The sequence below is a fragment of the Streptomyces sp. NPDC046465 genome, from assembly GCF_040646035.1.
GTDB lineage: Bacteria > Actinomycetota > Actinomycetes > Streptomycetales > Streptomycetaceae > Streptomyces.
On record NZ_JBEYZK010000002.1, the window covers coordinates 389,584 to 504,926 of the forward strand.

At 69.8% G+C, this 115,343-nt stretch carries 102 protein-coding genes, 4 tRNA genes and 2 pseudogenes (2 of these 108 only partly in view); 32 read left to right on the forward strand and 76 right to left on the reverse strand.

Translation table 11 applies throughout. The annotated features are described in order from the left end of the window. The 3 genes in view from fusA to rpsL are tightly spaced (at most 39 nt apart) and all read right to left on the reverse strand, a layout consistent with a single transcriptional unit that may run on beyond the window. Window positions 1-1,395, reverse strand: the 5' portion of a protein-coding gene (gene fusA, locus ABZ953_RS04815) for an elongation factor G (protein ID WP_361716693.1). The gene continues 732 nt to the left of window position 1, outside the view; 1,395 of the gene's 2,127 nt are visible here — the first part of the coding sequence; the start codon lies at window positions 1,393-1,395; its stop codon lies beyond the left edge, outside the window. 39 nt (window positions 1,396-1,434) lie between these two features. Continuing rightward, window positions 1,435-1,905: a 30S ribosomal protein S7 gene (rpsG, locus tag ABZ953_RS04820; protein ID WP_055553483.1), complete on the reverse strand. Its 471-nt coding sequence runs from the start codon at window positions 1,903-1,905 to the stop codon at window positions 1,435-1,437. Window positions 1,906-1,907: 2 nt separating this feature from the next. Continuing rightward, the gene (rpsL, locus tag ABZ953_RS04825; protein ID WP_003948652.1) at window positions 1,908-2,279 is read right to left on the reverse strand and encodes a 30S ribosomal protein S12; all 372 of its coding nucleotides are present in this window, start codon (window positions 2,277-2,279) and stop codon (window positions 1,908-1,910) included. 365 nt (window positions 2,280-2,644) lie between these two features. Here rpsL and ABZ953_RS04830 point away from each other — a divergent pair, with 365 nt between their 5' ends. From ABZ953_RS04830 to ABZ953_RS04855, 6 genes are all read left to right on the forward strand, one after another. Continuing rightward, a complete protein-coding gene (locus tag ABZ953_RS04830) occupies window positions 2,645-3,364 on the forward strand; it encodes a Crp/Fnr family transcriptional regulator (protein WP_361716697.1) in 720 nt (239 codons plus the stop codon). Window positions 3,365-3,555: 191 nt separating this feature from the next. Continuing rightward, window positions 3,556-4,332 carry a hypothetical protein gene (locus ABZ953_RS04835; protein ID WP_361716700.1) on the forward strand — a complete coding sequence of 259 codons (777 nt, stop codon included), beginning with the start codon at window positions 3,556-3,558 and terminating at the stop codon, window positions 4,330-4,332. Then, window positions 4,329-6,479: a hypothetical protein gene (locus ABZ953_RS04840; RefSeq protein WP_361716703.1), complete on the forward strand. Its 2,151-nt coding sequence runs from the start codon at window positions 4,329-4,331 to the stop codon at window positions 6,477-6,479. Before ABZ953_RS04835 ends, ABZ953_RS04840 begins: the two co-directional genes overlap by 4 nt. Before the next feature lie 4 nt (window positions 6,480-6,483). Then, window positions 6,484-7,515, forward strand: coding sequence for a PE-PGRS family protein (locus tag ABZ953_RS04845; protein ID WP_361716706.1), 1,032 nt, complete (start codon window positions 6,484-6,486; stop codon window positions 7,513-7,515). Continuing rightward, on the forward strand, window positions 7,512-8,030 hold the full coding sequence (locus ABZ953_RS04850) for a Pycsar system effector family protein (RefSeq protein ID WP_361716709.1): 519 nt from the start codon (window positions 7,512-7,514) through the stop codon (window positions 8,028-8,030). Before ABZ953_RS04845 ends, ABZ953_RS04850 begins: the two co-directional genes overlap by 4 nt. 27 nt (window positions 8,031-8,057) lie before the next feature. Beyond that, entirely contained in the window at window positions 8,058-9,224 is a 1,167-nt protein-coding gene (locus ABZ953_RS04855) for a M48 family metalloprotease (RefSeq protein WP_361716712.1), read from the forward strand. 88 nt (window positions 9,225-9,312) lie between these two features. On the opposite strand, the gene ABZ953_RS04860 is transcribed toward ABZ953_RS04855, so the two are convergent. The 11 genes from ABZ953_RS04860 to ABZ953_RS04910 all read right to left on the reverse strand — a co-directional run bounded on the left by ABZ953_RS04860 (window position 9,313) and on the right by ABZ953_RS04910 (window position 23,629). Further along, window positions 9,313-13,227, reverse strand: coding sequence for a DNA-directed RNA polymerase subunit beta' (locus ABZ953_RS04860; protein WP_361716715.1), 3,915 nt, complete (start codon window positions 13,225-13,227; stop codon window positions 9,313-9,315). Window positions 13,228-13,323: 96 nt separating this feature from the next. Continuing rightward, the gene (gene rpoB / locus ABZ953_RS04865; protein ID WP_361716718.1) at window positions 13,324-16,809 is read right to left on the reverse strand and encodes a DNA-directed RNA polymerase subunit beta; all 3,486 of its coding nucleotides are present in this window, start codon (window positions 16,807-16,809) and stop codon (window positions 13,324-13,326) included. A 594-nt stretch (window positions 16,810-17,403) separates the two neighbouring features. Beyond that, entirely contained in the window at window positions 17,404-17,784 is a 381-nt protein-coding gene (rplL, locus tag ABZ953_RS04870; protein ID WP_361716721.1) for a 50S ribosomal protein L7/L12, read from the reverse strand. A 113-nt stretch (window positions 17,785-17,897) separates the two neighbouring features. Beyond that, window positions 17,898-18,428 (reverse strand): 50S ribosomal protein L10, encoded by a 531-nt coding sequence (gene rplJ, locus ABZ953_RS04875; protein WP_361716724.1) that lies wholly within the window; start codon window positions 18,426-18,428, stop codon window positions 17,898-17,900. Window positions 18,429-18,696: 268 nt separating this feature from the next. Continuing rightward, window positions 18,697-19,551 carry a DUF1396 domain-containing protein gene (locus ABZ953_RS04880; protein WP_361716727.1) on the reverse strand — a complete coding sequence of 285 codons (855 nt, stop codon included), beginning with the start codon at window positions 19,549-19,551 and terminating at the stop codon, window positions 18,697-18,699. A 140-nt stretch (window positions 19,552-19,691) separates the two neighbouring features. Beyond that, complete coding sequence (locus ABZ953_RS04885; protein WP_361716729.1) at window positions 19,692-20,597, reverse strand: hypothetical protein; 906 nt, start codon at window positions 20,595-20,597, stop codon at window positions 19,692-19,694. A 157-nt stretch (window positions 20,598-20,754) separates the two neighbouring features. Then, on the reverse strand, window positions 20,755-21,477 hold the full coding sequence (gene rplA, locus ABZ953_RS04890) for a 50S ribosomal protein L1 (protein ID WP_361716732.1): 723 nt from the start codon (window positions 21,475-21,477) through the stop codon (window positions 20,755-20,757). An 88-nt stretch (window positions 21,478-21,565) separates the two neighbouring features. Continuing rightward, window positions 21,566-22,000, reverse strand: coding sequence for a 50S ribosomal protein L11 (rplK, locus tag ABZ953_RS04895; protein WP_055547825.1), 435 nt, complete (start codon window positions 21,998-22,000; stop codon window positions 21,566-21,568). Between the two features lie 175 nt (window positions 22,001-22,175). After that, window positions 22,176-23,093, reverse strand: coding sequence for a transcription termination/antitermination protein NusG (gene nusG, locus ABZ953_RS04900; RefSeq protein ID WP_361716735.1), 918 nt, complete (start codon window positions 23,091-23,093; stop codon window positions 22,176-22,178). Between the two features lie 77 nt (window positions 23,094-23,170). Then, complete coding sequence (secE, locus tag ABZ953_RS04905; protein ID WP_361716738.1) at window positions 23,171-23,449, reverse strand: preprotein translocase subunit SecE; 279 nt, start codon at window positions 23,447-23,449, stop codon at window positions 23,171-23,173. 107 nt (window positions 23,450-23,556) lie between these two features. Next, a tRNA-Trp gene (locus ABZ953_RS04910) sits at window positions 23,557-23,629 on the reverse strand. Window positions 23,630-23,833: 204 nt separating this feature from the next. Here ABZ953_RS04910 and ABZ953_RS04915 point away from each other — a divergent pair. Next, the gene (locus ABZ953_RS04915; RefSeq protein WP_361716741.1) at window positions 23,834-25,060 is read left to right on the forward strand and encodes a pyridoxal phosphate-dependent aminotransferase; all 1,227 of its coding nucleotides are present in this window, start codon (window positions 23,834-23,836) and stop codon (window positions 25,058-25,060) included. Between the two features lie 144 nt (window positions 25,061-25,204). Continuing rightward, complete coding sequence (locus ABZ953_RS04920) at window positions 25,205-26,224, forward strand: adenosine deaminase (RefSeq protein ID WP_361716744.1); 1,020 nt, start codon at window positions 25,205-25,207, stop codon at window positions 26,222-26,224. Here ABZ953_RS04920 and ABZ953_RS04925 read toward each other — a convergent pair. Continuing rightward, a pseudogene (locus ABZ953_RS04925) lies at window positions 26,217-26,339 on the reverse strand (TetR/AcrR family transcriptional regulator); the annotation flags it as partial. The gene ABZ953_RS04920 and the pseudogene ABZ953_RS04925 sit on opposite strands and share 8 nt — an antisense overlap. A gap of 17 nt (window positions 26,340-26,356) precedes the next feature. On the opposite strand from ABZ953_RS04925, the pseudogene ABZ953_RS04930 reads away from it, so the two are divergent. Beyond that, window positions 26,357-26,663, forward strand: a pseudogene (locus ABZ953_RS04930) (NAD(P)H-binding protein); the annotation flags it as partial. 59 nt (window positions 26,664-26,722) lie between these two features. Here ABZ953_RS04930 and ABZ953_RS04935 read toward each other — a convergent pair. From ABZ953_RS04935 to ABZ953_RS04970, 8 genes are all read right to left on the reverse strand, one after another. Further along, window positions 26,723-27,778 carry a UDP-N-acetylmuramate dehydrogenase gene (locus ABZ953_RS04935; RefSeq protein ID WP_361716747.1) on the reverse strand — a complete coding sequence of 352 codons (1,056 nt, stop codon included), beginning with the start codon at window positions 27,776-27,778 and terminating at the stop codon, window positions 26,723-26,725. A 60-nt stretch (window positions 27,779-27,838) separates the two neighbouring features. Continuing rightward, the gene (locus ABZ953_RS04940; protein ID WP_361716750.1) at window positions 27,839-29,275 is read right to left on the reverse strand and encodes an MFS transporter; all 1,437 of its coding nucleotides are present in this window, start codon (window positions 29,273-29,275) and stop codon (window positions 27,839-27,841) included. Between the two features lie 115 nt (window positions 29,276-29,390). After that, window positions 29,391-29,939 (reverse strand): helix-turn-helix domain-containing protein, encoded by a 549-nt coding sequence (locus tag ABZ953_RS04945; RefSeq protein ID WP_361716753.1) that lies wholly within the window; start codon window positions 29,937-29,939, stop codon window positions 29,391-29,393. A gap of 118 nt (window positions 29,940-30,057) precedes the next feature. Further along, the gene (locus ABZ953_RS04950) at window positions 30,058-30,486 is read right to left on the reverse strand and encodes a MaoC family dehydratase (protein ID WP_361716756.1); all 429 of its coding nucleotides are present in this window, start codon (window positions 30,484-30,486) and stop codon (window positions 30,058-30,060) included. 4 nt (window positions 30,487-30,490) lie between these two features. Continuing rightward, entirely contained in the window at window positions 30,491-30,955 is a 465-nt protein-coding gene (locus ABZ953_RS04955) for a MaoC family dehydratase N-terminal domain-containing protein (protein WP_361716759.1), read from the reverse strand. Between the two features lie 114 nt (window positions 30,956-31,069). After that, a complete protein-coding gene (gene rpmG / locus ABZ953_RS04960; protein ID WP_004571794.1) occupies window positions 31,070-31,234 on the reverse strand; it encodes a 50S ribosomal protein L33 in 165 nt (54 codons plus the stop codon). Between the two features lie 89 nt (window positions 31,235-31,323). Continuing rightward, a tRNA-Met gene (locus ABZ953_RS04965) sits at window positions 31,324-31,396 on the reverse strand. Between the two features lie 48 nt (window positions 31,397-31,444). Continuing rightward, window positions 31,445-31,517: transfer RNA gene (locus ABZ953_RS04970), tRNA-Thr, on the reverse strand. Window positions 31,518-31,759: 242 nt separating this feature from the next. On the opposite strand from ABZ953_RS04970, the gene ABZ953_RS04975 reads away from it, so the two are divergent. Both ABZ953_RS04975 and ABZ953_RS04980 read left to right on the forward strand, forming a co-directional pair. After that, window positions 31,760-33,055: an amidohydrolase family protein gene (locus tag ABZ953_RS04975; protein WP_361716762.1), complete on the forward strand. Its 1,296-nt coding sequence runs from the start codon at window positions 31,760-31,762 to the stop codon at window positions 33,053-33,055. A 160-nt stretch (window positions 33,056-33,215) separates the two neighbouring features. Then, window positions 33,216-33,872: an SDR family oxidoreductase gene (locus ABZ953_RS04980; protein ID WP_361716765.1), complete on the forward strand. Its 657-nt coding sequence runs from the start codon at window positions 33,216-33,218 to the stop codon at window positions 33,870-33,872. 16 nt (window positions 33,873-33,888) lie between these two features. Here the strand turns inward: ABZ953_RS04980 and ABZ953_RS04985 are convergent, their stop codons facing one another. Then, the gene (locus ABZ953_RS04985; protein ID WP_361716768.1) at window positions 33,889-34,101 is read right to left on the reverse strand and encodes a hypothetical protein; all 213 of its coding nucleotides are present in this window, start codon (window positions 34,099-34,101) and stop codon (window positions 33,889-33,891) included. 119 nt (window positions 34,102-34,220) lie between these two features. After that, window positions 34,221-34,302, reverse strand: a tRNA-Tyr gene (locus tag ABZ953_RS04990). Between the two features lie 193 nt (window positions 34,303-34,495). Here ABZ953_RS04990 and ABZ953_RS04995 point away from each other — a divergent pair. After that, a complete protein-coding gene (locus tag ABZ953_RS04995; protein ID WP_249588357.1) occupies window positions 34,496-34,984 on the forward strand; it encodes a YajQ family cyclic di-GMP-binding protein in 489 nt (162 codons plus the stop codon). Window positions 34,985-35,091: 107 nt separating this feature from the next. On the opposite strand, the gene ABZ953_RS05000 is transcribed toward ABZ953_RS04995, so the two are convergent. Together ABZ953_RS05000 and ABZ953_RS05005 are read right to left on the reverse strand one after the other, a co-directional pair. Continuing rightward, the gene (locus ABZ953_RS05000; RefSeq protein WP_361716771.1) at window positions 35,092-35,358 is read right to left on the reverse strand and encodes a GlsB/YeaQ/YmgE family stress response membrane protein; all 267 of its coding nucleotides are present in this window, start codon (window positions 35,356-35,358) and stop codon (window positions 35,092-35,094) included. Between the two features lie 134 nt (window positions 35,359-35,492). After that, window positions 35,493-36,029 carry an SMI1/KNR4 family protein gene (locus ABZ953_RS05005; protein WP_361716774.1) on the reverse strand — a complete coding sequence of 179 codons (537 nt, stop codon included), beginning with the start codon at window positions 36,027-36,029 and terminating at the stop codon, window positions 35,493-35,495. Between the two features lie 213 nt (window positions 36,030-36,242). On the opposite strand from ABZ953_RS05005, the gene ABZ953_RS05010 reads away from it, so the two are divergent. Beyond that, complete coding sequence (locus tag ABZ953_RS05010; RefSeq protein ID WP_361716777.1) at window positions 36,243-36,842, forward strand: hypothetical protein; 600 nt, start codon at window positions 36,243-36,245, stop codon at window positions 36,840-36,842. A gap of 9 nt (window positions 36,843-36,851) precedes the next feature. On the opposite strand, the gene ABZ953_RS05015 is transcribed toward ABZ953_RS05010, so the two are convergent. From ABZ953_RS05015 to ABZ953_RS05070, 12 genes are all read right to left on the reverse strand, one after another. After that, on the reverse strand, window positions 36,852-37,247 hold the full coding sequence (locus tag ABZ953_RS05015; protein WP_361716780.1) for a YccF domain-containing protein: 396 nt from the start codon (window positions 37,245-37,247) through the stop codon (window positions 36,852-36,854). After that, entirely contained in the window at window positions 37,244-38,107 is an 864-nt protein-coding gene (htpX, locus tag ABZ953_RS05020; protein ID WP_361716783.1) for a zinc metalloprotease HtpX, read from the reverse strand. Before htpX ends, ABZ953_RS05015 begins: the two co-directional genes overlap by 4 nt. A 160-nt stretch (window positions 38,108-38,267) precedes the next feature. Further along, the gene (locus tag ABZ953_RS05025) at window positions 38,268-39,803 is read right to left on the reverse strand and encodes an NADH-quinone oxidoreductase subunit N (protein WP_361717082.1); all 1,536 of its coding nucleotides are present in this window, start codon (window positions 39,801-39,803) and stop codon (window positions 38,268-38,270) included. Window positions 39,804-39,805: 2 nt separating this feature from the next. Further along, window positions 39,806-41,398, reverse strand: a complete 1,593-nt coding sequence (locus tag ABZ953_RS05030; protein WP_361716786.1) for an NADH-quinone oxidoreductase subunit M — start codon at window positions 41,396-41,398, stop codon at window positions 39,806-39,808. A gap of 6 nt (window positions 41,399-41,404) precedes the next feature. Further along, window positions 41,405-43,414: an NADH-quinone oxidoreductase subunit L gene (locus ABZ953_RS05035; protein WP_361716789.1), complete on the reverse strand. Its 2,010-nt coding sequence runs from the start codon at window positions 43,412-43,414 to the stop codon at window positions 41,405-41,407. Then, a complete protein-coding gene (gene nuoK, locus ABZ953_RS05040) occupies window positions 43,411-43,800 on the reverse strand; it encodes an NADH-quinone oxidoreductase subunit NuoK (RefSeq protein ID WP_361716792.1) in 390 nt (129 codons plus the stop codon). The genes ABZ953_RS05035 and nuoK (ABZ953_RS05040) overlap by 4 nt, the downstream gene beginning before the upstream one ends. Then, window positions 43,800-44,354 carry an NADH-quinone oxidoreductase subunit J gene (locus ABZ953_RS05045; RefSeq protein WP_361717085.1) on the reverse strand — a complete coding sequence of 185 codons (555 nt, stop codon included), beginning with the start codon at window positions 44,352-44,354 and terminating at the stop codon, window positions 43,800-43,802. The genes nuoK (ABZ953_RS05040) and ABZ953_RS05045 overlap by 1 nt, the downstream gene beginning before the upstream one ends. A gap of 173 nt (window positions 44,355-44,527) precedes the next feature. After that, the gene (locus tag ABZ953_RS05050) at window positions 44,528-45,115 is read right to left on the reverse strand and encodes an NADH-quinone oxidoreductase subunit I (protein WP_361716795.1); all 588 of its coding nucleotides are present in this window, start codon (window positions 45,113-45,115) and stop codon (window positions 44,528-44,530) included. Further along, window positions 45,115-46,083 carry a complex I subunit 1 family protein gene (locus tag ABZ953_RS05055; protein ID WP_361716798.1) on the reverse strand — a complete coding sequence of 323 codons (969 nt, stop codon included), beginning with the start codon at window positions 46,081-46,083 and terminating at the stop codon, window positions 45,115-45,117. Before ABZ953_RS05055 ends, ABZ953_RS05050 begins: the two co-directional genes overlap by 1 nt. Beyond that, complete coding sequence (locus tag ABZ953_RS05060; protein WP_361716801.1) at window positions 46,080-47,321, reverse strand: NADH-quinone oxidoreductase subunit C; 1,242 nt, start codon at window positions 47,319-47,321, stop codon at window positions 46,080-46,082. The genes ABZ953_RS05055 and ABZ953_RS05060 overlap by 4 nt, the downstream gene beginning before the upstream one ends. Continuing rightward, entirely contained in the window at window positions 47,318-47,911 is a 594-nt protein-coding gene (locus ABZ953_RS05065; protein ID WP_361717088.1) for an NADH-quinone oxidoreductase subunit B family protein, read from the reverse strand. The genes ABZ953_RS05060 and ABZ953_RS05065 overlap by 4 nt, the downstream gene beginning before the upstream one ends. A gap of 89 nt (window positions 47,912-48,000) precedes the next feature. Next, window positions 48,001-48,390, reverse strand: a complete 390-nt coding sequence (locus tag ABZ953_RS05070) for an NADH-quinone oxidoreductase subunit A (RefSeq protein ID WP_266863289.1) — start codon at window positions 48,388-48,390, stop codon at window positions 48,001-48,003. Window positions 48,391-48,646: 256 nt separating this feature from the next. Between ABZ953_RS05070 and ABZ953_RS05075 the strand changes: the two genes are divergently transcribed. The 5 genes from ABZ953_RS05075 (at window position 48,647) to ABZ953_RS05095 (ending at window position 55,938) form a co-directional block, all read left to right on the forward strand. Then, the gene (locus tag ABZ953_RS05075; RefSeq protein WP_361716805.1) at window positions 48,647-49,834 is read left to right on the forward strand and encodes a sensor domain-containing protein; all 1,188 of its coding nucleotides are present in this window, start codon (window positions 48,647-48,649) and stop codon (window positions 49,832-49,834) included. Window positions 49,835-50,129: 295 nt separating this feature from the next. Next, a complete protein-coding gene (locus tag ABZ953_RS05080; RefSeq protein ID WP_361716808.1) occupies window positions 50,130-51,488 on the forward strand; it encodes a sensor domain-containing protein in 1,359 nt (452 codons plus the stop codon). Between the two features lie 376 nt (window positions 51,489-51,864). After that, the gene (locus ABZ953_RS05085) at window positions 51,865-52,524 is read left to right on the forward strand and encodes a response regulator transcription factor (protein WP_361717091.1); all 660 of its coding nucleotides are present in this window, start codon (window positions 51,865-51,867) and stop codon (window positions 52,522-52,524) included. Window positions 52,525-52,922: 398 nt separating this feature from the next. Then, a complete protein-coding gene (locus ABZ953_RS05090; protein WP_361716811.1) occupies window positions 52,923-54,854 on the forward strand; it encodes a 2-oxoacid:acceptor oxidoreductase subunit alpha in 1,932 nt (643 codons plus the stop codon). Further along, window positions 54,847-55,938 carry a 2-oxoacid:ferredoxin oxidoreductase subunit beta gene (locus ABZ953_RS05095; protein ID WP_361716814.1) on the forward strand — a complete coding sequence of 364 codons (1,092 nt, stop codon included), beginning with the start codon at window positions 54,847-54,849 and terminating at the stop codon, window positions 55,936-55,938. Before ABZ953_RS05090 ends, ABZ953_RS05095 begins: the two co-directional genes overlap by 8 nt. A 48-nt stretch (window positions 55,939-55,986) precedes the next feature. Here ABZ953_RS05095 and ABZ953_RS05100 read toward each other — a convergent pair whose 3' ends face one another. Continuing rightward, window positions 55,987-56,406 (reverse strand): helix-turn-helix domain-containing protein, encoded by a 420-nt coding sequence (locus ABZ953_RS05100; protein WP_361716817.1) that lies wholly within the window; start codon window positions 56,404-56,406, stop codon window positions 55,987-55,989. 129 nt (window positions 56,407-56,535) lie between these two features. Between ABZ953_RS05100 and ABZ953_RS05105 the strand changes: the two genes are divergently transcribed. From ABZ953_RS05105 to ABZ953_RS05130, 6 genes are all read left to right on the forward strand, one after another. After that, window positions 56,536-57,426 carry an NAD(P)H-binding protein gene (locus ABZ953_RS05105; protein WP_361716820.1) on the forward strand — a complete coding sequence of 297 codons (891 nt, stop codon included), beginning with the start codon at window positions 56,536-56,538 and terminating at the stop codon, window positions 57,424-57,426. Window positions 57,427-57,708: 282 nt separating this feature from the next. Further along, the gene (rarD, locus tag ABZ953_RS05110) at window positions 57,709-58,737 is read left to right on the forward strand and encodes an EamA family transporter RarD (protein ID WP_361716823.1); all 1,029 of its coding nucleotides are present in this window, start codon (window positions 57,709-57,711) and stop codon (window positions 58,735-58,737) included. Window positions 58,738-58,830: 93 nt separating this feature from the next. Then, the gene (locus tag ABZ953_RS05115; RefSeq protein WP_361716826.1) at window positions 58,831-59,283 is read left to right on the forward strand and encodes a VOC family protein; all 453 of its coding nucleotides are present in this window, start codon (window positions 58,831-58,833) and stop codon (window positions 59,281-59,283) included. Continuing rightward, on the forward strand, window positions 59,235-60,923 hold the full coding sequence (locus ABZ953_RS05120; RefSeq protein WP_361716829.1) for a hypothetical protein: 1,689 nt from the start codon (window positions 59,235-59,237) through the stop codon (window positions 60,921-60,923). Before ABZ953_RS05115 ends, ABZ953_RS05120 begins: the two co-directional genes overlap by 49 nt. A 200-nt stretch (window positions 60,924-61,123) precedes the next feature. Then, window positions 61,124-62,068 (forward strand): M28 family metallopeptidase, encoded by a 945-nt coding sequence (locus tag ABZ953_RS05125; RefSeq protein WP_361716832.1) that lies wholly within the window; start codon window positions 61,124-61,126, stop codon window positions 62,066-62,068. 184 nt (window positions 62,069-62,252) lie between these two features. After that, complete coding sequence (locus ABZ953_RS05130; RefSeq protein ID WP_361716835.1) at window positions 62,253-62,849, forward strand: NAD(P)H-dependent oxidoreductase; 597 nt, start codon at window positions 62,253-62,255, stop codon at window positions 62,847-62,849. A gap of 22 nt (window positions 62,850-62,871) precedes the next feature. Here the strand turns inward: ABZ953_RS05130 and ABZ953_RS05135 are convergent, their stop codons facing one another. The 4 genes from ABZ953_RS05135 to ABZ953_RS05150 form a co-directional block, all read right to left on the reverse strand. After that, window positions 62,872-63,789: an ABC transporter permease gene (locus ABZ953_RS05135; protein ID WP_361717094.1), complete on the reverse strand. Its 918-nt coding sequence runs from the start codon at window positions 63,787-63,789 to the stop codon at window positions 62,872-62,874. 40 nt (window positions 63,790-63,829) lie between these two features. Continuing rightward, window positions 63,830-64,852 (reverse strand): ABC transporter ATP-binding protein, encoded by a 1,023-nt coding sequence (locus tag ABZ953_RS05140; protein ID WP_361717097.1) that lies wholly within the window; start codon window positions 64,850-64,852, stop codon window positions 63,830-63,832. Between the two features lie 116 nt (window positions 64,853-64,968). After that, complete coding sequence (locus ABZ953_RS05145; RefSeq protein WP_361716838.1) at window positions 64,969-66,306, reverse strand: DUF2092 domain-containing protein; 1,338 nt, start codon at window positions 66,304-66,306, stop codon at window positions 64,969-64,971. Between the two features lie 289 nt (window positions 66,307-66,595). Beyond that, the gene (locus ABZ953_RS05150) at window positions 66,596-67,606 is read right to left on the reverse strand and encodes a polyprenyl synthetase family protein (protein WP_361716841.1); all 1,011 of its coding nucleotides are present in this window, start codon (window positions 67,604-67,606) and stop codon (window positions 66,596-66,598) included. Between the two features lie 315 nt (window positions 67,607-67,921). Between ABZ953_RS05150 and ABZ953_RS05155 the strand changes: the two genes are divergently transcribed. Next, window positions 67,922-69,436 (forward strand): peptide MFS transporter, encoded by a 1,515-nt coding sequence (locus ABZ953_RS05155; protein WP_361716843.1) that lies wholly within the window; start codon window positions 67,922-67,924, stop codon window positions 69,434-69,436. A 118-nt stretch (window positions 69,437-69,554) separates the two neighbouring features. Further along, the gene (locus ABZ953_RS05160; RefSeq protein WP_361716846.1) at window positions 69,555-71,546 is read left to right on the forward strand and encodes a CocE/NonD family hydrolase; all 1,992 of its coding nucleotides are present in this window, start codon (window positions 69,555-69,557) and stop codon (window positions 71,544-71,546) included. A gap of 26 nt (window positions 71,547-71,572) precedes the next feature. Here ABZ953_RS05160 and ABZ953_RS05165 read toward each other — a convergent pair whose 3' ends face one another. Further along, window positions 71,573-72,385, reverse strand: a complete 813-nt coding sequence (locus ABZ953_RS05165; protein WP_361716849.1) for an HAD family hydrolase — start codon at window positions 72,383-72,385, stop codon at window positions 71,573-71,575. Between the two features lie 466 nt (window positions 72,386-72,851). On the opposite strand from ABZ953_RS05165, the gene fahA reads away from it, so the two are divergent. From fahA to ABZ953_RS05185, 4 genes are all read left to right on the forward strand, one after another. Further along, window positions 72,852-74,189 (forward strand): fumarylacetoacetase, encoded by a 1,338-nt coding sequence (gene fahA / locus ABZ953_RS05170; RefSeq protein WP_361716852.1) that lies wholly within the window; start codon window positions 72,852-72,854, stop codon window positions 74,187-74,189. 164 nt (window positions 74,190-74,353) lie between these two features. Next, window positions 74,354-75,157: a hypothetical protein gene (locus tag ABZ953_RS05175; protein ID WP_361716855.1), complete on the forward strand. Its 804-nt coding sequence runs from the start codon at window positions 74,354-74,356 to the stop codon at window positions 75,155-75,157. Beyond that, complete coding sequence (locus ABZ953_RS05180; protein WP_361716858.1) at window positions 75,115-75,546, forward strand: GntR family transcriptional regulator; 432 nt, start codon at window positions 75,115-75,117, stop codon at window positions 75,544-75,546. Before ABZ953_RS05175 ends, ABZ953_RS05180 begins: the two co-directional genes overlap by 43 nt. Before the next feature lie 124 nt (window positions 75,547-75,670). After that, window positions 75,671-76,279 (forward strand): Uma2 family endonuclease, encoded by a 609-nt coding sequence (locus ABZ953_RS05185; RefSeq protein ID WP_361716861.1) that lies wholly within the window; start codon window positions 75,671-75,673, stop codon window positions 76,277-76,279. Between the two features lie 53 nt (window positions 76,280-76,332). On the opposite strand, the gene recQ is transcribed toward ABZ953_RS05185, so the two are convergent. From recQ to ABZ953_RS05260, 15 genes are all read right to left on the reverse strand, one after another. Next, the gene (gene recQ / locus ABZ953_RS05190; protein WP_361716864.1) at window positions 76,333-78,333 is read right to left on the reverse strand and encodes a DNA helicase RecQ; all 2,001 of its coding nucleotides are present in this window, start codon (window positions 78,331-78,333) and stop codon (window positions 76,333-76,335) included. A gap of 179 nt (window positions 78,334-78,512) precedes the next feature. Further along, window positions 78,513-80,162 (reverse strand): NADH-quinone oxidoreductase subunit NuoN, encoded by a 1,650-nt coding sequence (gene nuoN, locus ABZ953_RS05195; protein WP_361716867.1) that lies wholly within the window; start codon window positions 80,160-80,162, stop codon window positions 78,513-78,515. Next, window positions 80,159-81,730 (reverse strand): NADH-quinone oxidoreductase subunit M, encoded by a 1,572-nt coding sequence (locus tag ABZ953_RS05200; RefSeq protein ID WP_361716870.1) that lies wholly within the window; start codon window positions 81,728-81,730, stop codon window positions 80,159-80,161. The genes nuoN and ABZ953_RS05200 overlap by 4 nt, the downstream gene beginning before the upstream one ends. Before the next feature lie 5 nt (window positions 81,731-81,735). Then, entirely contained in the window at window positions 81,736-83,631 is a 1,896-nt protein-coding gene (gene nuoL, locus ABZ953_RS05205; protein WP_361716873.1) for an NADH-quinone oxidoreductase subunit L, read from the reverse strand. 14 nt (window positions 83,632-83,645) lie between these two features. After that, window positions 83,646-83,945, reverse strand: a complete 300-nt coding sequence (gene nuoK, locus ABZ953_RS05210; RefSeq protein WP_361716876.1) for an NADH-quinone oxidoreductase subunit NuoK — start codon at window positions 83,943-83,945, stop codon at window positions 83,646-83,648. Further along, window positions 83,942-84,781, reverse strand: a complete 840-nt coding sequence (locus ABZ953_RS05215; RefSeq protein WP_361716879.1) for an NADH-quinone oxidoreductase subunit J — start codon at window positions 84,779-84,781, stop codon at window positions 83,942-83,944. Before ABZ953_RS05215 ends, nuoK (ABZ953_RS05210) begins: the two co-directional genes overlap by 4 nt. Beyond that, entirely contained in the window at window positions 84,778-85,437 is a 660-nt protein-coding gene (nuoI, locus tag ABZ953_RS05220) for an NADH-quinone oxidoreductase subunit NuoI (RefSeq protein WP_361716882.1), read from the reverse strand. Before nuoI ends, ABZ953_RS05215 begins: the two co-directional genes overlap by 4 nt. Further along, a complete protein-coding gene (gene nuoH, locus ABZ953_RS05225) occupies window positions 85,430-86,764 on the reverse strand; it encodes an NADH-quinone oxidoreductase subunit NuoH (RefSeq protein WP_361717100.1) in 1,335 nt (444 codons plus the stop codon). The genes nuoI and nuoH overlap by 8 nt, the downstream gene beginning before the upstream one ends. 38 nt (window positions 86,765-86,802) lie before the next feature. Further along, window positions 86,803-89,316: an NADH-quinone oxidoreductase subunit G gene (locus tag ABZ953_RS05230; protein ID WP_361716885.1), complete on the reverse strand. Its 2,514-nt coding sequence runs from the start codon at window positions 89,314-89,316 to the stop codon at window positions 86,803-86,805. Continuing rightward, complete coding sequence (gene nuoF, locus ABZ953_RS05235) at window positions 89,313-90,674, reverse strand: NADH-quinone oxidoreductase subunit NuoF (RefSeq protein ID WP_361716888.1); 1,362 nt, start codon at window positions 90,672-90,674, stop codon at window positions 89,313-89,315. Before nuoF ends, ABZ953_RS05230 begins: the two co-directional genes overlap by 4 nt. Beyond that, window positions 90,674-91,489, reverse strand: coding sequence for an NADH-quinone oxidoreductase subunit NuoE (gene nuoE / locus ABZ953_RS05240; protein WP_361717103.1), 816 nt, complete (start codon window positions 91,487-91,489; stop codon window positions 90,674-90,676). Before nuoE ends, nuoF begins: the two co-directional genes overlap by 1 nt. A gap of 38 nt (window positions 91,490-91,527) precedes the next feature. Beyond that, a complete protein-coding gene (locus ABZ953_RS05245; RefSeq protein WP_361716891.1) occupies window positions 91,528-92,850 on the reverse strand; it encodes an NADH-quinone oxidoreductase subunit D in 1,323 nt (440 codons plus the stop codon). After that, the gene (locus ABZ953_RS05250) at window positions 92,850-93,572 is read right to left on the reverse strand and encodes an NADH-quinone oxidoreductase subunit C (protein WP_361716894.1); all 723 of its coding nucleotides are present in this window, start codon (window positions 93,570-93,572) and stop codon (window positions 92,850-92,852) included. The genes ABZ953_RS05245 and ABZ953_RS05250 overlap by 1 nt, the downstream gene beginning before the upstream one ends. Continuing rightward, entirely contained in the window at window positions 93,569-94,123 is a 555-nt protein-coding gene (locus tag ABZ953_RS05255) for an NADH-quinone oxidoreductase subunit B family protein (protein WP_361716896.1), read from the reverse strand. The genes ABZ953_RS05250 and ABZ953_RS05255 overlap by 4 nt, the downstream gene beginning before the upstream one ends. Window positions 94,124-94,144: 21 nt before the next feature. Continuing rightward, entirely contained in the window at window positions 94,145-94,504 is a 360-nt protein-coding gene (locus ABZ953_RS05260) for an NADH-quinone oxidoreductase subunit A (RefSeq protein WP_361716899.1), read from the reverse strand. A gap of 980 nt (window positions 94,505-95,484) precedes the next feature. Between ABZ953_RS05260 and ABZ953_RS05265 the strand changes: the two genes are divergently transcribed. After that, the gene (locus ABZ953_RS05265) at window positions 95,485-96,309 is read left to right on the forward strand and encodes a C40 family peptidase (RefSeq protein ID WP_361716901.1); all 825 of its coding nucleotides are present in this window, start codon (window positions 95,485-95,487) and stop codon (window positions 96,307-96,309) included. A gap of 124 nt (window positions 96,310-96,433) precedes the next feature. Here ABZ953_RS05265 and ABZ953_RS05270 read toward each other — a convergent pair whose 3' ends face one another. Then, a complete protein-coding gene (locus tag ABZ953_RS05270; protein WP_361716904.1) occupies window positions 96,434-96,763 on the reverse strand; it encodes an antibiotic biosynthesis monooxygenase in 330 nt (109 codons plus the stop codon). Window positions 96,764-96,857: 94 nt separating this feature from the next. Continuing rightward, window positions 96,858-98,144, reverse strand: a complete 1,287-nt coding sequence (locus ABZ953_RS05275) for a geranylgeranyl reductase family protein (RefSeq protein ID WP_361716907.1) — start codon at window positions 98,142-98,144, stop codon at window positions 96,858-96,860. 97 nt (window positions 98,145-98,241) lie between these two features. Here ABZ953_RS05275 and ABZ953_RS05280 point away from each other — a divergent pair, with 97 nt between their 5' ends. Then, window positions 98,242-98,793, forward strand: coding sequence for a GNAT family N-acetyltransferase (locus ABZ953_RS05280; protein WP_361716910.1), 552 nt, complete (start codon window positions 98,242-98,244; stop codon window positions 98,791-98,793). Window positions 98,794-98,969: 176 nt separating this feature from the next. Here ABZ953_RS05280 and ABZ953_RS05285 read toward each other — a convergent pair whose 3' ends face one another. The 14 genes from ABZ953_RS05285 to ABZ953_RS05350 all read right to left on the reverse strand — a co-directional run. Beyond that, complete coding sequence (locus ABZ953_RS05285; RefSeq protein ID WP_361716913.1) at window positions 98,970-101,654, reverse strand: zinc ribbon domain-containing protein; 2,685 nt, start codon at window positions 101,652-101,654, stop codon at window positions 98,970-98,972. Between the two features lie 178 nt (window positions 101,655-101,832). Next, window positions 101,833-102,528 (reverse strand): demethylmenaquinone methyltransferase, encoded by a 696-nt coding sequence (locus ABZ953_RS05290; RefSeq protein WP_361716916.1) that lies wholly within the window; start codon window positions 102,526-102,528, stop codon window positions 101,833-101,835. Between the two features lie 148 nt (window positions 102,529-102,676). Continuing rightward, window positions 102,677-103,276, reverse strand: a complete 600-nt coding sequence (locus ABZ953_RS05295; protein ID WP_361716919.1) for a hypothetical protein — start codon at window positions 103,274-103,276, stop codon at window positions 102,677-102,679. A gap of 7 nt (window positions 103,277-103,283) precedes the next feature. Further along, window positions 103,284-104,483 carry a cyclic dehypoxanthinyl futalosine synthase gene (gene mqnC, locus ABZ953_RS05300; protein ID WP_361716922.1) on the reverse strand — a complete coding sequence of 400 codons (1,200 nt, stop codon included), beginning with the start codon at window positions 104,481-104,483 and terminating at the stop codon, window positions 103,284-103,286. 99 nt (window positions 104,484-104,582) lie between these two features. After that, the gene (locus ABZ953_RS05305; protein WP_361716925.1) at window positions 104,583-105,305 is read right to left on the reverse strand and encodes an A24 family peptidase; all 723 of its coding nucleotides are present in this window, start codon (window positions 105,303-105,305) and stop codon (window positions 104,583-104,585) included. A gap of 478 nt (window positions 105,306-105,783) precedes the next feature. Then, window positions 105,784-108,921, reverse strand: coding sequence for a BTAD domain-containing putative transcriptional regulator (locus ABZ953_RS05310; RefSeq protein ID WP_361716928.1), 3,138 nt, complete (start codon window positions 108,919-108,921; stop codon window positions 105,784-105,786). A gap of 275 nt (window positions 108,922-109,196) precedes the next feature. Continuing rightward, entirely contained in the window at window positions 109,197-110,021 is an 825-nt protein-coding gene (locus tag ABZ953_RS05315) for a hypothetical protein (protein ID WP_361716931.1), read from the reverse strand. Window positions 110,022-110,062: 41 nt separating this feature from the next. After that, window positions 110,063-110,668: a hypothetical protein gene (locus tag ABZ953_RS05320; protein WP_361716934.1), complete on the reverse strand. Its 606-nt coding sequence runs from the start codon at window positions 110,666-110,668 to the stop codon at window positions 110,063-110,065. An 83-nt stretch (window positions 110,669-110,751) separates the two neighbouring features. Then, window positions 110,752-112,005: a putative T7SS-secreted protein gene (locus ABZ953_RS05325; protein ID WP_361716937.1), complete on the reverse strand. Its 1,254-nt coding sequence runs from the start codon at window positions 112,003-112,005 to the stop codon at window positions 110,752-110,754. Further along, window positions 112,002-112,379, reverse strand: a complete 378-nt coding sequence (locus ABZ953_RS05330; RefSeq protein ID WP_361716940.1) for a hypothetical protein — start codon at window positions 112,377-112,379, stop codon at window positions 112,002-112,004. The genes ABZ953_RS05325 and ABZ953_RS05330 overlap by 4 nt, the downstream gene beginning before the upstream one ends. Window positions 112,380-112,418: 39 nt before the next feature. Further along, window positions 112,419-113,528: a hypothetical protein gene (locus tag ABZ953_RS05335; protein ID WP_361716943.1), complete on the reverse strand. Its 1,110-nt coding sequence runs from the start codon at window positions 113,526-113,528 to the stop codon at window positions 112,419-112,421. 26 nt (window positions 113,529-113,554) lie between these two features. Beyond that, on the reverse strand, window positions 113,555-114,199 hold the full coding sequence (locus tag ABZ953_RS05340; protein WP_361716946.1) for a hypothetical protein: 645 nt from the start codon (window positions 114,197-114,199) through the stop codon (window positions 113,555-113,557). A gap of 175 nt (window positions 114,200-114,374) precedes the next feature. Further along, window positions 114,375-114,830 carry a pilus assembly protein TadG-related protein gene (locus ABZ953_RS05345; RefSeq protein ID WP_361717106.1) on the reverse strand — a complete coding sequence of 152 codons (456 nt, stop codon included), beginning with the start codon at window positions 114,828-114,830 and terminating at the stop codon, window positions 114,375-114,377. 92 nt (window positions 114,831-114,922) lie between these two features. Beyond that, window positions 114,923-115,343, reverse strand: the 3' portion of a protein-coding gene (locus tag ABZ953_RS05350; RefSeq protein ID WP_361716949.1) for a TadE/TadG family type IV pilus assembly protein. Its footprint extends 56 nt past the window's final position; only the last 421 of its 477 coding nucleotides appear in the window; its start codon lies beyond the right edge, outside the window; the stop codon is at window positions 114,923-114,925.

The window sequence follows — 115,343 nt, forward strand, 5'->3', positions numbered from 1 at the left end:
ACCACCGATGATGGTCTGGCCGGTCTCCTCGTCCGAGTGAACCTGGAAGGAGGGGTCCTCCTCCGAGAGCCGCTGGATGGCTACACCCAGCTTCTCCTGGTCACCCTTGGACTTCGGCTCGATGGCGACCTGAATGACCGGCGCCGGGAAGTCCATGGACTCCAGGATGACCGGCTTCTTGTCGTCACACAGCGTCTCACCGGTGGTGGTCTGCTTCAGGCCCATGACGGCGACGATGTCACCGGCGCCCACCGACGCGATCTCCTCACGCTTGTTCGCGTGCATGCGGTAGATCTTGCCGATGCGCTCCTTCTTGCCCTTGACGGAGTTCAGCACCGCGGTGCCGGCCTCCAGGCGACCGGAGTAGATCCGGACGAAGGTGAGCTTGCCGAGGTGCGGGTCGCTCGCGATCTTGAACGCGAGCGCCGACAGGGGCTCCTCGTCGGACGGCTTGCGCTTGACGACCGTCTCCGGGTCCTTGACGTCGTGGCCCTCGATGGCCTCGACGTCCAGGGGGGACGGCAGGTAGCGCACGACGGCGTCGAGCAGGGGCTGGACGCCCTTGTTCTTGAACGCCGTACCGCAGAAGACGGGGGTGACGGTGGTGTCGCCGCCCTTGCCCGACGCGATGGTGATGCGACGGATCGCCGCGTACAGCTGCTCCTCGGTGGGCTCCTGGCCCTCGAGGTACAGCTCCATCATCTGCTCGTCGTTCTCGGCGACAGCCTCGAGCAGCTTGCCGCGGTACTCGTCGGCAGCCTCGGTGTGCGTGTCGGGGATGTCGACGATGTCGTAGGCCTCGCCCATCTTGGTCTCTGCGGACCAGACGAAGGCCTTCATCGTGACGAGGTCGACGACGCCCTTGAAGTCAGCCTCTGCGCCAATGGGCAGCTGCATGACGATCGGGGTCGCACCGAGGCGGTCGACGATCATGTCGACGCAGCGGTGGAACTCGGCACCGGTGCGGTCGAGCTTGTTGACGAAGCAAATACGCGGGACGCCGTAGCGGTCCGCCTGACGCCACACGGTCTCGGACTGCGGCTCGACACCGGCGACGCCGTCGAACACCGTCACGGCACCGTCGAGCACGCGGAGCGAACGCTCCACCTCGACGGTGAAGTCGACGTGGCCCGGGGTGTCGATGATGTTGATGGTGTGGTCGATGTCGTTCATCGGCCAGTGACAGGTGGTGGCAGCAGAGGTGATCGTGATGCCACGCTCCTGCTCCTGCTCCATCCAGTCCATGGTCGCGGCGCCGTCGTGAACCTCACCGATCTTGTACGACACACCCGTGTAGAACAGGATCCGCTCGGTGGTCGTCGTCTTGCCCGCGTCGATGTGGGCCATGATGCCGATGTTGCGCACCTTGGCCAGGTCAAGTGAAGTGGTAGCCATATCGGCTCAGTCTTCTCTCGGTCTCGATGGGGGTAGCGACTACCAGCGGTAGTGCGCGAAGGCCTTGTTGGACTCGGCCATCTTGTGGGTGTCCTCGCGCTTCTTCACAGCGGCACCGAGGCCGTTGGAGGCGTCGAGGAGCTCGTTGAGCAGACGCTCGGTCATGGTCTTCTCGCGACGGGCGCGGGAGTAACCGACCAGCCAGCGCAGGGCGAGCGTGTTCGCACGGCCCGGCTTGACCTCGATCGGGACCTGGTAGGTCGCGCCACCGACACGGCGGGACTTGACCTCGAGGGTCGGCTTGATGTTCTCGAGCGCGCGCTTGAGGGTGATGACCGGGTCGTTGCCGGTCTTCTCCTTCAGGCCTTCCATGGCGCCGTACACAATGCGTTCGGCGGTGGAGCGCTTGCCGTTCAGCAGCACCTTGTTGATGAGGGAGGTCACCAGAGGAGAACCGTAGACCGGGTCGATGATGACCGGGCGCTTCGGGGCGGGGCCCTTACGAGGCATTCTTACTTCTCCTTCTTGGCGCCGTAGCGGCTGCGGGCCTGCTTGCGGTTCTTGACACCCTGGGTGTCAAGGGAGCCGCGGATGATCTTGTAACGAACACCAGGCAGGTCCTTCACACGGCCGCCACGCACGAGCACGATGGAGTGCTCCTGCAGGTTGTGTCCCTCACCCGGAATGTAGGCCGTAACCTCGATCCCGGAGGTCAGACGCACACGCGCGACCTTACGGAGGGCCGAGTTCGGCTTCTTCGGGGTGGTCGTGAACACACGCGTGCAGACGCCACGGCGCTGGGGCGAACCCTCGAGTGCGGGCGTCTTGTTCTTCTCGACCTTGTCCTGCCGGCCCTTACGGACCAGCTGCTGGATCGTAGGCACTACTTCTCCGGTTTCTGTGTGCCGAATAGGTAAAGCTAACCTGGAACATCTCCGACCCACGCGGTCGGGTGTGTCGAATACTGCAGACTCCCGCCGCAAGGCGGAAAGTGGGCGCAGATCACGGTGGCCGTAGTTGGACTCCCGCAGCGGTTGAGGACACGCGCGCGAGCCCAGGCACACCCCAGGCACAAGGTCTGAGCGTACCTACCTCATCGAGTCTGGTCAAAACAAATGCAGTCCACCGCGACACGCCGGACTTCTCGCCCAACCCAGAACACCCTTCGGCGGCCGATCCTGCCCGTTCAGTGCACAGAGGACGCTCACTTTGAGTAACTTGATCGTTCCGCTGGACGATCGGGGGCCCCATGACGGCAGTGCACTTACCCGGGGACGACGGCCTGGACGACCGCGTCCCGTTCCTCGCCCGCCTGGAGAGTGCCGAGCGCTCCGCTCTTCTCGCGCTCGGCCACGAGCTGAGCTTCGGGCAGCGCATCCAGCTCCTGCACCAGAACGAACCGTCCTCGCACGTCCTGCTCGTCCTGCACGGCTGGACCAAGGTGACCGCGGCGGCCGCCAACGGCTACGAGGCGCTGCTCGCCCTGCGCGGTCCCGGCGACATCATCGGCGAATCCGCCGCACTGACCGGGCGGCCGCGCTCGGCGACGGTGACCGCGCTGGAGCCCGTTCGCGCGGCAGCCGTCGAGCACGAGCGCTTCACGGAATTCCTCGGTCGCTCCCCCGCCGCCTCGTTCGCCCTGCTCGGGCTGACCTCCGACCGCACCAGGGCCGCCGACCGGCGTCGCCTGGAGTTCGCGTCCATGAGCGTCAAGGAGCGGTTCGCCGCCCTGCTGCTCGATCTCGCCCGTACGCACGGGCGCCGTACGGATGAGGGCATCGAGCTCGCCGTACCGCTGAGCAAGCAGGAGCTCGCCGGGTCCGTCGGGGCGTCCAGGGAGATGGTGCAGCGGCTGCTCAAGGAGTTGCGGGACCGCGGCGCCGTGACCACCGGACGGCGCGCCCTCGTGATCATGCGGCCGGACGTACTGCGGCGCATCGCGCGCACCGAGCGGCCCGGACCTCGATGAGCGGGCCCCGCTGAGCAGGCCCCGAAGGGCAGGCCCCGATGACCGTCTTCGGTGACCGGGGGTGACCTTTCCCTCCCCCAGAGCGACTCTGTGCACACGGTCACACTTCGAGTGCGTCATCCGCCCTCACCACGGGGAGCCGGCCGTCGGCACGCTGCAGGTCGACGCAACTCCCCGAGCGAAGGGCGAACATGACCGACCCCGTGAGCCGCACCATCCTGCTGCTCGACATCGAGAAGTACAGCGACCGGGACGACGTCGAACAGGCGTATCTGCGGCGCATGTTGTACGACATCACCGACCGCGCCCTGGAAAGCGCGGACATCGACGAAACCCTGCGGCTCCGCGCCGACCGCGGCGACTCCGTAATGGAGCTGATCGACGCCAACGCCTCGGTGCACGCCCTGCTGCGCGCCCTGCTCGGCGAGGTGCCCGCCCAGCTGCGGGCGGTGAACCGGATGGCGTCGAGCTCCGCACAGATCCGGCTGCGCGCCGTACTCGCCACCGGGTACGTCGCCGTCGACGAGCTCGACGGCTGGGTCGGCTCCGATCTCAACCACGCCTGCCGACTGCTGGACGGCGACGTACTGCGGGCAGCACTGCGGGAGCGTACGAACGACTTCGCCCTCTGTATCTCGGAGGACGTGCACGCGGGGATCGTGCGGCACGACAGGCCCGGCGTTCCGGCCGACCAGTTCCACCCCGTGACGGTGGCCAGCAAGAACGGACCGCTGCGGGCGTGGCTGCACGGCCCTGTGCCCGCCGGGACCGACGACCACTGTGAGCGCGGGACAGGGCAGCAGGCCCCCGCGCCGCGGAACACCGGCCCCGCCTTCACCTTCAACGGCGGATCGCCCAGCTTCGGCGGCTCCCTGGTCGGCGGCGACCAGCACGGGGTGTCCGGCGGGACGGTGCACGGCGACGTCCGGCTGGGCGGCACGGACGCCCGGCACGGTGAGGACGCGTGAGCGCGTACGCCGAACAGCGAGCGGATCAGGAGCGCCCCGCAGCCCCCGCCCCCGCCCCCGCCCCCGACGGCAGCGAGCCGCCGCCCCAGGACGCCGCCGGGCAGCAGGAGGAGCCCGACGAACCGCAGGAAGCCCATGCCGCGCGACGCGAACTCATCGAGCACACCCCCGAGTTCATCCTCGGCGCCTCGGCCGCCTTCGGCGGCTCCCTGGTCGGCGGCGACCAGCACGGCGTGTCCGGCGGCCAGGTCGCGGGCGACGTCTACCTGGGCGGCAGGACCGAGCACCACCACCACGGTCCCGCCGGGCCCCGGCACGCGTCCGGCGAGATCCCGCGGGCCGAACTCGACAAGCTCGCGGCGGTCTTCGCGGAGAGCGACTCCTTCGGTCCCGCCCTCGAACGCCTGACCCGCGAGCGGGTGGTGATCCTCACCGGAGCGCACTCCACCGGGCGCAGGGCCGCCGCCCTGATGCTGCTGCACCGGATCGGTGTCCGGGCCGTGCGGGCTCTGGACCCCGACGTGTCCCCCGCCGCCCTGCCGGACCAGATCACCGGGGCGCACGGGCACGTGCTGTGCGAGCTCGCCCTCAGCCGGGGGCGTCCGCTGCGCGAGCACCACGTACTCGCCGTGCGGGAGCGCCTGCGCGAACACGACGGCTACCTCGTCGTGACCGCCGAGCGGTCCGCCGCCCTGCACGGTGTCGGCACCGCGCGGTGGGAGCCTCCACGGGCCGCGGACATCCTCCACAACCACCTCGGCCACCTGCTCGGCGGGACCGGCTCCGACGAGGCCGCCGGGCTCGACGTGGCGCGCGACTTCCTAGCCCACGACCACCGGCCGCAGGAGCTGGCCGACTTCGCCGCACGGCTCGCCGACTTCCACCGCGGCGCCGCGTCCCTGAACGAGCTCGCGGGGTTCAGCAGGGCCACCGTCGAGCAGCAGGTGCGGCAGTGGTTCGACGACGCGGCGACCGACCTGCGCGCCAAGGCGTTCCTGATCTCCCTCGCTGTCTTCGACCAGGCGCCTTACGCGCTCGCCGCCGAGCTCGGCGACCGGCTCTTCGCGGAGCTCCAGCTGACCGAAACCCCCGAGGAGCCCGCGCGGATCCCGGTCTTCGGTCCCTCCCCCGCCGAGCGCCTGCGGCTTGCCCGGGCCCGCGGCTACGAGGAGAACGAGGCCACTGAGTGGGGCCCCGTCCCGCAGCTGATGGCCGAGTACGAGGACTCGCGCACCGCCCGCGTCCTGCTCGAGGAGGTGTGGACCGGGCACCCGTCCGCGCGCCCCGCCCTGGTCCGCTGGATCAAGCAGCTCGCCGCCGACCGCCGCCCCGTCGTACGGACCCGGGCAGCCGCCTGCACCGCGATGCTCGCCGCCGCCGACCTGCCCTCGGCCATGGCGCAGCTCATCGACGGCTGGGCCACCACGCGCGCCTTCGCGCCCCGACTCATCGCCGCGAACGCGCTGACCCTGGCGCATCTCCTCGGCGTCGGCGCCGTCCCGCGGATCCTCACCCGGTGGTGCACCGATCGGCACTACGCCCGCCGCTGGACCGCGATCCGCGGCTACGCCCTGCTCGCGCCGCTCAGCCCCGACCAGGCGCCCGCCGCCCTCGACGCGCTCGCGGGCCGGGCTCGCACCGACGCGAGCAGCGAGTACGAACAGGACCAGCTCGCCCAGTCCGCGGCGCTGCTCCTCGCCGCCGGAGACCGCACCGAGATGCTCGGCTCGCTGGCCGCCCTCGGCCGCCAGGAATCACCCGCCGTCCGCTCCTTCGTACTCTCCGCCTTCGTCACGGCCTGCGCGCACACCGACGAGGACGGAGTGCTCGCCTGGTTCACCGAAGAGGGCGCGCACAGCCCGGACGGCATCCGCGATTTGGCCACGCTCTGGCGCCTCGCGCTCAACGACCGTGCCCGTACGCGGGCCGCCCTCGGCGCGCTGCGCTCCTGGGTGTACGAGGCCGAACGGCGTGCCGAGACCGAGTTCGCCCTCGCCACTTTGCTGCCCGAGCTCATCACCGACGGCGAGGACCTCGCCCGGCTCAGCCATCTGCTGCGCACCGTGCCGGGCCGCCGCGGCGGGCCGCCGCCCGAAGTCGCCGGGCGCCTGATGACCGTACTGACAGCCCGCTCACCGAGGAGTTGAACACATGGCGGACTTCCGCCGCCCGCCCGAGTGGCAGCAACAGGCCGACCGGCATACACAGTTGATCGACCCAGTCCTCACCGTTCGGCCGGTCTCACGCTTCGAGTTCACCCGCCGCACCGCCACCGGGATCGACCACGCCCTGGTCTTCACCACGGCCAAGGGAACGTACGACGCCTTCATCGCCCCGCACCGGCCCACCCGCGGAGATGTCGCGTCCCAGCGCTACACGGCCGTGTACGAGGTCGACATGGGGCTGCACACCGTCCATCTGGACTTGGAGCTGCCCAGCGACGACGATGCCTTCACCTTCTCCGCGAGCGTAGACCTGAGCTGGCAGGTCGCCGATCCCACGCGGTATGTGACGAGCGGCGAGCGCAACGTCCCCCACAGGCTGCACGGAGAGCTGGAACATCTCGCGCGGCCGCTCACCCGGGGCCACTCCATAGAAGAGAGCCCTGCGGCCGAGTCCAGCGTGCAGCGCGCCGTCGACTCCGTGCCCGGCGGCTTCGCCTCCGCCATCGGACTGCGCGTCGGCTGCGCGGTACGGCTACGGCTCGACGAGGCGGCGATCGCACACCGCAGACAGCTGCGGAACATCCGGTACGCCGGTGAGCTCCTCGACCCGGAGCACGCGCTGCGGATGCGGGCGCAGCACCACGACCACGAGGTGGAGCTGTTGCGGACCCAGCAGGCACGGGAGATCCAGACCCAGAAGATCGAGTTCTACCAGTACCACCTGCAGCGGGGCGGCGTCGCGGCCCTGTCCCTGCACCTGTCCCAGCACCCCGAGGACACCCAGCTCGTCGCCGACCACGTACTCAATGACCAGCGCCAGATGGTCCAGGTCCAGACCGACCTGGCCAAACAGCTGCTCAACAGCGACGAACTCGAGGACTACCAGAAGGAGCAGCCCCGGCGCCTGGCCATGCAGGTCGCCAACGACATCCTCAACCAGCGGCTGCCCGGCGTCGCCCCGGACCCGGCGCCCGCGCCGCCCGCGCCGCCCGCGCCACCCGAGGACCGGCCTCGGTGACAGCCACTGATCCGTCGCTCACGCACACCTGCTCGGCGGTCGGGGAGCGTCTGCTCGTCGACCTCCGCGCCGAGATCGGCAGGGCCGACAGCAAGGCCTCCGTCCTGGTGGCCGCGCTCGGCCTGACCGGCGGGGTCTTCAGCGGGCGGCTCGCGAGCAGCGAGTGGACCCCGGGCAGGCTCGGCCCGCCCGGACAGGTCGTGTGGTGGCTCGGCACGATCAGCCTGATCCTCGCGCTGTTCTCCCTGCTGATGGCCGTCCTGCCGCGCTACCGCGGTACGCCGTGGACTCCGGGCAGGCCCCTCACGTACTTCGGCGACATCCGGCTCGCCGCCCGTACGGGCGGCCTCGCCGACGCGCTGGCCGAGACCGCGCGTGACCCGTCCCTCGCACTGCTCACGGCCCTCGACGAGACCAGCAGGATCGCCGTCCGCAAGCACCAGTGGATCCGCACCGGCCTGATCGCCTTCTGCGCCGGCACCGCCCTGATCCCGGCTTCTCTGCTCATCGGCTGACCCGTCCCCACCCGACCAAGGACCCTCATGACGCACCCGCCGCAGGAGCCCCCGTACCCGGGCGCCCAGGCCGCCCCCTCGTACCCGACAGGCGAAGCCACCGCCCCCTCGTACCCCCAGGAACCCCGATACCCCGGCGAGCAACAGCCCTCAGCGCCCTCCGCTGAGCCGTACTACCCAGGGACGCAGCCACCCTCGTATCCGCAGAGCCCGCAGCCCCAGCCCCAGCCCCAGCCCCAGCAGCCGCCCCTGCCCCACCCCCACGAACTCACCCTCGGCCAGCGCCGCGTCCACCTCGCCGAGCATCAGCGGGGTGCCGACGTCACCGCCATCGGCGGACTGCTCCTGCACGTGCCGAACTTCCTCTGCAGCCTCGTGATCGTCGGCATGCTCGCGCTCTTCTTCGGCGGCGTCGGACTGGTCCTCGTCCTGGTCTGGCTGCTGAGCGGCCTGCTCATCTTCAACCGCGCCGCCGAGGGCATCATCGCCCGCCATCTGCTGCGCCTGCGCTATCCCACCCAGGAGGAGCGCGCCCGCCTCGAGCCCGTCTGGTACGAGGTCACCGCACGCGCGGGCGTACAAGCCCGTACGTACCAGCTGTGGATCGAGGACAGCGACGACCTGAACGCGGTGGCCGCGGCGGGCCACATCGTCGGCGTCACTCGGTTCGCCGTGGCGGGCCTGCCCTCGGGCCAGCTCGCCGCTGTCCTCGCGCACGAGCTCGGCCACCACATCGGCGGCCACTCCTGGTCGTCGCTGCTCGGCTACTGGTACGCGCTGCCCGGCCGCCTCGCCTGGCGCGTGGTGCGCGGCGTCGCCGCCGGCGTCCGCCGCTTCTCCGGCTGTGTGTCCTGCGTCGGCGCGGGAATCCTGATCATGGTCTTCGGCAGCCTGGTCCTGGTCACCGTGCAGACGCTGTACGGCCTTCCGCTGCTACTCCTCGCCATGCCGTACGCCATCGCCGCGATGGGCCGCCGCGCGGAACTCCGCGCCGACCAGCAGGCGGCCGCCCTCGGTTTCGCGCCGATGCTGGTCGAGGTCCTGGACCAGATGGAGCGCGCCGAACACGCGGCGCTCCCGATTGGCAGCAACGCGCGGCCCCAGCGGGAATCGCTGGCCCGGCTCCTCGCCTCACACCCCGACCACCACACGCGCCTGCACCACCTGCAGCCCTACCTGCAGCCGAGGGGCTGACCCGGTCCGCACCGCGTCGCACCCGGATACGCCAAAGGGCGGCCACCCCGTACGAAACGGAATGGCCGCCCTTCAACAGACGCAGGTCTTACTGGTTGTAAGGACCGTAGTCGTAGTCCTCCAGCGGAACGGCCTGGCCGGAGCCCGTGCCGAACGGGGAGTAGTCGATGTCGTCGTAGCCGACGGCCGAGTACATCGCGGCCTTGGCCTCTTCGGTCGGCTCGACCCGGATGTTGCGGTAGCGGGAGAGACCCGTACCGGCCGGGATGAGCTTACCGATGATGACGTTCTCCTTGAGGCCGATGAGGCTGTCGGACTTGGCGTTGATCGCCGCATCCGTCAGGACTCGGGTCGTCTCCTGGAAGGAGGCGGCCGACAGCCAGGATTCCGTCGCCAGCGAGGCCTTGGTGATACCCATCAGCTGCGGACGGCCGGAGGCCGGGTGGCCGCCTTCCGTGACCACACGACGGTTCTCGGTCTCGAACTTCGAGCGCTCGACGAGCTCGCCCGGCAGCAGCTCCGCGTCGCCGGACTCGATGATCGTCACGCGGCGCAGCATCTGCCGGATGATGATCTCGATGTGCTTGTCGTGGATCGACACGCCCTGGCTGTTGTAGACCTTCTGGACTTCGCCGACCAGGTGGACCTGGACCGCGCGCTGACCGAGGATCCGCAGCACGTCGTGCGGGTTGGTGGCACCGAAGGTGAGCTTCTGGCCCACCTCGACGTGGTCACCCTCACGCACGAGGACCTTGGCGCGCTTCGAGATCGGGAAGGGAGTCTCGTCGCTGCCGTCGTCCGGCGTGACGACGATCTTCTTGGTCTTCTCGGTCTCCTCGATACGGATGCGGCCTGCCGCCTCCGAGATCGGGGCGACACCCTTGGGCGTACGAGCCTCGAAGAGCTCGACGACACGGGGCAGACCCTGGGTGATGTCGTCACCGGCCACACCACCGGTGTGGAAGGTACGCATCGTCAGCTGCGTGCCGGGCTCACCGATGGACTGGGCGGCGATGATGCCGACCGCCTCACCGATGTCGACCAGCTTGCCGGTGGCGAGCGAACGGCCGTAGCAGAAGGCACAGGTGCCGACCGCGGACTCACAGGTCAGGACCGAGCGGGTCTTGACCTCCTCGACGCCGTTGGCGACCAGGGCGTCGATGAGGACGTCACCGAGGTCGACGTTGGCCGGCGCGATGACCTTGCCGTCGATGACGACGTCCTCGGCCAGCATGCGGGCGTACACCGAGGTCTCGACGTTCTCCGTCTTGCGGAGCACACCGTCCTCGCCCTTGACCGCGATCTTGAGCTTCAGACCGCGCTCGGTGCCACAGTCCTCCTCGCGAATGATGACGTCCTGCGAGACGTCGACCAGACGACGGGTGAGGTAACCGGAGTCGGCGGTACGGAGAGCCGTGTCCGCCAGACCCTTACGGGCACCGTGGGTGGAGATGAAGTACTCGAGAACGGTCAGGCCCTCACGGAACGAGGCCTTGATCGGACGCGGGATGGTCTCGTTCTTCGCGTTCGACACCAGACCACGCATACCGGCGATCTGACGCATCTGCATCATGTTTCCTCGGGCACCCGAGTCAACCATCATGAAGATGGGGTTCGTCTTCGGGAAGTTCGCGTTCATCGCCTCGGCAACCTCGTTGGTCGCCTTGGTCCAGATCGCGATGAGCTCCTGCGTGCGCTCGTCCTTGGTGATCAGACCGCGCTCGTACTGCTTCTGGACCTTCTCGTCCTGGGCCTCGTAACCCTGGACGATCTCCTTCTTGGCCTCGGGGACCACGACGTCGGAGATGGCCACGGTGACGCCGGAACGGGTCGCCCAGTAGAAGCCCGCCGCCTTCAGGTTGTCGAGCGTCGCCGCCACGATGACCTTGGGGTAGCGCTCGGCGAGGTCGTTGACGATCTCGGAGAGCTGCTTCTTGCCGACCGAGTAGTCGACGAAGGGGTAGTCCTCGGGCAGCAGCTCGTTGAAGAGCGCGCGGCCCAGGGACGTACGCAGCCGGAAGCTGTCGCCCTGCTGGTACGGCCGCTCCTCGAGACCCTCGTCCCCGGCCTCGGAGACCGGCGGCGTCCAGCCGCGCGGCGGGATGGTGCCCACCGGGAAGCGGATGTCGACGGTCGACTGCAGCGCGAGCTCACCGGCGTCGAACGCCATGATCGCCTCGGCCGTGGAGCCGAACGCGCGGCCCTCGCCCTTGGTGTCACGGAGCTCACCGTCGGTGGTCAGGAAGAACAGACCGAGGACCATGTCCTGGGTCGGCATCGTGACCGGACGGCCGTCGGCGGGCTTGAGGATGTTGTTCGAGGACAGCATCAGGATGCGGGCCTCGGCCTGCGCCTCCGCGGAGAGCGGCAGGTGCACGGCCATCTGGTCACCGTCGAAGTCCGCGTTGAACGCGGTGCAGACGAGCGGGTGGATCTGGATGGCCTTGCCCTCGACCAGCTGCGGCTCGAAGGCCTGGATGCCGAGGCGGTGCAGCGTGGGCGCACGGTTCAGGAGAACCGGGTGCTCCGCGATGACCTCTTCGAGGACGTCGTAGACGACCGTGCGGCCGCGCTCGACCATCCGCTTGGCGCTCTTGATGTTCTGCGCGTGGTTCAGGTCGACCAGGCGCTTCATCACGAACGGCTTGAAGAGCTCCAGGGCCATGGCCTTCGGCAGACCACACTGGTGCAGCTTCAGCTGCGGACCGACGACGATCACGGAACGCGCGGAGTAGTCCACACGCTTACCGAGAAGGTTCTGACGGAAACGACCCTGCTTGCCCTTGAGCATGTCGCTCAGGGACTTCAGCGGGCGGTTACCGGGACCGGTGACCGGGCGACCACGACGACCGTTGTCGAAGAGGGCGTCCACGGCCTCCTGGAGCATGCGCTTCTCGTTGTTCACGATGATCTCGGGAGCACCGAGGTCGAGAAGCCGCTTCAGGCGGTTGTTGCGGTTGATCACACGGCGGTACAGGTCGTTCAGGTCGGAGGTCGCGAAGCGGCCACCGTCCAGCTGCACCATCGGACGCAGGTCCGGCGGGATGACCGGCACGCAGTCGAGAACCATGCCCTTGGGGCTGTTCGACGTCTGAAGGAACGCCGAGACGACCTTCAGGCGCTTGAGCGCACGGGTCTTCTTCTGGCCCTTGCCGGTACGGATGATCTCGCGGAGGCGCTCGGCCTCCTCGTCGAGGTCGAACGACTCCAGGCGCTTCTGCAGGGCAGCGGCACCCATCGAGCCGTCGAAGTACGTGCCGAAGCGGTCACGCAGCTCGCGGTAGAGCAGCTCGTCGCCCTCGAGGTCCTGGACCTTGAGGTTCTTGAAGCGGTTCCACACCTCGTCGAGACGGTCGATCTCGCGCTGCGCACGGTCGCGCAGCTGCTTCATCTCGCGCTCGGCACCTTCGCGCACCTTGCGGCGCACGTCGGCCTTGGCACCTTCGGCCTCGAGCTCGGCCAGGTCGGTCTCGAGCTTCTTGGCGCGGGCCTCCAGGTCGGAGTCGCGACGGTTCTCGACCTGCTGACGCTCCACGGAGACGTGCGCCTCCAGGGAGGGCAGGTCACGCGTACGGCGCTCCTCGTCCACGAACGTGATCATGTACGCCGCGAAGTAGATGACCTTTTCGAGGTCCTTCGGGGCGAGGTCGAGGAGGTAGCCGAGGCGCGAAGGAACGCCCTTGAAGTACCAGATGTGCGTGACGGGCGCGGCCAGCTCAATGTGGCCCATCCGCTCACGACGCACCTTGGCGCGAGTGACCTCTACGCCACAGCGCTCACAGATGATGCCCTTGAAGCGGACACGCTTGTACTTGCCGCAGTAGCACTCCCAGTCCCGGGTCGGACCGAAGATCTTCTCGCAGAAGAGCCCGTCCTTTTCCGGCTTGAGCGTGCGGTAGTTGATGGTCTCCGGCTTCTTGACCTCGCCGTGGGACCACTGTCGGATGTCGTCCGCGGTGGCAAGGCCGATCCGCAGCTCGTCGAAGAAGTTGACGTCGAGCACTTTGTCGTCAATCCCTCTTTCGGGGTCGAGTCTCAATCATGGTCTGAACGGGTCCGGGGAGAGCCGGCCGGACACGAGGTCCGGCCGGCCAACCCGTCAGACCTCTTCGACGCTGCTCGGCTCGCGCCGGGACAGGTCGATACCGAGCTCCTCCGCCGCGCGGAAGACGTCCTCGTCGGTGTCACGCATCTCGATGGACATGCCGTCCGAGGACAGCACCTCCACGTTGAGGCAGAGCGACTGCATTTCCTTGATGAGCACCTTGAAGGACTCAGGGATGCCGGGCTCGGGGATGTTCTCGCCCTTGACGATGGCCTCGTAGACCTTCACGCGGCCGGTCACGTCGTCGGACTTGATCGTAAGGAGCTCCTGGAGGGCGTACGCGGCGCCATAAGCCTCAAGCGCCCACACCTCCATCTCGCCGAAGCGCTGACCACCGAACTGAGCCTTACCACCCAGCGGCTGCTGGGTGATCATCGAGTACGGGCCGGTCGAGCGAGCGTGCAGCTTGTCGTCGACCAGGTGGTGCAGCTTCAGGATGTACATGTAGCCGACCGAGATCGGCTCCGGGAAGGGCTCACCCGAGCGGCCGTCGAACAGCGGCGCCTTACCGGTCGGGAGCACCATGCGCTCGCCGTCGCGGTTCGGGATCGTGTGCTCGAGCAGACCGGCCAGCTCGTCCTCGCGCGCACCGTCGAAGACGGGGGTCGCGACGTTCGTGCCGGGGTCGACCTGGTCGGCACCGATGACCTGCAGGCGCTGCGCCCACTCGTCCGCGAGGCCGGAGACGTCCCAGCCGCGGCTGGCGAGCCAGCCGAGGTGGATCTCCAGAACCTGTCCCGGGTTCATTCGGGACGGGACACCCAGCGGGTTGAGGATGATGTCGACCGGCGTGCCGTCCTCAAGGAAGGGCATGTCCTCGATCGGAAGGATCTTGGAGATGACGCCCTTGTTGCCGTGACGACCGGCGAGCTTGTCACCGTCCGTGATCTTGCGCTTCTGCGCCACGTAGACACGAACCAGCTGGTTCACGCCCGGCGGCAGCTCGTCGCCCTCTTCACGGTCGAAGACGCGTACGCCGATGACCTTGCCGATCTCACCGTGCGGCACCTTCAGCGAGGTGTCGCGCACCTCGCGCGCCTTCTCACCGAAGATCGCGCGGAGCAGGCGCTCCTCCGGCGTCAGCTCGGTCTCACCCTTGGGCGTGACCTTGCCGACGAGGATGTCGCCGGCGACGACCTCGGCACCGATACGGATGATGCCGCGCTCGTCGAGGTCGGCGAGGACCTCTTCGGAGACGTTCGGGATGTCCCGGGTGATCTCCTCCGGGCCCAGCTTGGTGTCACGGGCGTCGACCTCGTGCTCCTCGATGTGGATCGAGGAGAGGACGTCGTCCTGTACGAGGCGCTGCGACAGGATGATCGCGTCCTCGTAGTTGTGACCTTCCCAGGGCATGAACGCCACGAGCAGGTTCTTGCCGAGGGCCATCTCGCCCTCTTCGGTCGCGGGACCGTCGGCCAGGACCTGGCCCTCGATCACGCGGGCGCCCTCGTCGACGACAACCTTCTGGTTGACCGAGGTGCCCTGGTTCGACCGGGAGAACTTGGCGATGCGGTACGTGGTGTACGTGCCGTCGTCGTTCGTGACCGTGACGTAGTCCGCGGAGACCTCCTGGACCACACCGGCCTTCTCGGCCTTGATCACGTCACCGGCGTCGACCGCACAGCGGTACTCCATGCCGGTGCCGACGAGGGGAGCCTCGGCGGTGATCAGCGGCACGGCCTGACGCATCATGTTCGCGCCCATGAGGGCACGGTTGGCGTCGTCGTGCTCGAGGAAGGGGATCATCGCGGTCGCGACCGACACCATCTGGCGCGGCGAGACGTCCATGTAGTCGACGTCCGTGCCGGGCACGTAGTCGATCTCTCCGCCACGACGGCGGATCAGGACGCGGGCCTCGGCGAAGTGGAGGTCGTCCGTCAGCGGCGCGTTGGCCTGCGCGATGACGAAGCGGTCCTCCTCGTCGGCCGTCAGGTAGTCGACGTCGTCGGTGACCTGGCCCTCGACGACCTTGCGGTACGGCGTCTCGACGAAGCCGAACGCGTTGACGCGGCCGTACGAGGCGAGCGAACCGATCAGACCGATGTTGGGGCCTTCGGGCGTCTCAATCGGGCACATGCGGCCGTAGTGGGACGGGTGCACGTCACGGACCTCGAAGCCGGCCCGCTCACGGGAGAGACCACCCGGGCCAAGCGCCGACAGACGGCGCTTGTGGGTGAGACCCGACAGCGGGTTGTTCTGGTCCATGAACTGCGACAGCTGCGAGGTGCCGAAGAATTCCTTGATCGACGCCACGACCGGGCGAATGTTGATCAGGGTCTGCGGCGTGATCGCCTCGACGTCCTGGGTCGTCATGCGCTCGCGGACGACGCGCTCCATACGAGCCAGACCCGTGCGGACCTGGTTCTGGATGAGCTCGCCGACGTTGCGCAGACGACGGTTGCCGAAGTGGTCGATGTCGTCGGTCTCGACGACGATCGACGTGCCGCTGTCACCAACGGTCTCGACCTCACCGGCGTGCAGCTTCACCAGGTACTTGATCGAGGCGATGATGTCCTCGACCGTGAGGATGCCCGCGTCGAGCGGAGCGTCCGCACCCAGCTTCTTGTTGACCTTGTAGCGGCCGACCTTCGCGAGGTCGTAGCGCTTGGGGTTGAAGTAGAGGTTCTCAAGCAGGGTCTGAGCGGCCTCACGGGTCGGCGGCTCGCCCGGACGGAGCTTGCGGTAGATGTCGAGCAGTGCGTCGTCCTGGCCCTGGGTGTGGTCCTTCTCCAGGGTGGCGCGCATGGACTCGTACTCGCCGAACTCCTCGAGGATCTGCTCGGTCGTCCAACCGAGAGCCTTGAGCAGAACGGTGACCGACTGCTTGCGCTTGCGGTCGATGCGGACACCGACCATGTCGCGCTTGTCGATCTCCATCTCCAGCCAGGCACCCCGGGAAGGGATGATCTTGGCGGAGAAAATGTCCTTGTCGGACGTCTTGTCGATCGAGGAATCGAAGTAGACACCCGGTGAACGGACCAGCTGCGACACCACGACACGCTCGGTGCCGTTGATGACGAAGGTGCCCTTGTTCGTCATGAGCGGGAAGTCGCCCATGAAGACCGTCTGAGACTTGATCTCACCGGTCTCGTTGTTGGTGAACTCGGCGGTGACGAAGAGCGGGGCGGCGAACGTGAAGTCGCGCTCCTTGCACTCGTCGATCGAGTTCTTCGGAGGCTCGAAACGGTGGTCGCGGAACGTCAGGGACATCGACCCGGAGAAGTCCTCGATCGGGGAGATCTCCTCGAAGATCTCCTCCAGACCGGACTTGGTGGGGACGTCCTGTCCGCTGTCCAGAGCCGCCTCGACACGAGCCTTCCACGCGTCATTGCCGAGCAGCCAGTCAAAGCTCTCGGTCTGCAGCGCAAGAAGGTTCGGAACCTCGAGGGGCTCCTTGATCTTTGCAAAGGAGATGCGCAGCGGGGCGGTGCTGGCGCCGTTGTTCGTATTCGCGGTCGAGGCAGTGCGCGAGGCGGCCAAGAGGGGGTCCTTCCGAGGGCTCGGACTCACTACGCGCGTACCGGTCCCAAGTCGGACACAGAGACAGACCCTCCTGACTTGGCTGTTTGGCCAGGTCAGGGAAGATTCGATCCACAGTGCTCAAGCATGGGCATGCCCCTGGTGACGGGCAGGAGGCAGCTAACAGGCAGCGCAAAGGGTCAGTGTAGCCAAACGGCCCACTGATGTCCAGTGCGGGTTCTGGGAGACCCTCGTTGTTCTCAACCCCTGCTGCAAGCCACGTCCTCAACGCCACATCGATACTGCCCTCTTCGCCACCGATCCATGCCTCGGATCCGGATCGTTGTGACGACGCGTCCTGAGAATTGCGCGCTGCGTGCGGTTCGTCAAGGCCCCCCTGCCCCGACTTGGCCCTGAGAACGTCACCGTCACGGGCCGTTCCGAGGCACAACGAAGATCACCATACTCGCCGCGACCGACATCGCAAGGCAGCCTTCACGGGTGGCCCAGGAACGCCAAAAGGCGACCACCCACATGGGTGATCGCCCTTGGCGTCCCGCGCGTTACAGCGTTTCCGCCATACGTGCGGTGAAGAGAGTCAGACGACTCGTGAGGTCACTTGACCTCGACGGAGGCGCCGGCGCCCTTGAGGGCCTCGGCGGCCTTCTCCGCGGCGTCCTTGGCGACCTTCTCGAGGACCGGCTTCGGGGTGCCGTCGACGAGGTCCTTGGCCTCCTTGAGACCCAGCGAGGTCAGCTCACGCACGACCTTGATGACCTGGATCTTCTTCTCGCCGGCGCCGGTGAGGATGACGTCGAACTCGTCCTGCTCCTCGGCAACCTCGGCGGCGGCGGCCGGGCCGGCCGGGGCGGCGGCGACGGCCGCGGCGGCGGTGACGTCGAACTTCTCCTCGAAGGCCTTCACGAACTCGGAGAGCTCAAGGAGGGTGAGCTCCTCGAACTGGGCGAGCAGGTCTTCCGTGCTGAGCTTCGCCATGATGGGCGATCCTTCCACTAATTCGGCTGGTGCCGGGTGTATATGAAGGCGGGCGTACGTTGGGCCCGCTGCGACCGTCGCCCTAGCGGGCGGCGATCAATTCGCGAGCCGAATTACTCGGCACCGCCCTGCTCGGCCTGCTTGGCGCGAAGCGCTTCCGCGGTGCGGACGAACTTCGACGGCAGAGCCTGGAAGAGCTGCGCAGTCTGCGTCTGCTTGCCCTTCATGGCACCGGCCAGCTTGCTGAGCAGAACCTCGCGGGACTCGAGGTCCGCGAGCTTCTTGAACTCATCGGCGGACAGCGCCTTGCCATCAAGGACACCGCCCTTGATGACGAGGTCGGGGTTGTCCTTGGCGAAGTCACGAAGACCCTTCGCCGACTCCACCGGGTCACCGGTGACGAAGGCAACCGCCGTCGGACCCGTGAACAGGTCGTCGAGCGTGTTGATCCCGGCCTCGTTGGCCGCGATCTTGGTCAGCGTGTTCTTCACCACGGCGTACTCGGAGTTCTCACCGAGCGAACGGCGCAGCTGCTTGAGCTGGGCCACGGTGAGACCCCGGTACTCGGTCAGCACGGCGGCGTTCGAGCTGCGGAACTTGTCCGTGAGCTCGGCTACCGCGGCAGCCTTGTCGGGCGTCGGCATAGAGCGTCGGCCTCCTTCCGGGTGATGAGGACCGCTCAGAAGGGGCCGACAAAACGAAACGCCCCGGCGCAGGCGCACGGGGCGTGAGCTCTACCGAACCGAATCCGGTTCAGGAGCACATCCACGGTCACCTGCGCGGGTCGTCCGCCGTTTCAGCGGATCCTTCGGCCACTGCGTCCTCTGGTGAGAACACAGCAACGACCAGCGGTCTTTGGCTTCTACGGAAGAGTACGTGAACGGGGCCGCGTCGGGCAAATCCGGCCTCGCGTCAGCTCTGGAGGCCCTTCATCTCCTTGGCGATGTCCATGACCAGGTTCTTCGGCGGGGCCTCGACGTGCACCGGCTTGTTGTAGTCGAGGAAGGTGATCGTCATGTCGAGCGGGCCCTTGTCGCCCTTGCCACGGGCGCGGAACTGCTTGGTGTGGTCCTCGCCGTCGACCCACAGGTCCATCGTGAGCTTCTCGATGCCCATGTCCTCGTACTGCTTGATGCTCTTCGCGTGGCGCTTCTTGGCGGCCGCGTCCTCGTTCTTGCCGAGCTCGCGCATCCGGTCCAGCGTGACCGTGCCCGTGTAACGGGTGGTCTCGACGCCGCCGACGGTCTCGCTGCCGACCTTCTTGAGGTCCTTGGAGCCGGTCAGCAGGGTGGACTGGTCGGCCGGGTTGTTCTCGGCCTGCGAGGAGACCGAGCCGCCGGCGGACTTGCCACCCCCCTTGCCCATGGTCTTGGCGTCGAACTTGATCCAGCTCTTGCCGTCCATCTCCTTGGCGGCCTCCTTGCCGCCGCCGAGGTAGACCGCGCCGCCGACGAACCGCATCTCGACCTTCTCCGGGCCCTGGTCGGGCGCGGTCATCTTCATGCTCATGGCGAGCGGCTTGGTGCTCATCGCCGCGTCGGCCCGGACCCGGCCGTCCTCAGGGACGGTGCCCTTCATGCGGAAGGTGAACGAGGTGAGGTCCTCGGTCTTGTCAGCGGCCTTCTTCACGGCGGCCGCGGGCGAGATGTCCTCCCCCGCCTCGTCGGACTTCTCCGACCCGCAGCCCACCGCCCCACCGGCGAGCAGCGCGGCCGCCAGCACGGCGGCCGCGGCTCTCTTGCGTCCCGTACGCACGGAAATACTCATGACCCCACCCCTAGGAACATTTGATCCATCTACTGCGGTGGGCTGAGATTACCCGAAGGTACGTCGCGTCTTCCCCCGAGTTCTCCGCCGGCGGGGTCCTTCGGTGGGGTCCTTCGGTGGGGCCTCGCGGCGGCCGTGCCCTACATCGCCGACTGCTTGTTCAGCAGGTCCTTGAAGCTCATGGTGTCCGAGGCCGGGGGCTTCTCGACGGAGAGCGGGGTGCCGTAGTCGCTGTAGTAGGCGGTCTGCGAGAAGGGGCCGTTCTTCGTGTCGGCCTTCTCGATCTTCTTGACCAGCAGGTCGTCGCCGTCGACCCAGATGTCGATCGTCTCGGTGTCCATGCCGACCTGGTCGAACTGCTTCTTCAGCTCGGACATCTGGTCCTTGTCCAGGTCCGCGCTCTTGGCGGTGAAGTCCGCGACATCGACCTTGCCCGAGTAGTGGGTCGCCGTGGTGCCGCGGACGTTCTCCTCGCCGACGCGCTTCACGTCGCCGGAGGCCAGCAGCATCTTCACCGACTGGTTCGGCGTGGTGTTCTGCATCTGGTCCTGGAAGGCCTCGCCTGCGGCGCCGCTCAGCTCGGCCAGCGTGTCGTAGTCGTATTCCAGCCAGTGCTTGCCCCCGCCCGCCTGCTCCGCGAACTTGTCGCCCATGTTCGCGTAGAAGCCGTTCTTCAGGTAGCGGTAGTCGAGCTTCGTCTGGCCGAGCTGGCGCATCTGCTGGGCCTGCGAACCGCCGGTGAACGTCACCGTGACGTTGCCGGTGATGCCGTCCGACCAGCCCATGACGCCCTTCATGTCCATGGCCGTCACCGAGCCCATGGTCGTCGAACCGTCGATCCGGGCCGTGTCCGCCTTGTCGGTCGACTTCTCGACGGTGCGCAGGGCGGCTATCGGGCTGAGGTTGATGCCGCCCTTCTTGCCGTCTCCCCCGTCGGCCTTGTCGGAGGAGCCTCCCGAGTCGCCCGAGCCACAGGCCGCGAGGCCCGTCAGTGCGGCGGCCACCGCGATCGAGAGTCCGGCACGGCGCATCGTCCTGCTGTTCATCTGTCCCCACCCCTTGGCCTTCGTGGAGCCTGCACGCTAGCGCAGGCCTATGACACACCTGTCCGACAGGTCCGTACACAAACAGGACGGGCCCCGCACCTCGAAAGGTTGCGGGGCCCGTCCACAGAACGCGTACGCGACGCGGCTGCCGTCAGATTCAGACGGCGGCCGGGTCCTCCTCGGTGAGGAGGTTGCGGGTGCGGTTCGAGTCCAGCGGAATGCCGGGGCCCATCGTGGTGGTGATGGCGGCCTTCTTGATGTAGCGACCCTTGGCGGCCGACGGCTTCAGACGGAGGATCTCGTCCAGGGCCGCGGCGTAGTTCTCCACCAGCTTGGTGTCGTCGAAGGACACCTTGCCGATGATGAAGTGCAGGTTCGAGTGCTTGTCGACGCGGAACTCGATCTTGCCGCCCTTGATGTCGTTGACAGCCTTCACGACGTCGGGGGTCACGGTGCCGGTCTTCGGGTTCGGCATCAGACCACGCGGACCGAGCACGCGGCCGAGGCGGCCGACCTTGCCCATGAGGTCCGGGGTGGCGACGACGGCGTCGAAGTCCAGGCGGCCCTTCGCGACCTCGTCGATGAGCTCGTCGGCGCCGACGATGTCGGCCCCAGCGGCTTCCGCGGCCGCAGCACGGTCACCGGTCGCGAAGACCAGGACCCGGGCGGTCTTGCCGGTGCCGTGCGGGAGGTTCACGGTGCCACGGACCATCTGGTCGGCCTTGCGCGGGTCGACACCCAGACGCATGGCGACCTCGACGGTGCCGTCGAACTTGGTCGAGGAGGTCTCCTTGGCGAGACGGACGGCCTCGAGCGGGGCGTACAGCTTCTCCCGGTCGATCTTGGCGTCCGCAGCGCGGAGAGTCTTGCTGCGCTTCACTTCTGCTCCTGGTGGTTCAGGTATGGAGTCGTGGTACGGACCAGCGCTTGGCCCTACCACTGAGAAAGGTCAGACGGGGTGAGGAGTCTCAGCCCTCGACCGTGATGCCCATGGAACGGGCGGTGCCGGCGATGATCTTCGACGCGGCGTCCAGGTCGTTGGCGTTGAGGTCTTCCATCTTGGTCGTCGCGATCTCGCGGATCTGCGCCTCGGTGACCTTGGCGACCTTGGTCTTGTGGGGCTCGCCAGAGCCCTTCTCGACACCAGCGGCCTTCAGGATCATCTTGGCGGCCGGCGGCGTCTTGGTGATGAAGGTGAAGGAGCGGTCTTCGTAGACCGTGATCTCCACCGGGATCACCCAGCCACGCTGCGACTCGGTCGCGGCGTTGTAGGCCTTGCAGAACTCCATGATGTTGACGCCGTGCTGGCCCAGCGCGGGGCCGACCGGCGGGGCCGGGTTGGCTGCGCCGGCCTGGATCTGGAGCTTGATGAGCCCCGTGACCTTCTTCTTCTTGGGAGGCATTGCTCTCTCCGGGTCCTAGTGAGAGTTTCCAGCCGCCATCCAGTCATCCGGATGGAGGCATACCGCACCACGATAACGGGTATAGTCGCGCGGCTAAAAACCGAGCAGGTCAGACCGGCTTTGGCAGCCTGTCTGACCTGTTCGGAGGCGTGTGGTCCAGAGGAGCCCGCGAGGGCTAGTTCTTCTGGATCTGGTCGAAGCTGAGCTCGACCGGGGTCTCGCGGCCGAAGATCTCGACGAGGCCCTTGACCTTCTTCGAGTCGGCGTTGATCTCGTTGATCGTCGCCTGCAGCGTCGCGAACGGGCCGTCGGTGACGGTGACCGAGTCGCCCACCTCGAAGTCGAGGACCTGGACCTCGACCTTGCGGGCCGGAGCCGGCTTGCCCTCGGCCTCGGCGGCCTCGCGGGCGGCCTTCTCCTCGGCCTCCGGGGCGAGCATCTTGACGATCTCGTCCAGGGTCAGCGGGTACGGGTCGTAGGCGTTGCCCACGAAGCCGGTGACGCCGGGGGTGTTGCGGACGACGCCCCAGGACTCGTTCGTCAGGTCCATGCGCACCAGCACGTAGCCGGGGAGCTTGTTCTGACGGATCGTCTTGCGCTCGCCGTTCTTGATCTGGGCGACCTCTTCCTGCGGCACCTCGGCCTGGAAGATGAAGTCCTCGACGTTGAGCGAGACGGCGCGCTGCTCGAGGTTGGTCTTCACGCGGTTCTCGTAACCGGCGTACGTGTGGATGACGTACCACTCGCCGGGGAGGGTGCGGAGCTCTTCGCGCAGGGCGACGATCGGGTCGACCGGCTCGGCCTCCTCGACGGGCTCGTCCTCGGCCGCCTCGGCGGCCGCGGCGCTCTCGACGTCTTCGGGGGTCTCCTCGTCGGCGACCTCGGCGACGGCGGCCTCGTCCTCCTCGGACTCGGCGACAGCCTCGGCGTCGCCCTCCAGGTGGATGGCGGCCTCTTCGGCGGGCTCGCCCGCGACAGCGTCGGCAGCCTCGGCCTGATCCGGCGCCTCGGCGTCCGCCGCCTCGACGATGTCGAGCTCGTCCTCAACGGACTCGACCGACTCGATGGCGTCGTTCAGGTTCGGGTCAGACACGGTGGCTGCTTCTTCCTGGATACATGGGGTGGAACACGCGAATAGGGGCGCCGGGTACGGCGCCCTTCGCTCTCGGCTCAGCCGAAGATGTACTTGACAGCGTGGCTGAAGCCATAGTCAATCACGGTCACGAGACCGATCATGATGATGACGAAGACGATCACCACGGTGGTGTAGGTCGTGAGCTGATTGCGAGTCGGCCAGACGACCTTGCGGAGTTCCGCGACGATCTGGCGGTAGAAGAGCGCGAGACGGCCGAAGGGGCCCTTTTTGCCGCGCTTGCCGCCCTTACGGGCCTTCTTGGACTCCGGCGCCTCAGCATCAGGCTTGTCGATGGAGCCCACGGCGTCCGTCACTCGTCCTCACCTGATTCCGGGTCGTGGCCGTGCCGCGCCCGGTTGAGCCGCACGGCGGTGCAATGCAGTACGTACATGCGCACACATCCTGGCGAAGGAGTGTGTAGCAGGGCCGGAGGGACTTGAACCCCCAACCGCTGGTTTTGGAGACCAGTGCTCTACCAATTGAGCTACGACCCTTTGATTTCCCCCAACCTACCGCATCCGCCCATGTGCACGGAGTGCGTTGAGAGGGTGCGGCCGGTGAGGGCCAACGAGCAGTGAGTGTACGTGCTCTGCGGCGCCCCGTCGAACAGAAGGGGATCCGATGGTCTTGCAGAAGGGGATCCGATGGTCTTGGAAACCCGCGCACCGGGGCTGTTCGGGGTCTGGAACGATGGGGCCATGAGCGCTGCAACTTCTCCGACCGAGCGCCGGGTGTCCGCGCGCATCGGCGCGATCTCCGAGTCCGCGACCCTCGCCGTCGACGCCAAGGCCAAGGCCCTCAAGGCCGCGGGGCGTCCGGTGATCGGCTTCGGCGCGGGCGAGCCCGACTTCCCGACTCCGGACTACATCGTCGAAGCGGCCATCGAGGCCTGCAAGAACCCGAAGTTCCACCGCTACACGCCCGCCGGGGGCCTCCCCGAGCTCAAGGCCGCGATCGCCGCGAAGACCCTGCGCGACTCCGGGTACGAGGTCGACGCGTCGCAGATCCTGGTGACCAACGGCGGCAAGCAGGCCATCTACGAATCGTTCGCCGCGATCCTCGACCCGGGCGACGAGGTCATCGTCCCGGCCCCCTACTGGACGACGTACCCCGAGTCGATCCGTCTCGCCGGCGGCGTCCCGGTCGAGGTCGTCGCCGACGAGACCACCGGTTATCGCGTCTCCGTCGAGCAGCTCGAGGCCGCGCGCACCGAGCGCACGAAGGTCGTGCTCTTCGTGTCGCCGTCGAACCCGACGGGTGCCGTCTACAGCGAGGCCGACGCCGAGGCGATCGGCCGCTGGGCCGTCGACAACGGCCTGTGGGTCATGACCGACGAGATCTACGAACACCTCGTCTACGGAGACGCGAAGTTCACCTCGCTCCCCGCGATCCTGCCCGAGCTGCGCGACAAGTGCATCGTGGTCAACGGCGTCGCCAAGACGTACGCGATGACCGGCTGGCGGGTGGGCTGGATCATCGGCCCGAAGGATGTCGTGAAGGCCGCGACGAACCTGCAGTCGCACGCCACGTCCAACGTCTCCAACGTCGCGCAGGCCGCCGCACTCGCGGCCGTCTCCGGCGACCTGGTCGCCGTCGAGCAGATGCGTGAGGCCTTCGACCGGCGCCGCAAGACGATCGTGCGGATGCTCAACGACATCGAGGGCGTCGTCTGCCCCGAGCCCGAGGGCGCCTTCTACGTGTACCCCTCGGTACAGGGCCTCATCGGTAAGGAGATCCGCGGCAAGCGCCCGCAGGACTCCGTCGAGCTGGCCGCGCTGATCCTGGAGGAGGCCGAGGTCGCCGTGGTTCCGGGTGAGGCCTTCGGGACGCCGGGTTACCTGCGCCTTTCCTACGCGCTCGGCGACGAGGACCTCGTCGAGGGCATCTCGCGCGTCCAGAAGCTGCTCTCCGAGGCCCGCGCCTGAGCCTGTCGGCAGAGAACAGCGCTCCACGCGTGCGTGCGGGCCGTCTCCCCATCCCGGGGAGACGGCCCGTTTCTTCGTTCGGAGGATTCCACGAAGGGGGAAAGCGGCTACCCGGGCACCAGGTGCGTACGGCAAGCTCCTGGAATGGAGCACGCACGAAACGTAAGAGAGCTGCCGAAGGCCCACCTGCACCTGCACTTCACCGGGTCGATGCGGCCCTCGACCCTGCTCGAACTCGCCGACAAGTACGGGGTGCGGCTCCCGGACGCGCTGACCGGCGCCGAACCGCCGAAGCTGCGCGCCACGGACGAGCGCGGATGGTTCCGCTTCCAGCGGCTCTACGACGCCGCGCGCTCCTGTCTGCGCGAGCCCGAGGACATCCAGCGCCTGGTGCGCGAGGCCGCGGAGGAGGATCTGCGGGACGGGTCGGGGTGGCTGGAGATCCAGGTCGACCCCACCTCGTACGCGCCGCGCCTCGGCGGCCTCATCCCGGCCCTCGAAGTCATCCTGGACGCCGTCGAGAGCGCCTCGCGCGAGACCGGCCTCGGTATGCGCGTCCTGGTCGCGGCGAACCGCATGAAGCACCCGCTGGATGCCCGCACGCTGGCGCGGCTCGCGGTGCGGTACGCGGACCGGGGCATCGTCGGCTTCGGACTCTCCAACGACGAGCGGCGCGGCATGGCCCGGGACTTCGACCGGGCCTTCGCCATCGCGCGCGACGGCGGTCTCCTCGCGGCGCCGCACGGCGGCGAGCTCACCGGGCCCGCTTCGGTGCGGGACTGCCTGGACGACCTGGAGGCGACGCGCATCGGGCACGGGGTGCGGGCCGCCGAGGACCCGCGGCTCCTGAAGCGGCTCGCGGACCGGGGCGTGACGTGCGAGGTGTGTCCGGCGTCCAACGTGGCCCTCGGCGTCTACGAGAAGCCCGCCGACGTCCCCCTGCGCACCCTGTTCGAGGCCGGGGTGCCGATAGCTCTCGGCGCCGACGACCCGCTGCTCTTCGGGTCCCGGCTCGCCGCCCAGTACGACATCGCGCGCAAGCACCACGCCTTCACCGACGCCGAACTGGCCGAGCTGGCACGGCAGTCGATCCGCGGTTCGGCCGCGCCCGTGGACGTCCAGGACAAGCTGCTGGCCGGTGTGGACGAGTGGCTGGTCAGCTGATGCCCTTCAGGAGGGTGCGGGCGAGGGCTGCCGCGAACTCCTCGACGGACTGCGGGGGTTGCTTGCCTGCTGTGGCGTCGTAGGCGAAGGCACGCTGTGCGCAGGCGCCCATGAGGCCGCGATCGGGAAGCTCTGCGCGTAGAAGCCGCTGGCCGAGCGGGCGATCTCGGTGAGGTTCTCCTCACGGCAGGGCACGAGGTCACGGCGGTGGTGCGCGATCCGGCCCGCCTCACGGTGACCGGCGAAGGACTCGACGTGTGCCAGGCGGACGTACGGGATCCGGCGGCACTGCGCCCCGCCGTCGCGGGCCGGGACGCGGGCCCCGGTGGGCCCGGAACCGGCGGACTCGCCGCTTCTGGACCGCCTGCTGAGCCCGGTGATCCGCACGGTCCTCAAGGACGTGTACGCGGATCTGACGGTCATGGAGGGCAAGCTCGCGCGACCGTGAAGCAGGCGGTGGGAGTGGCCTGCTGAGCGGCCCGCGGGCCCGCTTCAGAGCTACAGGCTGACGCCCACCGTCACCGGCTCGTTGACCAGCGTCACCCCGAAGGCGTCCCGCACTCCGGCGACGACCTCGCGGGCCAGCTCCAGGAGGTCCTCGGTGGTGGCGCCGCCGCGGTTGGTGAGCGCGAGCGTGTGCTTGGTGGAGATGCGGGCCCGGCCCTCTCCGTAGCCCTTGGTGAAGCCCGCCTTGTCGATGAGCCAGGCGGCGGAGGTCTTCACCCGGCCGTCGCCGGTCGGAAAGGCCGGCGGGGCGACGTCCGGGCCGAGGCGGTCCTCCACGCGCGCGTGGAAGGCGGTGAACTCCGCCTCGGTGAGGATCGGGTTGGTGAAGAAGGACCCGGCCGACCAGCTGTCGTGGTCCTCGGGGTCGAGCACCATGCCCTTGCCCGCGCGGAGCTTCAGTACGGTCTCGCGGGCCACCGCGGCGGGGACGCGTTCACCGGCTTCGACGCCGAGCGTGCGCGCCGTCTCCGGGTACTTGATCGGGGCGCTCATGCCCTGCGCGTCCTCGAGCTCGAAGCGGACCCGCAGCACCACGAACCGGTCGGGATCCGCCTTGAAGCGACTGTGGCGGTACGAGAAGTCGCACTCGGCGTTCGACATCGTGACCGTCTCGTGCGTCTTCCGGTCGTACGCGATCACCTCGGTGATCGTCGACGAGACCTCCTGGCCGTACGCCCCCACGTTCTGGATCGGCGTCGCACCCGCGGAGCCGGGGATCCCAGCGAGGCACTCGACGCCCGCGAGACCGGCCTCGACGGTCCGCGCCACGGCGTCCGTCCAGGTCTCGCCCGCCGCGAGCTCCAGCCTCGTACCGTCGAGCTCGAAGCCGCGGGTGGCGATCCGCAGGGCGGTGCCGTCGAAGCCCTTGTCGCCGATGACGAGGTTCGAACCACCGCCGATGAGCAGCAGCGGAGTCCCTGAGGCATCGGCCTCCCTGACGGCGGCGATCACCTCGGCGTCGGTCGTCGCGGTGATCAGACGGGTCGCGGGACCGCCGAGCCGGAAGGTGGTCAGCGGGGCGAGCGGGGCATCGTGGAGTTCCTGCACGTGCTCAAGAGTACGAGAACGGCCCCACCGGTCAGGGCAGGGCCGGTCCCGTACGACTGCTCAGACGGAGATCAGGTCCTCGTGCGCCTTCGGAGCGGCCGCCTCGGACCCTCCGGGCGTCCCCCGGCGGGCCGGGATGAACAGCGCCGCCACCGCCGCGAGACCCACCGTCGCTGCGCCCACCCACAGCGCGGGCCGCAGGCCGTCCACGAAGCTCCCTGCCGAGCCGTAGCCGCCCTGTGCCGTGAAGATCGACGACATCACGGCGATGCCGAGGGCGCCGCCCACTTCGCGCAGCGCGTTGTTGGCGCCGGAGGCGATGCCCTGCTCCTGCGGGCGGACGCTGGACATGACCAGGTTGGCGGCCGGGGCGAAGTACAGGGCCATCCCGATGCCGCTGATGATCAGGGCGGGCAGCTGTGCGCCGTACGTCACGTCGGGCGCCACCACGACGGCGTACCAGGCCAGGCCCAGGGCCTGCAGGAAGAGCCCGGCGGCGACGACCGGGCGGCCGCCGATGCGGTCGGAGAGGTAGCCCGCGAGCGGCGAGACGAGCATGGGCATGCCGGTCCAGGGCAGCATCCGCAGTCCCGCCTCGGTGGGCGAGTAGCCGAGGACGTTCTGCATGTACTGGCTGAGCAGGAAGATCGAGCCGAACATGCCGAGGAACATCAGCAGGCTCGCGGCGTTGATGCCGGAAAACGCACGACTACGGAAGAGGCGCATCGGCAGCATCGGCGCCGTGCTGCGGATTCCGTGCCGGATGAAGCCACCGAGCAGGGCGATGCCCGCGATCAGGCTGACGAGGACGGTGGCACTGGTCCAGCCGTCGAGAGGGCCGCGCACCAGGGCGTACACGATGCCGAAGAGGCCGCCGCTGGCGAGGATGGTGCCGGCGATGTCGAGCCGCGCTCCGGGGGCGTGGGACTCGGCGAGGCGGAGACGGGCGAGCGGCAGCAGGGCCAGGCCGAGCGGGACGTTCAGCCAGAAGATCCACTGCCAGGAGACGTGCTCGGTGAGACTGCCGCCGATCAGCGGACCGCTGGCGACCGCGAGTCCGTTGACGGCGCCCCATATGCCGTACGCCATACCGCGCTTGGCCGGGGCCACCGCGGCCGTCAGCAGGGTCAGCGTGAGCGGCATCATGATCGCGGCGCCGACACCCTGCACGGCGCGTGCGGCGATCAGCGCGTCCAGACCGGGCGCCAGGGCCGCGGCGGCGGAGGCGCCGGTGAAGACCGTGAGGCCGACCATGAAGAGCCGCCTGCGGCCGAACCGGTCACCCAGAGCCGCGCCGAACATCAGCAGCACGGCGAAGGTGAGGGTGTAGGCGCTGACCGTCCATTCGAGGTCGTGCAGCGCACCGCCGAGATCCTCCCTGATGGACGGCAGGGCGGTGGTGACGACGAGATTGTCGAGCGCCGCCATGAATCCGGCGACGCTGGTGATGACGAGGGCCCAGGCCGCTCCCCCGCGCTGGGCTGTCTGCTGTGACATCGCTTCCCCTGAGGTTAGTTATTGATGACTAACTTTCGTGGGCACAAAAAAACACGCACCCCCCGTGACGAACAGGACCCCTGCGCGCACCCCCGTGACACGCAGGACTCCCGCCTCATTGCTTGGGCTGAGCCGGCCCGTAGAAGCCGGTCCACACCCGGTGGTCGGGCTGGAACCCCAACGACACCAGGACGTTGATCAGCATCCCGTACGCCAGGAACGCAGTCGTCTCGTCGACCCCGGCCCCCCGCGCGAGATGCACTGTGTCGTACATCTCCATCCAGGCGGCCCGCAGCGTCGCACTGAACTCCGGATCACCGGCCGCCTCCGCGGCGGACGCGGCGACGTACATCTGCATCTGCATGAGCAGCTTGTCGGGGTCATCCGCGATGAGCGCCTGATAGGCCCGCCCCATGGCGTACTCGGCCTCTTCCGCCTCCAGCCCTTCGGCCGCGGCCCGGAAGACCTCCGTGGTCTCCCGGCAGCAGCGCTCGGAGGCGGCGAGGAACATGGCCCGCTTGTCCGGGAAGAGCCGGAAGAGATACGGCTGCGAGACACCCACCCGCTTGGCGATGGCTTCAGTGGACGTGCCCTTGTAGCCGCCGCGGGCGAACTCGATCATCGCCGCGCGGACGACGCTCTCGCGTCGCTCGTCTGCGCTCATCCTGACCATGCGAGTAAGTTAGTGGCCAATCACTAAGTGGTCAAGGGCCTCGGGCCTGACTCACTACTACGTAAGGGGCGCCCCCAATGGGGGGCGCCCCTTACGTAGTACTGACGGTTCAGGCCAGCCGCACGACTGCCCGCGACATGCCGAGGACCTTCTGGTCCCCGCTCTTCGCAAGAAGGTCGACCCGCACGCGGCGGTCGTCAAGCTTGGCCGCGACCTTGGCCGTGACCTCGATCGTGGCGCCCTTGTCGTCGTTCGGGACGACGACGGGCTTGGTGAAGCGCACGCCGTACTCGGCGATCGCCCCCGGGTCGCCCAGCCAGTCGGTCACGACACGGATCGCCTCGGCCATGGTGAACATGCCGTGCGCGATGACGTCGGGCAGGCCGACCTCGACCGCGAACTTCTCGTTCCAGTGAATCGGGTTGAAGTCCCCGGAAGCGCCCGCGTACCGCACGAGTGTGGCGCGCGTCACCGGGAAGCTCTGCGCAGGCAGCTCGGTGCCGACCTCGACGTCGTCGTAAGAAATCTTCGCCGTCATCGCCTCAGGCCTCCTTCGCCGCGGGCTCCGCAGCACGCGAGACGAGCTTGGTCCAGGCGGTCACGACATGCTCGCCCGCCTCGTCGTGGACCTCGCCGCGGATGTCCAGGATGTCGTTGCCCGCGAGGGACTTGACCGACTCGATGGTCGAGGTGACCGTCAGCCGGTCGCCCGCGCGCACCGGGCGGGTGTAGGCGAACTTCTGGTCGCCGTGCACGACGCGGCTGTAGTCGAGCCCCAGTTGCGGATCCTCGACGACCAGACCCGCAGCCTCAAATGTGATCGCAAACACAAAGGTCGGCGGCGCGATCACGTCCGGGTGACCGAGCGCCTTCGCGGCCTCCGTGTCGGTGTACGCGGGATTGGTGTCCCCCACCGCCACGGCGAACTCGCGGATCTTCTCCCGGCCGACCTCATAAGGATCAGTGGGGGGATAGGACCGCCCCACGAAGGACTGGTCGAGCGCCATGGCCCGGAACCTCCTGCGGTTGATTGATCACAGTTGACTGATCACGGCTGACTGATCAAAACGACACGAGGCCGCCCCCAACAAACGGGGACGGCCTCGTGTACGAGCCTGTGTTTAGCGCGTTTCGCGGTGCGCAGTGTGCGCGTTGCAGCGCGGGCAGTGCTTCTTCATCTCAAGACGGTCCGGGTCATTACGCCGGTTCTTCTTGGTGATGTAGTTCCGCTCCTTGCACTCCACGCAGGCCAGCGTGATCTTCGGGCGGACGTCGGTGGCAGCCACGTGAGTGCTCCTTGACGGACGGATGGACGGATGAACGCATAAAAGAGTAGCCGATCGAAGGACCGACCCCACAATCGGCTACCGTTTAGTAGCGGTGACCGGACTTGAACCGGTGACACAGCGATTATGAGCCGCTTGCTCTACCGACTGAGCTACACCGCTGCGATGCCGGGATCTCCCCGCTCGAAAGCGAGGATCACTCGACATCAGAGCCCCAATGCGGAATCGAACCGCAGACCTTCTCCTTACCATGGAGACGCTCTACCGACTGAGCTATTGGGGCGAGCGATGAAGACATTACACGGTTGGTCGCCGATCGCCCAAATCCGTTTCGCCGGGGCCGCCCAAGGGCATCGGAAGCCCCGCCTCAGAGGTCTGTGAGCGCCCCACCAGTGCACTCGCACCACACCGGTACGACTATTCCGCTCCTCCTCGAAGCAGGCCTTTCGCCGTCCTAGGCTCGGCACACGCTGCGTGATCTTGACGCCTCGACGACTGCAGCCGCCCCCGAGCCCCAGGAGCGCGATGCCCGACAGCCAGCCGCAGCAACCCCACTCCTCGGGCGCCTCCGGACCCTCGGGTTCCGGCCCCGCCGACGACTCCGGAGCCCTGCTGCTCTGCGGCGCCCGGCTCACCGACGGCCGGACCGTGGACGTCCGGCTCGGCGGCGGGCGCATCGAGGCGGTCGGTACCGCGGGCAGCCTGAGCACGCACGCCGCACGCGTGGACCTCTCCGGGTACCTCCTGCTGCCCGCGGCGGCGGAGCCGCACGCGCACAGCGACACGGCGCTGTCGGCGGACACGCCGGGGCCGGTCTCGTACGACATCCCTGACGTGCAGCGCAGGGCCACTGAAGCGGCGCTGCTGCAACTCGGGCACGGCGCCACGGCGCTGCGCTCGCACGTGCGGATCGGCGACGTCCAGGGGCTCGGCCCGATGGAGGCGGTGCTGCAGGCGCGGCGCTCGCTGCGGGGCCTGGTGGACCTCACGGCCGTCGCCGTGCCGCGGCTGCTGACCGGGATCGCGGGCGCCGACGGGCTCGCGATGCTGCGGGACGCGGTGAAAATGGGCGCCTCCGTAGTGGGCGGTTGTCCTGATCTCGACCCCGATCCGACGGGGTACGCGGAGGCGGTCCTGGAGATCGCCGCGGAGCACGGGTGCCCCGTCGACCTGCACACGGACGGTGACGATCCGGCGCGGCTCGGCCGTCTCGCGGCGATGGCCGGGGGGCTGCGGGCGGGCGTGGCGGTCGGGCCGTGCGGCGGGCTCGGGCGGCTGCCCGCGGACGTGGCCTCGCGCACCGCGGAGCAGCTCGCGGCGGCCGCCGTGACGGTGGTCTGCCTGCCGCAGGGCGGCTGTGGGAGCACGGAGCGGCGCGGGGCGGCGCCCGTGCGGCTGCTGCGGGCGGCGGGGGTGCGGGTCGCCGCGGGCAGCGGGGCGATGCGGGACGTGTCGAATCCGGTCGGGCGCGGGGATCCGCTGGAGGCCGCGTACCTGCTGGCCTCGCGCTGCGGGCTGCGGCCCGAGGGCGCCTACGGCGCGGTGAGCGGGGCGGCGCGGGCGGCCATGGGCTTTGCGGAAGTTCGGGTGGAGGCGGGCTTCCCCGCCGAGCTGCTCGCCGTGCGCGGCGACCGGCTCGCGGGGGCGCTGTCGCTCGCGTACAGCCGGATCGTGGTGCACCGGGGGCGCGTCGTGGCGCGGACCAGCGCGGTGCGCGAGTACTGCGACTCCGCCGCCGCGGTGGCGCTGGACCTGCCACGGCAGGGACGGTCGACGAACACGGCGCCGGGGCCGCCGAAGGGTGACGATCCGCCGGCCTGAGATTTTCGGCCAGCTGCCCAGGGCTCCCGGACGTGCGCATGGATGGAGGGCGGCCTCTCGGCTCGTAACGACCCTCCACGCGTGTGTGCATCGCGCTGGATCTCCTGGGCGCCGCGCGTGTGTTGAGCACTCTCGTCCGCCCTGTCGTACGGTCGGAGGTATGCGCATTGTCATCGCTGGTGGTCATGGTCAGATCGCGCTGCGGCTGGAGCGTCTGCTCGCCGCGCGCGGTGACGAAGTCGCGGGGCTGATCCGCAACTCCGGGCAGGAGGCCGACCTGCGCGACGCGGGTGCCGAACCGGTCCTGTGCGACCTGGAGTCGGCGTCGGTCGACGAGGTCGCCGGGCATCTGCGCGGCGCCGACGCGGCCGTCTTCGCGGCGGGTGCGGGGCCGGGCAGCGGCGTCGACCGCAAGGGCACCGTGGACCGCGGCGCGGCCGTGCTGTTCGCGGACGCGGCGGAAAGGGCCGGCGTGCGGCGCCACATCGTCGTGTCGTCGATGGGCGCGGACCCCGGCCACCAGGGCGACGAGATCTTCGACGCCTATCTGCGGGCCAAGGGCGAGGCCGACGCGTACGTACGCTCGCGCGACACCCTGGACTGGACGATCCTGCGCCCCGGGATGCTGACGGACGACGCGGGCACCGGCCTGGTCCGCCTGGAGGCGTCGACCGGGCGCGGGCCGATCCCCCGTGACGACGTCGCCGCGGCGCTCGCGGAGCTCGTGGAGACGCCGGCGACGGCGGGCCTGACGCTGGAGCTGGTCAGCGGTTCCGTGCCGGTGTCGGTGGCGGTCAAGTCGGTTGCGGGCAACTGAGGCCCTCAGGGCCCGCTCAGAACAGCGGGAGCTGGCCGGGGTGGTCCGGGACGACATAGCCGTCCAGAGCGGGCTGTGCGGCGCCCAGCTGGGCCTGGCTGCGGGAGCCCGGGCACGACACCAGGTCACCGGTGCCGCGCGGGCCCGGCGGATCGTGGCGGGCGAACCGTCCGCCGACGACGGCGATCTCGCGGCGGCACACCGGGCAGTTTCTGCGACGGGACGACATGGGCCCCATTTTGTACACAGAGGGCTCCGGAAGCAGCCATGGAGAGGGGCTTCCGCGGGAGCATGAAAAGACCCTCCCCGATGTGCGTTTCCGCAAGTCGGGGAGGGTCTACCTTCATGTGGCGGCGCCAGGATTCGAACCTGGGAAGGCTGAGCCGGCAGATTTACAGTCTGCTCCCTTTGGCCGCTCGGGCACACCGCCGGGTTTGCTGCCCGCTCCGCTTTCGCGGCGCTCCGTGGCAACGACGTAAACGATACCTGATGCACAGGGGTGCTTCGCCACCCGATTGATCGGCACCCGGCGCGGGGGCGATGGCTAGGCTTTGCGGATGCGGCCGGCGCCAGAGGGCCGTATCCGCTGAGTACGCATACCCCGATACAAGGAGCCACAGGACATGGCCGACTCCAGTTTCGACATCGTCTCGAAGGTCGAGCGGCAGGAGGTCGACAACGCGCTCAACCAGGCCGCCAAGGAGATCTCGCAGCGCTACGACTTCAAGGGCACGGGCGCCTCGATCGCCTGGTCCGGCGAGAAGATCCTGATGGAGGCGAACGGCGAGGAGCGGGTCAAGGCGATCCTCGACATCTTCCAGTCCAAGCTGATCAAGCGCGGCATCTCGCTGAAGTCGCTGGACGCGGGCGAGCCCCAGCTGTCCGGCAAGGAGTACAAGATCTTCGCCTCGATCGAAGAGGGCATCTCGCAGGAGAACGCGAAGAAGGTCGCCAAGATCATCCGCGATGAGGGCCCCAAGGGCGTCAAGGCGCAGGTCCAGGGCGACGAGCTGCGGGTCAGCTCGAAGAGCCGCGACGACCTGCAGGCCGTTCAGGCGCTGCTCAAGGGGCAGGACTTCGACTTCGCGGTGCAGTTCGCCAACTACCGGTAGGCAGATCGCTGTCGCGCGGACCGCGGAGGGCGGGCGCCCCGTGTGGGGTGCCCGCCCTTGCTGCTGGCCGCAGATCGTGGGGACGACGGGGGTGCAAAGACAGGCTCTCAGCGCCGTGAGTGGCCGAAAAGGATGCGATAGGCGATGAGCAGGACGAGCGAGCCGCCGATGGCCGCCGCCCAGGTGGCGCCGTCGTAGAAGTGGTTGGCGATCGGGCGGTCCAGGTAGCGGGCGGAGATCCAGCCGCCGATGAAGGCGCCCGCGATGCCGATGACGGTGGTGCCGATGAAGTTGCCCGGGTCGCGGCCGGGCAGCAGCAGTTTGGCGACGGCTCCGGCCAGCAGACCCAGAACGATCCAGCTGATGATGCCCATGCGGTGACCTGACCTCTCTCGCGCGGTGAGCTTTGTGCGCTGTTGTCCTGAAGGACGTCACCGGGCGGGGGCGCGGTTGCGGTGATCCGCAGGGTGCGGCGTACGACACAGCGAAGGGAACCGCAGGCCAGGCGCTACGCGCGCGTGCGGTCGTCCTGCCACAACGGCAGCTCCGGGTCGTCGTTGTCCTCCGCGTACCAGCCCGTGCCGTCGAGCCAGGCCGTGAGCCACGTCGTGAGGTCCGGGGAGTCGACGAACCACGCGTGGCGCGGGTCGCCGCCGTTGGGCTCGAAGAGCAGGACCTGGGCGTCGTCGGTGCGGCAGTCCACGCACGCGTACATCGCGCAGCCCCAGTGGGATATCGGCAACACGCCCTCGGGCCAGCCCCATTCGGATTCGCGCATCGTGCGGTACTTCTCGACGACGGCCGGCTCGCCCCCGGAGGACTTCTCTTCGAGAAGGGGCAGCAAGCCGTACTCCGGGCCGAATCCGCCGTCTCCTATGCGGGTGTAGAGCGCGGCGAGCAGGGGCGGCAGGCAAAAGCCCAGGGAGTCCTCCGCCCGGGCCAGGGTCTCCGCGTCCACCGGGGCGGGCAGGGAGTCCCACCCCCAGGGGCGGGTGGCACGCGCCCGGGTGGCGACTCGGTCCATCAACTGCTCTGTCTCAGCCATGAATTCATGGTGGACCACGGCACTGACAATCGAGGGCCGGGCCGCCCCCACGGACCGCTTCGACGATCCGTCGGCCTGGCGCACCGAAGATCACTACGATGTCGGTCGTCGATGTGGGACGGCCGAACGGGGTGGGTTGTGAGTGAGGGTGCGTACACAGCGTGGCCGCCGATAGGAGGGCCCGCTCCCTGGACCCCGCTCGACGACCATCTCTTGTACACCTGCCATGTCGTCGACGACCTCGTGCGGGGCAGACTCGGCGACCGGCCGCCGGTGCCCTCGACGGCCCGCCTGGGGCCCGGTGAACTGCCCGTGGCGGTGGGGCCCGCCGCTCGTTCCACCTGGCGCGCCCTGGGCGACGGCTCCTACACGCACAACACGACGCTTGCCGTCGGGCGGCCCGCGTTCGTGATCGGCAGCCTGGTCGGTTCGGCGCTGGGCAATGCCGCTCGTCGGCGCCAAGCGGCCACGCATGCCCAGCCGCGCTGGGTGGCCGATGGCCAGGGGGAGGTGACGGTCACCGACCGGCGCGCCTATTTCGGGCATCCGCAGAGCCGGCTGGACCTGGAATGGGGCGGTCTCGACGCGGCCGACCTGACCGCTCCCGGCGTCTTCCAGTGCTCCTACCGAGACATGTACACCGGCTCAGGGCAAATGGTGCAACTCCACAGCTTCTGGGCCTCTTTGATGTTCGTCCTCGCCGCGCACGCCGCGTTCCCCGCCCATCCCCGTCTGCTGAGCGGGAGCTGGCTGCCGCCGGACTTCGAGAACAAGTGCCGGGCGTACGGGCGCGCCTGCCCGCAGGTGCGCTGAACCGCGTCTTCAGTAGCGCGCGGCGAACGGCTGGTCCGTGCGGACGATCTCGCGGCCGAGGGGCAGCAGGGAGACCGGGATCAGCTTGAAGTTGGCGATGCCCAGGGGGATGCCGATGATCGTGACGCACAGGAGGAAGCCCGTGACGATGTGGCCGATCGCCAGCCACCAGCCCGCGAGGACGAGCCACAGGATGTTGCCGAGGCAGGACGGGGCGCCCGCGTCGCGGCGCTCGACCGTCGTATAGCCGAAGGGCCACAGGGCATAGCGGCCGATGCGGAAGCTGGCCAGGCCGAATGGGATGCCGATGATCGTGACGCAGAGCAGCGCGCCCGCGACCAGGTAGGCAAGGAACATCCAGAAGCCGCAGAGGACGAGCCATATGACGTTCAGGATTGTCTTCACTGGTGGCGACCTGCCATCTGCTCGAGTCGGGCAATGCGCTCCGCCATCGGCGGATGCGTGGAGAACATCTTGGACATGCCCTGCCCCGGGCGGAAAGGGTTCGCAATCATCATGTGACTTGCCGTCTCGAGACGGGGCTCGGGCGGCAGCGGCAACTGCTTCGTCCCTGCGTCGAGTTTACGCAGGGCGCTCGCCAGAGCCAGGGGGTCGCCGGTGAGTTGTGCGCCGGACGCGTCGGCCTCGTACTCCCTGGAGCGGCTGATCGCGAGCTGGATGATGGACGCCGCGAGCGGGCCGAGCAGCATGATCAGGAGCATGCCGAAGATGCCGGGGCCCTCGTTGTCGTTCGACCGGCCGACCGGGATCAGCCAGGCGAAGTTGACCAGGAACATGATCACGGAGGCCAAGGCGCCCGCGACCGACGAGATCAGGATGTCGCGGTTGTAGACATGGCTGAGCTCATGGCCGATGACCCCGCGCAGTTCGCGCTCGTCCAGGAGGCGCAGGATGCCGTCGGTGCAGCACACCGCCGCGTTGCGCGGATTGCGGCCCGTCGCGAACGCGTTCGGCGCCTCGGTGGGCGAGATGTACAGGCGTGGCATGGGCTGGCGGGCCTGGGTGGAGAGCTCGCGGACCATGCGGTACAGCTCGGGGGCCTCGAACTCGCTCACCGGGCGGGCACGCATGGCGCGCAGGGCGAGCTTGTCGCTGTTCCAGTACGCGTACGCATTGGTGCCGAGCGCCACGAACAGCGCGACGATCAGGCCCGTACGCCCGAAGAAACTGCCGATGACAAGGATGAGCGCGGACAGTCCCCCGAGGAGTACGGCGGTCTTCAACCCGTTGTGCCGGCGGTGCACGGTACGCCCTCCTGGTGGTGCGTGGGGGAACCCTCTGCTGACTGGTGCTTCCACTGTTCAGTGGACCCTCCCGTACTGGTCAACGCCAGGCGGGGAGCACTAGTTCCCTTGTGCACGCAGGAGCGATGTAGGCCGCGCGGGTGACGGCCCCGGCGCCGGGTCAGAACAGGCCGGTGTCCGAGAAGCGCAGGATCAGCTGGGGCGCTCCGGAGAGGGCGATGCCGAGGACCGCCGTCAGCGCGATGGCCACGGTGAGCGGGGCCGGCACCCGGTGCCGGACCGGCTCGCCCTCGGGGGCGCGGAACAGGAGCGCGGTCCACTGCAGGTAGTAGTAGAGGGCGATCACTACGTTCACGGCCATCACCACGGCGAGCCAGCCGAGGCCCGCGTCGACCGCGGCCGAGAAGACCGTGACCTTCGCGAAGAGGCCGATGATGCCGGGCGGCAGGCCGGCGAGGCAGAGCAGGAAGAAGCCCAGGACGAGCGCGGCCAGCGGGCTGCGGGCGTACAGGCCGCGGTAGTCGCTGACGCGGTTGCGGCGCCGGGTGCGGCCGACGAGGGCCGCCACGGCGAAGGCTCCGAGGTTCACGGCCGCGTACATCAGGGCGTACGCGACGGTGGAGCCGACGGCCTTCTCGGCTGCGGCCTCGTTGTCGGCGTAGCCGGCCGCGGCGATCGGCACCAGGAGGTAGCCGGCCTGACCGACCGAGGACCAGGCGAGGAGGCGGACCGCGCTGTACGCGCGCGTGGTCCGCTGCCGCAGGGCCGCTACGTTGCCCGCGGTCATGGTGAGCGCGGCGAGAACGGCGAGTGCCGGGCCCCAGACGTCCGCGTACGAGGGGAAGGCGACGACGGTGACGAGGATGAGGCCGGTGAAACCGACGGCCTTGCCGACGACGGAGAGGTAAGCCGCGACCGGGAGCGGCGCGCCTACGTAGGTGTCGGGTACCCAGAAGTGGAACGGGACGGCCGCCACTTTGAAGGCGAACCCGACGAGGGTGAGGGCGACGCCGGTCTGGGCGAGGGTGTGCAGTTGGCCGTCGACGTTCCGGAGCTCGGTGGCGATCTCGGTCAGGTGCAGGGTGCCGGTCGCCGCGTACACGAAGCTGACGCCCATGAGGGTCACCGCGGTCGCGGTGACGGAGGAGAGGAAGAACTTCAGGGCCGCTTCGGAGGAGCGCTTGTCGCCGCGCTTCAGGCCGACGAGTGCGAACGCCGGCAGGGACGCGACCTCCAGGGCGACGATCAGCGTCGCGAGGTCGCGCGAGGCGGGCAGCAGGGCGGCGCCCGCCGCGGAGGAGAGCAGTAGGAACCAGTACTCCCCCGCGGGCAGTTCGTCCCCGGAGTCCTTGAGCGTGCTCATGGAGAGCAGGGCGGCGAGCAGAGCGCCGCCGAGGACCAGGAGCTGGATGACGAGGGTGAAGCGGTCGGCGGTGTAGCTGCACGCGTGCGTGCCTCCGCCGGTCAGGCAGAAGGTCGAGCGGTCGTCGTCCAGGAGGGGCAGCAGCGAGAGCGCGGCCGCGGCCAGGCCCGCTACGGAGATCCAGCCGAGGACCGCCTTTTTTCCGGCTCCTACGAAGAGGTCGGCGACGAGCACGACGAGGCCGACGACCGCCACGACGGTCGGCGGCGCGATCGCGAGCCAGTCGACGGACTGGACCAGGTTTGCCGCGCTTTCGGCGCTTTCGGCGGCCACGGTCACGACTTGCCTCCAGTGAGGAGCTTCTGCACGGCCGGGTCGGTCAGGCCGAGGAGAGCCGCGGGCCAGAGTCCGGCGAGGACGGTGAGGGCGACGAGCGGGGTCCAGGCGGCGAACTCGTAGCCGTGGACGTCGGCGACCGCCTTGGGCGCGGGTTCGTCGGTCGCGGCCTGCGGCATCGGGCCCATGCAGACGCGGCGTACGACGATGAGCATGTACGCGGCGGTGAGCAGGGTGCCGAAGGCCGCGATCGCCATGAAGGTGAGGAAGGCGGGGCGGCTCAGGTCGTCGGCGGGTTCGAACGCGCCGAACAGGGCGAGCATTTCGCCCCAGAAACCGGCGAGGCCGGGCAGCCCGAGCGAGGCGACGGCGCCGAAGGCGAGGAGGCCGCCGAGGCGCGGGGCCTTGCCGTAGAGCGCCGCGCCGGACTCCTGCGCGAGGGAGTCGAGGTCGGTGGTGCCGGTGCGGTCCTTGAGCGCGCCGACGAGGAAGAACAGCAGGCCGGTGATGAGGCCGTGGGCGATGTTGGCGAACAGTGCGCCGTTCACGCCGGTCGGGCTCATCGTCGAGATGCCGAGCAGGACGAAGCCCATGTGGCCGACCGACGAGTAGGCGATGAGGCGCTTGAGGTCGCCCTTCGCGCCCTGCTTGGCCAGCGCGAGGCAGGCCAGGGAGCCGTAGATGATGCCGACGACGGCGAAGGCGGCGAGGTACGGCGCGAACTCCCGCATCCCGTCGGGCGCGACGGGGAGGATGATCCGGACGAACCCGTACGTACCCATCTTCAGCATGACGCCGGCCAGCAGCACCGAGCCGACGGTCGGCGCGGCGGTGTGGGCGTCCGGCAGCCAGCTGTGCAGCGGCCACATCGGCGTCTTGACCGCGAGCCCGATCCCGATCGCCAGAACGGCGATGACCTGCACGGATGTGGTCAGGCCCCGGCCGTTGTCAGTGGCGAGTGCCACCATGTCAAAAGTGTCGGACTTGAGCCCGATCAGGAGGAGGCCGAGCAGCATCACGACGGAGCCGAGCAGCGTGTAGAGGATGAACTTCCAGGCCGCCTGCGTGCGTTGGGCGCCGCCCCAGCGGGCGATGAGGAAGTACATCGGGATGAGCACCATCTCGAACGCCAGGAAGAACAGCAGCAGATCGAGGACGGCGAAGGTCGCGAGGGTGCCGGACTCGAGAACGAGGATCAGTGCGACGAATGCCTTGGGGGACGGGCCCGACGGCATTTTGAAGTAGCTGTAGAGCGCGCAGAGGAAGGTCAGCAGCGCGGTCAGGACCAGAAGGGGGAGCGAGATGCCGTCGGTGCCGAGGTGGATGCGCACGTCGAGTGCGGGGATCCAGCTGATATCCGTCGTGGCCTGCATCTTCGACGGCTGGTCGTGGTCGAAGCCGAGCGCGAGGACGACCGCCGCGACGAGGATCGCGCCGGTCACGACCACGCCGTGGCGGAGCACGGCCTGGTCGGGCGACTTCCCCTTCAGTCCGGGCGGGGCGGGCAGGAGAGCGGCCACGGCGCCGATGAGCGGCCCCACGACGATCAACGCCAGAAGAAACTGCATCACGGACTCACTGATACCGATCACGGCTGCTCACGCTCCGGCGGTGGCGACGAGGACGGCGGCGACGGCCAGGACGACCGTGCCGGCGAGCAGCGCGCTCAGGTAGGTCTGGACATTGCCGGTCTGCGCGCGTCGGACGGCCGCGCCCAGCCAGCGGGGCGCCGTGCCCGCGCCGCGCACGTACGTCTCGACGACCTCGCGGTCAAGGAAGCGGACGAGGCTCGCGGCGGCCCGCACGGGGCGCACGAACAGGGCGGCGTAGACGGCGTCGAGGCGGAAGCCGACGGCGGCGTGCCGGTGCAGCGGTCCGAGCAGCAGACGGCCGGGGTCTGCCGGGTCCGGGGCCGACGCCACGTCCCCGTACGCGGGGGCGTGGGTGGCGATGGCCTCCGCCTCGACGAGACCGCCGTCGCCCTCCGGGTTCGCGGCGACCGCGCCCATCGGGACACGGGCGGCGAGCGCCGAGGTGTGCCGCCACGCGCCGTATGTGACGAGGGCGCCGACCAGGGCGAAGCCGGTGCCGAGGACGGAGGTCGTGAGCGTCGGGGTGAGTTCGCGGCCGTCGAACCAGTCCGGCAGGACGCCGACGGAGAGGCCGAAGGCAAGGGAGGGGACGACGAGCACCCACAGCACGGCCGTCATGGTGACCGGCTGCTTCCCGTGGTCGGGGGCCTCGGCGCCCGTTCCGTGGAAGGCGAGCAGCCACAGGCGCGTCGCGTACGCGGCGGTGAGGAGGGCGGTGAGCAGACCGGCGACGAGGACGATCCAGCCTGCCGCGGTGGGCGCGGACTCGGCATGGCCCGTGGCCGCGTGCTCGGCGGCGCCGAGCACCGCCTCCTTGGAGAAGAAGCCGCTGAACGGCGGGATCGCGGCGAGCGCGAGGAGCGCCACGGTCATCGTCCAGTAGGCGTCGGGGATGCGGTCGCGCAGGCCCTTCATCCGGGACATGGCAGCCAGCGAGTTGGTGCCGGCGGCGTGGATGATCACGCCCGCCCCGAGGAACAGCAGCGCCTTGAAGGCGCCGTGCGACAGGAGGTGGAAGACGGCGGCGCCGTGGTCGCCGACGGCGAGGGCGCCGGTCATGTAGCCGAGCTGACCGATCGTCGAGTACGCGAGGACGCGCTTGATGTCGTCCTGGGCGAGCGCGGCGAGGGCCGAGCCGGCCATCGTCACGGCGGCCATGACGGCGAGGACGACCAGGGCGGCAGCGGAGGCGGCGAAGACGGGGAGGAGCCGGGCCACGAAGTAGACACCGGCGGCGACCATCGTCGCGGCGTGGATCAGCGCGGAGACGGGTGTGGGGCCCGCCATCGCGTCGGGCAGCCAGGTGTGCAGCGGGAACTGCGCGGACTTGCCCGCCACGCCCGCGAGCAGTAGCAGGGCGATCAGCGTGGGGTGGTCGAGGTCGCCGTCCGCGACGCTCGCGAGGATCGTCGTGACGCGGAAGGAGCCGGTGTCCGCGGCGAGCGCGAACAGGCCGATCAGGAAGGGGACGTCGCCGAGCTTGGTGACCAGGAAGGCCTTGAGGGAGGCGGCGCGCGCTTCGGGCGTCTCCCAGTAGTGGCCGACGAGGAAGTACGAGCAGATGCCCATGATCTCCCAGCCGACCAGGAGCACCATCAGGTCGCCGGAGTAGACGACGAGCAGCATCGCGGAGGTGAAGAGGGAGACGAGCGCGGCGTACGAGGGGTAGCGGGGGTCCTCGCGGAGGTAGCCGGTCGAGTAGATCTGCACGCACGAGGCGACGACGCCGACCAGGACGGCGACGAGGGCGGCGAAGCCGTCGACGTGCAGGGCGAGTTCGATGGGGACCGAGCCGGTCGGGGTGAGCTCGGTGGCGGCGTCGAGGGAGGCGTGCCCGCCGCCGGTGCCGCCGCCCTGGCGGACGGCCACGAGCGCGGCGAGCAGCAGGGCCGTCAGCGTGGGCAGCACCGCGAGGGGCCGTACGAGGGCGGGGACCCGGCGGCCGAGCAGCAGGCCGGCGGCGGCGCCGAGGAAGGGAAGGAGGGGGACGAGGACGGCGAGGGTGGTCGTGGTCACGCGGTGGCCTCAGCCTTCTGCGCCGGTGCGGCCTGTTCATCGGTGCCATCGGGGTCGTCGGGGCCCTCGTCGGGGCCCTCGGCGGTGTCGCGGAGGTCGTCGACGGCGGAGCTGCCGCGGTTGCGGTAGACGGCCAGGACGATCGCGAGGCCGATGCCGATCTCGGCGGCGGCGATGGCGATGGTGAAGAGGGTCAGGGCCTGACCGGCGTGGAGGGAGTCGCGGAGCCAGACGTCGAAGGCGACCAGGTTGAGGTTGACGGCGTTGAGCATGAGCTCGACGGACATCAGGACCAGGATCGCGTTGCGCCGGGCGAGCACGCCGTACAAGCCGACGCAGAAGAGGAGGGCGGCGAGGACGGTGGGATAGGCGAGGTGGAGGTGCATCAGCTGTTCTCCTCACGGTCCGTGGCGCGAGCATCCGACGCGGCGTTCGCGGCGTTCTTGCGGGACAGGACGATCGCGCCGACGAGGGCGGCGAGGAGGAGGACGGAGAGCGCCTCGAAGGGGAGCACCCAGTGCCGGAAGAGGATCGATCCGGTCACGTCGGTGGAACCCTGGGCGGCGCCGTCCAGGTCGATCACCGTGGTGCGGAACGCGTCCACGACGACCCAGACCAGGGCGGCGGCAGCGGTGAGGGCCACCGCGAGCGCGACGGGGCGGTTGCGCGAATCGGCGTCCGGGGAGCGGCCGATGGGCGCCCGGGTGAGCATCAGTCCGAAGAGGAGGAGGACGACCACGGAACCGACGTAGATGAGGACCTGTACCCAGGCGATGAACTCGGCGGTCAGGAGGAGGTACTCGACGGCGAGCCCGCCGAGCGCCACCACCAGCCACAGCGCGGCGTGCACCAACTGCTTGGTGGTGACCGAGATGACCGCCGCGCCGAGCGTGACGAGTCCGACGAGGATGAAGGCGATCTCGACGCCGGTCGGCGACAGGAAGCCGTGGCTCTCGGCGGCCGTGGCGGCGGTGGCCTGCGCTGCCGACGTAGTGGCCTGCGCTGCCGAAGTGGCGGCCTGCGCTGCCGAAGTGGCGGCCTGCGCTGCCGAAGTGGCGGCCTGCGCTGCCGAAGTGGCGGCCTGCGCTGCCGATGTGGCGGCTGCTGCGAACGTCACGCGTCCCCCTCGGGTCCGGGGGCGGGCGTCTCTTGGGCGGCGGCCAGTTTCTCCGCGGACTTGCGGGCGGCGGCGAGTTCCTTCGGGTCCTCGGCGCCCGGGTCCAGGGCGGGCGGGGCCGGGACCGTCCACATCCACTCGCGGAGTTTGTCGCGCTCGTGGGTGAGTTCGTGGATGTCGGTCTCGGCGTACTCGAACTCCGGGGACCAGAAGAGCGCGTCGAAGGGGCAGACCTCGATGCAGATACCGCAGTACATGCAGAGGGCGAAGTCGATGGCGAAACGGTCGAGGACGTTGCGGCTGCGCTCGCGGCCACCGGGGGCGGCGGGCGGGACCGTCTCCTTGTGGGAGTCGATGTAGATGCACCAGTCCGGGCACTCACGGGCGCACAGCATGCAGACCGTGCAGTTCTCCTCGAAGAGGCCGATGACGCCACGGGTGCGGGGCGGGAGTTCGGGCTGGTGCTCCGGGTACTGCTCGGTGACGGTTTTCTTCGTCATGGTGCGGAGGGTGACGGCGAGGCCCTTGGCGAGGCCGCTGCCGGGAATCCGGGGCCGGGTGGTGGGCGGGAGGGACGCAGCCATCAGTTGATCGCCACCTTCACGATTCCGGTGAGCGCGATCTGCGCGAGGGCGAGCGGGACGAGGAGGGTCCAGGAGAGCTTCTGGAGCTGGTCCTCGCGGAGACGGGGGTAGGACACGCGCAGCCAGATGACCACGAAGGCCAGGACGGCCGTCTTGAGCAGGGTCCAGACCCAGCCGAGGCCGTCGGCGCCCCACGGGCCGTGCCAGCCGCCCAGGAACAGGACGGTGGTCAGGCCGCACAGGACGACGATCCCGGCGTACTCGGCGAGGAGGAAGAGGGCGAAGCGCAGGCCCGTGTACTCGGTGTAGGCGCCGAAGATGATCTCGGAGTCGGCGACCGGCATGTCGAAGGGCGGGCGCTGGAGTTCGGCGAGGCCCGCGATGAAGAACACGAGCGCGCCGACGATCTGCCAGGGCAGCCACCACCACTCGAAGGCGTCGACGATGCCGGGCAGCGAGACCGTGCCCGAGGCCATCGCGACCGAGGCGGCGGCGAGCAGCATCGGGAGTTCGTACGCGAGGAGCTGGGCGGCGGTGCGCAGGCCGCCGAGGAGGGAGAACTTGTTGGCGCTGGCCCAGCCCGCCATGAGCGAGCCGAGTACGCCGACGCCCATCACCGCGAGCACGAAGAAGATGCCCGCGTCGACGACCTCGCCGACCGCGCCCTCGTCCGGGCCGATCGGGATGGCGATGAGTACGAGGAGGTAGGGCAGGAGGGCGACCGCGGGGGCCAGCTGGAAGATACGGCGGTCGGCCTCGGCCGGGACGACGTCTTCCTTCTGGGCGAACTTCACGCCGTCGGCGACGAGTTGGGCCCAGCCGTGGAAGCCGCCCGCGTGCATGGGGCCGAGGCGGCCCTGCATGTGGGCCATCACCTTGTGCTCGGTCTGGCCGATGACGAGGGGCAGGACCAGGAACACCGCGAAGACGATGACGAGGCGCAGGGCGACGTCGAGGGCGTCGTTCACTCGGTGCCTCCTGGGCGTTCGCCGTCGTGGGTGGGCTTGGGGTCGGGTGCGGGCGCGGGGGCGGCCTCGGGCGCGGGGTCGTCGGCAGAGGGAGGCCGCTGCGGCTGCGGCTGCTGCGGCGGCTGCTGCTGCTCCGGGGCGTTGTCGAACGCAGGGCGGGCGTGGTGCCAAGGGGCGTCAGAGCTGCTTGGGGCTGCCGACTCCGGCTGGGGGGCGCTCGGCTGGGTGGTGCTCGGCTGGGTGGTGTCGGGCTGGGTGGTGTCGGGCTGGGGCTTGGCGGGGGGTGTGGGCTCCGCCGGTTCCGGTTCCGGTTCCGGTTGTGGTTGCGGCTTCGTGGCGGGCGCGGTGTCCTGTGACGGCGGTTCCGTCGTGCCGCGCTGCGACGCCGAGCCCTGGCTCACGCTGCGCGAGCGCCGTGGGGGACGCGCCGGTGCCGCCGCCTCCGGTTGCCGCGTCTCTGGTTGCTGCGTTTCCGGTTGCTGCGTCTCTGCGGGCTGACCGGTGGGGGCCTGCGCCCCCGCAGCCGGGGCCTCCGCCGTCTGGCTCGCCGAGCCTTGACCCGCTGTGCGCGTGCGGCGGGCCGGGCGTTCGCCGGATGCCGAAGTTGAAGCCGATGCCGACGCAGCTGCCGCCGCGCGGGCCGCGCCGCGGGCCGGGCGGGCCGGGGCCGCGGGGAGCTGGCCCTTCAGAGGGCCCCACTCGTTGGGGTCGGGCACGCCGGGCGGCAGCATCTGGCGGCGCTTGGGCCCGCCGTGCTCGGACTCCCCCGGCTCCTTGGCGCCGGGCCACGCCTTCGCCACGCGGGCCGCCAGCACGAAGTCCTTGCGCAGCGGGTGACCCTCGAAGTTCTCGGGGAGGAGCAGCGGGGTCAGGCCGGGGTGGCCGTCGAACGTCACGCCGAACATCTCGTGCGTCTCGCGTTCGTGCCAGCCCGCGCCCGCGTAGACGTCGACCGCGGAGGCCAGCACCGGGGCGTCGTGCGCGACCGTCGTACGGAGCAGGAGGCGGCGTACCGGGGAGAGCGCCACGACGTGGGCGCAGATCCGAAATCCCGTGCCCGGCTCGTCGACCGCGCTCAGCCAGTCGAAGTACGTGCAGGTCAGCGTGGTGCGGGCGGTTTCGAGAGCGGTGATCCACGATGTGGGCGGGACGTCGACGGTGAGTACGTCGTACGACTCCTCGGCCGTCGCCTCGGCGCCGAAGAGCTCCTCCACGGGGCTCGGCAGCCAGCCGGTCACCGGTCCCCCTCCTTCTCGACCGTCGGCGCCTGTACCAACCCGCTCCGCAGCGCCGCCGCGGAAGGCCGCGCACCGTTGCCGTTGCCGCCACCGTTCCCGTACCGCTCCCCCAGCGACTCGTGCGCGATCTTCTCCTGGAGCTTGAGGATCCCCTGGAGGAGGGCTTCGGGGCGGGGCGGGCAGCCGGGGACGTACACGTCGACGGGGATGATCTGGTCGACGCCCTTGGTCACCGAGTACGAGTCCCAGTACGGGCCGCCGCAGTTGGAGCAGGCGCCGAACGAGATGACGTACTTCGGCTCGGGCATCTGCTCGTACAGCCGCTTGACCGCGGGCGCCATCTTGTCCGTGACCGTGCCGGACACGACCATCAGGTCGGCCTGGCGCGGTCCCGGCGCGAACGGGATGACGCCGAGCCGGATGAAGTCGTGGCGCGCCATGGAGGCGGCGATGAACTCGATGGCGCAGCAGGCGAGTCCGAAGTTGAAGACCCAGAGCGAGTACCGGCGGCCCCAGTTGAGGACCACCTTCATCGGTTCGGGGGCGAGACGGGCGAGCGCGCCCAGCCTCTTCGGCTCGGGGAGCAGCACGGGCTCCGGCCGGGACTGCGGCTGGGACTGCGGCTGGGACTGCGGCTGGGACTGCGGCTGCCCATTGGTGTGGGTGTGGGTGTCCGGGGTCACGTCCACGTCAGGACGCCCTTCTTGTATGCGTACAGCAGGCCCACGGTGAGGAAGCCGAGGAAGATGAACATCTCCACGAGCGTCGTCGCGCCGTAGCCGGGCGCGGCGAACACCGTCGCCCAGGGGAAGAGGAAGATCGAGTCGACGGCGAAGATCACGTAGAGGAACGCGTAGACGTAGTAGCGGACCTGGGTGTGGGCCCAGCCTTCGCCGACCGGGTCGACGCCGCACTCGTATGTCAGGAGTTTCTCCGGGGTGGGCACCACCGGGCGGAGCAGCCGCCCCGCGCCGAAGGCCACGGCGACGAACAGCACGCCCACGACGGCGAGCAGTCCGACGACGGAGTACGACTGGTAGTAGCTTGCCGCGACGTTCGTCACGTGCACGTCAGCCCCTCACTCCCTGACTCACTCACTGACCGTCCTCGACCTGACCCGTTCGACGATCTGTACGCACGGGAGTCTAGGGCCTGCTAAAGGTTCGGTAAGCAGAGCGTCACGCATCCGTCAGGGCACGGCGTCACGCTTCGGACAGCGGAGTACGGCGGAGTACGGCGGAGTACAGCGGGGTGGGGTTATCCCCCGGGCCCCCGGGCGGCCGCCCTCATGGCGCCGCGGCGGCGGGCCGGGCACCCTAGCGCGTATGACCGCACGCACCACGCCCCAGCACGACGACCGGCCGCCACCCGCGCGATTCGCGTACGACCGGCACACCTGGAAGGAGATCGCGCACCTCCTGGCGAACCTCCCGGCCGGAATCATCGGTTTCTTTTACGCGGTGATCGTGTTCGCCCTGGGCATCGGCCTGACGGTGACGGTGATCGGTCTGCCGCTGCTCGCGGCGGGGCTGCTCGGCGCGCGCCTGCTCGGCAAGTTCGAGCGGGAGCGGGCCAGGAAAATGCTCGGCGTGCACGTGGACGAGCCGAGTCCGATGCCGGGGTATCGCGGGCAGGGCATCCTCGGCCGGGTGTGGGCGAGCGTGAAGGACCCGGTGGGCTGGCGCACCATGCTGTATTGCTTCATCCGGCTGCCCTGGGGCGTGCTCACCTTCGCCGTCATGGCCACCGGCCTCTTCGTGCTCTGGCCGGTGCTGCCCTTCATCGCGCGTCTCCTCGCCAACGCCGACCGGGCGATGGTGCGCGGGCTGCTCTCGCCCTCCGACGAGTTGGAGCAGCGGATCGCCGAACTGGAGTCCGACCGCGGGGTGGTCGTGGACACCGCCGCCGCCGATCTGCGCCGCATCGAACGCGATCTGCACGACGGCGCGCAGGCCCGCCTGGTCGCCCTCGCCATGGGGCTCGGCCTCGCCAAGGAGAAGCTCCTCGAGGACCCCGACGCCGCGGCCTCGATGGTCGACGAGGCGCACGGCGAGGTGAAGCTGGCTCTGCAGGAGCTGCGCGACCTGGCCCGCGGCATCCACCCCGCCGTCCTCACCGATCGCGGTCTGAACGCCGCCCTCTCTTCGGTCTCGTCGCGCTGCACGGTGCCGGTGAAGGTCACCGCCGACCTGCCCGCGCGCCCCGCGGCCGCCATCGAGGGCATCGCGTACTTCACGGTCTCCGAACTCCTGCAGAACGTCAGCAAGCACAGCGGCGCCAAGTCCGCGAGCGTCGACGTCTGGCGGGCCGAGGACCGGCTGCTCATTCAGGTGTGGGACGACGGGCGCGGCGGGGCGCGGCTCGACGGCGGTACGGGCATGGCGGGGCTCGCGGACCGGCTCGGCGCGGTGGACGGGCTCTTCGTGATCGACTCGCCGGTGGGCGGTCCGACGACCGTCACGGCGGAGCTGCCGTGGCGCGACCGCCCGGCGGACGGCTCGCGCCGGGTCTGAAGCCGAACCTGGAACCGAACCTGGAGCCGGGCCCGGAGCCGAACCTGGAGCCGGGCCCGGAGCCGAACCTGGAGCCGGGCCCGGAGGTAGGGAAAACCCCCGGCCGAAGAGGCCGACGTACTCCATGGTCCGGAGCCGTCGCGACAGCGATTCTGGAACCACGGCAAACAGGCACGGCCGAAAGCCGCGCAGCCGCACAGCCGCACAGCGGCACAGCGGCACAGCGGCACAGCGGCACAGAGAACCGCGGACGCAGACGCAGACGCAGACGCAGACCTAGAAACGGACGGCATCGATGGCCACGGAGTACGGACAGGGGTACGCGCACATGGACCGGCCGGATTTCCGGGGTACCGACGTCGAGGAGCGGCGGCACCGCCTGCCCGCCGGACTGCGCGCCCCGGTGGAGGCCCGCACCTGGCGGGAGTTCGCCTACACGATGCTGAGCCTGCCGATCGGCATCACGTCCTTCGTCTTCGCCGTCGTGTCGCTCTCGCTCGGCGCGGGCCTGCTGATCACCTTCATCGGCATCCCGGTGCTCGCGGCCGGTCTGGCGGGCTGCCGGGGCATCGGAGCCCTGGAGCGGACGCGGGCGCGCGGGCTGCTCGGCCTAGAGGTCGCGCCGCCGGAGCCGCTGCGCCCCAAGGGCGGCGGCCCGATGGCGCTCATGGGGGCCGTCCTCAAGAGCGGCGCGTCCTGGCGGCACCTGTTGTACTCGCTGCTGATGCTGCCGTGGTCGGTCTTCTCGTTCGCGGTGGCGATCGTCTTCTGGGCGTACGGCTGGATGATGCTCACGTACCCGCTGTGGTTCTGGCTCTTCCCGATGTACGGCGGGCAGGACGGCATTCAGCTCTACAGCGACGACGGCCACCACATCTACCTCGACAACCCCTTCGAGATCGGCGTCACCGCGGCGACCGGGCTGCTCGTCACGCTGGCCACGCCGTGGATCCTGCGGGCCCTGACGACGGTGGACCGCGTCCTTGTGTTCGGGCTGCTCGGGCCCTCGCGGCTCGCGACCCGCGTCGTCGAGCTGGAGTCGGACCGCGGCGTCGTCGTGGACACCGCCGCCGCCGACCTGCGCCGCATCGAACGCGATCTGCACGACGGCGCGCAGGCCCGCCTGGTCGCCCTCGCCATGGATCTGGGCCTGGCCAAGGAGAAGCTCACCGAGGACCCGGAGGCCGCGGCGCGCATGGTCGACGAGGCGCACGGCGAGGTGAAGGTCGCCCTGCAGGAGTTGCGCGATCTGGCCCGCGGCATCCACCCCGCCGTCCTCACCGACCGCGGTCTGGACGCGGCGCTGTCCTCGCTCGCCGCCCGCTGCACGGTGCCGGTTCAGGTCGAGGTGGACCTGACGAGCCGCCCGGCGGCCGCCATCGAGGGCATCGCGTACTTCACGGTCTCCGAACTCCTGCAGAACATCAGCAAGCACAGCGGCGCCCGGGCCGCGGGCGTCGACGTCTGGCGGGCCGAGAACCGGCTGATGCTCCAGGTGACCGACAACGGGACGGGCGGCGCCGACGTCTCGGCGGGCTCCGGCCTCGCGGGGCTCGCGGAGCGGCTGGGCGCGGTCGACGGCATCCTGGTGGTCGATTCACCGGCGGGCGGCCCGACGGCGGTCACCGCCGAGCTGCCGTGGCGCCAGGCCTGATCCCCACTGATCCGCGCCGAGCTGCCGTGGCGCCAGGCCTGATCCCCACTGATCCGCACTGATCCGCGCTAATCCGCGCTAATCCGCGCTAATCCGCGCTGACCTGCACCGTTGCCGGTGCGCCGCCCCCGGTTCGTACGCCGAGCCGGGGGCGGCGCACGCGCGGGCGGACCGGTCGGCGACCGGCCCGGGTGACCGGCCCGGGTGACCGGTCCCGCGGGGAACCTGGCGACCAGTCCGGTGAGCCGCCCCGGATCGCGCGATACTGAGGTGCCGAGTGTTCGGCCGGGCGACACCGTCGCCGGGTCGATGCGGGCCAGACAAGCACGCCGGGGGGCCGAATAAAGTGCCGGGGGGCCAAAAAGTGGAGGACAAAGTGCGGGTGGTCATCGCCGAGGATTCAGTGCTGCTTCGGGAGGGCCTGACCCGGCTGCTGACCGACCGCGGGCACGATGTGGTGGCGGGAGTGGGGGACGCCGACGCGCTGATCAAGACGATCACCGACCTCGCCGCGCAGGACGACCTGCCGGACGTGGTCGTGGCCGATGTGCGGATGCCGCCGACCCACACCGACGAGGGCGTACGCGCCGCGGTGTATCTGCGCCATCAGCACCCGGAACTCGGGGTCCTGGTCCTTTCGCAGTACGTCGAGGAGCAGTACGCGACCGAACTGCTCGCCGGGTCGAGCCGGGGCGTGGGCTATCTGCTCAAGGACCGGGTCGCCGAGGTGCGGGAGTTCGTCGACGCGGTGGTCCGCGTCGCGGAGGGCGGCACGGCGCTCGACCCGGAGGTCGTGGCGCAGTTGCTCGGCCGCAGCCGAAAGCAGGACGTGCTCGCGGGGCTTACACCGCGCGAACGCGAGGTACTCGGTCTGATGGCCGAGGGACGGACCAACTCGGCGGTGGCCCGGCAGCTCGTGGTGAGCGACGGCGCCGTCGAGAAGCACGTGAGCAACATCTTCCTGAAGCTCGGCTTGTCCCAGAGTGACGGGGATCACCGGCGCGTGCTCGCGGTCCTCACCTACCTCAACTCATAAACAACTGACACCCAGTCAGGTAACTTCCGAACCGGCTCCCGAACCGATTTTCGAACCGGCCCCCGAACCGGGGATTCACGACAGCGGGAGCAGGGGTGATCACGGAGAGTCACCGCCGACCGGGGGGTCAAGGCGGGCGAGGGGCCCTAAACGGGCCCTAGATGAGTCCTAGACGGGTCTTAGACGAGTCCTAGAACCAAAGGATGAGCGGGGAGCGTCTTCCATGGAGGACCGGGGGCGAGGCAAACCATGGCAAATGAGTGCAACACGGCGTCTCAGAAGTGCTTCCATCGTGCGAACAACCCCAGGAAGGCACCCCTTACGGACGTAGGGTGGACCTTGGGAACGCCGGTCGTCCCGGCGATTCCGCTCAGTCGCCTCGAGGGAGGTCCAGTTCAGTGACCAGCCAGGTCAGTAGCCAAGCCGAGCAGGCCGACGGGGCAGTTGTCGGAGGCCAGCGCAAGCCTGCAGGTGACAAAGATGTGCGCCGTCTGGACCGGGTGATCATCCGTTTCGCGGGTGACTCCGGTGACGGGATGCAGCTCACGGGTGACCGGTTCACCTCGGAGACGGCGTCCTTCGGCAACGACCTGTCGACGCTGCCGAACTTCCCCGCGGAGATCCGTGCTCCGGCCGGAACACTGCCCGGGGTCTCCTCCTTTCAGCTGCACTTCGCCGACCACGACATCCTGACTCCGGGCGACGCGCCGAACGTACTGGTGGCGATGAACCCGGCGGCGCTGAAGGCGAACATCGGCGACGTGCCGCGCGGCGCCGAAGTCATCGTCAACACCGACGAGTTCTCCAAGCGCGCCATGCAGAAGGTCGGTTACGCCACCTCGCCCCTTGAGGACGGCTCCCTGGACGGCTACAGCGTCCACCCGGTGCCGCTGACCACGCTGACGGTGGAGGCCCTGAAGGACTTCGACCTCTCCCGCAAGGACGCGGGCCGCTCGAAGAACATGTTCGCGCTCGGCCTCCTTTCGTGGATGTACCACCGGCCGACCGCGGGCACCGAGAAGTTCCTGCGGACCAAGTTCGCCAAGCGCCCGGAGATCGCCGAGGCGAACATCGCGGCGTTCCACGCGGGTTGGAACTTCGGCGAGACCACCGAGGACTTCGCGGTCTCCTACGAGGTGGCCCCGGCGTCCCAGGCGTTCGCGACCGGCACCTACCGCAACATCTCGGGCAACCTGGCCCTGTCGTACGGCCTGATCGCGGCGGGCCGGCAGGCGGACCTGCCGCTGTACCTGGGCAGTTACCCGATCACACCGGCCTCGGACATCCTGCACGAGCTGTCCAGGCACAAGAACTTCGGCGTCCGCACGTTCCAGGCCGAGGACGAGATCGCGGGCATCGGCGCGGCCCTTGGTGCCGCGTTCGGCGGGTCCCTCGCGGTGACGACGACCTCAGGCCCCGGTGTGGCGCTCAAGTCCGAGACCATCGGCCTGGCCGTCAGCCTCGAACTGCCGTTGCTGATCGTCGACATCCAGCGCGGCGGCCCCAGCACGGGCCTGCCGACCAAGACCGAGCAGGCCGACCTGCTGCAGGCGATGTACGGGCGCAACGGCGAGGCGCCGGTGCCGATCGTGGCGCCGAAGACGCCCGCGGACTGTTTCGACGCGGCGCTGGAGGCGGCCCGGATCGCGGTGACGTACCGGACGCCGGTCTTCCTGCTGTCCGACGGCTATCTGGCCAACGGCTCGGAGCCCTGGCGCATTCCCGAGGTCGATGAACTGCCGGATCTGCGCGTGCAGTTCGCCTCCGGGCCCAACCACACCGAGGCCGACGGCACCGAGACCTTCTGGCCCTACAAGCGCGATCCGCAGACGCTGGCCCGACCGTGGGCGATCCCGGGCACGCCGGGCCTCGAGCACCGCATCGGCGGCATCGAGAAGCAGGACGGGACGGGCAACATCTCCTACGACCCGGCCAACCACGACTTCATGGTCCGCACCCGGCAGGCCAAGGTCGACGGCATCGAGGTGCCCGACGTGGAGGTCGACGACGCGGGCGGGGACGCCGACACGCTCGTCCTCGGCTGGGGTTCGACGTACGGGCCGATCACCGCGGCGGTCCGCCGGCTGCGCACCGCGGGCGAGTCCATCGCGCAGGCCCATCTGCGCCACCTCAACCCCTTCCCGCGGAATCTGGGCGAGGTCCTCGCGCGTTACGACAAGGTGGTGATCCCCGAGATGAACCTCGGTCAGCTCGCCACGCTGGTCCGTGCGAAGTACCTGGTGGACGCCGTCTCGTACAACCAGGTCAACGGAATGCCTTTCAAGGCCGAGCAGCTCGCCACGGCTCTCAAGGAGGCCATCGATGGCTGACACTCAGACGGCCGGGCCGGAGGGGACCGGGGGCACGATCGAAGCGCTTTCCCTGGTGCCCAAGGCCGACGCCCAGCAGTCCATGAAGGACTTCAAGTCCGACCAGGAGGTGCGCTGGTGCCCCGGCTGCGGTGACTACGCCGTACTGGCCGCCGTGCAGGGCTTCATGCCCGAACTGGGCCTGGCGAAGGAGAACGTCGTCTTCGTCTCGGGCATCGGCTGCTCCTCCCGCTTCCCGTACTACATGAACACGTACGGGATGCACTCCATCCACGGCCGCGCCCCGGCCATCGCCACCGGCCTCGCCTCCTCGCGGCGGGACCTGAGCGTGTGGGTGGTCACCGGCGACGGCGACGCGCTGTCCATCGGCGGCAACCACCTCATCCACGCCCTGCGCCGCAACGTGAACCTGAAGATCCTGCTGTTCAACAACCGGATCTACGGCCTCACGAAGGGCCAGTACAGCCCGACCTCCGAGGTCGGCAAGATCACCAAGTCGACGCCGATGGGCTCCCTGGACGCGCCCTTCAACCCGGTCTCGCTGGCCATCGGCGCGGAGGCGTCCTTCGTGGCGCGGACCGTGGACTCCGACCGCAAGCACCTCACCTCGGTGCTCCGCGAGGCCGCCGCGCACCCCGGCACCGCGCTGGTGGAGATCTACCAGAACTGCAACATCTTCAACGACGGTGCCTTCGAGGTGCTCAAAGACAAGCAGCAGGCCGAGGAGGCGGTGATCCGCCTGGAGCACGGGCAGCCGATCCGCTTCGGCACCGAAGGCTCGAAGGGTGTCGTGCGCGACGCGGTGACCGGTGACCTCAAGGTCGTCGCCGTCACGCCGGAGAACGAGGCCGACGTCCTGGTCCACGACGCCCACTCCACGTCGCCGACCACGGCCTTCGCGCTGTCCCGGCTCGCCGACCCGGACACCCTGCACCACACCCCGATCGGCGTCCTGCGCAACGTCGAACGCCCGGTCTACGACACGCTCATGGCCGACCAGCTCGACAGCGCCATCGAGCAGAACGGCAAGGGCGACCTGGCGACGCTCCTGGCGGGCAAGGACACCTGGACGGTCGTCGGCTAGCTCAGCACGACCACCCGCCACGACCATCCGAGGCCCGGTTCTGGTCTTTCAGGACCGGGCTTCGTCGTACTCCAGGCGCGCCTCGTCGTATTTCAGGCGCGCCTCGTCGTATTTCAGGCGCGCCTTCCGTACGTCGTCCATGCGCCGTTCCGTCCACATCGCGAGGGTCCTGACCTGCTCCGCGGCCTCGCGCCCCAGCCCGGTCAGGGAGTAGTCGACGCGGGGCGGGATGACCGGCTTGGCGTCGCGGTGCACCAGGCCGTCGCGTTCCAGCGTCTGCAAGGTCTGGGCCAGCATCTTCTCGCTGACGCGGCCGATCTCGCGACGCAGCTCGCTGAACCGGTACGAGCGCTCCTCCAGGGCGATCAGGACGAGGACGCCCCAGCGGCTCGTGACGTGCTCCAGGACGAGGCGGTACGGGCACATCTCCTCGCCCACCGCGCTCCAGCCGCTTCCGCTTACGTTCATGAGCTGCTTGCGAAGCTGCTTACGTTCATGCCAGTACCTTACTTCAAAGTGGGTACTTACGAATAGTTAGCGCTGCACCTAGGGTGGGTGGCAGACCAGTCGTAGCGCAACAAAACGGAGATAGCACCCATGAGCATCGTCGTCACCGGAGCCACCGGAAACCTGGGCCGCCTCGTCATCGAGGGGCTGCTCGACGCCCGTGTCCCGGCCGGGAAGATCGCGGCCGTCGTACGCGACAAGGAGCGGGCCGCCGACCTCGCCGAGCGCGGCATAGAGCTGCGCATCGCGGACTACAGCGTCCCCGAGACCCTGCGCGGCGCCTTCGCAGCGGGTGACCGCGTCCTGATGATCTCCGGCAGCGAGGTCGGGCGGCGCGTGCCGCAGCACCGCGCGGTCGTCGACGCGGCGCGCGAGGCGGGCGTCGCGCTCCTCGCGTACACGGGGATCCTCGGCGGCCCGGACGCCGACTTCGAGCTGGCGGCCGAGCACAAGGTGACCGAGCAGCTGATCCTCGACTCCGGCCTGCCGTACACCTTCCTGCGCAACGGCTGGTACCACGAGAACTACACCGAGCACCTCGCCCCGGTCCTTGAGCACGGCGCCGTCGTCGCCTCCGCGGGCGAGGGCCGGGTCGCCTCCGCCTCGCGCGCCGACTACGCCGCGGCCGCCGTCGCGGTCCTGACCGGCGAGGGTCACGAGGGCGAGGGTCACGAGGGCAAGGGTCACGAGGGCAAGGTCTACGAGCTGAGCGGCGACGTCGCGTGGGGCTTCGCCGAGTACGCCGCGGTGGTCGCGGAGCTGAGCGGCAAGGACATCTCGTACGCGAACGTTTCCGCGGAGCAGCACCTGGCCGTGCTGACCGGGGCGGGGGTGCCGGAGCCCATGGCGGCGCTTCTCGTGGACGTGGACGCGGGGGTCGGGCGGGGGCGCCTCGCGGGGACGAGTGGGGATCTGGCGCGGTTGATCGGGCGGCCCACTACGGGTATCGCTGACGCTGTGTCGGCGGTGCTCAGGGGTTGAGGGCCCGCCCCTCCCCGGGCGGGGGGCGGGGACTTCGGGCACCGCTCATCGCCCTGCGGGCTCGTCCTCAAACGCCGGACGGGCTGGATTGTCACCCTGCGGGCAGCTTGTCCTCAAGCGCCGGACGGGCTGGAGAGTCGCCCGGCGGGCTGGATGGACGCCCCTGGGGGGCGGCAAGGTGGGTGGGTCATGAGTGTTCTTGCGATACGGGCATGACAGGCGCGGGGTTTCGGCGCTACCTTCAGTTCGGCAGTGTGGGCTGCCTCGTAGCTAGGAGGGGCCGTGGAGAGCGGAGCAGCCGGGACGTCCAGGAGCGAGCAGCGCAGCGGGCTGCTGAACGGGTTCGCCGCCTACGGGATGTGGGGGCTCATCCCCCTCTTCTGGCCGCTCCTCAAACCGGCCGGCGCCGCCGAGATCCTCGCCCACCGGATGGTCTGGTCCCTCGTCGTGGTCGGCATCGCGCTGCTCTGCATCCGGCGCTGGGACTGGGCGCGTGAGCTGCTGCGCCAACCGCGCAGGCTGGGCCTGGTGGGGGTCGCCGCGGCGGTCATCACCGTCAACTGGGGCATCTACATCTGGTCCGTGAACTCCGGGCACGTCGTGGAGGCCTCGCTCGGCTACTTCATCAACCCGCTGGTCACCATCGCCATCGGCGTCCTGCTGCTCGGCGAGCGGCTGCGCCCCGTGCAGTGGACGGCGGTCGGCATCGGCGTCGCGGCCGTGCTCGTGCTCGCCTTCGGGTACGGCAGGCCGCCGTGGATCTCGCTCAGTCTCGCCTTCACCTTCGCGGCGTACGGCCTGGTGAAGAAGAAGGTCAACCTCGGCGGCCTGGAGTCGCTCGCCGCCGAGACCGCCGTGCAGTTCCTGCCCGCCCTCGGCTACCTGGTGTGGATCGCCGCGCACGGTGACATCGTGTTCGGCACGCGGGGCGCCGGACACGCGTCGCTGCTCGCGGCCACGGGCGTGGTGACCGCCGCGCCCCTGGTCTGCTTCGGGGCCGCGGCGATCCGGGTGCCGCTCTCCACTCTGGGGCTGCTGCAGTACCTCGCGCCGGTCTTCCAGTTCGTGCTCGGAATCCTGTACTTCCACGAGGCGATGCCGCCCGAGCGGTGGGCGGGCTTCGGGCTCGTGTGGCTGGCGCTCTCGCTCCTGACCTGGGACGCGTTGCGCGCGGCACGGCGGAACGCGGTCCGGCTCGCCGCCGCGCGGGCGGCGTCCGCCGCTGATGCCAAGGCTGATGCCGGTGCCGGTGCCGATGCCGGTGCCGGTGCCGATGCCGGTGCCGGTGCCGGGCGGCAGCCCGCCGTCTGACCTTCCGCGTCGCACCCGCTCTTTCCGGACCTGTTCGGTCCTGTTCGGTGCGGTCCCGTGCGGCGACGCCCCGTAACCCTTATAACTGGTTACATGACAACGCTGCACTGGAAGCTCGTCATTGACGCCGCCGACCCGCACGCCCAAGCCGCCTTCTGGGCCGACACGTTGGGGTACGAGATCGAGGACAACAGCTCGCTGATCGACCGACTGCTCGGCCTCGGGGCGGCGCCGGAGGCCGCGACCGTCGAGTTCCGCGGCCGCCGCGCCTGGCGCGACCTCATCGCCGTCCGCCACCCCGACGACCCGTATGACGAGGCGAGCGGCACGGGTCTGGGCCGCCGGATCCTCTTCCAGCGCGTGACCGAGACCAAGACCGGCAAGAACCGGCTGCACCTCGACGTCCACACCGGTCCCGGCAGCCGCGACGACGAGGTGGCCCGGCTCGAAGCGCTGGGCGCCGCCGTGGAGCGGCACGTCAAGGAACCCGGCGGCGAGTGGGTGATCATGACGGACCCGGAGGGGAACGAATTCTGCGTCCACTGAGACCTTCGCGCGCCCACCGTTCCCTCCCCACCCACCGTTCCCTCCCCACCCACCGTTCGTTCCCCGACCACCGTCCGCTCCCCGGCCATCACCTTCCTCCCGCCCACCGCCTTCTCCTCGCCGTCTGCGGTGTCTTCGCGGCGCTGTCGCTCGCCCTCGTTCCGCTCACCCTGCCCCTCGGCTGGGACGAGCTCGTCTACGCCGGGCGCTTCTCCCCGTACGCCCCCGGCACACCCTTCAGCGCGCCCCGCACCCGGGGCGTGCCGTTCCTCATCGCGCCCGTGGCCGCCTGGAGCGACTCCGTGGTGCTGCTCAGGGTGTGGCTGACGCTCCTCGCGACCGCCGCCCTCTACCTGGGGTTCCGGCCCTGGCTGCGCGTCCTGCACCGGCCAACGGCGGCACCCGTCGCCGCCGCACTGTACGGCGGCCTGTGGATCGCACTGTTCTACGCGAGCTCCGCGATGCCCAACCACTACACCGCCATGGGCGCCGTCGGAACGGTCGGCCTCTTCCTGCGGCCGAGGCAGTCCGCGGCATCCCGCGGCGGGATCGCGGCAGGCATCGCCCTGGCCACCCTGATGAGGCCCAACGACGGCGCCGCCCTGGGCCTGCCCCTGCTCCTCGCCGCTCTGCTGGCCCCCGCCTGGCGGGGGCGCGGTCGCGGTCACGGTCGCGTGTCGGCCGTGCTCGGCGGGCTCGCGGCGGGTGCGCTGCCGTGGATCATCGAGGCGTACGTCCGTTTCGGCGGCCTCCGCGAACGGCTGAACCAAGCCAGTGAGGTGCAGGGGCATCTGCGGCCGCTGCTCTCCCTCACCCACCATCTGACCGTCATGGACGGGCCGTTGCTCTGCCGACCCTGCGGCGGCGACGGCCACCGCCCCACGGTGGCGACGTGGTGGTTCGTGCTGCCGCTGCTGGTGGCGGTGGGGCTGTGGAGCGTACGCGGCGGGCGTCCGGGAGCGGGTCCTGGTCTTGGTCCTGGTCCGGGTCCTGGTCCGGGTCCTGGTCCTGGTCCTGGTCCTGGTCCGGGGCCTCGCGAACGTCACGCGCCCGTACTCCGCGGCTGTCTGCTCGCCGTCGCCGCGGCCCTGGCCATCGCCCTCCCCTACCTCCTCCTCGTCCCCTACGCCGCCCCGCGCTTCCTCCTCCCCACCCACGCCCTGCTCGCCCCGCCCGCGGCCCTCGGAGTGCTCGCCCTCGTCGACGCCGTCCGCGCCTCCCGGTGGCCGCGCGCGGGTGCCGCTGTCCTCGGCCTCGCCCTCGCCGGTCACCTCGCCGTCCAACTCCCGCTGGTCCACGGCAACGCCAGGATCCAGGCGGGCGCCCGCGGCGACTGGGCACGGATCGCCGACGTCCTGCACGAGCACGGCGTCGGCACGGACGCCGGAACGCCCCCGCGCGCCCCGCACCCCCCGCACCCCCCGTGCGTCCTGCGCGGCAACGCCTCGGTGATCCCCGTCGCGTACGCCACCGGATGCGCGCCCGGCACCCCCGTAGACCCCGACGACCCCGACGACCCGCGCCGCCCCACCGCCCTGGTCCTGCGCCGAGCGGAACCCCCGCGCTGGGCCCGCGCCTGGCCCCGGCACCCCGTACCCGGCACCTACGCCCCGGGGTGGGTCGTCCACGTACGTCCGTAACGCGCATCCGCGCCCGCCCCAACGCCCGCACGCTATCCGGAACTCCGCACCCGCTCTGCGGTCTTGACGGCGCACGTGTCACCCACGCACCATCAGGCAACTCCGAACTCGTGTGCCACACGCGCGGGTTCGAGTGCGAGCATCAGTGCGCTCGCGCGCCACCCCCCACACACAAAAGAATCGGAAGCCGGAGCCCCCACATGAAACTCTCCGTTCCCGGACGTACCGCGGCGGCCGCTGTCCTGGCCGTCGCCGGACTCCTCGCGACCAACGCGATATCCACCGCGGCGCCCGCCCCCAAGGCCGCCGCCGCCCCCGACATATCCGTCGCCAACGTCAAGGCCCACCTCGCCGACCTCCAGGCCGTCGCGGACGCCAACGGAGGCAACCGCGCGCACGGCAGCGCCGGTTACAAGGCCTCCATCGACCAGCTGAAGAGCAAGCTCGACGCCGCCGGATTCACCACCTCCGTGCAGGAGTTCACGGCGAGCGGTGAGACCGGCTACAACCTGATCGCCGACTGGCCGGGCGGCGACGAGGGCAAGGTCGTCATGGCGGGCGCCCACCTCGACAGCGTCTCCGAGGGGCCCGGCATCAACGACAACGGCTCCGGCTCCGCCGCCATCCTGGAGACCGCGCTCACCGTCGCCCGCGAGAAGTACCAGCCCTCCAAGCATCTGCGGTTCGCCTGGTGGGGCGCCGAGGAGATCGGCCTGGTCGGCTCCTCGCACTACGTCGACAGCCTGGCCGGCGACGACCGTTCGAAGATCAGCGGCTATCTGAACTTCGACATGATCAGCTCCCCGAACGCCGGTTACTTCGTCTACGACGACGACCCCGCGATCGAGAAGACCTTCAAGGACTACTACGCGGGCCTGAACGTCACCACGGAGCCGGACGACGAGGGCGACGGCCGCTCCGACCACGCGCCGTTCCAGCAGGCGGGCGTCCCGGTCGGCGGCCTGTTCAGCGGCGCCGAGAGGACCAAGTCGGCGGAGCAGGCGCAGCAGTGGGGCGGTACGGCGGGCGAGGCGTTCGACAAGTGCTACCACTCGGCCTGCGACAAGGAGTCGAACATCGACGGGACCGCGCTCGACCGCAACAGCGACGCGATCGCGTACGCGGTGTGGGGCCTCTCCTCGTAGTCGGCGGCCTCTCCTCGTAGTCGGCGGGCTCCCTTCGTAGTCGGTGCGGGCCCCTGAGCAGGGCCCGCCCGGTCCCCCTGGCGCCCCCTGGACGGCATTGCTTGCGCGTGCATATAGTGCACGTGCAAGTAATCGCCGTGGCCAGACATGGGCGCGCGTACACAAGCGACTCCAGGGGGATCCCATGACCCGCTCGTTCCTCTTCGTTCTCGGCAGCGCCCGCTCCGGGGGCAACACCGAGCTCCTGACCCGCAAGGCCGCCGAGCAGCTCCCCCCGGACGTGGAGCAGCGCTGGATCGATCTCGCCGAGCTGTCGCTGCCCGACTTCGAGGACGTACGCCACGACGCGAGCCGCGAGCAGAGGGCGCGGCCCCGCCCCGTCGGCACCAACGAAGCGGTGCTCCTTGACGCCACGCTGGAGGCGACGGACATCGTCATCGCGTCGCCCCTGTACTGGTACTCGCTCTCCGCCACCGTCAAGCGCTACCTCGACTACTGGGACGCATGGCTGGAGACGCCGGAGATCTCCTTCAAGGAGACGCTGAAGGGCCGCACCCTGTGGGGCGTGACCGCGCTCGCGCACCGCGAGGAGGAGGTGGCGGACCCGCTGGTCGGCACGTTGCGCAACACCGCCGCGTTCTTCCCGATGCGCTTCGGCGGCGTCCTGCTCGGCAACGGCACCCGGCCCGGCCACGTCCTGGAGGACACCGAGGCCCTGGCCCGCGCCAAGACGTTCTTCGCGCAGGAGCCGCCCCTGGCCCGGTACCCGTACGACAACTGAGGTCCCGTACGGTCGCCAGGCGTTACGCCATGATGTCCTTCGCCCCGAACCGCGCCCACGCCGCCGAGCCGAACACGGCCGCGTACAGGCCCTGCATCTGCAGGTTCTTGATGATGTCGTCCCAGTAGACGGGCTCGCGCATCAAGTCGGCGAAGGAGAGCCAGTAGTGCGAGAAGAAGTACGGGTGGAGGCCGTGCAACTGCGGGATCTGGTCGAGGATCTGGACCGTGATCAGCAGGCCGACGGTCGTCGCCATCGCCGCGATGCCGCTGCTGGTGAGCGTCGAGACGAACAGGCCGAGCGCCGCCACGCCGATCAGGGACACGGCGACGACGAGGGCGATCAGCAGGGCCCGCAACAGCCCCTCGCCGAAGCCCATACGGGTACCCGAGATCGTGGTGACATCGCCGAGCGGGAAGAGCAGCGCGCCCGTCGCGAGCGCCGACGTGGCGACGACCAGGGTCGCGACCAGGCAGAACGTCAGCGTGGTCGCGTACTTGACGAGGAGCAGCCGGGTCCGCCCCGCGGGCGCGACGAGCAGATAGCGCAGGGTGCCCGCGCTCGCCTCGCCCGCGACGGCGTCACCGGCGATCACGCCGATCGCCATCGGCAGGAAGAACGGCAGCGTCGCGGCGAGCGCGGTGAAGACCAGGAACAGGCCGTTGTTGGTGATCTGCGCGATGAAGGCCGGGCCGCCTTCACCGCCGCCCCCAGCCCCGCCGCCGCCGATCGTGGAGCCGTCGCTCGTCTCGATCTTGACGGCGATGCCGACGAGGATCGGCACGGCGGCGAGCACCGCGAGCAGCGCGAGGGTCCGCCAGCGGCGGAAGGTGATCGTGAGCTCGCTGCGGAAGAGACCGAGGGTCCAGCTCCACCGCGGTGCCCGCGGGCCGTCCGCCACCGTCGGGCCGTCCGCCACCGTCGGACCACCCGCCGCCATCGGGCCGCCCGCCGCCGTCGGCCCGGACGCGGCCGTGACCTCAGCCCGCGACATCGAAGCCCTCCCCCGTCAGCGCCACGAACGCGTCCTCCAGCGAGGCCCGTTCGACCCCGAAGCCGCGGACGCGGACCCCCGCCCCGACCAGCGCGGCGTTCAGCTCGGCCAGGTCAACGTCCGGCCCGCCCGACCCGTCCGGCCCGCCCGGCCCGTCCTGCCCCGGCGGTTCGCCCGTCACCCGGTCCTCCGTCACGACGAGATCCGTCACACCCTGCTCCTTGAGGACGCGGGCGGCGTCGCCCGGGTCCGGTGTCGTCACCACGAGCCTGCCGCGCGCGCCCGCCGCGAGTTCGGCGACCGAGCCCTGGGTGATCAGGCGCCCCTGCGTCATCACGGCCACATGCGTGCAGACCTGCTCGATCTCGTCGAGGAGGTGCGAGGAGAGGAAGACCGTCGTGCCCTCCGCCGCCAGCTCCCGCACCAGCGTGCGGATCTCGCGCATGCCCTGCGGGTCGAGGCCGTTCGTCGGCTCGTCAAGGACGAGGAGCCTGCGCGGCTGGAGCAGGGCGGCGGCGAGCCCGAGCCGCTGCTTCATGCCGAGGGAGTACGCCTTCGCCTTCTTGCCCGCGGCCGCGGTGAGCCCGACCCGGTCAAGGGCCGCCTCGGCCCGCGCCCGGCGGGTCCGCGGATCGGCGTCCGGGTCCGCGGAGTCGTACCGCAGCAGGTTGTCGCGGCCCGACAGGAAGCCGTAGAGGGCGGGGCCCTCGATCAGCGCGCCCACGTGCGGGAGCACCGCGCGGGTGGCGCGCGGCATGGGGCGGCCGAGGACCTCGGCGCGGCCGGAGGTCGGCTCGATGAGGCCCATCAGCATGCGGATCGTGGTCGTCTTGCCCGAGCCGTTCGGCCCGAGGAACCCAAAGACGCTGCCTTCGGGGACGGCGAGGTCGAGCCGGTCGACGGCCAGGTGTTTTCCGTACCGTTTGGTGAGCGCGTGCGTCTCGATGACGTGCGCCACCGAGGCATCCCCTGCTGAGGCGTCCCCCGCCGTGGCGGAGGCCTCCCTCACCGAACTGCCGCTGGTGCCCGGCACGTTGCCCTCCCGTCGTTCAACGAGACGGATGGAAGGTGCCCTGTCGCTTTCGGCACCTTCCATCCGCCGTGTCCCCAGGCCGTACGCACTCGCTAGTGCGCCTCGTTCGCCGCCTTCACCAGCGCGTCCTTGGTGACCGCGCCCACGTAGACCTTGCCGTCATCGGTGATGAGGGCGTTGATCAGGCGGGTCGAGAAGACCGTGCCGGAGCCGAACTCGCCGTCGACCTGGTCGCCCAGCGAGTCGAGCAGCTTCTGCGCGTCCGGCGGGACCTCGCCCGAACCGGCCGTCGGCAGCCCCTGGCCGCCCGGCAGCTTCAGCTCGGCTATGGAGCCCCAGCCCGACCCGATGATCTTCGGTTCGTTGAGGTCCCCCTTGCCGGACTCCCTGCCGAACTCCTTGCCGAACTCCTTGTCGAACTCCCTGCCGAACTCCTTGCCGCCCTTGCCCTTGAAGCCGCGGTCCGGCGTGGCGTGCTCGTCGGCCTCGGTGACCTTCGTGCCCTTGGGCGGCGCGAAGTCGAACGTGTCCGCGGACGGCTTGCCGAAGTCGACCTTCGTGAAGCCCGCGTCGACGACGGCCGCGCCGCCGGAGGCCGGGGTCAGGGTGAACTTGAGCGGCGTGCCGGTCTTCTCGTCGACGGCGACCGTGATGCGGCCGACCGTCGAACCGGCGTCCTTCGGCTGGATCACCAGGCGGTACGCGTCGCGGCCCGCGACCTGCGCGGTGCCGTCGACCTTCACGGAGGTGGTGCCGTCGACGGCCTTCAGGGCCTGCTCGGCGAACTCCTTGGGGGTGGAGGGGAGCTCCCCCTTCAGCTCCTTCGGCATGCCCTTGTCGCCGTGGCCACCCCTGCCGCCCTTATCGCCCTCATCGCGCGTCTCCGAAGAGGCGCCTTCGCCCTTCGCGTGGTAGGCCTCGTTCGACGCGCTGTCGTACGCCCACACGTCGTCGCCGTTGTGGATCATGCTGTACTCGGCGGCGTCCTCCAGGACGGACACCTTCTGCTTGTCGGGGCCATCGGCCGCGACGCGCAGCGTGTGCGTGCCGGACGCCAGCTCCATCAGCTTGCTCTTGGGGTCGGCCGCCGAGCCCTTGCCCTCGCCATCCTCGCCGCGGTCCGCCCCGCCGCCGCCACCCGCGAAGCCGCCCGCCATGCCGCCGATCGACGGCAGGCCCAGGTCAGTGCTGATCTTGACGTTGCCGGACAGCTGCTGTGTGTCCGACGCGGCGATCTTCTCGATGAGCTCCTGCGCGGTGACCTTCGGCAGGTCCGGGTCGCCCGAGGTGGCGAGAGCCGGGACGAGCCCGATGGTCGCCGCCGCCACCCCCGCCACCGCGATCGGGAGCGCGTAGCGGGCCGCCTTGCGGCGTCCTGCGCGCAGTTCCCCGGCCTCGCTGGTGTCCTTCTCCGGTTCGTACGGTGCCATTGTCTGCCTTACCTCCGTGGTCGGCGGCGGCCTTCCCTGTACGTGCCCTCGTCCACCCTGTGCCGCCATTCTCACCCGAATTGGTCAGGAGTGGTGGTTCTCTCTGGGATCCATCCGACCAAATCGGCCGACGAGAAGCGTCAGACCCGGGGCGCAACTCCGTGTACTGCCCTGGGATGAGACGGAGCGGCCATTCCTCCCCCGTCCAGTAGGGGACGCACCTGACGACCGGGCAAGCAAAACGGCCATGTGACCCGCGTCACATGGCCGTAGCGGCGTACCGGGAGCCTCAGCCGGCCCGGTGCACCACCAGGTCGCAGAGCTCCACCAGCGACGCCTTCGCGTCACCCTCCGGCAGCGGCCCCAGCGCCGCACGGGCGCTCTCCGCATAGCAAACGGTGTCCCGGCGGGCGTGCTCAAGGGCGGGGTGCGAGCGCAGCCGGGTCAGCGCCTCGGCATGCCGCGCGTCGTCCGTGAGGTCGGAGTCGAGCAGCTCGCACAGGGCGATGTCCTCGGCGAGACCGAGCCGCGCCGCCCGCTCGCGCAGGCGCAGCACGGGCAGCGTGGGGATGCCCTCGCGCAGGTCCGTGCCCGGCGTCTTGCCGGACTCGCGCGAGTCGGACGCGATGTCGAGGACGTCGTCGGCGAGCTGGAAGGCGACACCGAGCCGCTCACCGTACTGCGTGAGGACGTTGACGGCGGACTCGTCGGCGCCCGACATCATCGCGCCGAACCGGCAGGCCACGGCGACCAGCGAGCCCGTCTTGCCGCGCAGCACGTCGAGGTAGTGGTCGACCGGATCGCGCCCCTCGGACGGTCCCGCGGTCTCCAGGATCTGGCCGGTGACCAGGCGTTCGAAGGCCTCCGCCTGAATGCGGACGGCCTCCGGGCCGAGGTCGGCCAGGATGTAGGAGGCACGGGCGAAGAGGAAGTCGCCGGTCAGGACGGCGACGGAGTTGCCCCAGCGCTGGTTGGCGCTCTCGACACCGCGGCGCACCTCGGCGTCGTCCATCACGTCGTCGTGGTAGAGCGTCGCGAGGTGCGTCAGCTCGACGACCACGGCGGAGGGCACGATGCCCGGCGCGTAGGGGTCGCCGAACTGGGCGGCGAGCATCACGAGCAGCGGGCGGAAACGCTTGCCCCCGGCGCGGACGAGGTGCTGGGCGGCCTCGGTGATGAAGGGAACTTCGCTCTTGGTGGCCTCGAGCAGTCCCTCCTCGACAGCGGCCAACCCGACCTGGACATCGGCTTCGAGAGCCTGGTCCCGCACGCTCAGCCCGAAAGGCCCGACGACGGTCACGAGAGGTTCTCCTGTCTGCTGACGATCACACGGCCAACTCGGTCGATCATTGGAACTCGGTCGATGACACGGGTTTGTCGATGTGTCGCTGCCATCACTCAAGTCAGCGTATCCGGTCGACTTTCGATCACGGCGAGCACCTGCCCGCCCGTCGCACGCCGCCGCCCTGGTCGGCGCGGCGCGTCGGCCCTCGGCACCGCCCCTGCCCACCAGGCCGCGCGGCCCGCGAGGTGCACCGGTATGTTCTTGATCAGCCCATACGACTGGGAAGACCGTCCTGCACCACAAGAACCGTAACGACCGGGAGAAGCGTCTTTGTCCCGTACTACGGCCGAGTACGAGCCGCCCGCCGAACCGACCGGCGACCCACCGCCGGGCGACGACCATGCCTTCTTCGGGCAGCCCCGCGGCCTGCTCACCCTCTCAGGGCTCGAGGTCTGGGAGCGCTTCTCGTTCCTCGGCATGCAGGCCATCCTGGTCCTCTACTTCGCCGACTCCGTCGCGCACGACGGCATGGGGATGGACGCCGGAACGGCCGCCTCGGTCTCAGCGGCATACGGCACGCTGGTCTATCTGGTCTCCGTGGCCGGTGGCTGGCTCGCCGACCGCATGCTCGGCTCCTACCGCGCGGTGCTGTGGGGCGGCATCCTGATCGCCTGCGGCCACTACTCGATGGCCGTGCCGACGGCGACGATGACCTGGGTGGGCCTCGGCCTGATCAGCGCGGGCACCGGCCTGCTCAAACCCAACGTCGCCTCGATGGTCGGCAAGCTCTACCGCACCGACGACGACCGGCGGGACGCCGGCTTCGCGCTCTACTACATGGGCATCAACATCGGCGCCTTCGCGGGCCCGCTGATCACCGGCTGGCTCGGCGACCACAAGGGCTGGCACTGGGGCTTCTCGGCGGCCGCGATCGGCATGACGTTCGGTCTGATCCAGTACGTCCTGGGCCGTCGTCATCTCGCCGGGCGCAGGGCGTCGGCCGAATTCGCGCTGCCCGAGGAGGCGATGCGACGCGCGATCGTACTGATCGTCGTGGGGCTCGTCGTGTGCGCCGCCCTCGCGGGTCTGCTGGCCGCCGTCGGCTGGCTGACCATGGACCGCTTCGTCGACCTGCTCACCCTCGTCTCGGTGATCGCACCCGTCGTCTACTTCGCGGTGATGTTCCGCAGCCCCCGCGTGAGCGCCGAGGAGCGCGGACGCCTGCGGCCCTACGTGGTCCTCTTCCTCGCCTCGGTCGTCTTCAACTTCATCCTCTTCCAGGCCTACTCGACGATGATCCTGCTGGCCTCGACCAACGCCGAGACCTCGATCTTCGGCTACCACTTCCCCGCCGGCTGGTACGCCTCCGCGCTCGGCGCCTTCGAGGTCGCCCTCGCCCCCGTAGTCGCCGCGGTCTGGGCGCGGATGGGCCGCCGCCAGCCGCACGCCTCCAACAAGATCGCGTTCGGCGTGATCCTGGGCGGCCTGTCGTTCGTGCTGATGGTCCTGCCCACCGCCGGGCACGGCGACGGCACGTACAAGATGGCGGTCTGGTGGATCGTCGGCTCGTACCTGCTCCTGGGTCTCGGCGACATCCTCGTGGAGACCTCGGGCATGTCGGCGACGACCAAGCTCGCCCCGAAGGCCTTCGCCAGCCAGACCATGGCCCTCTGGTTCCTCTCCCTCGCCCTTGCCAACGGCATCCAGGCGCAGGTCGTGAAGGTCTACGGAGAGGTCTCCGACCCGGCGTACTTCGGCGTGAACGGCGCGATCGCCGTGCTCGCGGGAATCGCCGTGATCGCACTCGCCCCGTGGCTCCGCCGCACCATGCACCCCGTCCACTGAGGACACCCCTCCCACCGAGGGCACCCCGCCCACCGAGGACCCATCGTCCACCGAGGACACCCCGCCCACCGAGGACCCATCGTCCACCGAGGACACCCCGTCCACTGAGGTTTCACTCATGCAGATCCGCGACTCCTTCCCGTACGAGACGATCCGCGAGGACATCCGCGTACCCCTCGCCGACGGGACCAAGCTCTACGCGCGCGTGTGGCGGCCGGTCACCGACGAACCCGTCCCCGTGCTCCTCGAGTACCTCCCCTACCGCCTCAGCGACTGGACGGCGCCCCGCGACTGGCAGCGCCACCCCTGGTACGCGGGGCACGGCTACGCCTCCGTGCGCGTCGACGTCCGCGGGCACGGCAACAGCGAGGGGCTGCCCACCGACGAGTACTCGGCGCAGGAGCTGGCCGACGGCGTCGAGGTGGTGAACTGGCTGGCCGCACAGGACTGGTCGAGCGGCAAGGTCGGCATGTTCGGCATCTCCTGGGGCGGCTTCAACTCGCTCCAGATCGCGGCCCTCGCACCCGAGCCGCTCAAGGCGGTCGTCACGGTCTGCTCGGCCGACGACCGCTACGACAACGACGTGCACTACATGGGCGGCTCCGTCCTCGCGGTCGACATGCACGCGTGGGCGGCGACGATGCTGGCCTTCGTGTCGCGGCCGCCCGACCCGTACTTCGTGGGCGACGCGTGGCGCGAGATGTGGCTGACGCGCCTCGAAGCCGTCGAGCCCTTCATCCACACCTGGCTGGACCACCAGACGCGGGACGACTACTGGCGGCACGGCAGCGTCTGCGAGGACTACTCCGCGATCGGCGCCGCGGTGCTCACGGTCGGCGGCTGGCACGACCCGTACCGCGACACGGTGCTCCGCCTGGTCGAGCACCTCCCCGACGACCGGGTGCGGGGGCTGATCGGCCCCTGGTCGCACCAGTACCCGGACCGCGGCCTGCCGCCGGGCCCGGCGATCGGCTTCCTCCAGGAGACCCTGCGCTGGTGGGACCACCACCTCAAGGGCATCGACACCGGAGTGATGGCCGAGCCGAAGCTCCGCTCCTGGATCAGCGACTCGCACCCGCCCGCGACGGTCTATCCGGAGCTGAGCGGCGGCTGGGTGGGCGACCCGTCCTGGCCGTCCCCGAACGTCACCCCCCTCGCCTACGCCCTCCAGGGCACCCCCGTCGTCGTCCGCTCCCCCCAGCACACGGGCCTGGACGCGGGCCGCTTCTTCCCGTTCGGCAACGACGCGGACCTACCGCCCGACCAGCGCGACGAGGACGCCAAGTCGGCGTGCTTCGAGTTCGAGGTGCCGTCGCAGGTGCGGGTCCTCGGACGCCCGCGGGTGACCCTGCGGCTGCGCATGGACGTGCCGTACGGACAGGCCGTCGCGCGGCTCTGCGACATCGCCCCTGACGGCTCGTCCACCCTGGTCACCCGGGGCGTGCTCAACCTCTCCGCCCGGCACGGCAGGGACCGCGCCGACGCGTGGCCGCCCGGCACCACCGAGGACGTGACCTTCGAGCTCAACGGCATCGGCCACACCTTCCCGCCGGGCCACCGCATCCGTCTCGCGGTCTCCTCCGCGTACTGGCCCTGGATCTGGCCGCAGGCGGACTCGGTGGGCTTCACGCTCGACCCGGTGGGCAGCTCCCTCGAACTTCCCGTGCGCGAGGGCGACTTGGATGCCTCCATCACCTTCGGGCCCGCGGAACAGTCGGAGCCGCTGGGCGTGGTCTACCCGGCAACCCTGGAGGAGCCGCGGCCCGAGCGCCTCGTCGTACGCGATGTCGCCAAGGGCGAATGGCGCCTGGAGGTCGACCCGCGCTACGGCGGCACGCGCGTGTACCCCGACGGCCTGGAGTTCACCGAGGACGCCCTGGAGGCGTACACGATCCAGGAGGACGACCCGCTGAGCGCCCGCACCCGCTCGGACTGGACGATCCGCCTGCACCGGCCCGAGCTCGGCTGGGACGTGACGGTCGAGACGCGCTCGGAGATCACCTGCGACGCGGCGGACTTCATCACCTCGAACGAGGTGGTGTGCCGGGACGGCGCGGAGGTCGTCTTCCACCGGACCTGGGAGAAGCGGATCCGGCGGACCGCGGGCTAGGGCCTTTCGTTAGGACCCGTCCGGCGTCAGGCCCTCCCCAGGAGGCGTTCGAGGACGACGGCGACGCCGTCGTCCTCGTTCGAGAGGGCCAACTCGTCCGCGACCGCCTTCAGTTCGCCGTGCGCGTTGGCCATGGCCACCCCGTGCGCCGCCCACAGGAACATGGGGATGTCATTGGGCATGTCCCCGAAGGCGAGGGTGTCCGCGGCCGTCAGGCCGAGCCGTTCGGCGGCCAGGGCGAGCCCGGTCGCCTTGGTCACCCCGCACGGCTGGAGCTCCACCGTGCCGGGACCCGACATGGTCACCGACGCGAGCGAGCCCACCGCGTCCCGCGCCACCGCCGCCAACTCGTCGTCCGCCAGCCTCGGATGGCGCAGCAGCACCTTGCTGATGGGCTCCTCCCACAGCACGTCGCGCCGGGGCACGCGCACCGCGGGCAGCGTGGGGTGCGGCATCTCGTACCCCGGCTCGATGAGCGTGAGGCCCTCGACGCCGTCCTGGTCCACGGCCGCGTAGACCTGGCCGACCTCCGCCTCGATCTTCCCGAGCGCGGTCTCGCCGAGCTCGCGGTCGAGCGTGACCGACCACTCCATCCGGTCCGCCCCCGCGTCGTACAGCTGCGCTCCCTGGCCGCAGACGGCCAGGCCGTCGTACCCGAGCGCGTCGAAGAGGGGCCGCACCCGCGGCGCCGGGCGGCCTGTCACCACGAGGTGCCGGGCGCCCTGCTCGCCCACGGCGGCCAGCGCCCGCAGCGACCGGTCCGAGACCGTGTCGTCGCCGCGCAGCAGCGTCCCGTCCAGGTCAGTGGCGATAAGTGCATATGCGAGGGGAGCGGACATGATCCAGAGAATACGGATCCTGGGCCCCGCAGGAAGCTGCTTGGCAAGGTGCGTATACGAGCGGGTGAGGCCGGATGGGACAGCGCTCCCGCCGGTTCACCGGAAAGTGGAAGGTTAGATTCCGGCATGCCTCATTCCGACTAGGCGATACGGTCAACACCCCCTTCCCCACACGGCCGTTCGGAGCCGACATCCACAGAAGGCCGCCACGGCCCGCCCGAAGGACGACTCGGGGCGGAACTTCGGCTGCCGCCAGGGCGGTTCACCCAAGGCCACCGATCCCTTGCCGCAGCCAGGGCCTACCGGAGGGAGGGTCGTCCGGCACCGCCTCGGTGAGGGAGCTCAGCCGGAATCGGCCACTCCACCCGGCCTTATGGGGACATTGCTAACTCTTCAGGCACTGCCGCAACAGGGGCTCCCACACGTAACGTGTGGCACACCCCTATGGAAAGCGAGGCAGGTACGCATGTCCGAGCAGACCCCGCTCGACCCGGCCGCCGGTGACTCCGCCGACCTCTCCGGAGGCGGCACCGCCGGCCTCCCCGAGAGCGGCTCCACCGGTCACTCCGAAGGCGACCCCTTCGGCCTGCCCGAGGGCGACCCCTTCGGACCGCACAACCTTCCCTACGGCGTGTTCTCACTGGCCGGCGAGGCGGACGACCGGCGCAGGGTCGGAGTACGGCTCGGCTCGTACGTCCTGGACGCCGGTGCCGCGGCTGCCGCGCTCGGCGCCCCCTACGTCTCGCTGCTCGCCCGGCCCACCCTGAACCCGCTGCTCGCCGCGGGCCGCAGGGCCTGGTCCGACGTGCGGCGCGCCCTGACGGCGTGGGTGACGGTGCCCGCCCACCAGGACGTCGTACGCCCTCTCCTGCACCCCCTCTCCGAAGTGACGCTGCACCTCCCCTTCGAGGTCGCGGACTACGTCGACTTCTACTCCTCCGAGCATCACGCGACCCACCTGGGCAAGATGTTCCGGCCGGACGCACCGGCCCCGCTGACGCCCAACTGGGTGCACCTGCCGATCGGTTACCACGGCAGGTCCGGCACGGTCGTGGTCTCCGGGACGGACGTCGTCCGCCCGAACGGCCAGCGCAAGGCGCCCGCCGACACGGCCCCCGTCTTCGGCCCCTCGACCCGGCTCGACATCGAGGCGGAGGTGGGCTTCGTCGTCGGCGCCTCCTCGGACCACGGGACATCCGTCCCCCTCGCGGACTTCCGCGAGCACGTCTTCGGACTCACCCTCCTCAACGACTGGTCCGCGCGCGACATCCAGGCCTGGGAGTACGTTCCGCTGGGCCCGTTCCTCGGCAAGTCCTTCGCCACCTCGGTCTCCGCGTGGATCACCCCGCTGGAGGCGCTGGACTCGGCACGGGTCACGCCGCCCGAGCGCACGCACGAGCTCCTGCCCTACCTGGACGACTCCGCGGGCCCCGCGGCGGACGAGCCCGGCGGCTACGACCTGCGCATGACCGTGACGCTCAACGGCCGGGTCATCTCCGAGCCGCCGTTCTCCAGCGTGTACTGGACGGCGGCGCAGCAGCTGGCGCACATGACGGTCAACGGCGCGTCGCTGCGCACCGGCGACCTGTACGGCTCGGGCACGGTCAGCGGCCCCGAGGCCGGTCAGTACGGCTCCCTGATCGAGATCACCTGGAACGGCCGCGACCCCATCGAACTCCCCGACGGCAAGCGGACGTTCCTGGAGGACGGCGACGAGGTCACGCTCTCGGCCTGGGCCCCCGGACCCAACGGCACGAAGGTGGGACTCGGCGAGGTGACGGGCCGGATCGCGGCAGCGCGCTGAGCCACCGAAGCTTGTGTCACTTGTATCAAATGCTTGACACAAGTGGGCGGATGCGGTGAACTTGTACTCAGCGCTTGCTACAAGCGAGCGCTGAGTACGCACGCCATCGCACGCACGCCACCGCACGCGCGGCGTGTCACCGCACGGCATTCGGGGGCCGCCACATGCACGACCGCAGCAACACCGACACCGCTCCACCTCCGCCTCCACCTCCACCTCCGCCCCTCTCCGCGCTGCCGCCGGAGACGGCCGCCCGTGCCCGCGCCGACCTGTACGCCCGCTGGGCCGGTCTGGCCGCCGGGGCCGCCGTGGCCTGGGCGGTGGCCTCCCGGGACGACGGCCTGGGCACCGGGATCCTGTATGCCATCCCGGCGTTCGGCCTGTGCGCCGTCGCCGGTGTGCTGCTCGGCGACGCGCTCACGCCCCCGCCGCGCGGCCCGGTGCGCAGCGCGGGCCTGGCGCCCCGCAGGGCCCGGGACTATGTGCCGCCCCGAATGACCCGACTCCTCGCCGCACAGGCCCTCGCGCTGATCGCCCTCCTCGTCACGGCGGCCACCGTGGCATCGCCGGACGATCAGGGCCGCGCCGGACGCTCCCTCTCCGCCACCTGCCAGGACATGACGCAGACGGTCGGCCCCTGGCCCGGTCTGTTCTACGGCGCCCCCGTCCTGGCCTCACTCGCCGTCGGCACGGTCGCGTGCGGGCTCTCCCTGCGGCGGATCGCCCGCCGCCCGTCGACCGAACAGCCGCGCCGAGAGCGGGCATTGGCGATCACGGCGGCCTGGGGCCTGCTGATCTCCACCCCGCTCCTGGGAGCCACCACGTTCGCCACCGGCGCCCTGCTGAGCCTCGACTGCATGGGCGCGTCCGGGTCCGCCTGGGTCCTGGCCCCCGTGGCCCTGTCCGCCATGGCCACCATGACGTGGTGCCTGACCACGATCGTGGCTCCCCGGGCCGACCGCCGGTGACGGGTGCCACCGGAGGCGCCGCCGTACGGGTCGACACCACCAGCCCCGTCCCGCCCTACGAACAGATCCGCGCCCAGCTCTCCGCCCTGATCACCTCGGGCCGCCTCCCCGAAGGAGACCGGCTCCCACCCGTCCGCCAACTCGCCGCCGACCTCGGCCTCGCGGCAGGCACGGTGGCCCGCGCGTACCGCGAACTGGAAGCGGCATCCCTGATCCACACCCGCCGAGGCGCCGGTACGAGGGTGGCTCCGCTTCCCGCGGGCCCGGCCCACCCCGACCCGGCGCAACTCGCCGCACTGGCCCTGCAGTTCACTGCAGCGGCCCGAGCCCTTGGAGCGGACGACGAGGAGGTGACACGGGCGGTGCGGGAGGCGCTGGACCACCTGTGACCTCGACAGAGGCCCTCGCACGAGTCAAGGTGCCGACACTCGTTCACACGTGCGTGCAGACCTTTACGGGTTCCTGCCCGATACGCTGGTCGGACCGGTGAGACTCCACCCCATGGGAGCACTGATGAGCGTCGAACCCGAGGCTTCCGGGCCCACGTGGCCGGTCCCGCCCAAGGGTGGCTGGACCGCCGACGACCTGGACCGGCTTCCCAATCTGCCTCCGCACACGGAGCTGATCGACGGGAGCCTTGTCTTCGTGAGTCCGCAGACCATCTTTCATTCGCGAGCGGTCAGTTTCCTGGAGCGGCGCCTGGAGGATGCCGCCTCCGCCGGTCTCGAAGTCCTCCGCGAATTCACCATCGACATCGACACGCAGAACAGACCCGAGCCCGACGTCATTGTCGTGCCCGCCGAGGAGATCCTCGACCCTGGCCAGACACGCGTCCCCGCAGAAACCGTGGTGCTGGCCGTCGAGGTCGTCTCCCCCGACTCCGAGGCCCGGGACAGGGAGGCCAAGCCGCTCAAGTACGCCAAGGCAGGCATCCGGCACTACTGGCGTGTGGAGAACGACAAGGGCCGACCGGTGGTCTACGTCTTCGAACTCGAACCCGCGACGCGCACCTACGCGCCGACCGGCATCTTCCACGACGCCCTCAAGGTCAGCGTCCCTTTCACCATCGAACTCGACCTCACCGCCATCACTGCTCGGCGCTCGGCGCCCGAGCCCCCGTAGGACTGTCCTCGGTCGGCTCCCGTTCCCGGGAGCCAATGAGGCACGTCAGATGTCTACCAGTCCGGCTCCTCATCCCCCCAGTCCGGCTCCACCTCATCGCTGAGCGGCACCTCCGACCCGCCCGGGGCCTCACTCGAAGCCCCGCCCCCGGCAGGCGCCCCGCCCAGGAACTCCGCGACCACGCCGACCACACCCTCGCCGTACGTCGCCCGCTTCTTCTCGCCCACGCCGCTGATGCCCGCCAGGTCCGCCACGGCGGCGGGCCGCAGCGTCGCGATCTCGCGCAGCGTCGCGTCGTGGAAGATCACGTACGCGGGGACGCCCTGCTCCTTCGCCTGGGCGCCGCGCCAGGCACGCAGCGCCTCGAAGAGCGGCACCGCCTCCTGGGGCAGCTCGGCGACCGCGGCCGCCGACTTCGCCTTGCGCTCACCCTTGGGCGCCCGCGCGGCCGGTGCCCGCTTCGGCTCCTTGCGCAGCCGGACCTCACGCTCCCGGCCGAGGACGGCACCGCTCGTCTCGGTGAGCACCAGCGTCCCGTACTCCCCCTCGACCGCGATCAGGCTCTGCGCGAGGAGCTGGCGCACCACGCCCCGCCAGTCGGCCTCCGCCAGCTCCTCGCCGATGCCGAAGACGGAGAGCTGGTCGTGGTCGAACTGGATGACCTTCGCGGTCTTCTTGCCCAGAAGGATGTCGATGATCTGGCCCGCGCCGAACTTCTGGCCGCGCTCGCGCTGCAGGCGCACGACCGTGGAGAGGACCTTCTGCGCCGCCACCGTGCCGTCCCAGGTCTCGGGCGGGCTGAGGCAGGTGTCACAGTTCCCGCAGGACTCCGGTGCCGTCGTCTCCTGGCCGAAGTAGGTGAGGAGCTGGGCGCGGCGGCACTGCGCGGTCTCGCACAGCGCGAGCATCGAGTCCAGGTGCGAGGCGGCCCGGCGCCGGAACGCCTCGTCGCCCTCGCTGCCCTGGATGAGCTTGCGCTGCTGGACGACGTCCTGCAGGCCGTACGCCATCCAGGCCGTCGAGGGCTGGCCGTCGCGGCCCGCGCGGCCCGTCTCCTGGTAGTACCCCTCGACCGACTTGGGCAGGTCGAGGTGGGCGACGAAGCGGACGTCCGGCTTGTCGATGCCCATGCCGAAGGCGATCGTGGCGCAGACGACGAGGCCTTCCTCCCGCAGGAAGCGGGACTGGTGGGTCGCGCGTGTGCCCGCGTCCAGACCCGCGTGGTACGGGACGGCCTCGATGCCGTTCTTGCACAGGAACTCGGCGGTTTTCTCCACCGAATTGCGCGAGAGGCAGTAGACGATGCCGGCGTCGCCCGCGTGCTCCTCCTTCAGGAAGGACAGGAGCTGCTTCTTCGGCTCGGCCTTCGGCACGATGCGGTACTGGATGTTGGGCCGGTCGAAGCTCGCCACGAAGTGTTTGGCGTCCGGCATGCCGAGCCGCTGCGTGATCTCCCGGTGCGTGGCGTGCGTGGCCGTGGCCGTCAGGGCGATCCGCGGCACGTCGGGCCAGCGCTCGCCGAGGAGCGAGAGCGACAGGTAGTCCGGGCGGAAGTCGTGGCCCCACTGTGCGACACAGTGCGCCTCGTCGATGGCGAAGACGGAGATCTTGGCCCGCGAGAGGAGGTCGAGGGTCGTGTCCAGGCGCAACCGCTCCGGCGCCAGATAGAGCACGTCGAGCTCGCCCGCGAGGAACTCCGCCTCCATCACGCGCCGCTCGTCGAAGTCCTGCGTGGAGTTGATGAACCCGGCCCGCACACCGAGCGCCCGCAGCGCGTCCACCTGGTCCTGCATGAGTGCGATGAGCGGCGAGACCACGACGCCCGTGCCCGGCCTGACCAGGGCCGGGATCTGGTAGCAGAGGGATTTGCCGCCGCCGGTCGGCATGAGGACGACGGCATCCCCGCCGCCCACCACGTGCTCGATGATCGGTTCCTGCTCGCCGCGGAAGGCGTCGTACCCGAAGACGCGGTGGAGCGTGCGCAGGGCATCGCTCTCCGTCACGCCGCCGGCCGTCGCGTCCGGCACCGATACCGGCGCCGTCACCTCACTCATGCTGTCGGTCCCATCCATCGCCCTGTCCCCCGCCGTACGTCCTGCCGCGTTCACTGCCTCAACCACTGCCTCCACGATAGGGCTCCACGCCGACACTCCGGACAGTTATCCACAGGCCGCCGCCCGGCACCCCCACTCTGGGAAGGCCGGGCGGCGACACGTGTGCGAAGGAAGCCGGGCTACCGGACGAAGACTCCCGCCTGGTTCGCCAGATCCAGGAAGTACTGCGGGGCCACGCCCAGGACCAGCGTCACCGCGACACCCATGCCGATCGCCGTCATTGTCAGCGGCGAGGGCACGGCGACCGTGGGGCCGTCCGCCTTCGGCTCGCTGAAGAACATCAGGACGATCACGCGGATGTAGAAGAACGCGGCGATCGCCGACGACAGCACACCGACCACGACCAGCGGCCCCGCGCCGCCCTCCGCCGCCGCCTTGAAGACCGCGAACTTCCCGGCGAACCCGGAGGTCAGCGGGATGCCCGCGAAGGCGAGGAGGAAGACCGCGAAGACCGCGGCGACCAGTGGGGACCGGCGGCCGAGCCCCGCCCATTTGGACAGGTGTGTGGCCTCACCGCCCGCGTCCCGCACCAGCGTGACGACGGCGAAGGCGCCGATGGTCACGAAGGAGTAGGCGGCCAGGTAGAAGAGGACGGAGGAGATGCCGTCCGGGGTGGTGGCGATGACACCGGCGAGGATGAAGCCGGCGTGCGCGATGGAGGAGTACGCAAGGAGCCGCTTGATGTCGGTCTGGGTGATCGCGATGATCGCGCCGCCCAGCATCGTGATGACCGCGATGCCCCACATGACCGGCCGCCAGTCCCAGCGCAGGCCCGGCAGCACCACATAGAGGAGACGGAGGAGCGCGCCGAACGCGGCCACCTTCGTCGCCGCCGCCATGAAGCCGGTCACCGGCGTCGGGGCGCCCTGGTACACATCCGGGGTCCACATGTGGAAGGGCACCGCACCCACCTTGAAGAGCAGCCCCATCACCACCATCGCGACGCCGATCAGGAGCAGCGCGTCGTTGCCCATGGTGTCGGCGAGCGCCGGGTCCACGGTCTTGACGTTGCCCTCGACGACGTTCGCGACCGTCGCGTACGACACCGAACCCGCGTAGCCGTAGAGGAGCGCGATGCCGAAGAGCGTGAACGCCGAGGCGAAGGCGCCGAGCAGGAAGTACTTGACGGCGGCTTCCTGCGACATCAGGCGCTTGCGGCGGGCGAGCGCGCAGAGCAGGTACAGCGGCAGGGAGAAGACTTCAAGGGCGATGAAGAGCGTCAGGAGGTCGTTGGCCGCGGGGAAGACGAGCATGCCGCCGATGGCGAAGAGTGCCAGCGGGAACACCTCGGTGGTGGTGAACCCGGCTTTGACGGCGGCCTGTTCGCTCTCGCTGCCCGGCACGGAGCCGGCCTGTGCCACGAACGAGTCGACGCGGTTTCCGTGCGCCACCGGGTCGAGGCGGCGCTCCGCGAAGGTGAAGATCGCGACGATTCCGGTGAGCAGAATGGTGCCTTGCAGGAAGAGCGCGGGGCCGTCGACCGCGATGGCACCCATCGCCGCGACCTGCGCCTTGGTCGTGCCGAAGCCGCGGGCCGCGAGCCCGACGACCGCGGCGAAGGCGGCGGCCAGGGCGACCACGGACACGAACAGCTGCACGTAGTAACGGGACTTGCGGGGGACGAATGCTTCGATGAGCACTCCGAGGACTGCCGCGCCGATGACGATCAACGTCGGCGACAGCTGTCCGTACTCGATGTTGGGCGCGTCGATCTTGTCGATCGGATCGGCGGCCGTTGTCCACAGGCTGTGGACGGCTGCTGCGCTCACTTGGCCGCCTCCACCTCGGGCTTGGGGTCCTTCTTCTGTACGTCGGACATCGTGTGCTTGACCGCCGGGTTCACCAGCTCGGTGAGCGGCTTCGGGTAGACGCCGAGGCCGATCAGGAGCGCGATCAGCGGTGCGACGACGACCAGTTCCCGTACGCGCAGGTCCGGCATGGCCGAGACCTCCGGCTTCACGGGGCCCGTCATCGTCCGCTGGTAGAGGACGAGGGTGTAGAGCGCGGCGAGGACGATGCCGACCGTCGCGATGATCCCGACCACCGGATAGCGTGCGAACGCGCCGACCAGGACCAGGAATTCACTCACGAAGGGCGCGAGCCCGGGGAGCGAGAGAGTGGCCAGGCCGCCGATCAGGAAGGTGCCCGCGAGCACCGGGGCCACCTTCTGCACCCCTCCGTAGTCGGCGATCAGACGCGAACCGCGCCGCGAGATCAGGAATCCGGCGACCAGCATCAGCGCGGCGGTCGAGATGCCGTGGTTGACCATGTAGAGCGTCGCGCCGGACTGCCCCTGCGAGGTCATCGCGAAGATGCCGAGGACGATGAACCCGAAGTGCGAGATCGACGCGTACGCCACCAGGCGCTTGATGTCGCGCTGGCCGACCGCGAGCAGTGCTCCGTAGATGATGCTGATCAGGGCGAGTACGAGGATGACCGGCGTCGCCCACTTGCTCGCCTCGGGGAAGAGCCCGAGGCAGAACCGCAGCATCGCGAACGTGCCGACCTTGTCCACGACCGCCGTGATCAGTACGGCGACCGGGGCCGTCGACTCGCCCATCGCGTTCGGCAGCCAGGTGTGCAGCGGCCACAGCGGCGCCTTCACCGCGAAGGCGAAGAAGAAGCCGAGGAAGAGCCACCGCTCGGTGTTGGTCGCCATGTCGAGCGTGCCGTTGGCCCGCGCCTCGGCGATCTCCTGGAGCGAGAAGTTCCCCGCCACTACATAGAGCCCGATCACGGCGGCCAGCATGATGAGGCCGCCGACGAGGTTGTAGAGGAGGAACTTCACGGCCGCGTACGAGCGCTGGGCCGCGGCGTTCTCGTCCGAGCCCGCGTGGGCGCGGTCTCCGAAGCCGCCGATGAGGAAGTACATCGGGATGAGCATGGCTTCGAAGAAGACGTAGAAGAGGAAGACGTCGGTCGCCTCGAAGGAGATGATCACCATCGCCTCGACGCCGAGGATCAGGGCGAAGAAGCCCTGGGTCGGCCGCCAGCGCGAAGACGTTGCTTCCAGGGGGTCGGCGTCGTGCCAGCTCGCCAGGATGATGAAGGGCATGAGGAGCGCGGTGAGCGCGATGAGGGCGACACCGATGCCGTCGACGCCGAGTTCGTACCGCACCCCGAAGTCCGCGATCCAGGCGCGGGATTCGGTGAGTTGATAGCGGTCGCCGTCCGGGTCGAAGCGCACGAGAACGGTCACGGCGAGCGCGAGCGTCGCGAGCGAGACGAGCAGCGCGAGCCACTTGGCGGCGGACCGCCGGGCGGCCGGTACGGCTGCCGTGGCGATCGCGCCGACCGCGGGCAGCACCGCCGTCGCTGTCAGCAGGGGAAAGGACATCGGTATCAGACCGCCCTCATCAGCAGGGTCGCGGCGATGAGCACCGCAGCGCCGCCGAACATCGAGACCGCGTAGGAGCGGGCGTAGCCGTTCTGCAGTTTGCGCAGCCGGCCGGAGAGTCCGCCGACCGAGGCCGCCGTGCCGTTGACGACGCCGTCGACCAGGGTGTGGTCCACGTAGACCAGGGACCGCGTGAGGTGCTCTCCGCCACGGACCAGGACGACGTGGTTGAAGTCGTCCTGGAGGAGGTCGCGACGGGCGGCCCGGGTGACGAGCGAGCCGCGCGGGGCGGTGACCGGGACGGGCCGCCTGCCGTACTGCACGTAGGCGAGGGCGACGCCGATGACGAGGACCACCATGGTGGCGCCCGTGACCGTGGTCGCGCTCAGCGGCGAGTCGCCGTGGGAGTGCTCGGTGACCGGCTCCAGCCAGTGCATGAAGCGGTCGCCGATGGAGAAGAAGCCACCCGCGAACACCGACCCGAAGGCGAGCACGATCATCGGGATGGTCATGGACTTCGGGGACTCGTGCGGGTGCGGCTCGTTGCCTTCGGCGTCGGGCTGCCAGCGCTTCTCTCCGAAGAAGGTCATGATCATTACGCGCGTCATGTAGTACGCGGTGATGGCCGCGCCCAGGAGCGTCACCGAGCCGAGGATCCAGCCCTCCGTGCCGCCCTTGGCGAACGCCGCCTCGATGATCTTGTCCTTGGAGAAGAAGCCGGACAGACCGGGGAAGCCGATGATCGCGAGGTAGCCGAGGCCGAAGGTGACGAAGGTGACCGGCATGTACTTCCTGAGGCCGCCGTACTTCCTCATGTCGACCTCGTCGTTCATGCCGTGCATGACCGAACCGGCGCCGAGGAAGAGCCCGGCCTTGAAGAAGCCGTGCGTCACCAGGTGCATGATCGCGAAGACATAGCCGATGGGGCCGAGGCCCGCGGCCAGGATCATGTACCCGATCTGGGACATAGTCGATCCGGCGAGGGCCTTCTTGATGTCGTCCTTCGCGCAACCGACGATCGCACCGAAGAGGAGCGTGACGGCGCCCACGACGGTGACGGCGAGCTGTGCGTCCGGGGCGGCGTTGAAGATCTCGCCGGAGCGGACGATCAGATAGACGCCCGCGGTCACCATGGTCGCCGCGTGGATCAGAGCCGAGACCGGGGTCGGGCCCTCCATCGCGTCGCCGAGCCAGGACTGCAACGGCACCTGCGCGGACTTGCCGCACGCGGCGAGCAGCAGCATCAGGCCGATGGCCGTGAGCTTGCCCTCGCTCGTCTCACCCGTCGCCTCCAGGACGGGCCCGAAGGCGAACGTCCCGAAGGTGGTGAACATCAGCATGATGGCGATCGAGAGGCCCATGTCGCCGACCCGGTTGACCAGGAAGGCCTTCTTCGCGGCGGTGGCCGCGCTGGGCTTGTGCTGCCAGAAGCCGATCAGGAGGTACGAGGCGAGGCCGACGCCCTCCCACCCGACGTACAGGAGCAGGTAGTTGTCGGCGAGCACCAGGAGGAGCATCGCCGCGAGGAACAGGTTCAGGTAGCCGAAGAAGCGGCGGCGCCGCTCGTCGTGCTCCATGTACCCGATCGAGTAGATGTGGATCAGGGTGCCCACGCCGGAGATCAGCAGGACGAACGTCATCGACAGCTGGTCGAGCTGGAAGGCGACGTCCGCCTGGAAGCCCTCGACGGGGACCCAGCTGAACAGGTGCTGCGACAGCGAGCGCTCCTCGGCGCCCTTGCCCAGCATGTCGGTGAACAGCACGACGCCGACGACGAACGAGGCGGCCGCGAGCAGCGTGCCGAGCCAGTGGCCCACGCGGTCCAACGCCCGCCCGCCGCACAGCAGTACGGCCGCTCCGAGCAGAGGCGCCGCGACGAGCAGCGCAATCAGGTTCTCCACTTTTCAGCGACCCCTTACAGCTTCATCAGGCTGGCGTCGTCGACCGAGGCCGAGTGGCGGGAACGGAAGAGCGACACGATGATCGCGAGCCCGACCACGACCTCCGCGGCGGCGACGACCATCGTGAAGAACGCGATGATCTGGCCGTCGAGATTGCCGTGCAGCCGGGAGAAGGCGACGAACGCGAGGTTGCAGGCATTGAGCATGAGCTCGATGCACATGAACACCACGATCGCGTTCCGCCTGATGAGCACGCCGGTCGCGCCGATCGTGAACAACAGCGCGGCGAGGTACAGGTAGTTGATGGGGTTCACTTCGACGCCTCCTCGGTCCGCCCGGTGGAGCCGCTTCGCAGGTCGGGGCGGGCCAGGCGATCGGTGGAGCGCTGCTCAAGCGCCCGCAGGTCGTCCAGCGCCTCGCTCGACACGTCACGGATCTGGCCGCGCTCGCGGAGCGTCTGGTTGACCGTGAGCTCCGACGGGGTGCCGTCGGGGAGCAGGCCCGCGATGTCCACGGCGTTGTGCCGGGCGTACACACCGGGAGCGGGCAGGGGCGGCAGGTGCTTGCCCTCGCGCACCCGCTCCTCGGACAGCTCGCGCTGGGTCTTGGCGCGCTCCGTGCGCTCGCGGTGGGTGAGCACCATCGCGCCGATCGTGGCCGTGATGAGCAGGGCGCCGGTGATCTCGAAGGCGAAGACGTACTTGGTGAAGATGAGCCGGGCGAGGCCCTCCACGTTGCCGTTGGAGTTCGCCTTGCCGAGGCCGTTGAACTCGTTCATCGACGCGTTCCCGATGCCCGCGAAGAGCAGCACCGCGAAGCCGAGACCGCACAGGAGGGCCAGCCAGCGCTGGCCCTTGATGGTCTCCGTGAGGGAGTCGGCGGCGGTGACGCCGACGAGCATGACGACGAAGAGGAAGAGCATCATGATCGCGCCGGTGTAGACGACGATCTGGACGATGCCCAGGAAGTACGCGCCGTTGGCGAGGTAGAACACCGCAAGGATGATCATGGTCCCGGCCAGGCAGAGCGCGCTGTGCACGGCCTTCTTCATAAGGATGGTGCACAGGGCGCCGATCACGGCGACCGTGCCGAGCACCCAGAACTGGAAGGCCTCGCCGGTGGAGGTGGAGTAGGCGGCGAGCTGAGTCATCGACCGATCACCTGCTCCGACGCCGGCTCGCCGTCACCGAAGTCCGCGGCCGCCTCTTGGGGCGTCTCACCCTTGGAGAGGGCGACTTGGGGCACCGTCCCGGGCGCCGCCTCGGTCACCAGACCCCGGTAGTAGTCCTGCTCGTCCGTGCCGGGGAAGATCGAGTGCGGGCTGTCGACCATGCCCTCCTCAAGACCGGCGAGCAGCTGCTCCTTGGTGTAGATGAGGTTCTGGCGGCTGGTGTCGGCCAGCTCGAACTCGTTCGTCATCGTCAGCGCGCGCGTGGGGCACGCCTCGATGCACAGGCCGCACAGGATGCAGCGGGCGTAGTTGATCTGGTAGACGCGGCCGTACCGCTCGCCGGGCGAGTAGCGCTCCTCGTCCGTGTTGTCCGCGCCCTCCACATAGATGGCGTCCGCCGGGCAGGCCCAGGCGCAGAGCTCACAGCCGACGCACTTCTCCAGGCCGTCCGGATGGCGGTTCAGCTGGTGCCTGCCGTGGAAGCGGGGAGCAGTGGTCTTCTGCTGCTCCGGATACTGCTCGGTCAGCCGCTTCTTGAACATGGCCTTGAAGGTCACGCCGAAGCCCGCGACGGGGTTCTGGAACCCCTGCTTCGATTGGTTCGATTCGGATGACTCCTGGTTCGACTCAGCCATCGGACGCCTCCTTTCCCTCAGTTCGGGTTCCGTCACTTTGAGTATCCGGCCCGCCACTGACAATCAGCTCCCGCTCCTGGCGCGAGCGTCGGCGCGGCACGGGTGGCAGGCTCTGTCCGGGCAGCGGGGGCACGGGGAATCCGCCTGCCATCGGGTCGAAGGCGACCGGCTCCTCCTCGAAGACGGCTTCCTTGTCGCGCTTGTCGCGGAAGATGTCCACGACCACGGAGAGCAACAGCAGCGCGATGATCCCGCCGCCGCCGTAGAGCGCGATCGAGGTGAACTCGTAGTCCTCGTTCCGCATCGCCCTGATCGTGGCGACGAGCATCAGCCAGACGACCGACACCGGGATCAGGACCTTCCAGCCGAGCTTCATCAGCTGGTCGTAGCGGACGCGGGGCAGCGAGCCGCGCAGCCAGATGAAGAAGAACAGCAGCAGCTGAACCTTGATCACGAACCAGAGCATCGGCCACCAGCCGTGGTTCGCGCCCTCCCAGAACGTGCTGATCGGGTACGGGGCCCGCCAGCCGCCCAGGAAGAGCGTGGTCGAGACCGCCGAGACGGTGACCATGTTGACGTACTCGGCGAGCATGAACATCGCGAACTTGATGGAGGAGTACTCGGTGTTGAAGCCACCGACGAGGTCACCCTCGGACTCCGGCATGTCGAACGGCGCGCGGTTGGTCTCACCGACCATCGTCACGATGTAGATGATGAACGAGACGGGCAGCAGCAGGATGTACCAGCGGTCCGCCTGCGCCTCCACGATCGCCGAGGTCGACATCGACCCGGAGTAGAGGAAGACCGAGGCGAAGGCCGCGCCCATCGCGATCTCGTAGGAGATCATCTGCGCGCAGGAGCGCAGGCCGCCGAGGAGCGGATACGTCGATCCGGAGCTCCAGCCCGCGAGGACGATGCCGTAGATGCCGACGGAGGCGACCGCGAGGATGTAGAGCATCGCGATCGGCAGGTCGGTGAGCTGCATCGTGGTGCGGTGGCCGAAGATCGAGACTTCGTTGCCCGCGGGCCCGAAGGGGATCACCGCGATCGCCATGAAGGCCGGGATCGCGGCGACGACCGGGGCAAGGACGTAGACCACCTTGTCCGCGCGCTTGACGATCACGTCTTCCTTGAGCATCAGCTTGACGCCGTCCGCGAGGGACTGCAGCAGACCCCAGGGGCCGTTCCGGTTGGGGCCGATGCGCAGCTGCATCCAGGCGACGACCTTGCGCTCCCACACGATGGCGAAGAGGACCGTCACCATCAGGAACGCGAAGCAGAAGACCGCCTTGAAGGCGACAAGCCACCAGGGGTCGCGGCCGAACATGGACAGGTCTTCCGCCGCAAGCGGCACCAGCGTGTGCGTCACGACGTCACCTCCGGGGCCTCGGTGGGCTCCGGCGGGACCGCCGGGCCGATGCGGACGAGAGCGCCGGGGTGCGCGCCGGTGTCCGAAGTGACGCCTCCCCCGGTCGAGTTCAGCGGCAGCCAGACCACGCGGTCGGGCATCTCCGTGATCCGGAGCGGGAGTTCGGTGGCCCCCGCCGGCCCGGCGACCGACAGCAGGCCGCCGTCCCGCACGCCTGTCTCGGCCGCGGTGGCCGCGGACACGCGCGCGTGGGCCGCGTGCCGGGTACCGGCAAGGGCCTCGTCGCCGTCCTGCAGGCGGCCCTGGTCGAGCAGCAGTCGGTGCCCGGCGAGAACGGCCTCGCCCGCGGCGGGCCGCGGCGGCTGGGAACCGGTCTCCAGGGGCTCCGTCGCATACGGTCCGTCCCAGCCGCCGAGCCGGTCCAGCTCGCGGCGGAGCGTCATCAGGTCGGGCACGCCGAGGTGGATGTCACCGGCGTCGGCCAGCATGTGCAGCACGCGCGCGTCGGTGGGCGCCAGCCTGCGCGTCATCTGGTCGGGCTTGAGCGCGGCGTCGAACATCCGCACCCGGCCCTCCCAGTTGAGGAAGGTGCCCGGCTTCTCCGCGACCGCGGCCACCGGGAGGACCACGTCGGCCCGCTCCGTCACCTCGCTGGGCCGCAGCTCGAGAGAGACCAGGAAGCCGACCTCGTCGAGCGCCTCACGTGCGCGCGCGGGATCGGGCAGGTCGGCGACCTCGACGCCCGCCACCAGGAGAGCGCCGAGCTCGCCGGTCGCGGCGGCCTCGACGATCTGGCCGGTGTCGCGGCCGAAGCGGTGCGGGAGTTCGGCGACGCCCCAGGCAGCCGCGACCTCGTCCCGCGCGCGCGGGTCGGTGGCCGGGCGTCCGCCGGGCAGCAGCGACGGCAGGGCGCCCGCCTCGATGGCTGCGCGCTCGCCCGCCCTGCGCGGAATCCACACCAGCCGGGCGCCGGTCGCGGAAGCGGCGCGGACGGCGGCGGTGAGCCCGCCGGGCACGGCCGCGAGACGCTCGCCGACGACGATGACGGCACCTTCGGCGCGCAGCGCCTCGGACGCCTCGGGCCCCGCGCCCTCCAGGCCGACCCCCGCGGCGAGTGCGTCCAGCCACTCGGTCTCGGTGCCCGGCGCGGCGGGCAGCAGCGTGCCGCCCGCCTTCTCCAGGCCGCGGGTCGCGAACGTCGCGAGGGAGAAGGTGCGCTGGCCGTGCTTGCGCCAGGCCTTGCGCAGCCTCAGGAAGACACCGGGCGCCTCCTCCTCGGACTCGAACCCGGCGAGCAGGACGGCGGGGGCCTTCTCCAGGAAGGCATACGTGACGCCGCTCCCGTCGAGATCCCGGCCCCGCCCGGCCACCCGGGCGGCGAGGAAGTCGGCCTCCTCGCTGCTGTGCACGCGCGCGCGGAAGTCGATGTCGTTCGTGTCGAGCGCCACGCGCGCGTACTTGCTGTACGCGTAGGCGTCCTCCACGGTGAGCCTGCCGCCGGTGAGGACCCCGGCCCGCCCGCGCGCGGCGGCAAGACCGCGGGCCGCGACGTCCAAGGCCTCGGGCCAGCTCGCGGGCTCGAGATCACCCGTCGCGGCGTTGCGCACCAGAGGCGTGGTCAGCCGGTCGGGGCGCTGTGCGTACCGGAAGCCGAAGCGCCCCTTGTCGCACATCCACTCCTCGTTGACCTCGGGGTCGTCGGCCGCGAGCCGCCGCATGACCTTGCCGCGCCGGTGGTCCGTACGCGTCGCGCAGCCGCCCGAGCAGTGCTCGCACACCGAGGGCGACGACACCAGGTCGAAGGGACGGGAGCGGAAGCGATACGCCGCCGAGGTCAGCGCGCCGACCGGGCAGATCTGGATGGTGTTCCCGGAGAAATACGACTCGAAGGGGTCGCCGTCGCCGGTGCCGACCTGCTGGAGCGCGCCCCGCTCGATGAGCTCGATCATCGGGTCGCCGGCGACCTGGTTGCTGAACCGGGTGCAGCGCGCGCAGAGCACGCACCGCTCGCGGTCGAGCAGCACCTGCGTGGAGATCGGCACCGGCTTCTCGTACGTCCGCTTCTTGCCCTCGAAGCGGGTGTCCGCGTCACCGACCTGCATCGCCTGGTTCTGCAGCGGGCACTCGCCGCCCTTGTCGCAGACCGGGCAGTCCAGCGGGTGGTTGATGAGCAGCAGCTCCATCACGCCGCGCTGCGACTTCTCCGCGACGGCCGAGGTCAGCTGCGACTTCACGACCATGCCGTCGGTGCACGTGATGGTGCAGGACGCCATCGGCTTGCGCTGGCCCTCCACCTCGACGATGCACTGGCGGCAGGCGCCCGCCGGGTCGAGCAGCGGGTGGTCGCAGAACCGGGGGATCTCGATGCCGAGCAGTTCGGCGGCCCGGATCACCAGCGTCCCCTTGGGCACGCTGATCTCGATGCCGTCGATGGTCAGCGAGACGAGATCCTCGGGCGGAACCGCCGCCTCCCCGCCCCCGGAGGGAGCGCTGTTAGTGGTCACTGTCATGCGTTCACCTGCGCGCTTTCAGCGGGCCGGTCGGCCCAGAGAGTCGACTTGGCCGGGTCGAAGGGGCAGCCCTTGCCGGTGATGTGCTGCTCGTACTCCTCGCGGAAGTACTTGAGCGAGGAGAAGATCGGCGAGGCCGCGCCGTCGCCCAGGGCGCAGAAGGACTTGCCGTTGATGTTGTCGGCGATGTCGTTCAGCTTGTCGAGGTCCGCCATGACGCCCTTGCCAGCCTCGATGTCGCGGAGCAACTGCACCAGCCAGTACGTCCCTTCGCGGCAGGGCGTGCACTTGCCGCAGGACTCGTGGGCGTAGAACTCGGTCCAGCGGGTGACGGCCCGTACGACGCACGTCGTCTCGTCGAAGCACTGCAGCGCCTTCGTGCCGAGCATCGATCCGGCGGCACCGACGCCCTCGTAGTCGAGGGGGACGTCGAGGTGCTCGTCGGTGAACATCGGGGTCGAAGAGCCGCCGGGCGTCCAGAACTTGAGCCGGTGCCCGGCCCGCATGCCGCCACTCATGTCGAGCAGCTGGCGCAGCGTGATGCCGAGCGGCGCCTCGTACTGGCCGGGGCTTGTGACGTGCCCGCTCAGCGAGTAGAGGGTGAAGCCGGGCGACTTCTCGCTGCCCATCGCCTTGAACCAGTCTTTCCCGCGGTTGAGGATCGCGGGAACGGATGCGATGGACTCGACGTTGTTCACCACAGTGGGGCACGCGTAGAGGCCCGCGACCGCAGGGAAGGGGGGACGCAGTCGCGGCTGACCACGGCGGCCTTCGAGCGAGTCGAGCAGCGCGGTCTCCTCACCACAGATGTACGCGCCCGCGCCCGCGTGCACGGTGAGTTCCAGATCGAGTCCGCTGCCCAGCACGTTCTTCCCGAGGTAGCCCGCCGCATAGGCCTCGCGGACGGCCTCGTGCAACCGCCGCAGTACGGGGACGACTTCGCCCCGCAGATAGATGAAGGCATGCGACGAACGGATCGCGTAGCACGCGATCACGATCCCCTCGATGAGGGAATGCGGGTTCGCGAAGAGGAGCGGGATGTCCTTGCAGGTCCCCGGCTCCGATTCGTCGGCGTTGACAACTAGATAGTGCGGCTTGCCGTCGCCCTGCGGGATGAACTGCCACTTCATCCCGGTGGGGAACCCCGCGCCGCCCCGGCCCCGGAGCCCCGAGTCCTTCACGTACGCGATGAGGTCGTCGGGGTCCATGGCGAGCGCCTTGCGCAGCCCTTCGTACCCCTCGTGGCGCCGGTAGGTCTCCAGCGTCCAGGACTTCTCCTCGTCCCAGAAGGCCGAGAGGACCGGTGCGAGGAGCTTCTCCGGGCTGGTCTCGTTGTTGATCTCGGCGGCCAAGGTCATCACTCCCCCTCCTCGGCGGTCGGTCCTGCCGGGTGGGCCGGGTCGGATGCCGAGGTCTGCTGCGGTGCGTCGTGCGAGCTGAGGTGCTCGGGGGGCGTCTGGTCCTGCGGGCCTCCCGTGCGCGGGTGGACCACGCGCGGCTGCGGCAGTTCGCCCTTGGCCAGGCGAAGGCCGATCAGCGAGGCGGGTCCCGCGCCGCCGGTCGCCTCGACGGCGCCGGGCCGCTCGTCCGGGAAACCGGCCAGGATCCGGGCGGTCTCCTTGAACGTGCAGATCGGCGCCCCGCGGGTGGGCTGGACCGGTGCGCCCGCGCGCAGGTCATCGACGAGCTGCTTGGCGGACTGGGGGGTCTGGTTGTCGAAGAACTCCCAGTTGACCATCACCAAGGGGGCGAAGTCGCAGGCGGCATTGCACTCGATGTGCTCAAGGGTGATCTTGCCGTCCGCAGTTGTCATATCGGCCCCGTCGTCTGCGACGCCGAGGTGTTCCTTGAGCTCGTCGAAGATCGCGTCGCCGCCCATGACGGCGCACAGCGTGTTGGTGCAGACGCCGACCTGGTAGTCACCGGAGGGCTTGCGCCGGTACATGGTGTAGAAGGTCGCGACGGCCGTGACCTCCGCCGTGGTCAGGCCCAGCATCTCGGCGCAGAACCGCATGCCCGTGCGCGTGACGTGGCCCTCTTCGGACTGCACGAGGTGCAACAGGGGCAGGAGCGCGGAGCGGGAGTCGGGGTAGCGGGCGATGACGTCCTTGGCGTCCACCTCCAGCCTGGCCCGCACATCGGCCGGGTAGTCGGGGGCGGGGAGTTGGGGCATGCCCAGGCTGACGCCCACGCCCTGCTCGGGGGTGCTGGTCACCGGTCGACGCCTCCCATCACGGGGTCGATGGACGCGACGGCGACGATGACGTCAGCGACCTGGCCGCCTTCGCACATCGCCGCCATGGCCTGCAGGTTGGTGAAGGACGGGTCGCGGAAGTGGACCCGGTAGGGACGGGTGCCGCCGTCGGAGACGACGTGCACGCCGAGTTCGCCCTTGGGCGATTCGACCGCGGTGTACGTCTGGCCCGGCGGGACCCGGAAGCCCTCGGTGACCAGCTTGAAGTGGTGGATGAGGGACTCCATGGAGGTGCCCATGATCTTCTTGATGTGGTCGAGCGAGTTGCCGAGGCCGTCCGGACCGAGGGCCAGTTGGGCGGGCCAGGCGATCTTCTTGTCCTCGACCATGACCGGCCCGGGGGCGAGCCGGTCCACGCACTGCTCGATGATGCGCAGTGACTGCCGCATCTCTTCCAGACGGATCAGGAAGCGTCCGTAGGAGTCGCAGGTGTCGGCGGTCGGGACGTCGAAGTCGTAGTTCTCGTAACCGCAGTAGGGCTGTGTCTTGCGCAGGTCGTGCGGGAGGCCGGCGGAGCGCAGGACCGGGCCGGTGGCGCCGAGCGCCATGCAGCCGGCGAGGTCGAGGTAACCGACGTCCTCCATGCGGGCCTTGAAGATGGGGTTCCCGGTGGCGAGCTTGTCGTACTCCGGGATGTTCTTCTTCATGGTCTTCACGAACTCGCGCAGCTGGTCCACCGTGCCGGGCGGCAGGTCCTGGGCGAGTCCGCCGGGCCGGATGTACGCGTGGTTCATCCGCAGGCCGGTGATCAGCTCGAAGACATCGAGAACGAGTTCACGATCGCGGAAGCCATAGATCATGATCGTCGTCGCGCCGAGCTCCATGCCGCCGGTGGCGATGCACACCAGGTGCGAGGAGAGGCGGTTGAGCTCCATGAGGAGCACACGGATGACCGAGGCGCGGTCCGGGATCTGCTCCTCGATGCCGAGGAGCTTCTCGACCCCGAGGCAGTACGCCGTCTCGTTGAAGAACGGCGTCAGATAGTCCATGCGCGTGACGAACGTCGTGCCCTGCGTCCACGTGCGGTACTCGAGGTTCTTCTCGATGCCCGTGTGCAGATAGCCGATGCCGCAGCGGGCCTCGGTGACCGTCTCGCCGTCGATCTCCAGGATGAGCCGGAGCACGCCGTGTGTGGACGGGTGCTGCGGGCCCATGTTGACGATGATGCGCTCGTCGTCGGACTTGGCGGCGGACCGGACGACCTCGTCCCAGTCGCCGCCGGTGACCGTATATACGGTCCCCTCGGTCGTCTCGCGCGCGGAAGCGTGGGAAGTGCTCATCAGCTGTACGACCTCCGCTGGTCCGGAGCCGGGATCTGGGCGCCCTTGTATTCGACGGGGATGCCGCCGAGGGGGTAGTCCTTGCGCTGCGGGAATCCCTGCCAGTCGTCCGGCATCATGATCCGCGTGAGCGCCGGGTGGCCGTCGAAGACCAGGCCGAAGAAGTCGTACGCCTCGCGCTCGTGCCAGTCGTTGGTCGGATAGACCTGGACCAGCGAGGGCACGTGGGGATCGCTCTCGGGGGCGGTCACTTCGAGCCGGATCAGCCGGTTGTGGGTGATCGAGCGCAGGTGGTAGACGGCGTGCAGCTCGCGGCCCTTGTCGCCGGGGACGTGTACCCCGCTGACGCCCGTGCAGAGCTCGAAGCGCAGGGCCGGGTCGTCGCGCAGGGTCCGCGCGACGCGGACGAGGTGCTCGCGCGCGATGTGGAAGGTGATCTCGCCGCGGTCGACGACTGTCTTCTCGATCGCGTTCTCCGGGACGAGGCCCTGCTCTTCGAGGGCCCCTTCCAGTTCGTCCGCGGTCTCGTCGAACCAGCCGCCGTAGGGGCGCGAGGTCGCGCCGGGCAGCGTGATGGTCCGTACGAGCCCGCCGTACCCGGAGGTGTCCCCGCCGTTGTCGGCACCGAACATGCCCCTGCGGACGCCGATGACCTCGCCGGCCTCGTCGCGCGGGGCCGGTACCCCGTTGCCGTTCGGGTGCTCGTCGTGCGCGTCGCTCACCGCAGCAGCCCCTTCATCTCAATGGTGGGGAGCGCCTTGAGGGCCGCCTCCTCCGCCTCACGGGCCGCTTCTTCCGCGTTCACGCCGAGCTTCGTGTCCTGGATCTTCTGGTGGAGCTTGAGGATCGCGTCCAGCAGCATCTCGGGGCGCGGCGGACAACCGGGCAAATAGATGTCGACCGGGACGACGTGGTCCACGCCCTGCACAATTGCGTAATTGTTGAACATTCCGCCCGACGACGCGCAAACCCCCATGGAAATGACCCACTTGGGATTCGGCATCTGGTCATAGACCTGGCGCAGCACCGGCGCCATCTTCTGGCTCACCCGGCCGGCCACGATCATCAGGTCGGCCTGGCGCGGCGAACCGCGGAAGACCTCCATGCCGAAGCGCGCCATGTCGTACCGCCCCGCGCCGGTCGTCATCATCTCGATGGCGCAGCAGGCGAGGCCGAACGTGGCGGGGAAGACGGACGACTTCCGCATCCAGCCCGCGGCCTGCTCGACGGTGGTCAGCAGAAAGCCGCTCGGCAGTTTCTCTTCGATTCCCATGCTCTTTGACCCCTCAGACCCTTAGTCCCAATCCAGGCCGCCGCGCCGCCATACGTACGCGTAGGCGACAAAGACGGTGAGCACGAAGAGCAGCATCTCCACGAGCCCGAACATCCCCAGTGCGTCGAAGGTGACGGCCCAGGGATAGAGGAAGACGATCTCGATGTCGAAGACGATGAAGAGCATCGCCGTCAGGTAGTACTTGATGGGGAATCGCCCGCCGCCGGCCGGCGTCGGCGTCGGCTCGATGCCGCACTCATAGGCCTCTAGCCTCGCGCGGTTGTACCGCTTTGGACCGATAAGCGTGGCCATGACCACGGAGAAGATCGCAAAGCCTGCCCCGAGGGCTCCCAGCACGAGGATGGGCGCATAGGCATTCACGCTCCTCGCTCCTCTCAGTCGGCACTGACTGTTGGCGGTTACGTCGGGCCGGACCCCGCTCCCCATCGAAGATCGCTTACATGTGAAGCAGGTCACAAGCCCAACTGCCCCGCATCTTATGCCCGCCGGTCTGTGATCTGCGACACGGGGTACGACAACGGCTTTGTGATCTCCACCACCTGACGAAGGATCATGAAGTCGGATGAGCGGTGATCTTCGTACGCGAAGCGCCTGAGTGATCACTAGTGGTGACATCTCAGCGCGTCACCCCTGGTCGAAGGGGTGTCGCTCTATCAAGCCGTGGCGCCTGCACGCAAATTGGTGCTGGACGCGACTGATTGATAAAGGGGCCGCGTTCACACTTTGGCGGCAGAGGTGTGGACGGATGTGGACGGGCGCCGACGCGTGCGGGACCCGTGCGGGACGCGTGCGGGACGCGTGCACGGATTCGCGTGCACGGATTCACGAGCGGCCCGCGCCAGCCTCCCGGCGGACAGCCCGAACCCGTTCCGGTGGACAGCCCGAACCCCGCCCCGGCGGACGCCCCGAGCCCACTCCGGCATACGGCGCGGACCACCGCCTCGCGCGCACGCGGCAGGCACCCCTCCCCCATCCCTCGCGCACCCCTCACGCGCCTCTCGCGCGCGCGGGCGGCCGTGGCGGAAACTACGGGAGATCTCAGGGATGTCTCAGCGAGATCTCAGGGAGACCCCCGAGGTGCCACCCTGTGACCTGCGCCACAGAGGCAACTCTGCCGAATATGCCGGGCTTGGCCAACGGACTCAACGGGTGGTAGACCGTGGGCAATTCGGACGTATCGCAGAAAACCCATGATCACAGGCGTGATCAGCCCTGTCCGCATTGCCCGTTACGGCGTCAATAAAGAGCGACACGCCCGGGATTCAAACCCGAAAACGGCAACTGTGGCGCAGCACACGTTTCTTGAAGGGAACCGTGAGTCCCTGATAGCGGTTGGTCTCATGTCCCACACCGCTCACATACCCAGCCACCGGAAGCCCCGTCGCAGCGCCTCGAAGATTGCCCTGCGCGCCGGAGTTGCCGGTGGCGTCCTCAGCACCCTGGCAGTGGCCGCGGCGGCCGGTACGGCGAACGCGGCCGAGCCGGTGTCCGAGACCATCGAGATGCCCACGCTCACCACCGATCTGTCCGCTCAGATCGCGCAGTCGGCGGACGCCACCCAGCAGGCCGCCGCCAGCTACGAGTCGCGCGCCGAGCAGGACGCGGCCGCCACCAAGGCCGCCAAGCAGGCCAAGGAAGACCAGGCCAAGGCCGAGAAGAAGGCCGAAGCCGAGCGCAAGGCCAAGGCCGCCGCCAAGAAGAAGGCGGACGAGGAGCGCGCCTCGCGTTCCACCGAGCGCACCACCCTCTCCGCCTCCACGCAGTCCGGTGGCGGTTCCACGAGCGCCTCCGACTCGGTCGCCCCGGCCAGCGGCAGCGTCGGCTCGGTCATCAGCTTCCTCAAGTCCCACCTCGGCGACTCGTACGTGATGGGCGCCTCGGGCCCGAACTCCTGGGACTGCTCCAGCCTCGTGCAGGCCGCGTTCAAGCAGGCGGGCGTGGACCTGCCGCGCGTCTCGCAGGACCAGTCGACCATGGGCACCGAGGTCGGCACCTCGAACCTGCAGGTCGGCGACATCCTTTACTGGGGTGGCAAGGGCTCGGCGTACCACGTGGGTGTGTACATCGGTAACGGCCAGTACCTCGACGCCGCCAACCCCGGCAAGGGCGTTGTCATCCAGGACCTGTCCGGTTACCCGGCCTCGGGTGCCGTGCGCGTCCTCTGACGGCCCCTTAAAGCCTCCGTAGAGCCACGAACAAGGGCCGGAACCCCCCTGGAGGGGTTCCGGCCCTTGGTGCGCCCTGAGGCGGCTTCTCAGGCGTTCTTCATGCCGCGGCCCTACGCCTCCGTCACGCGTTCTTCGGCTTCAGCTCCGCCATCTCGGACCAACCGGTGCCCTCGATCTCGGTGTTCACGATGTGCGGCACGGAGGCGATGAGCCCGCCCATCGTCTCCAGGCCGGCCTTGAAGTGGTCGGAGTTGACGTGCGCGGCGCCCGCGTCCCCGTCGGCGAAGGCCTCCAGGAGCACGAACTGGTTCGGGTCCTCGACGGAGCGGGACCACTCGAAGAAGACGTTGCCCGGCTCCGCGCGCGTGGCGGCGGTGAATGCGGCGGTCCGCTCGATCCAGCTTTCGCTGTGCTCGGGGCGGACGGTGAACTTGACGGCGATGAAAATCATGCGGCCAGCGTGCCTCGGAACCGACGGGTGGGGCAAACCGGGCATCCGCGGCTCTGAGGGGCCCGGACCCGGGCCCCCGCGCGGCGCCCGGCGGTCACGCCTTCGGGGCCACCTTGCTCAGGCCGTTGATGATGCGGTCCATCGCGTCCCCGCCCGTCGGGTCCGTCAGGTTCGCCAGCATCTTCAGCGTGAACCTCATCAGGATGGGGTGGGTCAGGCCGCGCTGGGTCGCGATCTTCATGACCTTCGGGTTGCCGATGAGCTTCACGAAGGCGCGGCCCAGCGTGTAGTAGCCGCCGTAGGTCTCCTTGAGGGTCTTCGGGTAGTTCTGCAGAACCAGTTCGCGCTGGGCGGGGGTGGCACGCGCGTGTGCCTGCACGATGACGTCCGCCGCGATCTGGCCGGACTCCATGGCGTACGCGATGCCCTCGCCGTTGAAGGGGTTCACCAGGCCGCCCGCGTCGCCGACGAGCATCAGGCCCTTGGTGTAGTGCGGCTGACGGTTGAACGCCATCGGCAGCGCGGCGCCGCGGATCGGCGTCGTCATGTTCTCCGGGGTGTAGCCCCAGTCCTCCGGCATCGAGGCGCACCACGCCTTGAGCACCTCGCGCCAGTCCAGCTCGCGGAACGACTTGGAGGAGTTCAGGATGCCGAGGCCGACGTTGGACGTGCCGTCGCCCATGCCGAAGACCCAGCCGTAGCCGGGCAGCAGCCGGTCCTCGCCGGGCCCGCGGCGGTCCCACAGTTCCAGCCAGGACTCCAGGTAGTCGTCGTCGTGGCGGGGCGAGGTGAAGTACGTACGGACCGCGACGCCCATCGGGCGGTCCTCGCGGCGGTGCAGGCCCATGGCGAGCGAGATCCGCGAGGAGTTGCCGTCGGCGGCGACGACGAGCGGGGCGTGGAAGGTGACGGGGGTCTTCTCCTCGCCCATCTTGGCGTGCACGCCGGTGATGCGGTCGGTCCGGTCGTCGATGACCGGCTCACCGACGTTGCACCGCTCGTAGAGGCGCGCGCCCGCCTTCTGCGCCTGCCTGGCGAGCTGCTCGTCGAAGTCGTCGCGCTTCCGCACGAGGCCGTAGTCGGGGTAAGAGGCGAGTTCCGGCCAGTCCAGCTGGAGCCGCACCCCGCCACCGATGATGCGCAGGCCCTTGTTGCGCAGCCAGCCGGCCTCTTCGGAGATGTCGATTCCCATGGACACCAGCTGCTTGGTGGCACGGGGGGTGAGTCCGTCTCCGCAGACCTTTTCCCGTGGGAACGCGGTCTTCTCAAGAAGGAGTACGTCGAGGCCCGCCTTCGCCAGGTAGTACGCCGTCGTCGAACCGGCAGGCCCGGCTCCGACGACGATTACGTCCGCTGTGTGTTCGGGAAGGAGCTCGGTCACGGCGGGTTCTCCCCAAGGCTCGAAATCTGTGTGCCGGCCGGCACGGGATAAGGGCAGTCTATGAGGCGGTACTGATCAGCCAGCCGAAGGGCCACACGTGACCGAGCAGACCGATACCCTGCCCGCGCTCCACCTCCCCGACGTGCGGCTGCGCGTCCCCACCCACGAGGACGCCGTCGTCTGGCACCGGCTCTTCGACGACCCGGAGGTCATGGAGTTCTTCGGCGGCTCTTCCGCCGAGCTCTCCATGTACGAGGAACTCACCGCCCGCCAGCGCAGACACGACGCCGAACGGGGCTACTGCCTGTGGACCCTGCTCGACGCCGCCGACGAGCCGATCGGCTTCACGGGTGCCCAGCCCTGGCCACGGGACTGGGGACCGACGGGCGAGATCGAGATCGGCTGGCGGCTCACCCGCACGGCCTGGGGCAAGGGGTACGCGACGGCGGCCGCCCTGGCCACGGTCGAACGGGTGCGTGCGGCGGGCGTACCGAGCGTGGTGGCGATCGTCGACACCGGCAACGAGCGCTCCATCGCGGTGGCCCGGCGGCTCGGCATGGAGCTCGCCGAGACGTTCACCACTCCCCCGCGCATCCGCGGCGACGAGGCGTCGCGGCGGGTGGCGGGCTGCTTCCGGCTGGCGCTTTAGCAAGGCTGCAGTGCGGTTGCAGTGCGGCAGCCGTTCGGTTGCCAAAGGGCTGCTGTACGGCTGCCGTACGGCTGCCGTACGGCTGAAACTGACCCCGCCCCGGGAGTGCCGGTGTTCACCAGCACGTCCGGGGCGGGGCTGTCCGTCAGTCGTTAATCCGTCAGCCCGTCAGTCCGTCAGTCCGTCAGTCGCCAGGTGTCCAGCGCCGTCCTGTGCGTCCTCGCGCCCTCGCCCGCGATCCAGAAGTCCTCGCGCCAGGACAGCTGGATCGCGTACTCCGTACCGTTCTCCGCGATGTAGCTCTGGTTGAGCGCGTGGATCGAACGGCCCGACGCGTCGGTGTACGTGTACTCCCAGATCGCGCCGTCCTGCCCCTTGAAGGTGTTCTCCGTCAGCCGGACGCGGTCGTAGTCCGACTTGTCCGGTGCGGATTTGGTGTGCTTCTCGATGTTCTTGAAGTTCTCGTACGAGGTGTACGGCGCGTCCGTCACGACGCCGACGAGGAACTCCTCCCGCCCGGTCGGCCCCGCGTACGTGATCTGGCCGGGGCGCTCGGGGTTCACGGCCTGACGGGTCCAGCCCTCGGGCACCGCGAAGGAGAACCCCTCCTGGTCGGTCACCCGTTCGGTTCCCGCCGGGGCCTCCGAGCCACCAGCGACGTCGGGGCCCTCACTGCCGCCCGGCTCCGGGCTCGGCGACGGCGACGCCACCGGGCTCGGGGCCCCACTCGGGGCCTCACTCGGCTCCTCGGACCGGCTGACCGCGGGCCGGTCGTCCTTGCCCGCGCCGTCCGCCTTGTCGTGCCCGTCCTGCCAGAACAGGATCCCGGCCGTCGCACCGCCTCCGACGACGAAGGCGACGGTGAGCGTGGCGACCCAGATCCCGGCCCGGCCGCGCGACTTGGCGGCGGGAGGCTGGTGACCGAGGTGGACGGTGTGCGGGGCGTAGACCGGGGCGGGAGTGGGGGTGGGGGTGGGGGTGGGGGCGGTGGTGCCGGAGGGGGGCGTGCCGGGCGTACCGACGGCGCCGGATGTCGGCTGTTCGGCGAGGGGGACAGCGGGGGCGGCGGGCGCGTCAGGGCCGGAGGGGGGCGCGTCGGAGGCGGGCGCCTCCGAGGTGGACGCGTCGGAGGTGGGCGCGTCGGAGGCGGGTGCGTCGGCTGGGGTTGTGTCGGCTGGGGTTGCGGTCGGCGGCCCCGCGGGCATTCCCGGCACCGGCGGCACCGGTGGCGCGCCGGGCGGCGCGTACGCGGGCACGTACGCGGGCACGGGGCCAGGTCCGGACGCGGGCGTGAGCCCGACCCCGACCCCGAGCCCGACCCCGAGCGCGGCAGGCCCCCGCCCCTGCTGCCCCACCATTTGCAGCAGATACGGAGCGGCCAGCACCGCGGGGAAGATCCACAGCAGTCCGAACAGCAGCACCTCGGCGACCGCGGGCCCCACCTCCACGCTGCCGGTACCTCCGCTGCCGGACTCGCCGAATCCCGATCCTCCGTCGAGGGCCTGGCCGGACAGCTCGACGCCGATGCCGCTGAAACCGGCGAGCAGCAGGACGAGCCCGAAGAAGACACCGGCGGCGAGCAGGGCCTCGCCCCGGCCCGCGCAGCGCCGCGCGGCGACCACGCCGAGGGTCAGCACGCAGACGAGGCCGAGCGCCAACGCCCCCACGACCGCCCAGTCGTTGGTGACGTCACCCAGCTCGGAGAGGCCGAAGGAGCCGCTCTCGTTCCCGCTCCCGTACAACGAGCTGCGGCCGCTCACCGTCGCCTCCGCGGCCGCGCCCCAGCCGATGCCGAGCGCCGTGACGGCGAGGTTCGGCAGGACGAGCAGGGCGAGGAGGAGCGGCGAGATGGTGCTGTCGTCGAGGTCGGTGCGTTCGGCCAGGTCGTCGATCTGGGTGAGGCTGATGAAGGCGACGACGGAGCAGAGCGCGAGGACGGCGACGAGGGCGCGCAGGGCGGCGCCGGTGGCGCGGAGGGCGGACTGCGCGCCGGGGCGCGCGGCGACCCAGTGCGCCAGGTCGTTCCGGCTCAACACCCCGCAGGAGACGACGAGTCCGAGCACCAGCGCCCCCAGCGCGGCGAGCGCCGGGGACGACGACAGTTCGATCCCCTCGATCTCGGGCTGCGCGAAGAGCGCGAGGGCGAGGGTGCTCACGGTCACCAACAGGGCGACGCGTACGGCCGCTTCGAGCCCCGTGGTCCCGCCCCCTTGGGCCGCGCCCCGCGCCACGAGACGGTTCCGCAGCACGCGTACGCCGATGAAGAGCGCCAGGATCCAGAGCACGGTCACGGTGAGCGGAACGGAGTGCAGGACCGCCGAGCCTTCGAGCGCGGAGCCGGACGCGTCCGAACCCAGCCCCAGGCCTTCCGAACCCGTCCCCAGGCCGTCCGAACCCGTCCCCAGACCGTTCGAGCCCAACCCCAGGCCGTCGGAGCCACCGAGGTCCGGCCGCTCCTCACGGCCCGACAACTCCACGCCGCCGCCGACCGATTGGAGCAGCAGCGCGAGCGCGATCCGCATCCGCGTGGCGAAGCCGACGACGGCCTCTTCGTTCTGCCCGTACGAGGGAATCGCCAGCGATACGGCCGTGATCAGCAGCAGCGCGACCGGCCAGAGCGCCGCCTGCGCGGACCCGGCCCAGCCGCCACGGAACGTACGCCCGAGGAAGGCGCCGACGGGGGACGGTCCGGCCGGGGCGTAGGCGGGCGCCGGTGCGACGGGGGGCGGTGCGACGGTCGGCGGTGCGACGGGAGGGGCCGGGGGCTGTTTCGGCTCGGGAAGGCGTTCGCGCCCGCACTTCATGCAGAAGCGGGCTTCATCAGGGGCGGGAACCCCGCAGTGTGGGCAGTACGACGCCATCAAGACGCTCCGTGGACTCAGGAGTTCAGCAACAGGAGGCGGATCCGGCCCGTAACCGCCGCATAAGTAAACGGCAGGGTCGTATCAACGGACACATCTTGCCCGGCGGCTGGTCCCCATGGGTCACAGAACCCCAGTCTCAACTGGAGCGTTACGAAGCGGCGTCACGAAATGGCACTCAGCCCTGCTTGAACCCCCGGTGCAGCGCCACGACGCCACCCGTGAGGTTCCGCCAGGCCACCTTCGACCAGCCCGCGTCCTGCAGCCGCGCGGCGAGCGCGGGCTGGTCCGGCCAGGAGCGGATCGACTCGGCGAGGTAGACGTACGCGTCCGGGTTGGAGGACACCGCGCGCGCGACCGGCGGCAGCGCCCGCATCAGGTACTCCTCGTACACCGTGCGGAACGGCCCCCACGTCGCGTGCGAGAACTCGCAGATCACGACGCGTCCGCCCGGCTTCGTCACCCGGTACAGCTCGCTCAGCGCGGCATCGGTGTCCTGGATGTTGCGCAGCCCGAAGGAGATGGTGACCGCGTCGAAGGTGTCGTCCTTGAACGGCAGCTTCGCCCCGTCGCCCGCCGTGAACGGCATCCAGGGGTGACGCTGCTTGCCGACCCGCAGCATGCCGAGGGAGAAGTCGCAGGGCACGACGTACGCACCGGCCTGCGCGAACGGCTGCGAAGAGGTGGCGGTGCCGGCGGCGAGGTCGAGGACCTTCTGCGCGGGGCGGGCGTCGACGGCCTTGGCGACCTCCTTGCGCCAGAGGCGGGCCTGTCCGAGGGAGAGCACGTCGTTGGTCAGGTCGTACCGTTCCGCGACGTCGTCGAACATGGTGGCGACTTCGTGCGGCTGCTTTTCCAGGGTGGCTCGGGTCACCCGGCCCATTGTGTCAGGCCGGTCCTCTCCCTTGGCGACGGGCTGCCTCGCCTGAGCCTGGCGGGTGCGTGGTCCGTGGCGGGTGTTCGCGCAGTTCCCCGCGCCCCTTAGGGGGTTGCTCGCGCAGTTCCCCGCGCCCCTTACGGGGCTAGCGGGCCCTGTACACCAAGCGGCCCGTGATCACCGTGGCCACGCAGGTGCTCGCGCCGTTGCGGACCAGGTCTGCCCGGTCGGTCACGTCGAAGATCGCGAAACGGGCCGGGGAGCCTGGTTTCAGGGGTGGCAGGAGCGTCAGGGGGGTCGGGGAGAGGGACGGGGGGCCCGGGAGGCGGGGCGGGCGGGCGCCCACTGCCAGCGGGGCGCGGCGGACCGCGTCCAGGACGGGGCGGGCGCGGAGTTCACCGGCGACGGCGACCGTGCCGTGGGCCAGGAGGCGCTGGACGCCGCGTCGGGCGCTCGCGCCGAGGAGGGACGGGTCGGCGCGGAAGAGGGCCGCCGCCCGCTCCCCGCCGATGGGCTCCGTGCCGAGCCGCCCGGCCTCGCGCGGGTCGGGGTGGTACGTGGCCTCGAGGAGCTCGGGACCGTACGGGTTGAGGAGGCCGGGGGTCAGGATGCCGGGCCAGTGACGGACGCGGGCCGCGGGGTGAGCCGCGGCCAGCTCGTCGTACGGGCCGACGGCGGCGACGCTCGCCCCGTCGACCAGGACCGCCGACTCCGGTGTGCGTTCGGCGACGTGAAGTGTCAGCAACGGGGCCTCAGTTGCTGGCGAGGAGCTTCAGCTCCGGGTGGGCCGTGCCGCCCTCGATCGCCGTGGACGAGATGTGCGAGGCGACGCGGTCGTCGACCGGGTCGTTCGCCGGGTCATCGTGCACGACGAGGTGCTCGTACGTGGTGGCGCGCTGGGCGGGGACGCGGTCCGCGGTGCGGATCATCTCGATCATCTCGCGGAGGTTGTTGCGGTGCTTGGCGCCGGCCGACGAGACGACGTTCTCCTCCAGCATCACCGAGCCGAGGTCGTCCGCTCCGTAGTGCAGGGTCAGCTGGCCGGCCTCCTTGCCGGTGGTCAGCCAGGAGCCCTGGATGTGCGCGACGTTGTCGAGGAAGATCCGGGCGATCGCGATCATGCGGATGTACTCGAAGATCGTCGCCTGGGTGCGGCCCTTGAGGTGGTTGTTCTCAGGCTGGTACGTGTACGGGATGAAGGCCCGGAAGCCTCCCGTCCGGTCCTGCACGTCGCGGATCATGCGCAGGTGCTCGATGCGCTCGGCGTTGGTCTCGCCCGTACCCATGAGCATCGTGGACGTCGACTCGACGCCCAGGCCGTGCGCGATCTCCATGATCTCCAGCCAGCGCTCGCCGCTCTCCTTGAGCGGGGCGATGGCCTTGCGGGGGCGGGCCGGGAGCAGCTCGGCACCGGCACCGGCGAAGGAGTCGAGCCCGGCGGCGTGGATCCGCTGGATCGCCTCCTCGGCGGACACCTTCGAGATGCGGGCCATGTGCTCGATCTCGGAGGCGCCGAGCGAGTGGATGACCAGCTGCGGGTAGGCCTTCTTGATCGCCGAGAAGTGCTCTTCGTAGTACTCGACGCCGAAGTCCGGGTGGTGCCCGCCCTGGAACATGACCTGGGTGCCACCGAGCTCGACGGTCTCGGCGCAGCGCCGCAGGATGTCGTCGAGGTCGCGCGTCCAGCCCTTCTTGGTGTCCTTCGGGGCGGCGTAGAAGGCGCAGAACTTGCAGGCCGTCACGCAGACGTTCGTGTAGTTGATGTTCCGCTCGATGATGTACGTCGCGATGTGCTCCGTACCCGCGTACCGACGGCGGCGGATGGCGTCGGCGGCGGCGCCGAGCGCGTGCAGCGGGGCGTCGCGGTAGAGGTCGAGCGCCTCTTCTTCACTGATCCGCCCACCTGCGGCGGCACGGTCGAGGACGGACTGGAGGTCGGCCTTCTCGGTCACCGGGGCGTCCCTTTCGTAAGGGTTGTGGACGGACCACGCCAGCGTACGCCAGCGGTATCGGGCGTCCGACGTGGGCTCAAGTGGCGTCACCGCGTGAGGTCAAGCTGCGTAGCCGCCGAGGAGCAGTCCCACGAACGCGCCCGCGATCAGGAACGGGCCGAACGGGATCGCCGTCTTGCGCCCAGCGCGGCGGGCGATCACGAGCCCGGCCCCGTACAGCGCGGCCAGCAGGAACCCGGCGAAGGTCCCGAGGAGCAGCACACCCCACCCGTACCAGCCGAGCACGGCCCCGAGGCCGAGCGCCAGCTTCACGTCGCCGAAGCCCATGCCGTTGGGGTTGATGAGGAAGAGCACGAAGTACGCACCGGCCAGCGCGAGCGCCCCGTAGAGCGCCCCGGCCCAGGAGCCGCCCTGTTCGGGCAGGAGCGTGACGGCCCCGAGCAGCCCGAGCGCGGCGCCGCCGAGCGGCAGCGTGAGCACGTCGGGGAGCCGGTGCACGGTGAAGTCGACGAGGGCGAGCAGCACGCCGAAGGGCGCGAGGAGGAGCCAGGCACCGAGCTCGGGCCGGGTGCCGGTGGTGACGGCGAGGGCGGCGCAGACGAGGGCGGTGGTGATCGCGACGCCCGTGGTCCGTGGGCCGTACCAGCCGCCCCGCGGACACCGCGCGAGCCCCACCCACGAGGTGAGCGCCTGCCCGCCCGGACTCTCGCCACGCCAGTCCTCATCGGGCGCCACGGACAGCCGATAGGCCGCACGCGGCACGAACAGCCCGGCGAGGGCGCCCCACAGGGCACCGCCGAGAACGAGGACCAGCGATGACACGAGTTACGACTTTCCGGGGCGGGGGTGAGTGGTGAAGTGGGTGGTGGGGTGGGTGGTGAGGTGAGTGGTGAAGTGGGTGGTGGGGTAGGCGGCGAGGTGGGCGGGGTGGCGGTTGGTGCCCGGGATGGCGGCCGGGTGGGCAGTGGCCGAGGCAGCGGGGCGACCGCAGGCCGCGGCGGCCGGGTGGCCAGCGGCCGAGGCAGCCGGACGACCGCAGGCCGCAGCGGCCAGGCGGCCAGCGGCCGAGGCAGCCGGACGACCGCAGGCCGCAGCGGCCAGGCGGCCAGCGGCCGAGGCAGCCGGACGACCGCAGGCCGCAGCGGCCGGGTGGTCGGGGGCCGGAGCGGCCGGACGGTCGGCGACTGGAGCAGCCGGACGGTCGGCAGCCGGAGCAGCCGAACGGTCCGCAGCCGGACGGTCGGCAGCCGGACGGTCGGCAGCCGGAGCGGCCGGGCGGCCCCCTGTCGGCAGCAACACGTCAGCCCACCGCGCCGACACCACTGCGCCACGTCGGAAGCAGCTCGTCAAGGAGTGCCTCCGTGCGGGGCGGCAGTCCGCGGGCGCCGCTCCGGGCGACCAGGTCGGCCGCGACCTGGCGCAGGCGGTCCGGGTCCTCCGTGGCGTGCGTGGCGCGGAGCAGCTCGTTCCAGAGCCGCTCGTCGCCCGGCGCGGAGCCGAGCGCCGCGTTGAGCGCCTCGATCGCCTTCGCCGCCCGCCCCTTCTCCAGGTGGAACTCGGAGAGCGCGAGACCGATGTCGGCGACGAGCAGCGGCAGCTGGGCGTCGATGATCTCGTGCGTGAGCCAGCCGTACCGCCCCTGCGGCCGGTCGGAGAGCAGCGGCCCGCGCACCAGGACCAGCGCGTCGGTGAGCATCCGCCCGCGCACGGCACGGTTGCCTGCGCCGCGCCCCTGCGTGGCCTCGTGGTAGAGCGAGCGCAGCACGTCAAGGTCGGACACGACGGACTTGGCGAGCGTGAGCCGCCCCGTCCGGTCGGCGCAAAGGCGCGGCGACCCGTCGGGCTCCGTGCCCAGCCACTCGCGCAGCCGCTCGACGAGCGCGTCCCGCACGTCGTCGGTGACGCCGCGCGGCCACAGCGCGGAGGCGAGCACCCGGGGGTGGACGCCCTCGCGGTGCAGGAGCAGCAGGGCAAGCGCCTCGTGCAGCAGCGCGCTGCGCTCGCCGTCCGGCGTCTCCAGGCCGATGATCTCGTACGTGCCGACGAGGCGGGCGTAGACCGCGGGCCTGCCCTGCTCGGTGACGTCGACGAGGAACGGCGGGGCGGCGCCCGTGGGGCCGCCGCCCGGACCCGCGGGGCCGCTGCCGGTGCCGCCCCGGCCCGCGGGGTCGGCCTCCGTGAACAGCTGCACGACGGCCCGCTGCTGGGCCTCGGGCAGCGACTGCGCGTCCAGTTCGAGCCCGAGCAGCGGCGCGAGCAGCTTGCCCTGCCGGGTGATCTCCATCTCCCAGGCGGCGCCGGGCAGGTCCCCGGCCTCCGCGCCGACGAGGTAACCGATCCCCAACCGGCTCGCGTCGGCGGCCAGTTCGGCGAGCTTGATGGCGTCATCGGCGCTCGGCTCGGCGGCGAGCAGGACGAGGTGCGGGGCCCAACGCGTGTGCTGGGCGGGCCCGGTGCGGCCGGTGAGCACGGAGTCGTGCCCGGCGGCGCCGAGCGCGCCGCGCCGCTGTCGCGTCTCGGCCTCCATCGTCTCGATGAGGGCCTCGACGTCCTCCAGGTGCCGCAGCCGGTTGGGCGCGAGCGGGGTGAGGTCCTGGCCGAAGCCGACGACGGTGATGGTCATGCGGTCCGACCAGCCGTTGGTGGCGAGCTCGGCGGCGACCGAGGCGAAGACGGCGGCGCGGTCGGCCGGGCTGCCGCTCAGCGAGACGATGCCGGGCACGGACTCCAGGTTGAGGAGCAGCCGCGAGTCGTCCATGGTGCCGAGGCTGACGAGGCCGGGGTAGGGCGCGGCGGTGTCCACGTCCTCGTACCGTTCGGCGTCGGCGCGCGACAGCATCCAGAACGTCTGGTCCTGCCCCAACTGCCAGGGCGCGGGCGGCCGTCCCGCGGGCTGGGCGAGCTGCAGGTGCAGGTCGCCGTTGCTCAGCCAGGCCGCGTACACGGTCGGCAGGGCGCGGTTCTCCTCGGCGAGCGACGCGGCGAGGCCGCGCAGCGACAGGTCGAGGAGGCGTACGCCGTCGGGGTCGGCGCCCACGAGCAGCGCGTCCTGCACGTCGGCGGCCGCTCCGGTCGGCGTCGGCGGCTGCATGCCGCCGCGCCCGCCGACCGCACCCATGGCCGACTGCCACAGGGCGTGCCGACGACGGCGGCCGAGCGCGCCGAGGAGACCGGCGGCGAGGAGGGGGGCACCGAGGAGTGCCTCGGGCAGCCCGAAGTCGAAGCTTTCGGACTCGGCGCCGGCGGAGGCGGCGGGGGCGGGGGCGTCGGTGCCGGGGGTGTGGGAATCAGGTGCCTGGGCGTCAGGGGCCTGGGCCTCGGGGGCCTGAGCGTCGGGTGTGGCCGGGGCCTGCGGCATCGCGGGCTTCTCGGGGGTGCCGGGCCGCTGCTCGGGCAGGACGATGTGCGCGGTGTCGTGGTCGACGGAGCCGCTGCCGCCCTGCTCCTGCCCTCCGCTGCCCTGCTCCTGGCCTCCGCCGCCCTGCTCCTGGGCTCCGCCGCCCTGTCGGTGGTCCCCGGTCCTGGAGTAGTCGGAGATCTGCTCCTTGACGTCCTCGGAGACCTTGGGCGCCTCGTCGGGCATCTCGACGAGCTCGCCGCCGTGCGCGTCCGCGGGCATCTCCATGATCCAGCCGGGCCGGATGAGGCTGGCCTCGGAGAGCTTCGAACCGTCGGGCTGCTCGCGGTCCTTGTTGAGCTGGTAGATCTCCTTGTACCGGCGGCCGTCGCCCAGGTGCCGTTCCGCGACCTCCCACAGGGAGTCGTGGTGGCGCCCCTCGGGAGGCTGGATCCGGTAGTACTTCGTGTCCCCGTCCTTGGCGCTGCCGCCACCGTCGGCGTGCGCGGCGGCCTGGTCGGCCTGCGCGGCCAGCGCGTCGGCGGCGCTCGCCGCGGCCTGCTGCTCCTGCCGGAAGAGGCCGGGCGTCTGCTGGGCGCTCGCGGCGGACGCCGGCTTCTGGTTGCCCTCCAACGACTGCCCGAACTGCGAGAGCCCCGGCGCGAAGCTGGCGGCGGTGGCCCCGATGAGCAGGACGGCGGCGACCAGCTGCCGCGCGAGCATCTGGCTGCCCCCGGCGCCCGGCACCCGGTTCGGGATCCCGACGCCGGAGAGCGCGGCCCTTATCTCCACCAGTACACAGGCGGTGAACTGCGCCCAGGCGAACCAGACGACGACGGTCAGCACGTTGACGAACGTGCTGACCGTGATCTCCTGCTGCAGCCAGTCCAGCGAGGGCGAGCCACCCGGCAGCGGCCACCCCACGAAGACCACGAGGGCTCCGGGCACGCCGACGAGCAGCACGGCCAGCGCGACGAAGGCGAAGAAGGCCTTGACGAAGTCCGCGAAACTGCGCCGCCGCCGCGGCAACGGCTGCGGCGTACGGTTCCGCGGGCCCTGCGGGTTCGGCGGGCTCGTCGAGCGTGAAGTGGTGCGCGCCATGGCGGGTGTCCTGGTGTCCTGTGGGGAGGAGTGGATGGGCAGGTGGGTTGGGCAGAGGGGTCGGGTGAGCGTATGGGGTGATGGTACGTAAGGGGCCGGAGGTCAGACAGGGCCGGACGCCCTACGGCCCGCCCGGTTACGACCACCCCGCCCCAAAGGCCCGTTTCACCCCCGGCTCAACACGGCTCGACGCCGACCGGCCTGAGCCCTGCGGTTGCTTGGATCGGGGGGTGTCGTCACAGTTCCGGCACGGATGGGGGCGGCTGCGGGCACGGCTACGGGCACGGGTACGGCTGCCCGGGGACGACGGCGCGCGCCCCTGAACCCCTCGGCGAACCCTTCGGCGAACCCTTCAGTGAATCCTTCAGCGGATTCTCAAAGCTGACCAGCTCCACGACATGCCGCAGCAGACGCCGATAGGCCTCGCGGCGGTGCACGGCCGTGGTGCTCAGCGTGAAGACCGCGAGGCGCCTGCCGTCGGGGTGCGGTAGGTGGGCGTGAACCTGAAGGAGCGGCACAAGGGGCTGCAACTGGACGAGGCCGCTGTCGGGCGCCGGAGTGCGTACGGATTCGCTGATCGTGACCGGACCGCAGGGCACCCCGTCGCCGACCTCGCCGACGAACTCGACGTTCCCGTGCGGGATCCCACCGGGGGCGACGACGGCTCGGGCGGCGGTGACGGCGGGTGGGGCGGTGGCGATGTCGCGCCAGGTGAGGGTGAGCAGGGAGAGCAGAGGCCGACCGTCACCACCACCGCTCCCCCGGCCACTCCGCCCAGGGACCTCGGCGGCTTCGTCCACGTCGTCACGGTGCAACCCGATCGAGCAGTACGCGACTCCGACATCACGCAAAGCCGCCAACAGCGGGTGGGCCGATGCGACGTGGCCGAGGAGCAGTTGTCGACACCTTTCGTCTGGCGCGGAGTCCAACAGCGGGGCGAGGGCGGCGCGCAGTTCACGCGTGGCCGGGGCGTCCTGGGGGGCCAGCAGGGCGTCCATGGGGATCGCGGTGAAGCCCGGGGGCTCCGCGAACCAGATGTCGGCGTGGGGGTTCTTGGCGGAGTCGTGGAGGGTGAAGGAAAGGGAAGGAGAGGCGCTCACCGCTTCCGCCTCTTCCTGGCGCGAGTCTTCCTGGCGCGAGCTCAAGACTGGGCGGGGTGGATGCCGACGCGTCGACCGCGCTCGATGTCTTCGGGCGTGGCCCCCCACTCCGCGAAACCGTGCAGCCCGTGCACTGGCCCCAGTTGCTGCTGGAGCACGTGCAGACGGCGAGGTGCACGGCCGTCGGCGGTGGGCGCGGCGATGAGCCCGATGAAGCGGGGATCACCGGCGAACCACACCACCGCGATCTCCGCCTTCAACTCGGGCCTGGCCCGCGGGGCCATCCGGCGGCTCCACCATTCCGTACGCATGTGCTGCCCGAACACCAACGGCATGCGCTTTTCGGGGTGCGCGGGATTAGGCAGTTCGAACCATCCGTATTGGTTACCCAGCACATCGGGGTACTTGGTCAGGCCGTTGGGAGCGCCTCGCAGGATCTGCCATGGGTACGTACGCAGGATGCGGCGCATTCGCAGAGCTGCCGGAAAATAGCCAAGTTGAACTGCCGCCCGATAGAACCCGTAAAGGAAGTACGGCATGAAAATCCATACGACCCAGTCAGGCGTGGTGGTCGAAACGCCGAGGAGTGCGACCCAACCGCCGATCCAGCCTAGGAGCCCCGCCATATTCATGACCATGTGCTGCATCCAGGCACGTCGAGTCGGTGGGTGATTCCAGGCGATTTTACAGGACAAGGGACTCACAGCGTGCTCCTTCTGTACGGGATCGATCAGGAGAAGACGTGGCGGGAGAGGTTCAGGAGTCCGCCGCCATCGATCCCGAGCCTTGTTCCGTCGATACCAGCGACGGCACCGCTCTTGATGCCATCATCGTCCACGTCCATAAGATTGTTCGCCAACCCGAAACCGGAAGTTCCCACCCCGACTGAGCCGGATGTGGCAGAGACCACCTCAGCCGCCTTCTGCGGGTTAGTAGCACCCCGCACGGTGTAGGAAATCAGCGGATTGTCCAAGGCGGAGATGGCTTGGGCCTGCTCCATGGTCTTGGTACCAGCAGTGGTCAACTTCTGCGCCAGGCTTACTGATTCGGTACCCGTCCGCACGGCATGCACGGCACTGGTACCGCCCTTGACCACGGCACCCAATCCCGGGAGCATCCCAGCCCCATCGGACCCCACCGCCACCACATTGCTCCAGAAGTCGGAATCAAGCTCCCCTTTGGTGACGCCGTCCCACAGCGAGGTGCGCACCTCCGGGTCGGTGAGCCGCGAAATCAATGCCCCCGCGCTCATCGCCGACGACGCCAGCAACAGCGCAGCCACCATTACGGGCCCCAGCGGCCCGGCCAAGATGATCGCCACGAGGCCGACGACGCCGGCGACCGCCGCGAGGATGTCGGGCAGGTTCTCCGTGACCCAGTCCAACGCCTTGTCGAAGCAGCCCGGTTCGTGCGGGGCCAGCCTGGCTGTCGCGTCGCGGATCTTGCCCGCTCTGTAACCGGCCTTCTCCTCGTGCTCGTGCGCGAGGCCCCGTGCCCTGCCCAGGACATGGTCCAGCGCCGCCTGCGCCTCTTCCACCCGCCCGTCGGCTCGCGTCGGCGCCTTCTTCGCGTTACCTGGATGACCACTCTCCGCGCCTGCGGCGTCGGCTCCCTCCTGTGCTCGCTCCAGAGCCTCCCGTGCCGTTTTCGCCTCGCCGTTCAGGCGTTTCGCGCGGTCCTGGAAAGCGTCGAGCTCGCCGTGCCAACGGTTCAGGTGCCGGGCCGCCTTGGAAATGGAATGGGCCGCGTTCTGCAGGTCTTTGGGCAACCGGCCGTCTTCCAATTGCTCACGAAGGGCGACTGCCGCGTCACCCTCCCAATAGCTGCCGTCCATCAGCTTCGTGACGACCCTGTGGGTGTCATCCAGAATTTTGGCGCAGTTGGCGAGCTTCTTGTGCAGTGACTTCACCGTGTCCGGGCAGCCCGGAGCCGGGTTGAATCCGAGGTCCGGGCAGTCCTTCTCCAGGTCGGAGGTGTACGTCATGCGGTTCCCCGCACACGTCCGTTTTCGCCACCGGCACTGTTCCCACCCCGCGACCCAGTTTGCGTATTCGCCTTCGCCTTCGACCGTTTCTTCTTCATGGCCTCCTCAAGCGCCTTGTCGACCTCTTGGTAACTGTCCTTGCTCTTACCGATGATCTTCGCGAGGTCTTCGGTCTGCTTGCCGATCTGCTCCGTGCCGTACTTCCACTCGTCCTGGAATTCTTCACACGCTCTGTCCAGATCATCGGACCCCAGGCCCGAAACCGTGGCTGCGGACAGGGCCTTACGTAAACCCTTCAAGGAGTCGTTCGACTTGTTCAGCAGCTTGACGAAATTCTCCAGCTCGATCCCGTCGACCCTCAGCCGTTCTGCCAACCCGAATGCTCCCCTCAGGTCCAGTTGCTCGTAGCGACTTCACCGGTTGACGGACTGGATCTCCTGGACATTCATGTTCTGAGTGGTCTCGAAGGTGCCGTCCGGAAGGTCGCCTTTCGCCCCGCCTGTTCCTTCCCAGGAGATATCCCAGGTGATGGAGGCCCGCAGTCGGTAGGGGCTGCCGCTGGTCGCTCGGAGATATTCGATGCCGCAGGTCGGCTCCGTCTTGGCAGCCCCTTTGGTGTACGGAGTTCCGATACCGCCGCCTCCGCTGATCTCACAGTCACCGGAGGCGGGGTATACCTGCGCGTTCTCAGTACCGGGTTCGAGGTGGAGAGCCACTGGCTTGGCCGTGGTCACCGCGTACAGCCCGGTGCCCGGGAGATCGGCGCGGACCATGACGTCCCTGAACGTCCCTTTGTCCAGCCACATCCAGGTGGGCAGGTTCACCGTCGACCTGCCCTTGGGCTTCAACTCGATCTCGGTGTCCGGAACCCGGATCCTCTCGTACGCGAAGGCCGCGAGCGTTTCGGGGGTGGGAGCGTTCTCGTCCTTGGGAATCGAACCGGCGGGCTGCCAGAACATGATGCGGCCGCAACTCCACGCTTCGGCGTCCGCGTAGTGCCCCGGCCGGACCGTGCTGCGCCAGAAGCTCCCCTCCTTGCCCAGGTTGTATTTCTTGTATCCCCCGGAAGTTCGGCCGGAAGTTCGGCCAGAAGTTCGGCCAGAAGTTCGGCTACCGGATCCGGCGAGTGAAGAGTTTCTCTGCTGCTTGCCCTTTTCGTAGTGATCGACCCAAAGGCCGTTGCTCCACCAGATATGGGCGTTGACCAGGCCTCCCCTCCCGCTCGCAACTGCGGCTTTGAGCTGCTCCGGGGAGAAGACCGGCTCGTACCAACAGGCCGGTGGTCGCCAGTTCGGGTCGAGGGGCCGGAGCGCGCCGACAGACCCCTTTCCTGTCCGGCCACCCTGCTGGCTGACACGAATCCGGGAGTGGGCGACGGAGGCCATCAGGCTCTGGCTTTCCACCCCGCCCCGGGCCGAGGGAGAGGTGTGCGCCCCACCCGAAGTCGTCTCCTCTCCTCCCTCCCCCAGGGCGACCGCACAGGGTGCCGCCATGAGCGACATCATGGAGATCAGAGTTGCCACCGCGCCCGCACCCTTGCAGAGAACGGTCATGTGCGGCAGCCGCCCCGGTCCGTTTCCACCGATGTGGTCTTCCAGACGCCTTCAGCGTCCTTGTCCAGGCGCGTTCTGTACTGGACCTTCGGGTCTTGGCCCTCCGGGGTTCCTTCGACCTTCCGCGTCTTGCGGTTCTTGCTGAAGGCTCGGCTTTCGTCCACGCAGTAGAAGAGGACGGCGAATCCCTCATTGCTCACATGGACTTGGTTGTCGAATACCCGGACCGTGCCGATCAGCGTGAGCCCTTTGTACGTCTTCACCCACGCCGGAGCAGACTTCAATGCGGCGCCCGCGCTGTAGAACTCCAACGCCGCGTCCTCAGGATCGCCCTTCACGATCGCGGCGTACCCGGCGCGCAGGCGCTCTTTGCCGTCGTCGAGGATCGTCTGCAACTTCGGGTCGTTGTGGGACCAGCCCTCGAAGTCGGCCCGAAAAGCCTTCGGAAGAGTGACGGTCGGGCGGCCCGCGGCCTTGGGGGCCGGGGCGCCCGACGGGGAACGGCCCACGTCGCCCTGCCGCACGCCAGGAATCCTGGCCGAAGTGTCGGGGCCCGAGCCGCCGCACCCCGACATCATCATCAGCAGTGCCGCTCCGGCCACGGTGGCGCCGGTGAGGGAGGACATCGGTCTCGTGCGCATGGGCATATACCTCCGGCTTGGGCGAACAGCAGATAAACCGCCCAATGCGCGCGAAGGTCACCGCCGTATCCGAGCACGGCGGGGTGAAAGTCGGATGGCTCAAGCTTGACGTGCGGACTGACGTGAGGGGTCGTAGCGGTGGCGAGCGTGGCCTCAGCCAGTCACCCGCCCCGCCTCACCCCACCTCGTTCTCCGCCACCGCCCGCCCCCGAACCGTCACATCGCCCCCGTAGAACAACCCGGTGAACACCGGGCTGTACGTCATCTGCACCTCGACCTCGACCTGCTGCGGGTTCGCCGTCACGCAGCGCGTGTTGGCGATGTCGGTGCCCTTCAGGCCGGCCTCTTCGACGTAGGCCCGGACGCGGGCTCCGCAGTTCTCGAAGTTGATGGGTGCGCCCTTCACGCCCTCGTATATGTCCTCGAGTTCGAGGTCCTGTGCGGCGTAGCGCGCGGCCTGTTCCGCGATGTCCGCTGCGCGCTCCCGCTTGGAGATGGAGAGGCCGCCGTCGATGACGAACGCCGCGAGCGCGAGGAAGACGATCGCGAAGATGATGACCGCACCGGCGCCCGAGCCCCGGTCGTCGAGGCGCGCGCGGCGGGACGTAATCCAGGCGCGTACGACAGGTATGGCAGGTACGACGGGTGTGGCGGGTACGGCAGGTACGGCAGGTACGGCAGGTACGGCAGGTACGGCAGGTACGGCAGAGTGACGTTGATGCCTCACGTCGACCTCCGGTACGGGTCCAGCGGCGAGCTGAAGGAGGCCTCCAGCGTCGTCGGGATGTCGAGGCCCAGCATGGCGAGGCCCCTGACCTCGCAGCTGACCTCGACGGTGAAGAAGGGGTCGACCTTCTCGTTGAACCCGTCGCTCTTCTGGACGACGGAGACCGGGCCCGAGCAGACGTCGGCCAGGTCCGCCCGCGCAGCCTTGCGTGCCTCGGACATCGCCGTGCCGTGGTCCTTCTGGATCGACCCCGCGCGCGCGGCGTCACGCGCCGCCCCGTCGATGGCGCCTCGGCCGTCGACGAGCTGGCCGAAGGCGACCAGGACCAGGATGAACAGGATCATCACCGGGGCGAGGATCACCACTTCGACGGTCGAAAGGCCGCGGTCGTCACAGCACCGGGCAGCCACTCCCGCC

Coding starts and splice junctions, on each gene's coding strand:
- ABZ953_RS05310 (WP_361716928.1), bottom strand. CDS start 108,921: ATGGCGCGCACCACTTCACGCTCGACGAGCCCGCCGAACCCGCAGGGC.
- ABZ953_RS04855 (WP_361716712.1), top strand. CDS start 8,058: ATGACGCACCCGCCGCAGGAGCCCCCGTACCCGGGCGCCCAGGCCGCC.
- nuoI (WP_361716882.1), bottom strand. CDS start 85,437: ATGGCTGAGTCGAACCAGGAGTCATCCGAATCGAACCAATCGAAGCAG.
- ABZ953_RS05145 (WP_361716838.1), bottom strand. CDS start 66,306: ATGGCACCGTACGAACCGGAGAAGGACACCAGCGAGGCCGGGGAACTG.
- ABZ953_RS05115 (WP_361716826.1), top strand. CDS start 58,831: ATGACAACGCTGCACTGGAAGCTCGTCATTGACGCCGCCGACCCGCAC.
- rplL (WP_361716721.1), bottom strand. CDS start 17,784: ATGGCGAAGCTCAGCACGGAAGACCTGCTCGCCCAGTTCGAGGAGCTC.
- ABZ953_RS04945 (WP_361716753.1), bottom strand. CDS start 29,939: ATGAGCGCAGACGAGCGACGCGAGAGCGTCGTCCGCGCGGCGATGATC.
- ABZ953_RS05080 (WP_361716808.1), top strand. CDS start 50,130: ATGGCCACGGAGTACGGACAGGGGTACGCGCACATGGACCGGCCGGAT.
- ABZ953_RS05270 (WP_361716904.1), bottom strand. CDS start 96,763: ATGATTTTCATCGCCGTCAAGTTCACCGTCCGCCCCGAGCACAGCGAA.
- ABZ953_RS04955 (WP_361716759.1), bottom strand. CDS start 30,955: ATGGCGCTCGACCAGTCCTTCGTGGGGCGGTCCTATCCCCCCACTGAT.
- ABZ953_RS05175 (WP_361716855.1), top strand. CDS start 74,354: ATGCACGACCGCAGCAACACCGACACCGCTCCACCTCCGCCTCCACCT.
- ABZ953_RS04940 (WP_361716750.1), bottom strand. CDS start 29,275: ATGTCACAGCAGACAGCCCAGCGCGGGGGAGCGGCCTGGGCCCTCGTC.
- ABZ953_RS05200 (WP_361716870.1), bottom strand. CDS start 81,730: ATGTCCTTTCCCCTGCTGACAGCGACGGCGGTGCTGCCCGCGGTCGGC.
- ABZ953_RS05005 (WP_361716774.1), bottom strand. CDS start 36,029: ATGGCTGAGACAGAGCAGTTGATGGACCGAGTCGCCACCCGGGCGCGT.
- ABZ953_RS04830 (WP_361716697.1), top strand. CDS start 2,645: ATGACGGCAGTGCACTTACCCGGGGACGACGGCCTGGACGACCGCGTC.
- ABZ953_RS04980 (WP_361716765.1), top strand. CDS start 33,216: ATGCGCATTGTCATCGCTGGTGGTCATGGTCAGATCGCGCTGCGGCTG.
- ABZ953_RS04880 (WP_361716727.1), bottom strand. CDS start 19,551: ATGAGTATTTCCGTGCGTACGGGACGCAAGAGAGCCGCGGCCGCCGTG.
- ABZ953_RS05130 (WP_361716835.1), top strand. CDS start 62,253: ATGACCCGCTCGTTCCTCTTCGTTCTCGGCAGCGCCCGCTCCGGGGGC.
- ABZ953_RS05325 (WP_361716937.1), bottom strand. CDS start 112,005: ATGACGTACACCTCCGACCTGGAGAAGGACTGCCCGGACCTCGGATTC.
- ABZ953_RS05340 (WP_361716946.1), bottom strand. CDS start 114,199: ATGCGCACGAGACCGATGTCCTCCCTCACCGGCGCCACCGTGGCCGGA.
- ABZ953_RS05215 (WP_361716879.1), bottom strand. CDS start 84,781: ATGACTCAGCTCGCCGCCTACTCCACCTCCACCGGCGAGGCCTTCCAG.
- ABZ953_RS05125 (WP_361716832.1), top strand. CDS start 61,124: ATGAAACTCTCCGTTCCCGGACGTACCGCGGCGGCCGCTGTCCTGGCC.
- rplJ (WP_361716724.1), bottom strand. CDS start 18,428: ATGCCGACGCCCGACAAGGCTGCCGCGGTAGCCGAGCTCACGGACAAG.
- ABZ953_RS04950 (WP_361716756.1), bottom strand. CDS start 30,486: ATGACGGCGAAGATTTCTTACGACGACGTCGAGGTCGGCACCGAGCTG.
- ABZ953_RS05105 (WP_361716820.1), top strand. CDS start 56,536: ATGAGCATCGTCGTCACCGGAGCCACCGGAAACCTGGGCCGCCTCGTC.
- ABZ953_RS05095 (WP_361716814.1), top strand. CDS start 54,847: ATGGCTGACACTCAGACGGCCGGGCCGGAGGGGACCGGGGGCACGATC.
- ABZ953_RS04995 (WP_249588357.1), top strand. CDS start 34,496: ATGGCCGACTCCAGTTTCGACATCGTCTCGAAGGTCGAGCGGCAGGAG.
- nuoH (WP_361717100.1), bottom strand. CDS start 86,764: ATGTTCGGCCGCGACCCCTGGTGGCTTGTCGCCTTCAAGGCGGTCTTC.
- ABZ953_RS05160 (WP_361716846.1), top strand. CDS start 69,555: ATGCAGATCCGCGACTCCTTCCCGTACGAGACGATCCGCGAGGACATC.
- ABZ953_RS04845 (WP_361716706.1), top strand. CDS start 6,484: ATGGCGGACTTCCGCCGCCCGCCCGAGTGGCAGCAACAGGCCGACCGG.
- ABZ953_RS05285 (WP_361716913.1), bottom strand. CDS start 101,654: ATGGCGTCGTACTGCCCACACTGCGGGGTTCCCGCCCCTGATGAAGCC.
- ABZ953_RS05050 (WP_361716795.1), bottom strand. CDS start 45,115: ATGGCTGCGTCCCTCCCGCCCACCACCCGGCCCCGGATTCCCGGCAGC.
- rpsG (WP_055553483.1), bottom strand. CDS start 1,905: ATGCCTCGTAAGGGCCCCGCCCCGAAGCGCCCGGTCATCATCGACCCG.
- ABZ953_RS05185 (WP_361716861.1), top strand. CDS start 75,671: ATGAGCGTCGAACCCGAGGCTTCCGGGCCCACGTGGCCGGTCCCGCCC.
- nuoE (WP_361717103.1), bottom strand. CDS start 91,489: ATGCCCCAACTCCCCGCCCCCGACTACCCGGCCGATGTGCGGGCCAGG.
- ABZ953_RS04835 (WP_361716700.1), top strand. CDS start 3,556: ATGACCGACCCCGTGAGCCGCACCATCCTGCTGCTCGACATCGAGAAG.
- ABZ953_RS05320 (WP_361716934.1), bottom strand. CDS start 110,668: ATGCAGCACATGGTCATGAATATGGCGGGGCTCCTAGGCTGGATCGGC.
- fahA (WP_361716852.1), top strand. CDS start 72,852: ATGTCCGAGCAGACCCCGCTCGACCCGGCCGCCGGTGACTCCGCCGAC.
- ABZ953_RS05100 (WP_361716817.1), bottom strand. CDS start 56,406: ATGAACGTAAGCGGAAGCGGCTGGAGCGCGGTGGGCGAGGAGATGTGC.
- rplK (WP_055547825.1), bottom strand. CDS start 22,000: ATGCCTCCCAAGAAGAAGAAGGTCACGGGGCTCATCAAGCTCCAGATC.
- ABZ953_RS04920 (WP_361716744.1), top strand. CDS start 25,205: ATGGAGCACGCACGAAACGTAAGAGAGCTGCCGAAGGCCCACCTGCAC.
- ABZ953_RS05255 (WP_361716896.1), bottom strand. CDS start 94,123: ATGGGAATCGAAGAGAAACTGCCGAGCGGCTTTCTGCTGACCACCGTC.
- ABZ953_RS05230 (WP_361716885.1), bottom strand. CDS start 89,316: ATGACAGTGACCACTAACAGCGCTCCCTCCGGGGGCGGGGAGGCGGCG.
- ABZ953_RS05245 (WP_361716891.1), bottom strand. CDS start 92,850: ATGAGCACTTCCCACGCTTCCGCGCGCGAGACGACCGAGGGGACCGTA.
- ABZ953_RS05265 (WP_361716901.1), top strand. CDS start 95,485: ATGTCCCACACCGCTCACATACCCAGCCACCGGAAGCCCCGTCGCAGC.
- ABZ953_RS04885 (WP_361716729.1), bottom strand. CDS start 20,597: ATGAACAGCAGGACGATGCGCCGTGCCGGACTCTCGATCGCGGTGGCC.
- ABZ953_RS05135 (WP_361717094.1), bottom strand. CDS start 63,789: ATGGCGGCGGGTGGTCCGACGGTGGCGGACGGCCCGACGGTGGCGGAC.
- ABZ953_RS04915 (WP_361716741.1), top strand. CDS start 23,834: ATGAGCGCTGCAACTTCTCCGACCGAGCGCCGGGTGTCCGCGCGCATC.
- ABZ953_RS05000 (WP_361716771.1), bottom strand. CDS start 35,358: ATGGGCATCATCAGCTGGATCGTTCTGGGTCTGCTGGCCGGAGCCGTC.
- nuoK (WP_361716792.1), bottom strand. CDS start 43,800: ATGCACCTCCACCTCGCCTATCCCACCGTCCTCGCCGCCCTCCTCTTC.
- ABZ953_RS04985 (WP_361716768.1), bottom strand. CDS start 34,101: ATGTCGTCCCGTCGCAGAAACTGCCCGGTGTGCCGCCGCGAGATCGCC.
- nuoF (WP_361716888.1), bottom strand. CDS start 90,674: ATGACCTTGGCCGCCGAGATCAACAACGAGACCAGCCCGGAGAAGCTC.
- ABZ953_RS05075 (WP_361716805.1), top strand. CDS start 48,647: ATGACCGCACGCACCACGCCCCAGCACGACGACCGGCCGCCACCCGCG.
- ABZ953_RS05165 (WP_361716849.1), bottom strand. CDS start 72,385: ATGTCCGCTCCCCTCGCATATGCACTTATCGCCACTGACCTGGACGGG.
- ABZ953_RS04975 (WP_361716762.1), top strand. CDS start 31,760: ATGCCCGACAGCCAGCCGCAGCAACCCCACTCCTCGGGCGCCTCCGGA.
- recQ (WP_361716864.1), bottom strand. CDS start 78,333: ATGAGTGAGGTGACGGCGCCGGTATCGGTGCCGGACGCGACGGCCGGC.